81 protein-coding genes and 3 pseudogenes (2 of these 84 cut by a window edge) are annotated in these 115,343 nt (G+C 61.9%); 40 read left to right on the top strand and 44 right to left on the bottom strand.

What is annotated here, in order from left to right; genetic code table 11:
- The 3 genes from tamB to U0O11_RS08410 all read right to left on the bottom strand — a co-directional run.
- Nucleotides 1–2,357, bottom strand: partial view of an autotransporter assembly complex protein TamB gene (gene tamB / locus U0O11_RS08420; protein ID WP_324692438.1) — the 5' portion only. Its footprint begins 1,816 nt before the window's first position; the window shows 2,357 of its 4,173 coding nt (coding positions 1–2,357); its start codon is at nt 2,355–2,357; its stop codon lies off the left edge, out of view.
- Nucleotides 2,358–2,449: 92 nt separating this feature from the next.
- Entirely contained in the window at nt 2,450–4,513 is a 2,064-nt protein-coding gene (tamA, locus tag U0O11_RS08415) for an autotransporter assembly complex protein TamA (protein WP_215824413.1), read from the bottom strand.
- 153 nt (nt 4,514–4,666) lie between these two features.
- The gene (locus U0O11_RS08410) at nt 4,667–5,863 is read right to left on the bottom strand and encodes a hypothetical protein (RefSeq protein ID WP_215824412.1); all 1,197 of its coding nucleotides are present in this window, start codon (nt 5,861–5,863) and stop codon (nt 4,667–4,669) included.
- 654 nt (nt 5,864–6,517) lie between these two features.
- Here U0O11_RS08410 and U0O11_RS08405 point away from each other — a divergent pair.
- Both U0O11_RS08405 and U0O11_RS08400 read left to right on the top strand, forming a co-directional pair.
- Nucleotides 6,518–7,102 carry a superoxide dismutase gene (locus U0O11_RS08405; protein ID WP_043334256.1) on the top strand — a complete coding sequence of 195 codons (585 nt, stop codon included), beginning with the start codon at nt 6,518–6,520 and terminating at the stop codon, nt 7,100–7,102.
- A gap of 392 nt (nt 7,103–7,494) precedes the next feature.
- On the top strand, nt 7,495–8,622 hold the full coding sequence (locus U0O11_RS08400; protein ID WP_215824411.1) for an alcohol dehydrogenase family protein: 1,128 nt from the start codon (nt 7,495–7,497) through the stop codon (nt 8,620–8,622).
- Nucleotides 8,623–8,854: 232 nt separating this feature from the next.
- Here the strand turns inward: U0O11_RS08400 and U0O11_RS08395 are convergent, their stop codons facing one another.
- From U0O11_RS08395 to mtnA, 3 genes are all read right to left on the bottom strand, one after another.
- The gene (locus U0O11_RS08395; protein WP_107334805.1) at nt 8,855–10,141 is read right to left on the bottom strand and encodes a nucleotide sugar dehydrogenase; all 1,287 of its coding nucleotides are present in this window, start codon (nt 10,139–10,141) and stop codon (nt 8,855–8,857) included.
- Between the two features lie 3 nt (nt 10,142–10,144).
- Nucleotides 10,145–11,029: a UTP--glucose-1-phosphate uridylyltransferase GalU gene (gene galU, locus U0O11_RS08390; RefSeq protein WP_054556681.1), complete on the bottom strand. Its 885-nt coding sequence runs from the start codon at nt 11,027–11,029 to the stop codon at nt 10,145–10,147.
- 185 nt (nt 11,030–11,214) lie between these two features.
- Entirely contained in the window at nt 11,215–12,399 is a 1,185-nt protein-coding gene (mtnA, locus tag U0O11_RS08385; protein ID WP_215824410.1) for an S-methyl-5-thioribose-1-phosphate isomerase, read from the bottom strand.
- 225 nt (nt 12,400–12,624) lie between these two features.
- Between mtnA and ubiG the strand changes: the two genes are divergently transcribed.
- Together ubiG and U0O11_RS08375 are read left to right on the top strand one after the other, a co-directional pair.
- Nucleotides 12,625–13,386: a bifunctional 2-polyprenyl-6-hydroxyphenol methylase/3-demethylubiquinol 3-O-methyltransferase UbiG gene (gene ubiG / locus U0O11_RS08380; RefSeq protein WP_197738737.1), complete on the top strand. Its 762-nt coding sequence runs from the start codon at nt 12,625–12,627 to the stop codon at nt 13,384–13,386.
- 2 nt (nt 13,387–13,388) lie between these two features.
- On the top strand, nt 13,389–14,069 hold the full coding sequence (locus U0O11_RS08375; RefSeq protein WP_215824540.1) for an HAD-IA family hydrolase: 681 nt from the start codon (nt 13,389–13,391) through the stop codon (nt 14,067–14,069).
- A 225-nt stretch (nt 14,070–14,294) separates the two neighbouring features.
- On the opposite strand, the gene U0O11_RS08370 is transcribed toward U0O11_RS08375, so the two are convergent.
- From U0O11_RS08370 to U0O11_RS08310, 13 genes are all read right to left on the bottom strand, one after another.
- Entirely contained in the window at nt 14,295–15,059 is a 765-nt protein-coding gene (locus U0O11_RS08370; protein WP_054556682.1) for a YciK family oxidoreductase, read from the bottom strand.
- Nucleotides 15,060–15,268: 209 nt separating this feature from the next.
- Entirely contained in the window at nt 15,269–16,054 is a 786-nt protein-coding gene (gene ybgF, locus U0O11_RS08365) for a tol-pal system protein YbgF (RefSeq protein WP_107334807.1), read from the bottom strand.
- A gap of 138 nt (nt 16,055–16,192) precedes the next feature.
- Nucleotides 16,193–16,702 carry a peptidoglycan-associated lipoprotein Pal gene (gene pal / locus U0O11_RS08360; protein WP_054556684.1) on the bottom strand — a complete coding sequence of 170 codons (510 nt, stop codon included), beginning with the start codon at nt 16,700–16,702 and terminating at the stop codon, nt 16,193–16,195.
- A 70-nt stretch (nt 16,703–16,772) separates the two neighbouring features.
- Complete coding sequence (tolB, locus tag U0O11_RS08355) at nt 16,773–18,065, bottom strand: Tol-Pal system beta propeller repeat protein TolB (protein ID WP_107334808.1); 1,293 nt, start codon at nt 18,063–18,065, stop codon at nt 16,773–16,775.
- On the bottom strand, nt 18,062–19,261 hold the full coding sequence (tolA, locus tag U0O11_RS08350) for a cell envelope integrity protein TolA (protein ID WP_215824409.1): 1,200 nt from the start codon (nt 19,259–19,261) through the stop codon (nt 18,062–18,064). The genes tolB and tolA overlap by 4 nt, the downstream gene beginning before the upstream one ends.
- 3 nt (nt 19,262–19,264) lie before the next feature.
- Nucleotides 19,265–19,711: a protein TolR gene (tolR, locus tag U0O11_RS08345; RefSeq protein WP_054556687.1), complete on the bottom strand. Its 447-nt coding sequence runs from the start codon at nt 19,709–19,711 to the stop codon at nt 19,265–19,267.
- 14 nt (nt 19,712–19,725) lie between these two features.
- Nucleotides 19,726–20,403, bottom strand: a complete 678-nt coding sequence (gene tolQ, locus U0O11_RS08340) for a protein TolQ (RefSeq protein WP_215824408.1) — start codon at nt 20,401–20,403, stop codon at nt 19,726–19,728.
- A gap of 135 nt (nt 20,404–20,538) precedes the next feature.
- Nucleotides 20,539–20,973, bottom strand: coding sequence for a tol-pal system-associated acyl-CoA thioesterase (ybgC, locus tag U0O11_RS08335; protein ID WP_176677072.1), 435 nt, complete (start codon nt 20,971–20,973; stop codon nt 20,539–20,541).
- Nucleotides 20,970–22,013: a Holliday junction branch migration DNA helicase RuvB gene (ruvB, locus tag U0O11_RS08330; protein ID WP_043333609.1), complete on the bottom strand. Its 1,044-nt coding sequence runs from the start codon at nt 22,011–22,013 to the stop codon at nt 20,970–20,972. Before ruvB ends, ybgC begins: the two co-directional genes overlap by 4 nt.
- Nucleotides 22,014–22,253: 240 nt before the next feature.
- Nucleotides 22,254–22,868 carry a Holliday junction branch migration protein RuvA gene (ruvA, locus tag U0O11_RS08325; protein ID WP_215824407.1) on the bottom strand — a complete coding sequence of 205 codons (615 nt, stop codon included), beginning with the start codon at nt 22,866–22,868 and terminating at the stop codon, nt 22,254–22,256.
- Between the two features lie 312 nt (nt 22,869–23,180).
- Nucleotides 23,181–23,759: a crossover junction endodeoxyribonuclease RuvC gene (ruvC, locus tag U0O11_RS08320; RefSeq protein ID WP_043333606.1), complete on the bottom strand. Its 579-nt coding sequence runs from the start codon at nt 23,757–23,759 to the stop codon at nt 23,181–23,183.
- Nucleotides 23,760–24,039: 280 nt separating this feature from the next.
- Nucleotides 24,040–25,827, bottom strand: a complete 1,788-nt coding sequence (gene aspS, locus U0O11_RS08315) for an aspartate--tRNA ligase (protein ID WP_043333603.1) — start codon at nt 25,825–25,827, stop codon at nt 24,040–24,042.
- Between the two features lie 147 nt (nt 25,828–25,974).
- Nucleotides 25,975–26,199 (bottom strand): FmdB family zinc ribbon protein, encoded by a 225-nt coding sequence (locus tag U0O11_RS08310; RefSeq protein ID WP_043333602.1) that lies wholly within the window; start codon nt 26,197–26,199, stop codon nt 25,975–25,977.
- Between the two features lie 319 nt (nt 26,200–26,518).
- Here U0O11_RS08310 and U0O11_RS08305 point away from each other — a divergent pair, with 319 nt between their 5' ends.
- Nucleotides 26,519–27,571: a D-2-hydroxyacid dehydrogenase gene (locus U0O11_RS08305; RefSeq protein WP_215824406.1), complete on the top strand. Its 1,053-nt coding sequence runs from the start codon at nt 26,519–26,521 to the stop codon at nt 27,569–27,571.
- 138 nt (nt 27,572–27,709) lie between these two features.
- On the opposite strand, the gene U0O11_RS08300 is transcribed toward U0O11_RS08305, so the two are convergent.
- A complete protein-coding gene (locus U0O11_RS08300; RefSeq protein WP_324692437.1) occupies nt 27,710–29,626 on the bottom strand; it encodes a PDC sensor domain-containing protein in 1,917 nt (638 codons plus the stop codon).
- Between the two features lie 170 nt (nt 29,627–29,796).
- Here U0O11_RS08300 and U0O11_RS08295 point away from each other — a divergent pair, with 170 nt between their 5' ends.
- The 3 genes from U0O11_RS08295 (at nt 29,797) to U0O11_RS08285 (ending at nt 33,390) form a co-directional block, all read left to right on the top strand.
- The gene (locus U0O11_RS08295) at nt 29,797–30,717 is read left to right on the top strand and encodes a ribokinase (RefSeq protein ID WP_054556692.1); all 921 of its coding nucleotides are present in this window, start codon (nt 29,797–29,799) and stop codon (nt 30,715–30,717) included.
- A gap of 151 nt (nt 30,718–30,868) precedes the next feature.
- Nucleotides 30,869–31,822: a nucleoside hydrolase gene (locus tag U0O11_RS08290; RefSeq protein ID WP_215824404.1), complete on the top strand. Its 954-nt coding sequence runs from the start codon at nt 30,869–30,871 to the stop codon at nt 31,820–31,822.
- A 413-nt stretch (nt 31,823–32,235) separates the two neighbouring features.
- Nucleotides 32,236–33,390, top strand: coding sequence for a bifunctional nicotinamide-nucleotide adenylyltransferase/Nudix hydroxylase (locus tag U0O11_RS08285; RefSeq protein ID WP_107334817.1), 1,155 nt, complete (start codon nt 32,236–32,238; stop codon nt 33,388–33,390).
- Between the two features lie 149 nt (nt 33,391–33,539).
- On the opposite strand, the gene U0O11_RS08280 is transcribed toward U0O11_RS08285, so the two are convergent.
- Nucleotides 33,540–34,472: a LysR substrate-binding domain-containing protein gene (locus tag U0O11_RS08280; RefSeq protein WP_054556694.1), complete on the bottom strand. Its 933-nt coding sequence runs from the start codon at nt 34,470–34,472 to the stop codon at nt 33,540–33,542.
- A 321-nt stretch (nt 34,473–34,793) separates the two neighbouring features.
- Here U0O11_RS08280 and U0O11_RS08275 point away from each other — a divergent pair, with 321 nt between their 5' ends.
- Complete coding sequence (locus U0O11_RS08275) at nt 34,794–36,203, top strand: aspartate ammonia-lyase (RefSeq protein ID WP_235507031.1); 1,410 nt, start codon at nt 34,794–34,796, stop codon at nt 36,201–36,203.
- 137 nt (nt 36,204–36,340) lie between these two features.
- On the opposite strand, the gene U0O11_RS08270 is transcribed toward U0O11_RS08275, so the two are convergent.
- From U0O11_RS08270 to U0O11_RS08250, 6 genes and pseudogenes are all read right to left on the bottom strand, one after another.
- Entirely contained in the window at nt 36,341–36,829 is a 489-nt protein-coding gene (locus tag U0O11_RS08270) for a hypothetical protein (RefSeq protein WP_215824402.1), read from the bottom strand.
- 158 nt (nt 36,830–36,987) lie between these two features.
- Nucleotides 36,988–38,877, bottom strand: coding sequence for a protein kinase domain-containing protein (locus U0O11_RS08265; protein ID WP_215824401.1), 1,890 nt, complete (start codon nt 38,875–38,877; stop codon nt 36,988–36,990).
- A 42-nt stretch (nt 38,878–38,919) separates the two neighbouring features.
- Nucleotides 38,920–40,260 (bottom strand): 2-oxo acid dehydrogenase subunit E2, encoded by a 1,341-nt coding sequence (locus tag U0O11_RS08260; RefSeq protein ID WP_442872650.1) that lies wholly within the window; start codon nt 40,258–40,260, stop codon nt 38,920–38,922.
- A 291-nt stretch (nt 40,261–40,551) separates the two neighbouring features.
- A pseudogene (locus tag U0O11_RS17640) lies at nt 40,552–40,710 on the bottom strand (biotin/lipoyl-containing protein); the annotation flags it as partial.
- A gap of 21 nt (nt 40,711–40,731) precedes the next feature.
- Nucleotides 40,732–41,700 (bottom strand): alpha-ketoacid dehydrogenase subunit beta, encoded by a 969-nt coding sequence (locus U0O11_RS08255; RefSeq protein ID WP_043333588.1) that lies wholly within the window; start codon nt 41,698–41,700, stop codon nt 40,732–40,734.
- A 149-nt stretch (nt 41,701–41,849) separates the two neighbouring features.
- The gene (locus U0O11_RS08250; RefSeq protein ID WP_442872649.1) at nt 41,850–43,184 is read right to left on the bottom strand and encodes a thiamine pyrophosphate-dependent dehydrogenase E1 component subunit alpha; all 1,335 of its coding nucleotides are present in this window, start codon (nt 43,182–43,184) and stop codon (nt 41,850–41,852) included.
- A gap of 558 nt (nt 43,185–43,742) precedes the next feature.
- Between U0O11_RS08250 and U0O11_RS08245 the strand changes: the two genes are divergently transcribed.
- Nucleotides 43,743–44,999, top strand: a complete 1,257-nt coding sequence (locus U0O11_RS08245; RefSeq protein ID WP_324692435.1) for a dicarboxylate/amino acid:cation symporter — start codon at nt 43,743–43,745, stop codon at nt 44,997–44,999.
- 171 nt (nt 45,000–45,170) lie between these two features.
- Here the strand turns inward: U0O11_RS08245 and U0O11_RS08240 are convergent, their stop codons facing one another.
- The 3 genes from U0O11_RS08240 to U0O11_RS08230 all read right to left on the bottom strand — a co-directional run bounded on the left by U0O11_RS08240 (nt 45,171) and on the right by U0O11_RS08230 (nt 51,690).
- Nucleotides 45,171–46,835 carry an AMP-binding protein gene (locus U0O11_RS08240; protein ID WP_442872648.1) on the bottom strand — a complete coding sequence of 555 codons (1,665 nt, stop codon included), beginning with the start codon at nt 46,833–46,835 and terminating at the stop codon, nt 45,171–45,173.
- Nucleotides 46,836–47,471: 636 nt separating this feature from the next.
- A complete protein-coding gene (locus tag U0O11_RS08235; protein WP_324692433.1) occupies nt 47,472–49,205 on the bottom strand; it encodes a BCCT family transporter in 1,734 nt (577 codons plus the stop codon).
- A gap of 457 nt (nt 49,206–49,662) precedes the next feature.
- On the bottom strand, nt 49,663–51,690 hold the full coding sequence (locus tag U0O11_RS08230) for a BCCT family transporter (protein WP_324692432.1): 2,028 nt from the start codon (nt 51,688–51,690) through the stop codon (nt 49,663–49,665).
- A gap of 267 nt (nt 51,691–51,957) precedes the next feature.
- Here U0O11_RS08230 and U0O11_RS08225 point away from each other — a divergent pair, with 267 nt between their 5' ends.
- Nucleotides 51,958–52,515 (top strand): hypothetical protein, encoded by a 558-nt coding sequence (locus U0O11_RS08225; protein WP_324692431.1) that lies wholly within the window; start codon nt 51,958–51,960, stop codon nt 52,513–52,515.
- A 125-nt stretch (nt 52,516–52,640) separates the two neighbouring features.
- Here the strand turns inward: U0O11_RS08225 and smrA are convergent, their stop codons facing one another.
- The 6 genes from smrA to U0O11_RS08195 form a co-directional block, all read right to left on the bottom strand.
- A complete protein-coding gene (smrA, locus tag U0O11_RS08220; protein ID WP_324692430.1) occupies nt 52,641–53,282 on the bottom strand; it encodes a DNA endonuclease SmrA in 642 nt (213 codons plus the stop codon).
- Between the two features lie 155 nt (nt 53,283–53,437).
- On the bottom strand, nt 53,438–54,514 hold the full coding sequence (locus tag U0O11_RS08215) for an ABC transporter substrate-binding protein (protein ID WP_324692429.1): 1,077 nt from the start codon (nt 54,512–54,514) through the stop codon (nt 53,438–53,440).
- Between the two features lies 1 nt (nt 54,515).
- Nucleotides 54,516–55,298: a spermidine/putrescine ABC transporter permease PotC gene (gene potC, locus U0O11_RS08210; protein WP_324692428.1), complete on the bottom strand. Its 783-nt coding sequence runs from the start codon at nt 55,296–55,298 to the stop codon at nt 54,516–54,518.
- A complete protein-coding gene (gene potB / locus U0O11_RS08205) occupies nt 55,295–56,176 on the bottom strand; it encodes a spermidine/putrescine ABC transporter permease PotB (RefSeq protein ID WP_324692427.1) in 882 nt (293 codons plus the stop codon). Before potB ends, potC begins: the two co-directional genes overlap by 4 nt.
- On the bottom strand, nt 56,173–57,306 hold the full coding sequence (gene potA / locus U0O11_RS08200) for a spermidine/putrescine ABC transporter ATP-binding protein PotA (RefSeq protein WP_324692426.1): 1,134 nt from the start codon (nt 57,304–57,306) through the stop codon (nt 56,173–56,175). The genes potB and potA overlap by 4 nt, the downstream gene beginning before the upstream one ends.
- Nucleotides 57,307–57,850: 544 nt before the next feature.
- Complete coding sequence (locus U0O11_RS08195; protein WP_324692425.1) at nt 57,851–59,134, bottom strand: YihY family inner membrane protein; 1,284 nt, start codon at nt 59,132–59,134, stop codon at nt 57,851–57,853.
- Nucleotides 59,135–59,239: 105 nt separating this feature from the next.
- Here U0O11_RS08195 and U0O11_RS08190 point away from each other — a divergent pair, with 105 nt between their 5' ends.
- The 4 genes from U0O11_RS08190 (at nt 59,240) to U0O11_RS08175 (ending at nt 61,489) form a co-directional block, all read left to right on the top strand.
- Entirely contained in the window at nt 59,240–59,599 is a 360-nt protein-coding gene (locus U0O11_RS08190) for an arsenate reductase family protein (protein ID WP_324692424.1), read from the top strand.
- 78 nt (nt 59,600–59,677) lie between these two features.
- Entirely contained in the window at nt 59,678–60,310 is a 633-nt protein-coding gene (gene wrbA / locus U0O11_RS08185) for an NAD(P)H:quinone oxidoreductase (RefSeq protein WP_324692423.1), read from the top strand.
- The gene (locus U0O11_RS08180; RefSeq protein ID WP_043333570.1) at nt 60,311–60,718 is read left to right on the top strand and encodes a DUF2069 domain-containing protein; all 408 of its coding nucleotides are present in this window, start codon (nt 60,311–60,313) and stop codon (nt 60,716–60,718) included.
- A gap of 333 nt (nt 60,719–61,051) precedes the next feature.
- Nucleotides 61,052–61,489 carry a c-type cytochrome gene (locus U0O11_RS08175; RefSeq protein WP_052384539.1) on the top strand — a complete coding sequence of 146 codons (438 nt, stop codon included), beginning with the start codon at nt 61,052–61,054 and terminating at the stop codon, nt 61,487–61,489.
- Between the two features lie 124 nt (nt 61,490–61,613).
- Here U0O11_RS08175 and U0O11_RS08170 read toward each other — a convergent pair whose 3' ends face one another.
- The gene (locus tag U0O11_RS08170; RefSeq protein ID WP_324692422.1) at nt 61,614–62,372 is read right to left on the bottom strand and encodes a cytochrome b/b6 domain-containing protein; all 759 of its coding nucleotides are present in this window, start codon (nt 62,370–62,372) and stop codon (nt 61,614–61,616) included.
- A gap of 339 nt (nt 62,373–62,711) precedes the next feature.
- Between U0O11_RS08170 and U0O11_RS08165 the strand changes: the two genes are divergently transcribed.
- The 5 genes from U0O11_RS08165 to U0O11_RS08145 all read left to right on the top strand — a co-directional run bounded on the left by U0O11_RS08165 (nt 62,712) and on the right by U0O11_RS08145 (nt 66,275).
- Nucleotides 62,712–63,599 (top strand): AzlC family ABC transporter permease, encoded by an 888-nt coding sequence (locus U0O11_RS08165; RefSeq protein WP_324692421.1) that lies wholly within the window; start codon nt 62,712–62,714, stop codon nt 63,597–63,599.
- On the top strand, nt 63,596–63,970 hold the full coding sequence (locus U0O11_RS08160; protein WP_324692420.1) for a branched-chain amino acid transporter permease: 375 nt from the start codon (nt 63,596–63,598) through the stop codon (nt 63,968–63,970). The genes U0O11_RS08165 and U0O11_RS08160 overlap by 4 nt, the downstream gene beginning before the upstream one ends.
- A 70-nt stretch (nt 63,971–64,040) precedes the next feature.
- A complete protein-coding gene (gene pdxH, locus U0O11_RS08155; protein ID WP_043333565.1) occupies nt 64,041–64,691 on the top strand; it encodes a pyridoxamine 5'-phosphate oxidase in 651 nt (216 codons plus the stop codon).
- Between the two features lie 302 nt (nt 64,692–64,993).
- Nucleotides 64,994–65,521 (top strand): hypothetical protein, encoded by a 528-nt coding sequence (locus tag U0O11_RS08150; protein ID WP_324692418.1) that lies wholly within the window; start codon nt 64,994–64,996, stop codon nt 65,519–65,521.
- An 82-nt stretch (nt 65,522–65,603) separates the two neighbouring features.
- On the top strand, nt 65,604–66,275 hold the full coding sequence (locus tag U0O11_RS08145) for an RluA family pseudouridine synthase (RefSeq protein WP_324692417.1): 672 nt from the start codon (nt 65,604–65,606) through the stop codon (nt 66,273–66,275).
- Between the two features lie 125 nt (nt 66,276–66,400).
- Here U0O11_RS08145 and U0O11_RS08140 read toward each other — a convergent pair whose 3' ends face one another.
- The 4 genes from U0O11_RS08140 to U0O11_RS08125 all read right to left on the bottom strand — a co-directional run bounded on the left by U0O11_RS08140 (nt 66,401) and on the right by U0O11_RS08125 (nt 73,053).
- On the bottom strand, nt 66,401–67,321 hold the full coding sequence (locus U0O11_RS08140) for a glycine betaine ABC transporter substrate-binding protein (RefSeq protein WP_043333667.1): 921 nt from the start codon (nt 67,319–67,321) through the stop codon (nt 66,401–66,403).
- A 152-nt stretch (nt 67,322–67,473) separates the two neighbouring features.
- Nucleotides 67,474–68,331: an ABC transporter permease gene (locus tag U0O11_RS08135; protein WP_043333557.1), complete on the bottom strand. Its 858-nt coding sequence runs from the start codon at nt 68,329–68,331 to the stop codon at nt 67,474–67,476.
- Nucleotides 68,328–69,536: a quaternary amine ABC transporter ATP-binding protein gene (locus tag U0O11_RS08130; RefSeq protein WP_043333554.1), complete on the bottom strand. Its 1,209-nt coding sequence runs from the start codon at nt 69,534–69,536 to the stop codon at nt 68,328–68,330. The genes U0O11_RS08135 and U0O11_RS08130 overlap by 4 nt, the downstream gene beginning before the upstream one ends.
- Nucleotides 69,537–69,963: 427 nt before the next feature.
- Nucleotides 69,964–73,053 carry a bifunctional acetate--CoA ligase family protein/GNAT family N-acetyltransferase gene (locus tag U0O11_RS08125; RefSeq protein ID WP_324692416.1) on the bottom strand — a complete coding sequence of 1,030 codons (3,090 nt, stop codon included), beginning with the start codon at nt 73,051–73,053 and terminating at the stop codon, nt 69,964–69,966.
- A gap of 201 nt (nt 73,054–73,254) precedes the next feature.
- Here U0O11_RS08125 and U0O11_RS08120 point away from each other — a divergent pair.
- Nucleotides 73,255–74,187, top strand: a pseudogene (locus U0O11_RS08120) (histone deacetylase family protein); the annotation flags it as partial.
- A gap of 494 nt (nt 74,188–74,681) precedes the next feature.
- Nucleotides 74,682–75,320 carry a helix-turn-helix domain-containing protein gene (locus tag U0O11_RS08115; RefSeq protein ID WP_324692415.1) on the top strand — a complete coding sequence of 213 codons (639 nt, stop codon included), beginning with the start codon at nt 74,682–74,684 and terminating at the stop codon, nt 75,318–75,320.
- 293 nt (nt 75,321–75,613) lie between these two features.
- On the opposite strand, the gene U0O11_RS08110 is transcribed toward U0O11_RS08115, so the two are convergent.
- Together U0O11_RS08110 and U0O11_RS08105 are read right to left on the bottom strand one after the other, a co-directional pair.
- Complete coding sequence (locus tag U0O11_RS08110; protein WP_324692414.1) at nt 75,614–76,663, bottom strand: helix-turn-helix transcriptional regulator; 1,050 nt, start codon at nt 76,661–76,663, stop codon at nt 75,614–75,616.
- Nucleotides 76,663–77,598 (bottom strand): formate dehydrogenase accessory sulfurtransferase FdhD, encoded by a 936-nt coding sequence (locus U0O11_RS08105; RefSeq protein WP_324692501.1) that lies wholly within the window; start codon nt 77,596–77,598, stop codon nt 76,663–76,665. The genes U0O11_RS08110 and U0O11_RS08105 overlap by 1 nt, the downstream gene beginning before the upstream one ends.
- A 208-nt stretch (nt 77,599–77,806) precedes the next feature.
- On the opposite strand from U0O11_RS08105, the gene U0O11_RS08100 reads away from it, so the two are divergent.
- From U0O11_RS08100 to U0O11_RS08025, 17 genes and pseudogenes are all read left to right on the top strand, one after another.
- Complete coding sequence (locus tag U0O11_RS08100; RefSeq protein WP_131432010.1) at nt 77,807–78,364, top strand: DUF3305 domain-containing protein; 558 nt, start codon at nt 77,807–77,809, stop codon at nt 78,362–78,364.
- Nucleotides 78,361–79,134 carry a DUF3306 domain-containing protein gene (locus U0O11_RS08095; protein WP_324692413.1) on the top strand — a complete coding sequence of 258 codons (774 nt, stop codon included), beginning with the start codon at nt 78,361–78,363 and terminating at the stop codon, nt 79,132–79,134. Before U0O11_RS08100 ends, U0O11_RS08095 begins: the two co-directional genes overlap by 4 nt.
- A 509-nt stretch (nt 79,135–79,643) precedes the next feature.
- Nucleotides 79,644–81,560, top strand: coding sequence for a 4Fe-4S dicluster domain-containing protein (locus U0O11_RS08090; protein ID WP_324692412.1), 1,917 nt, complete (start codon nt 79,644–79,646; stop codon nt 81,558–81,560).
- A gap of 4 nt (nt 81,561–81,564) precedes the next feature.
- Nucleotides 81,565–82,341, top strand: a complete 777-nt coding sequence (locus tag U0O11_RS08085) for a TorD/DmsD family molecular chaperone (RefSeq protein WP_324692411.1) — start codon at nt 81,565–81,567, stop codon at nt 82,339–82,341.
- 85 nt (nt 82,342–82,426) lie between these two features.
- The gene (locus U0O11_RS08080; RefSeq protein ID WP_043333547.1) at nt 82,427–82,654 is read left to right on the top strand and encodes a hypothetical protein; all 228 of its coding nucleotides are present in this window, start codon (nt 82,427–82,429) and stop codon (nt 82,652–82,654) included.
- A gap of 214 nt (nt 82,655–82,868) precedes the next feature.
- Nucleotides 82,869–85,715 carry a formate dehydrogenase subunit alpha gene (locus U0O11_RS08075; RefSeq protein ID WP_324692410.1) on the top strand — a complete coding sequence of 949 codons (2,847 nt, stop codon included), beginning with the start codon at nt 82,869–82,871 and terminating at the stop codon, nt 85,713–85,715.
- A 130-nt stretch (nt 85,716–85,845) separates the two neighbouring features.
- Complete coding sequence (gene fdh3B, locus U0O11_RS08070) at nt 85,846–86,505, top strand: formate dehydrogenase FDH3 subunit beta (protein ID WP_043333544.1); 660 nt, start codon at nt 85,846–85,848, stop codon at nt 86,503–86,505.
- 9 nt (nt 86,506–86,514) lie between these two features.
- Complete coding sequence (locus tag U0O11_RS08065; protein ID WP_442872641.1) at nt 86,515–87,561, top strand: formate dehydrogenase subunit gamma; 1,047 nt, start codon at nt 86,515–86,517, stop codon at nt 87,559–87,561.
- Nucleotides 87,562–87,874: 313 nt separating this feature from the next.
- Entirely contained in the window at nt 87,875–88,219 is a 345-nt protein-coding gene (locus U0O11_RS08060; RefSeq protein WP_054556717.1) for a DUF1244 domain-containing protein, read from the top strand.
- A 2-nt stretch (nt 88,220–88,221) separates the two neighbouring features.
- On the top strand, nt 88,222–88,752 hold the full coding sequence (moaB, locus tag U0O11_RS08055; RefSeq protein WP_107334844.1) for a molybdenum cofactor biosynthesis protein B: 531 nt from the start codon (nt 88,222–88,224) through the stop codon (nt 88,750–88,752).
- Complete coding sequence (locus U0O11_RS08050; RefSeq protein WP_324692409.1) at nt 88,742–90,061, top strand: molybdopterin molybdotransferase MoeA; 1,320 nt, start codon at nt 88,742–88,744, stop codon at nt 90,059–90,061. The genes moaB and U0O11_RS08050 overlap by 11 nt, the downstream gene beginning before the upstream one ends.
- 220 nt (nt 90,062–90,281) lie before the next feature.
- On the top strand, nt 90,282–91,088 hold the full coding sequence (locus U0O11_RS08045; RefSeq protein ID WP_324692408.1) for a carbonic anhydrase: 807 nt from the start codon (nt 90,282–90,284) through the stop codon (nt 91,086–91,088).
- 467 nt (nt 91,089–91,555) lie between these two features.
- Nucleotides 91,556–91,795, top strand: a pseudogene (locus U0O11_RS17635) (BapA prefix-like domain-containing protein); the annotation flags it as partial.
- Between the two features lie 174 nt (nt 91,796–91,969).
- On the top strand, nt 91,970–108,850 hold the full coding sequence (locus U0O11_RS08040; RefSeq protein ID WP_324692407.1) for an Ig-like domain-containing protein: 16,881 nt from the start codon (nt 91,970–91,972) through the stop codon (nt 108,848–108,850).
- A gap of 173 nt (nt 108,851–109,023) precedes the next feature.
- Entirely contained in the window at nt 109,024–110,370 is a 1,347-nt protein-coding gene (locus tag U0O11_RS08035) for a TolC family protein (protein WP_324692406.1), read from the top strand.
- Entirely contained in the window at nt 110,367–112,667 is a 2,301-nt protein-coding gene (locus U0O11_RS08030; protein WP_324692405.1) for a type I secretion system permease/ATPase, read from the top strand. The genes U0O11_RS08035 and U0O11_RS08030 overlap by 4 nt, the downstream gene beginning before the upstream one ends.
- Entirely contained in the window at nt 112,664–113,851 is a 1,188-nt protein-coding gene (locus tag U0O11_RS08025) for an HlyD family efflux transporter periplasmic adaptor subunit (protein WP_324692404.1), read from the top strand. The genes U0O11_RS08030 and U0O11_RS08025 overlap by 4 nt, the downstream gene beginning before the upstream one ends.
- Before the next feature lie 15 nt (nt 113,852–113,866).
- Here U0O11_RS08025 and U0O11_RS08020 read toward each other — a convergent pair whose 3' ends face one another.
- A complete protein-coding gene (locus tag U0O11_RS08020) occupies nt 113,867–114,496 on the bottom strand; it encodes an ACP phosphodiesterase (RefSeq protein WP_324692403.1) in 630 nt (209 codons plus the stop codon).
- 145 nt (nt 114,497–114,641) lie between these two features.
- On the opposite strand from U0O11_RS08020, the gene selD reads away from it, so the two are divergent.
- On the top strand, nt 114,642–115,343 hold the start of the coding sequence (selD, locus tag U0O11_RS08015) for a selenide, water dikinase SelD (protein ID WP_324692402.1). Its footprint extends 1,662 nt past the window's final position; only the first 702 of its 2,364 coding nucleotides appear in the window; its start codon is at nt 114,642–114,644; its stop codon lies off the right edge, out of view.

The raw sequence follows: 115,343 nt of genomic DNA, 5'->3' as shown, positions 1-115,343 counted from the left end.
TCGAAGTTGAAGTCCCCGAAATCGGTATTCGCCGTCAGCGGAGACAGCGCACCGCGATAATGCTCACGCGCCTTGTCGAGCCCCCCCTTGAGGGTCAGCCCCAGACGAGAAAGCGGCATCTCACCGGCCATCTCGGTATCGAACTGCAGGGTGTGATCGCTCAGGAAGCCTCCCAGCGTCAGCGCGACGGTCGCGATCTGCTGTCCGCCAGCTCTGACATCATCGGCATTGAGGGCGATATCCAGTGCCGGGTCATCAATCCCCCGCTTGCGGGCATCGACCCCGGCCGACAGTGCCATGTCGGAGATACGGTTCTCACCGATCTGCAGGCGTCGTGCGGTGAAGTTGCTGGCCAGCTGAGGCTTGTCGAGAGTGCCCGAGGCATCGATCTTGCCCTTGAGCTCACCCGCGATATCCGGCATCAGGGTCGATAGCGCCGGGAAATCGATGTTGGCCGCCAGGGTGATGGTCTTGGCAATCTTGCCATTGGCGCTCAGACGGTTCTGGCCCTGGCGCAGCTCCAGCGCGTTGACGTCCCACTGCATGTCGGCATTGCCTGAAAGCTTGCCGGTCAGCGTGAGCGGACGCTCGAGCAAGGTGCCATGGATATCCAGCTTGCTGACATCGACGGCCCACGGACCTTGTTGCGGCTGATGGAAGCTGGCCACGAGATTGCCGCTCAGCTCACCACGCACGGCTTTCTGGCCGCCTCCGGCCGGGGCCGGCAGCAAGTCTTCGGGATGCAGCTTGTCGAGGGCCAGCTCGGCGGCGACCTGAATACCTTGCTGCCAGTGAATCTCGCCACGGGTGGTGGCGGAGCCGCGCTTGAGCGCGATCTTGAGTGGCTGCCAGCGGTAATGCTCGAGATCGCCGTCGCCTGCCAATGACAAGGTGGCGCGCGGAATGTCACGCCCCTCGATGATGGCATCCAGCGTGGTCGTATACCCCGACAGTGAGCCCTTGGCGACCAGCGCCAGATTCTCGACGCTATAGTCAGGCGTGAAGGAGGCAGCGGCAGCGGAGCCAGACGTGTTCTTGCCATCCTTGGCTTGGGTCGCTGTCTGAGCGCCTTTCTGCGCATCCGCGGAGGTGTCATCAGAGGCATCAGTGACAGCGGCAAAGGGCCAGGTGATCCGCTCGGAGCTCAGGCGCGCCTCGAAGGGCAGATCGCTGTCCAGTACATCCGCGCTGGCCACAAGCTCAGCGGCAAGTGGGCCGTCGGCCTTGAGAGAGGCTTCAAGATCCGCCAGCGAGCCTTCCAGAGACAGGCGCAGCTTTTCATGACGCACGGGATCAATCAGGGTCTCGGCATTGAGCGTGGCGCTCAGGGGATACTCGTCCTTCAAGGTGACCTGCGCCACGAGATCGGCGTTGACGTCGCGGGAATCGACCTCGAGACGCGAGAGCGTGATGTCATGCCCTTCCGCCTTGAGTGCCAGCGACAGGCGGCTGACCTCATACGGGCTTGGCCCCTCGATCGCAAAGTCTTCGATGGCGAGATCGGGAACCTCGATGGTCAGCGGAATATAGACTTCCGGCAAGGCGATGCGCCCGGCCTGTGCTGTCTGATCCGAGGTTTCAGCGGCAGTCTTGCCAGACACTTCTGCGGCGTCATCCGTGATGGTCTTATTCGAGATAGCCTTGGCGGCGCTCTCTGCTTGAGACGTCACGACCTGAGTGTGGACCACTGCACTTGCCGCTTGCTGAGCCTCAGGCGTGATGCTCACACCCTCGAGACTGACGGCATCTGACGCCGTTTGAGCCGCGTCGGCATCGGCCGGAATGAAACGACTGGTGATAAGGCGTGTCTCGCCCAGCGTCAGCGTACTCACTGACAGCGCGGCCGAGGTATGGAAATGATCGAAGGTGACGCGACTGCCATCCGCCAGCGCCAGGGCGAAGTCATCAATGGCGACCTTGCGCACCTCGATGGGAATCGGCACCACGATGGGCACATTGAGACTCTCACCGCTCTCCGGTTCCGGTTCAGTGCTGGCACCGCTATCGCTCAGGGTGATCGCGAGGCCACTGGACTCCAGCGACTCGAGACACAGCTTGCCCTTGAGCAGGCAGTCCTCGCCCCAGGCCAGCGACAGCGAGTCGGCATTGACGGCCAGCCCCGGCAGGTCCAGCGAGACGTCCTTGAGTGACAGCGCTTCCAGCGGTGAGCCGGAGGCCTGGGAGTAATCGATGAAGCCACGCGAGCGCGCCTGATCGAGCACCAGTCCGGTGCCCCACGGAGACAGCACGCCCCCGACCAGCAGCATCGTCAGCCCGATCAGGAACACGAGCAGCCATATCAGCAACCGGATGACCAGGCCGCCCCGACGTACATAGGGATTAGACAATTCCAACATCTCCATATCTTTTTTATCAGCTCACCCGCTCAGCTGATGGTCCTTTGCTGGCGCTTGATCCGCACGACACTCGCTCAAGAGACGCGAGCCGCTCAGAATTCCGGCCCGATCGAGAAGTGAATACGGTAATCGTTGTCATCGTCATCGAAGGGATGGGCGATATCGAGACGAATCGGCCCCACCGGCGAGATCCAGCGAATCCCCATGCCGGCCGCCGTCTTGAGCTCGAGTGCGTCCCAGCCATTGAAGGCGTTACCGGCGTCGTAGAAGGTCGCGCCCCACCAGTCGCCGGTCAGGCGGTAATCGTATTCCAGGCTGCTGGTGAGCAACGAGCTACCGCCTTCCAGGTCGCCGTCGTCATCTTCCGGGGCGAGTGTCTCGTAGGAATAGCCACGCACACTGTTGTCGCCCCCGGTGAAGAAGCGCATCGAGGGTGGCATGTCATCAAAGTTGTCGGTATCTACGTGGCCGACGCCCATGCGCGCCACGAAACGATGGTTGTCGCCGATGGAGCGTATCCAGTTGGTGTTGAACTGGGAGCGCAGGAAGGTCACGTCCGAGCCCCACATCTGATCGCCGTATTCGAAGGTCAGCTGTTGGCGGTCGCCCCACATCGGGAAGGTCTTGGGGCGCGTGCGGGTGCGGTTCCAGCTCACGCCGGGATACAGCAGCAGCACGGCCCCGGATTCATCCGCCTGGGTGTAGTCCTCATAGGTGGAACCGAAGAACACGCGCTGGGTCCAGCCATTGTCGAACTTCCACTCGCGGGTGAAGCGCACGGTGGTCTCGAGACTCTCGGTATCTTCATCGTCGGTGTTCGACATCCCGTACTCGAGGACATAGCTATCCTTGAGCGGGTCTTCGAGCGGCATGCGGTATTCGCCCTCGAAGGTCTGTTCCGGCGAGGACAGGAACAGGCTGTTGGTCAGGCTATGGCCATAGCGATTGACCCACGGCATCTCCCAGCTGAACTGCAGGCGTGGCCCGACATCCGTCGCGTAGCCGATACCGGTCTCGAACTTGTGACGGTCTGCGGGAATCAGGCTGATGTCCACGGGGATGATGGGGCCGTTGGCCGTCTTGACCGCGGCCTCCAGCGCATCGCCCGTCAGCACCGGCGTGTCGTTGCCGGCGGCTTCGGTAGTGCCAGCCACAGCGGAGCCAGCGTCATCAGCCTCCACGGCGGTCTGCGCGACGGGCGCCGTGGAGTCCGAGGGGGACGCCGCGTCAGCGCGGCGGCTCTCATCCCCCGCCTCGATTTCAGCCCTCTCGACCTCGGCAAGCCATGAGCCCTCATAGCCCTGTGCCTGGGCATAAGGTGTCTTTATCTCGCTGTCGGGGCTGGTGGTCTTGAGCTCGGCGCCCGGATTGAGCTGTGGCTTGATCGCGGCCGAGCGGAACCAGCCGGCCTCGCTCAGCCGCTGGTTGAACTGGGTCAACTTGCCGGCTTCGTAATAATCACCAGTCTCGAACGGCTGCATGGCCTTGACGCGATCCAGCTCTATCTGACTATTGAGGTAGGTGATATCGCCGAAGCGGTAGCGCTGACCGCTCTGCATGACCAGATAGATGCGTGCCGAGTGCAGCCAGGGGCGTACCTCGATGCGCTGCTGGGAGAAGGAGGTGTCGAAATAGCCGCGTTCGAGGCTGAGCGACGTCAGGGTCGACTTGAGACTGTCATAGCGAGAGTGACGCAGCACATCGCCTTCCTCGAGGTCGGCGTCGGCCAGCACCTTCTTCATGACCTTGTCGCGCGCGGCGTCGCCCTCGAGTCGCAGCTCCAGCGTCTCGATGGTGACCGGCTCACCGGCATCCACCGTCACGACCACATCATCGCCGCCCAGCAACCCCTTCTCGGGATAGCTGAGCGTGATCTGGGCATCGTAGTAACCGAACGCCTGCAGCGCTTCCTGGGTCCGCCGGATGATCTCATCCTCATAACGCTCGGCCGGCGCATCGCCCTCAAGCGTCATCCCGGCCAGGAAGTTGACCACGTTAGTGGCCGTCGCGCCCTTGACGCCCTTGACGGCGGCATCGATCGCCAGCGCCTGCGGCGCGAAGCACAGGCCGCCACACACGATCAGCGGCGTCAGATAGCGATGCGGCAAACCGCGCGTCCCGGTCGCTCGAGCAGACTCTTTGTTGTCGCCACTCATGATTCGTCCTTTGTTGAGTGCTGGTGGAAAGCACTGTCCATCGTTCCCATTCATCATGTCGTGCGGCGCTCGGTCATCACGGGGCGTGTCACATGGCCCGCCAGAGTGGCGGACCATGCCATATCTCATTGCTTATATCCCTGCGGAGCCAGCTCAGCGACGTTCCAGACGGCTGACGCGCTGCTCAAGCTCAGATACCTGGCCCAGCAGCGACGCGACACGGCCACTCAGCTGACGGCGGCTGGCATCCAGCGAGCGCAACTGCTCTCGCGTGTCCTCTGACGCTCCCTGTGAGCTGGCTTCAAGGCCGGCACTGAGCGCTGTCTGCTGACGGCGCAGCTCACCCAGCTGGGAGTCCAGTGAGCGTTGCGCGGTCTCAAGCGCAGCCAGCTCGTCAAGCGGCGCGAAACGGCCCTTGAGCTTGCTGGCCAGTTCATCGCCATCAGCGGCCTCCACAGGCTCCGGCAGTGACTTCAGCGTCTCGCTCAGTTGCTGCTGCGATTGCTGCAAGTCACGCGTCTGGGTCTGTTGCGTGGCCAGGTCCGTCTTGAGTGCCGTGAGGCGAGTCTCGAGCGAGGCCAACTGCTCGGCGCTATTGTTCTCAACCTCGCTCTCGATATCGCTTTGCAAGCTCTCGATGCGGGTAGCCAGCGTGTCCAGAGTGCTGGAGGTCTTGTCCACCAGCGGCTCGAGGTGCTCAAGCGTGGCCGACTGGGCGTCCAGGCGCGCGCCCAACGCTGCACGGCCATCACGGCTGAGGGATTCCAGCGCCGCCATCGAGCCTTGCAGCGCCGTGATCAGGGTCGCGTGGTTGTCATCTGTCTGGGCAAGCGTCGTGACGCGACCCTCCAGGCGATCAAGCGCCTCGTCCATGGCGGTCAGACGCTCTTGAGCGCCATCCGCGTCCTTCGCCACCTTGTCTTCCAGCGTCTCGAGACGCGCGACGGCCTCACTGGACAGGGACGCCTTGTCCTTCTGCAGGTTGGTCAGCGCCGGCACGATAGTGTCATTCAACTGGCGGTCCAGGGCGCTGAGTTGCTCACCCAGTGCATCACGCAGTTCGCTCAGGCGCTCATCACCCTGCTGCTCAAGCTGGGCCACGGAACGTTCGAGCTGGCTGACACGCGCGCCGAGCTGATCGCGTTGATCGCCACCGAGGGTCTGCAGGTCATGCAGCTGCCACTGTTGCCAGCCCACCACGCCCCCCAGGGCGAGGAGGCAAAGCCACGTCGGCCAGCGTCTGGGCGCGGGGGGACGAGTGTGATGCACGCCAAGCGCATCGTCGGGACGCGCGACCAGCGCATCGTCCGGTGAGTCATTGAGAGACGGTTCAGCGTTGTGCGGCCGCATTCTGGCTCCAGGTCCGGCAAACGATCATCAGCGAAAGGTTCAGCGCAGCATCTTCAAGGCGGCGCAAGACGACCGGAAGTGCGCTTTTTCGCCTTGCTGTATAAAAATACAGTCATGCAGGTTCTGCAAAAGATAAGTCACGGTTCACGTACAGGAAATCGAGTCTAACAGCTGACCTCGGTCATCTCATCAGGTTCCCGCCACGGCCCGTCATCGAGGGCAGAGTGGCAGGAATGTGGCAAAAGCCTGGCAATGCACGTGAGCCTTGCAAGACGCTTGAGAGGATCCCGCGGTCAGTGCCCACCAGCGTTGGCCTGTCGGTGTCTGGGTGCTATAGTGCCAGACACTGCGATACGCGCAGCCTCTGTCTTCGTAGCTATCTGGATTCACAAGGTTTTTCACGCTGATTGCACATTTCATGCGCGTAGCCACGGCATGAAGGATGCACGGCGAGTCATGCACTTTCGCCCTTGCCCGCTGCCTGAGCGGGTGGCCAGTTTCAGGGCCGGGAGTGATGCTGGTCGCGGAGCTTGAGTCTGTGCTTGTCTGACCCTCTTCCATCACGCGATGGCAGATCAGGCATTGAAATACTCAGCCCCAAGCCCCACGAAGGCAGAGTACGACCCAATTGGTGAGGAAAAGGAGCTGATCCCCATGGCATTTGAACTTCCAGCACTGCCGTACGAAAAGAACGCACTCGAGCCGACCATCTCTGCCGAGACCCTTGAGTACCATTACGGCAAGCATCACCAAGCCTACGTCACCAAGCTGAACAGCATGGTCGAAGGCACTGCTGACGCAGAAAAATCTCTCGAAGAGATCATCCAGAGCGCCCAGGGTGGTCTGTTCAACCAGGCAGCTCAGGTGTGGAACCACACCTTCTACTGGCACTGCCTGTCCCCGAATGGTGGTGGCGAGCCGTCCGGCCCGCTGGCAGACGCCATCGTGGCCAAATGGGGCTCCGTGGCTGACTTCAAGGAAGCCTTCAACACTTCCGCCGCTGGCAACTTCGGTTCCGGTTGGACCTGGCTGGTCAAGAACGCCCAGGGCGAGCTGGAAATCGTCAACACTGACGACGCTGACACCCCGATCGCCAAGTCTGGTCAGACTCCGCTGCTGACTGTCGACGTCTGGGAGCACGCCTACTACGTCGACTACCGCAATGCGCGTCCGAAGTACCTGGAAAGCATCTGGAACATCATCAACTGGGAATTCGCTGCACAGAACTTCGCAGCCTGAGCTTTCCCAGAATAAGGAGGCCGAGTCGTTACCGCTCGAGACTCCAGCTGAGCCAAGGCAACCGACGTCACCCTGATATGACTCCTGGACGCCCTGCTCTGAAAACCCCGCCACCTGGCGGGGTTTTTTCGTTCAAGACAACGTCACCCAGCCGCGAGCCTGCTACACGCAAGGCTTGGCTACGCTGTATGCACCACCAGGAGAAGAATCTCGTCTGTCGACTTGCAAATGACGGTGGTGCCCCTATCTAATGATGTAGAAGTAGAACGTATGCTCTACCTCGTTGCGTCCCCTTGATCGCTCACAGGGATTCGACGACATGGTTGGCACACACTGCTTGAAATGCATTCCTTGACTGCACGAAATACATACTTTGAAAAAAGGGAATACCGATGCCCACTGACACCTCGACCTCCTCTCTGCCCGACTCCATGCTGGCGATCGTGACCACCGGCCATGGGGGTTATGAATGCCTCGAGACGCAGCAGCGCCCGGTGCCGACACCCGGTGAAGGCGAGGTGCTGATCAAGGTGCTGGCGGCTGGCATGAACAACACCGAGATCAATACGCGTCTGGGCTGGTATTCCTCCACGATCACTACCGCGACCCAACAGGCCAGCAGTGTGCATGACAACGCGGATGCAGATGCGGCGACTGACAAGCCGGCGCCACCGGAAGGTGGCTGGAAGGGAGAGACGCCCTTCCCCCTGATACAGGGCACGGATTGCTGTGGCGAGGTGGTGGCATTGGGCCCGAATGCGGATGCCAGCCTACTGGGCAAGCGCGTGCTGGTACGCTCCTGCATGCGCAGCGAGGGCTGGGACTCACTGGAAAATGAATGGATGGGCTCGGATTTCGACGGCGCCTTTTCGCAGTTCGTCAGCGTGCGCGCCAGTGAAGTGTTCGCGGTGGACTGTGACTGGAGCGATGTCGAGCTTGGCTCCCTGCCCTGTGCCTACGGCACGGCGGAGAACATGCTCGAACAGGCAGAGCTCAAGGCAGGCGAGCGTGTGCTGATTCTGGGCGCCTCGGGCGGGGTCGGTTCCGCTGCATTGCAGCTGGCCAAGCGCCGCGGCGCGACGGTGTATGCCGTGGCGGGCGTTGCCAAGCATGAGGCTCTTGCAGACCTTGGCGCCGACAAGCTTCTGGACCGCAAGGCCGACCTGCTCGAGCAGCTGGGCCATGAAAGCGTCGATCTGGTGGTCGACAATGTCGCGGGCGACAACTTTCCAGTCATGATGAAGTTGCTTGCGCGTGGCGGCCGTCTGGTGACCACCGGCGCCATCGCTGGCCCGATGGTGACGCTGGACCTGCGCGACCTGTACCTCAAGAACCTGCGCCTGCTTGGCACCACTGCCTGGTGTGAAGCCACCTTCCCCAATCTGATCCGCTATGTGGAGCAAGGCGAGATTCGCCCGCTGATCGCGGCCAGCTTCCCGCTGACCGAGATCGTCACTGCCCAACAGCAGTTTCTGAGCAAGGGCCACGTGGGCAAGTTCGTGCTCGAGCCCTGGGCCTGAAGACAGCCTGGCGGTCATCATGAAAAGCCTGGCGGTCTGCATAAAAGGCCTGGCGCTCATGATGTAAAGCCTGGCGGCCTAGATTTCAAACCTGAGCCCACGACAAAAAGCCCTCATCCGGAACCGGATGAGGGCTTTTGCATACTGAGCACGCAAGGGTCAGCCTGAAGGAGCGTCAGTCTGAGAGAACATCAACTTCAGAGCCCGTCAGCCTGACCCACCGAGTTGCCCATCAGGGGCTGGCACGGCGGCCGATGCCGCGATAGACCAGCCCCTGGCTTGCCACGTAACGCGGGTCGAAGATGTTGCGGCCATCGAGCACCAGGCCCGCGCCCAGCTCACGCTTCAGGCGCTGCCAGTCCGGGTTCCAGTAGCACTTCCACTCGGTGACCAGCATCAGGGCATCAGCGCCCTCCAGGGCGTCATACATGTTGCCATCGACCAGCTCCAGCAACGGATGCGCACCACAGGCCTCCCCCAGCGCCGACAAGGCCGCGGGATCATGCACGCGCACGCGCACGCCCTGGGCCCACAGCGCCTCAAGCAAGGTCAAGACCGGTGCATGGTCGATACGCGCGGTACCCGGCTTGAAGGCCGCGCCCCAGATCGCCACGGTACGACCGCGCAATTCACCATCGAAGTGCTGCCACAGCTTGCGGAACAGCGTCTCCTTCTTGGCCTCGTTGATGTCGAGCACATGCTCGAGCAGCATCGATTCCCGCCCTGTCTGGTGCTGGACATCGGCCAGACGCATCAGGTCACGCGAGAAGTTCGGGCCACCGAACCCACAGCCCGGATAGAGATAGCCGAAGCCGATGCGCGGATCGGCGCCCATGCCCTGACGCACATATTCCACATCGACGCCGAGGGAGTCGGACAGACCCGCCACTTCGTTCATGTAGCTGATACGCGTCGCGAGCATGCCGTTGATGGCCAGCTTGGTCAGTTCGGCGGCGCGGCGCGGCATGATCTGGAAGACATCTTCACGCCGGTTGAAGGCACGCAGCAGCTCCTGCACCCGCAGGGTGGCAGGTTCCGCTTCGCTGCCCAGCAACCAACGGGCCGGACGCTCGAAGGTGGCCAGTGAACGGCCCTCCTCCAGCATGTCCGGCAAGGCGACGGCGTACTGGTCGTCACGCGGCAGCAACGCCTCGAAACGCTCGGTCGTACCCACCGGGAAGGTCGAGTTGTTGACCAGCACCAGCGGCTCATCCAGGGTCGCCACCAGCTGCTCGACACGGCTCAGCGCGCTTTCGCGCTGGTCCGGCGAGACGGCGATCCAGTGGATATCGATGCGCCGCAGTGACTCGAGGTCCTCGATGAGAGTGAGATCGCCCCGTTCCCGATGGCGATCAAGACGTTCGCGCAGGCCTGGCTCACTGTTCAACCAGTCGACGCGTTCCAGGGCAGCCCAGTCCATGTCCTCATGTGGCCACCACCAGACACGGTGACCCACGCTCGCCAGAGCGGCGCTGGCCGTTGCCGCCGCCAGTTCGCTTCCGTGCACCAGCACCTGCATGGCTTATTTCTCCTGGTAGCGAGTCAGCAGCTCGCGGAAGCCTTCACCGAAGGTCGGGTGACGCTTGGCGAAGGAAAGAGTCGCTTCAAGATAGCCCAGCTGGTGACCGCAATCGTAAGTATCACCGGCCATGCGGTAGGCCGCGACGGCCTTGTCGTCACGCAGGGTGTCGATGGCATCGGTCAGCTGGATCTCACCACCCGCGCCCGGCGGAGTGTTCTCCAGAAGCTCGAAGATACGACCCGGCAACAGATAACGGCCGATGACCGCCAGGGTCGACGGCTCGGTGCCCGGGGCCGGCTTTTCGACCATGCCATTGATCAGGGCGGACTTGCCGGCTTCCGGCGTGTCGCCGTCGATCGCGACGATACCGTACTTGTAGGCCATGTCCTGCGGAACATTCTCGACCATGATCTGGGCGGCGTTGGTGGCTTCGTAGGCCTCCATCATGCGCGCCAGGTCATTCTTCTCGAGCCCTTCGCCATCGACCAGCACGTCCGGCAGCATGACGATGAACGGCTCATCACCGACGATCGGCTTGGCACACAGCACGGCGTGGCCCAGGCCCAGCGGCTCCGGCTGGCGCACGCTGATGATCTTGACGTCATCCGGGATGATGTTACGCAGCTGTTCGAGCAGCTCGAGCTTGCCCTTGGCTTCCAGGGTGGTTTCCAGCTCGAAGTGCTTGTCGAAGTGATTCTCGATGGCATTCTTGCTGGAATGGGTGACCAGCACGATTTCCTTGATACCGGCTGCGACCGCTTCTTCCACCACATATTGGATCACCGGCTTGTCGACGATGGTGATCATTTCCTTGGGGATGGCCTTGGAGGCCGGGAGGCAACGTGTGCCGAGACCGGCAACAGGCAGAACAGCCTTGCGTATCATGTAGCGTCTTCCTTGTGTCTATGTCGTGGTGAAGCCCGTCGAAGGACCTCCACCGAGTTACTGTCGTCGAAGCCAATCAACGACCATCCTTCATCATAGGCAGAGATTATGCCAGTTTGATCAAGGAGTGCGAAATTCCTGCACTATCCGAGGCTTGGTAAGCGCTACCACTCTGTGAAACGCCATCAGCGGCGCATGGCGCGCCCGAGCAGCGCACCGACACTGTCGCTATCGGGCGACTCTATCACGCCATGTTCGGTGACGATGGCATCAATATACTCATGCGGTGTGACATCAAAGACCGGATTGAAGACATCGATGTCCTGCGGCGCGATCTGACGACCACCCGCCTCGCGCAGCTCGGCGGCGTCGCGCGTCTCGATGGGGATGTCCGCGCCACTGGCCAGGCTGCCATCGAAGGTGGCCAGCGGGGCCACCACCATGACCTTGATGCCATGGGCGCGCGCCTGAACGGCCAGCGAGAAGGTACCGATCTTGTTGGCTGTATCGCCGTTGGCCGCAATGCGGTCCGCGCCGACGATCAACCAGCGCACCCCTTCCGGCGTCCGGGCACCCTGCTGCATGATCAGCGAGGCTGCGCCTTCCACGGCCAGACGCGCGGGAATCTTCTCCTGCACCAGCTCCCACGCCGTCAGGCGAGAGCCTTGCCACCAGGGACGTGTCTCGTTGACATGCACACGGCCGAGTATGCCCTGGGCGTAGGCGGTACGGATCACGCCCAAGGCCGTGCCGTGGCCGCCGGTGGCCAGCGCGCCGGTATTGCAGTGGGTCATGACCTCGCACCGCGTCTCGCCTTGCACGAGGGAGGCCGCAATCACCTGGGCGCCAAACTCGGCCATGCGCAGATTGTCATCCAGATCCTGCTCGTGAATGCGCACGGCCTCCTTCAGCAACGCCTCATACGGGGCCTGCGACCGGGTGGCGTGTGCGGCAATCACCTTGCGCATGCGATCCAGCGCCCAGAACAGGTTGACCGCTGTCGGGCGCGAGGCAGCCAGCACATCACAGGCGCTGGCCAGGCGTGACTGCCAGTCACCGCCCTCGCGGTTGATGACGAAAGCCTCCAGCGCCACGCCATAGGAGGCGGCGATCCCGATGGCCGGTGCACCGCGGACCACCATGTCGGTAATGGCAGTCGCGACCCCGCGTGCATCCTCGAGCAGCACCTCGCGGGTCTCACCCGGCAGCAGACGCTGGTCGAGCAGCGCAAGCTTCACCGCCGGCTGAGTGGCATCAGAAGTGACATCATGAGTGACGTCAGTGCTGGCATCGGGCGGGGTGCCTGCCGTGTCTTCTTCCCGCGACGCACACTCTTGCTGGCTTACCCAGCGAATCGGAACCAGGCTCATGACCACTCCCCGTTGCTACATGACAATAATGACGACTGGTCATCGCGCGTGGCGCGACGCCCCGCCCCATCGTAACGCAAGTGCCCGTCATGATGAGTTTTTTGCGCTGGACGCTGACCCGCGACGGCAGTCGGATTAGAATGGTGGAATCGTGCCCGAGGGTAAGGTGCCTGTACAGGCCTGCCACTTCCCGAACAGCACTTCCGTAACGGTAAGGATGCAAAGATGAGCGATAACGACACCCAGCAAGATGCCCAGCCCCAGGACCATCTGGGCAATGTCGATGCCAGCGAGATCGCCAAGTTCTCGGCATTGGCCAGTCGCTGGTGGGACCGTGACAGTGAATTCAAGCCGCTGCATGACATCAATCCGTTGCGGGTCGACTATATCGACACCCACGCTGGCCTGGCAGGCAAGCGCGTGATCGACGTCGGCTGCGGTGGCGGCATTCTCTCCGAAGCCATGGCGCATCGTGGCGCCCAGGTGACGGGTATCGACATGGGTGAGGCGCCGCTGTCCGTTGCCCGCCTGCATCAGCTGGAGTCCGGTGTCGAGGTGGACTACCGCCAGACCACCGCCGAAGCCGCCGCAGAAGAGATGGCCGGCCAGTTCGACGTCGTCACCTGTCTGGAAATGCTCGAGCACGTGCCGGACCCATCCTCGGTGATCGCGGCCTGCGCACGGCTGGTCAAGCCCGGCGGCATGGTGTTCTTCTCGACCATCAACCGCAATCCCAAGGCGTATGCCTTCGCGATTCTCGGCGCGGAATATGTGCTGCAGATGCTGCCGCGTGGCACCCACGAGTATCGCAAGTTCATCCGTCCGGCCGAGCTGGGTCGCTGGACACGCGATGCGGGCCTCAAGATGGAAGGCTCCACCGGCATGACCTACAACCCGCTGACGCGCAAATATCGCCTGAATTCCTCCGACCTTACCGTCAACTATCTGATGCACACGCGTCGCCCGACCGAGGAAGAGCTTGCGTGAGCCTGCCGGCAGCGCTACCTCGTCCCGCCGCCTTGATCTTCGATCTCGATGGCACCCTGGTGGACACCGCGCCAGACCTGGCGCGCGCCACCAATGAGCTGCGTCAGCATCACACCCTGCCGGCGCTGGACTACGACGTGATTCGCGCCGAAGTCTCGCATGGTGGCAGCGCTCTGGTGACGCTGGCCCTGGGTCATGAGCTCGATCACCCCAAACACGCCAGCGAGCGCACTCGTCTGCTGGAGTTCTATGCCCGCGATGTCGCGGCGCACAGTGTGCTGTTCCCGGGCTATGACGCCCTGATCGAAATCTGTCAGCGCGCCGGCCTGCCGTGGGGCATCGTGACCAACAAGCCCCGTCAGTTCGCCGAGCCGCTGATCGCCGCACTCAAGCTCACGCCCGGCTGTCTGCTGTGTGCCGATGACCTGCCGGTCAAGAAGCCGCATCCAGAGCCGCTGTGGGAGGCGGCACGCTGCCTCGGTGTCGACGCCTCCGAATGCTGGTATCTGGGGGACCACGACCGTGACATGCAGGCGGCACGCGCGGCGGGCATGCTGGCGGTCGCGGTGCGCTACGGCTATGTCCGCGAGGGCGACGATGTGGACGCCTGGCCTGCCGATGTGTGGTTTGACACCTCGGAAGAAGTCATCAATGCCGCGCTGCGGGCAGCGGACCTGCACTGACCGAGCGACACGCACGTAGCTCACACGAAGCTCGCACGAACCAGCCCCCCACGAGCGGGTGATCCGTAGATGGACATCAGAAGATAGACACAAGCAGCCAGAAACAAGCAGCTAGACACAAGAACGCCGACGGCCAATGCCGTCGGCGTTCTTGTTGCAGGGTATGACGAATGGCCCGCCTGGCGGCGTCACTCGTCAGCTAGCGAGATGACAGCTGACAAAGGCTCAGACTTTCGGCGGCTGGGCGTCGAACATCTCGCCGGTATGACCACGACTGTCCGGCCCCATCAACCACAGATAGGTCGGCATGATGTCGGCGGGCGTACGCAAGGTATCGGGGTCTTCGGCCGGGAACGCCGACTTGCGCATCGGGGTCCGCGTCCCACCGGGATTGAGCGTATTGACGCGCACCTGGCTGGTATTCTCCAGTTCCTGAGCCAGCATCTGCGAGAAGCCTTCCGTAGCGAACTTGGAGACACTGTAGGCGCCCCAGAAGGCACGCCCCTTGCGCCCGACACTGGAGCTTGTCAGCACGACGGAGGCGTCCTTCGAGGCCTTGAGCAACGGCAGCAATGCCTGGACCATCCAGATGGGGCCATTGATATTGACCTGCATGACCTGCTCCCACAGCGCCGGATCATACTGCTCGAATGGAGTGATCTTGCCCAGCAGGCTCGCGTTGTGCAGCAGGCCATCCAGACGACCGAACTCGCTGTGCAGGGTATCAGCCATCTGCTGATAATCCTTGAGCGATGCCCCTTCGAAGTTGAGTGGATAGATGGCCGGTTGCGGTGCTCCCAAGGCCTCGATCTCGTCGTAGACTTCTTCCAGCTTGGCAATGGTTCTGCCCAGCAATATCACTGTCGCTCCATGGCGCGCGTATTCGACTGCCGCTTCACGCCCAATGCCGGACCCCGCCCCGGTCACCAGAATGATTCGCCCTTTCAGCATGTCGTCCGGGGCCTGATAGTCGATCTTGCACTCTGCCATGGTGATATCCCTGTCTGAGATCTGTCGTCAACCGCCGATGAGAGTCACTGCCTCTTCACCGGCATTATTACTTGCTCGGCTACATGAAGCGCGCCCGGGTTGCCTGCCGATGGCATGAGGCGCCGAGCGCCACAAAACGCAAAGCCCGCACCTGGTAGAATACCAAGCGCGGGCTTTGGGGAATACAGGTGGCCAATGGCCACGGGCACTCAGGCGCCGGAGGACAGGAAGTCCTTGGCCATGGTGCCAGCCTTGCTGTCCGGATACTGCTGGACCAGCTTCTCGAGCAAGGAGCGACTTTCCTGCGCCTTGCCTTGACGCGCCTTGACCAGGCCCAGCTTGTACATCGCATCCGGCACCTTGCTGGATTGCGAGAATTCGCTGATCACGGTGTCGAAGGCCTGGGCAGAAGCATCCAGCTGGTTCTTGGCCGAATACAGCTCGCCCAGCCAGTAATGGGCATTGGCGGCGAGGTTGGAATCCCCATGGTCCACCACGAAGGCTTCAAAGGCGACAATGGCACCGTCGAAGTCGCGAGACTGCACCTTGGCGAAGGCATTCTCGTAATCCTTCTGGGCAGCTGCACCGCTGTCGGCATTGCTGGCGCCATTGGTGCTGGCTGCACCACCGGCACTTGCGCCGCCAGTGACTGCCGCTGCTGCCTGTGAATCGACAACCTGACCGTTCTCCCCGGCGGAAGCGCCGCCAGAAACCCGCTGTTCCAGATCCAGGTAGCGTTGCTGCGACATCTCGGTCAGACGCTTGAACTGGTATTCCAGCTCATCGATCCGGCCGCGAAGTCGGGCAATTTCCTGTGCCTGTTCGTCGAGTTGATTGAGAAGGGTCAGGGTGCCGCCGCCACTCAAACGAGTATTGGCCTGCTGATAGAGCGAGTTTGATTGCCCAGTGAGGTCCTCGACCGTCGGTGCGGCCAAAACGGACAACGGGAGCAACAAGGCTCCCGCACCGAACAACCCTTTCAGGCTGTGTTTCATGCTGTCGGCTCCGCCGAATCATCATGGTATCGCGCAAGCAAGCCCGGGGTTCAAGGACACGCCTCTTGCCCGGGCCAGCTCAACACAAGTTTCTAGCGTCTCCACGGCTCATTGGAGAGTCGCGGAGATGAACCGTACTTAGTAGTCGAAGACCACACGACGATTCTTGGCGTAGGAAGACTCGCCGTGGCCCTGGACAGCCGGACGCTCTTCACCGTAGGAGACGATCTCGATCTGTGACGGAGACACGCCCTGGACAGTCAGGAAGCGTGCGACAGACTTGGCACGACGCTCGCCCAGACCCAGGTTGTATTCACGAGTACCGCGCTCATCAGCGTGGCCTTCCAGAACGACATTGGCGCTGGTGTTGGCTTTCAGGTACTGAGCGTGACCCATCAGGACGCTTTCGAACTCAGGACGGATGGTGTCCTTGTTGAAGGCGAAGTAGATGGTACGCACGTCAGGCATGGTGGCGTTGCTCATCTGGTTGGCGTTGCTGTTGGCACCAGTGTTCATGCCGGCAGTGTTCGCACCGCTGTTGGCTGAATCCATGTCGCCGTCCTGAGCGCCGCCGCTGCTGGAACAACCTGCCATGACGCTCAGGGACAGGGCAACCAACAGACCTTTTGCATACGGGGTGAACTGCATTGTGAAACTCCTTGCTCTAATGGGTACGAATGCCAAGCCTTTCTTGGTGGCTCAGTTGCATTCTAGTGGTTTAGTTCAGGAACGGCGACCACGCAGGTTCACGCACGTCGCCTTGTGCTGACGGCAGGGAGAATTGTGCCCTTCCGTCTGCCGACACCTGTCCCAGGACCCCGCGGGTTCCTTGCTGAGTGGCATATATCACCATAGTGCCATTCGGCGCAACACTTGGTGATTCATCCCACTGAGTATCGGTCAGGGAGGTAACCCGACCGCTCTTCAGATCTTGCTTGGCAACCTGATAACCGTTGCCTGCGCGGTTGATCATGAACAGGTTCTCTCCATCGGGTGAGATGCGCCCGCGGGAGTTGTAATTGCCGGTATATGTCACACGTTCCGTGCCGCCGGACAGATCAAGACGATAGATCTGTGGGGAGCCTGCACGATCAGAGGTGAACACCATACCGCTACCATCCGGCAACCAATCCGGCTCGGTATCGATCGCAGGATTGTTGGTCAGACGCTGGAACTGACGGCTGGCAATATCCATCACATAGATTTCCGGCTGGCCATCCTTTGACAATGCCATTGCCAGTTTACGTCCGTCCGGCGACCAGGCCGGGGCACCATTGATGCCTCGGAAACCTGTCAGTTTTGCACGACGACCACTGCCCAATTCCTGCACATAGATAGCGGGACGTTCGGCTTCAAAACTGACATAGGCCAGCTTCTTGCCATCCGGCGACCATGCCGGTGACATGATCGGTTCATCGGAGGCCAGAATCTCCTGACTATTGTGGCCATCTGAATCCGCCACGTACAGGGCAAAACGAATATTGTCGCCAACACCATTGGCGGTAATGTATGCGATTTTTGTCGAGAAAGCACCGCGAATTCCAGTGATTTCCTCAAATATTTCATCGCTCATATAATGGCCACGCGCGCGCAGCTCACCATTGCTTCCGGTGATGACTTCGCCAAGCATGCGCTTGTTGCCCAGCACATCCATCAGCTCATACTGGATGCTATAACCGCCATTGCTGGCCGTCTTTACCTGGCCCACCACAAGGTAACTGGCCCCCAGACGCTTCCAGTCATTGACGAAGACGTCCTGCGTCGTGCCCGGCAACGCAATCAGATTGTCGCGCTTGATCGGGTCGAACTGGCCACTGCGCGCCAGGTCATCGGAGATGATGCGTGCGAGGTCCTGCGGCAGACTTCCCCCTGTCAGATTCTCGAACGGCACGACAGCGATAGGTGTGGCGCTGTCATTGCCCTTGGTGATCTCGATGGTCAGGTCAGCTCTTGCCAGGCTGGTCACTGCCAGCAAGGCGGCTGCCATCATCCATGCGGTCAATCGTCTCATCGGCCCAGGTCCTCTGGATTGAAGTCTAATGTAAAGCTTCGGAACTGACTTTTAGCACTAGCTGGCAACTGCTGCATCTCTGTGAATGGTGCTGCTTTTTGAAGCGCTTGGATAGCCGATCGATCGAAGGCGGCGTTGCCACTGCTCTTGCTGACCGCAGCGGAGACCAACTCCCCAGTAGGCAGCAAAGACACGCGAACGAAAACTCTCATACCAGGAGTAGTACCAGACGGCCGGTTCCAATTCTGTCCGACATACTTCTTAATCAGGTTCTCGAAGCCATTGGCTGCCTGAGCGGCCTGTTTGGCGCCACTGATGGCGTCGCTTTCACTGTCTATCAGGCTATCCAGCGAGCCGGCAGAGGCCTGCGCCGCTTTCTCGGCAAGTGCCTTCTGGCGTGCGGCTTCCGCGGCCGCCTTCTTGCGCGCTTCTTCCGCCGCCTTGGCCTTGGCTGCCTTCTCCTTGGCGGCCTTGTCGGCTGCCGCCTTGGCCGCCTTTTCCTTCTCGGCCTTCTCCGCTGCTGCCCTGGCCTTGGCTGCCTTTTCGGCTTCCGCCTTCTTGGCTTCAGCGTCTGCCTTGGCCTTGGCAGCCTTCTCTGCTTCGGCTTTCTTGCGCGCTTCTTCTGCGGCTTTTTCCTTGGCGGCCTTTTCGGCTTCCGCCTTGGCCTTGGCAGCCTTCTCGGCTTCCGCCTTCTTCAAGGCATCGGCCTTGGCCTGCTTTTCCGCTTCGGCTTTCTTGCGATCAAGGGCAATCGCCTTGGCTTCCTCTGCACGCCTGGCCGCTTCTGCCTTGGCCTTTTCGGCCGCCGCCTGCTCAGCCTTCAACTGCTCCGCCGCCTTGGCCTGCTCAGCCGCCTTTTGCTGTTGCGCCTTCTGGGCAGCCGCCTTTTCCTCGGCGGCGCTGCGTTGCTGCTCCGCTGCAAGCTCTGCCTCTCTGGCCGCCTCTTCCTTGGCGCTCTGGCGCTGATCGGATTCTTCGGCCGCATCACGCGCCTTGCTGGACTTCGCCTGCTGGGCCTGATTGGTCGTGGTCTCGGTACTGACCAGTGTCGCGTTGACGATGGTGGTGTTGGTCTTCTCCGGTTCGGATTCTGGCCAACTCACCAGAGTCAGAATCAGGATGCCCAGGTGCAGGCCAACGGCCAGCACCACAGGCAATCCCAACCCGACCCGCTGTTCTATCTCTGGCTGACTCATCCATCAGCCCTCGGTCGGTGGTTCTGAAATCAGCCCGACATTGGGGACACCGGCACCCTGCAACGTGCTCATCAACCCCATGACATCGCCGTAGGGCGCCGTCTTGGCACCCTTGACCAGCACGGGCGTCTTGGGCTTCTCGGCCACGATGGATGCGACCTTGCTGCCCAGTTCATCCAGTGCCACCGGCGTGCGCTTGTCTTCATCCGACCCCAGGTCGATGTAGTAATTGCCGCTGTCGTCCAGCGAGACGATCAATGGTGTCACATCATCGGGATTGTCGATCGGCTTGGAGGTGACCTTGGGCAATTCGACCTGAACCCCCTGCGTCATCATCGGCGCGGTGATCATAAAGATGACCAGCAACACCAACATGACGTCGATGAAGGGCACCACATTGATCTCGGAGGACAGCTTGCGCTTGTGGCCTCTGCTATACGGTCCTTTCATTGACTCGCCTCCCTTCAAGCGTCGTTGCTGCCACGACCGTGCAGATTACGATGCAGAATGGAGTGAAGTTCTTCGGCGAAGTCTTCATAGCGGCCTAGCAACTGATCAGCACGGCTGGCCAGACGGTTGTAGAAGATGACGGCCGGGATTGCCGCGAACAGGCCCATGGCGGTCGCGACCAATGCTTCGGCAATCCAGGGGGCGACAGTGGTCAGAGTTGCCTGCTGAGCCGTACCCAGTGCCTGGAAGGAGCCCATGATGCCCCACACGGTACCGAACAGGCCGACATAGGGGCTGACGGAGCTGACCGTGGCCAGAAACGGCAGATGAACGTTCAGGCGCTCTTCTTCACGTGACAGCGTGACGCGCATGCTGCGTTGCACACCATCCATTACCGCATCGGCATTGCGGGACTTGGGCTTGAGGCGACTGTACTCGCGGAAGCCGGCACGGAAGACGCCAGAGGCGCCCGGGGTGGATTCTTCATCCGTCGGCAATTCACGATAGAGGTGATTGAGGTCGACCCCGGACCAGAAGCGCTTTTCAAAGGCCGCGTAAGCCTGCTTGGCACGGGACAATGCCATCCCGCGCTGAAAGATCACCACCCAAGATGCAATGGAAGCTGCCAGCAACAGCAACATGACTGCCTGAACGACCAGACTGGCGTTCACGAACAGCGAAATGATCGACATCGAATCTTCCACGGAAATCCCTCTTTACTTGGTTCAGTCTGTGCCACCGTCAATCAGTGACACGATAAATAATCTGTTCATCAGCCTGGCGCCTCGGCGCCTGGCTGGCAGTGGCCTCATCTGCGCCTTGTGATCTCAGACCTCAAGAGCCGCAAGCAATTCCCCGGGCCAGCGTCTGGGGCGCAAGGTCGTGGCATCGACGCAAGCGATCACGACTTCCGCTTCGCTCAAGATCTGCTCACCGCGCAGCGCCTTCTGGGTGAACGTCAGGCGTGCACCGCGCAAGGCGCCTGCCGTTGCCGTCACGGTCAGCAGGTCATCCAGATGCGCAGGACGAAGATAACGATTTGTTACACTGTGTACTACCAACTGAATGCCTTTTTCAAGCAAGGCTTGCTGCGTGAAGCCCTTCGCTCGCAACCATTCACTGCGCGCGCGCTCCATGAAGCGCAGATAATTCACGTAGTAGACGATGCCACCGGCATCAGTATCCTCGATGTAGACGCGCACAGTGTGGTGAAAACATGCAGCTTCACCCTTCAACGTATTTCCTGCGTCTTCAGATGTCATGACGCGTCATTTCCTTCCTGTCCCAGCCGCGCCTGCTCTTCACGCGGGGTGATCCCGAAGTGCAGATAGGCCGAGCGCGTGACCAGACGCCCACGCGCCGTGCGCATCATGAAGCCCTGCTGAATCAGGTAGGGCTCCAGCACATCCTCGATGGTATCGCGCTCTTCCCCGATAGCCGCCGCCAATGAATCGACCCCTACCGGCCCGCCATCGAACTTCTCGATCATTGCCAGAAGCAGTCGACGGTCCATGTGATCCAGGCCGTGGCTGTCGACATTGAGCATGTTGAGCGCCTTGTCGGCCACTTCCAGCGTCAAGCGACCATCCGAGCGCACTTCAGCGAAGTCACGCACCCGGCGCAGCAGGCGATTGGCGATACGCGGCGTGCCGCGGGAACGACGCGCAATCTCCAGCGCCCCTTCCATCTCGACTTCCATGCCGGAAAGCCTGGCACTGCGCGCCACGATGTCGGTGAGTGACTCGATATCGTAGAACTCGAGGCGCTGGACGATGCCGAAGCGATCGCGCAGCGGCGCCGTCAGCAGTCCTGCACGCGTCGTCGCGCCGACCAGGGTGAATCGTGGCAGCTCAAGCTTGATCGAGCGGGCCGCGGGGCCTTCACCGATCATGATGTCGAGCTGATAATCTTCCATCGCCGGATAGAGCACTTCCTCGACGGCCGGTGACAGCCGGTGTATCTCGTCGATGAACAGGACATCGCCTTCCTGCAAGTTGGTCAGCATCGCTGCCAGGTCCCCTGCCCGCTCCAGCACAGGCCCGGAGGTCGACTTGATATCGACACTCATCTCGCTGGCGATGATATGCGCCAGCGTCGTCTTGCCGAGTCCGGGCGGGCCGAAGACCAGGGTGTGATCCAGACTATCGCCTCGTCCTCGCGCGGCACTGATGAAGATTTCCATCTGCTCGCGGACGATGGGCTGTCCGATGTAGTCACTCAGCGTGCGTGGCCGGTTGGCGCGATCGATCCGCTCTTCCGGATCATGCGTCGCCGCGGAGATCAGTCGGTCCGACTCCATCATGATGCTTGCTCAACTCCTGATGACGCAGGTCACGCACATGACGCGGGTCATGGGCCATGAACGTGCGTCAGTGGCAGGTGGCAAGGTTTGCCAGGGCGGTGCAACGATCTAGCGCATCTGCGTTCAAGCGCGCACTTTCTACCCCAGTAACCTGCCAACCCCTAGTCAATAAATCCAATCACGATGCGCCGTTTCCTTCACGGAAACTATAGGGCGCATGTTTGCTGCCCTGGCGGGGCCTCAGCTGGCCATCTTGCGCGCCAGCGCCGCCTTGATGAGCGCTTCCGTGGAGGCGCCGGTCTCGAGCCCGGAGAGCATCTTGGCCGCCTCGACAGGCTTGTAGCCCAGGGACACCAGCGCGGCTTCGGCATCCGCCAGAGGATGGGTGACCGGCGGTTGCGGCTGGGAGGCACGCGCCATTTCATCCAGCCCATCATCCGACGGCAGCGTCCAATGCTTGAGGCGATCACGCATCTCGATGATCAGGCGATCCGCCGTCTTCTTGCCGACGCCCGGCAGTCGTGTCAGCGCCCGGCTGTCTTCGTCGTGCACACAGCGAATGAAATCGGACTGCTCCATTCCCGACAGAATCGCCAGCGCCAGACGCGGGCCGACACCGGAGATCTTGATCAATTCACGGAACAGACGACGCTCGGGCTCCTTGCCGAAGCCATACAGCAACTGCGCGTCTTCGCGCACCACCAAGTGGGTGTAAAGCTGACAATGTTCGCCCACGGCCGGCAAGCCCAACAGGGTGTTCATCGAAGCTTCCAGTTCATAACCGACACCCTGTACATCAAGCACCAGCTGCGGCGGTTGTTTTTCCAGCAATGTCCCGGTCAGGCGTCCAATCATGTTGCGGCTGTCCTTGCTCGGCAGAGAACGTGTTCGGTGGGATCGTGCTGCTCGCAGACCCGATTCTCTGCACGGATTGTTACAATGCGGGCAAGCCTACCAAAGATGAAGCGTAGGCGGCATGTCCCAGTGTCACGACGAATTTGTCGCATCTTTCTGACAGTCATACCTTGGGTGATGGCACGAAGCCTGATGCCACGCGGCTTGGCGCATCACGCAATCGACTGCTGCCAGGCTCGGCAGACATTCTACAAGTGACTGAAAAATCGCTATTAATTGAGCACAATACCGCATTTGTCGCTCAGCGGCATGTCAGGCGTCGGGCTCGAAGTCTCGCCAGCTGCTGCTACGCCGCACGCGGGTTCCCTTGCGTCGACTGGTATTCCCCAGCCCCAAGGCTTCCAGCTGATCATTGCCGGGCGTCAGGCGTCGACGTGCGAAACAATGCGTCAGGGCAATGGCCAGCGCATCGGCGGCATCAGCCTGCGGCGTGGCGGAGAGCTTGAGCGTATGCGTGACCATATGCTGCACCTGAGACTTCTCGGCGGCACCGGTACCGGTCACGGCCTGCTTGATCTGCCGCGGCCCATATTCGAACACCGGCAAGCCGTGATTGGCCGCACACACGATGGCAGCTCCGCGCGCCTGGCCCAGCTTGAGCGCCGAATCGGCGTTCTTGGACATGAAGACCTGCTCGATGGCGAATTCCGCGGGGCGATGCAGGGCGATCACCTCGCTGATACCGGCATAGATCTGCGCCAGGCGCTGATCTAGGCTGACCTGTGACATGCGAATGCAGCCACTGTCCACATAGCGAGGCTGGGCCGCTGAGACATCCAATACCCCGTACCCGGTCAGACGTGAGCCCGGGTCGATGCCAAGAATGATCATGCTGCCGCCTCTTCTCTCACACCTTCCACCTTCGCTGTCGTCATCGCGCCATCGCTCTTACTGTGTATATAACCAGCCACCATGCCACAAAAAAGGCGGTGCGACACTGTCATTGCCTGACGTGAACGCCAGCAAACAGTCTCGCACCGCCTTGTCGGGCTTGCTCGCCCCCTCGCCTACCAGGCGAAAGGGACAAACCTGCCATTGAGGGACCGCCCTTGTCTGATCGAATCAGTCCAGACGGCCCCACCAGTCACTCTCTCGGTCATGCGCCGCTGAATCAGGCCTGACCGCTTTCGTCCTCGACCTTGACCTTCTGACGCAGACGGATGTTCAGCTCCTTGAGCTGCTCACCGCTGACCACGCCCGGGGCGTCGGTCATCATGCAGCCGGCGCTCTGGGTTTTCGGGAAGGCAATCACTTCACGAATGGTCTTGGCGCCAGTCATCAGCATCACCAGACGGTCGAGACCGAAGGCCAGACCACCATGGGGCGGCGCGCCGAACTTCAGGGCGTCGAGCAGGAAGCCGAACTTCTCTTCCGCTTCTTCTTCACCGATGCCCAGCACTTCAAACACGGTACGCTGCATGGCCTGGTCATGGATACGGATGGACCCGCCACCCAGCTCAGTGCCGTTGATGACCATGTCGTAGGCGCGAGATAGTGCCGCTTCCGGGTTGGCCTTGAGCTCTTCCGGCGTGCAGGAAGGCGCGGTGAACGGGTGGTGCAGCGCGCTCAGGCGGCCGTTGGCATCGGCTTCGAACATCGGGAAGTCGACGACCCACAGCGGTGCCCACTCGCGGGTGTAGAGGTTGAGGTCTTCACCCAGCTTGACGCGCAGCGCACCGATGGCCTCGGCCACGATGTTGGCCTTGTCAGCGCCGAAGAACACGATGTCGCCATCGACGGCGCCACAGCGGTCCAGCACTTCATCCACGACGTCTTCCATGAACTTGACGATCGGCGACTGCAGACCCTCGATGCCCTTGGCACGTTCGTTGACCTTGATCCACGCTAGGCCCTTGGCACCGTAGATGCCGACGAACTTGGTGTAGGCGTCGATTTCCTTGCGTGACAGGCTGGCACCGCCCGGCACACGCAGTGCGGCGACACGGCCCTTGTCGTCCTTGGCCGGACCGGAGAAGACCTTGAAGTCCACGCCGCTCATCAGGTCATCGACATCGACCAGTTCCAGCGGGATGCGCAAGTCCGGCTTGTCGGAACCGAAGCGGCTGATGGCCTCGGAATACGGCATGGTCGGGAAGTCACCCAGCTCGACATCGAGCACTTCCTTGTAGAGGCCACGGATCATGGTCTCGGTCATGCCCATGATGTCCTGCTCGTCGACGAAGCTAGCTTCGAGGTCGATCTGGGTGAACTCCGGCTGACGGTCAGCGCGCAGGTCTTCATCACGGAAGCATTTGGCGATCTGGTAGTAACGATCGACACCGGCGACCATCAGCAGCTGCTTGAACAGCTGCGGAGACTGCGGCAGTGCGAAGAAGCTGCCGGCGTAGGTGCGGCTCGGCACCAGATAGTCACGTGCGCCTTCCGGCGTGGCACGTGTCAGGATCGGGGTTTCGATGTCGAGGAAGCCCAGGGCTTCGAGCTGGGCGCGCACGCTGTGAGTGATGCGCGAGCGCAGACGCAGCTTCTCGATCATGTCGGGACGACGCAGGTCGACATAACGATACTTGAGGCGAACTTCCTCACCGACCTTGTTGTGGTCGTCGAGCTGGAACGGCGGCGTCTGTGCGGTGTTGAGCACTTCGACGTCCTTGGCCAGCACTTCGATCATGCCTGTCGGCATGTTCGGGTTCTGGGTGCCTTCCGGGCGCAGACGGATACGGCCCTTGATACGCAGCACGAACTCGCTGCGCGCCTTGTCGGCAGTGGCGAAGGCATCGACGGTGTCCGGATCGACGACGATCTGGGCGATGCCATCACGGTCGCGCATGTCGAGGAAGATGACGCCACCGTGGTCGCGACGGCGGTGCACCCACCCGCACAGAGTGACATCCTGATCGATCAGGGTCTCGTTCAGTTTGCCGCAATAGTGGCTGCGCATGTTGATTCCTTGTTGCTCAAATTCATGATCGACGCGCTGATGCGCATCTGTCTCAGAGGGCCTGCCGTTGGCGATGAGGGTCAAGGGTACCCGCCGGGCGCCCTTGACCCTCATCACGCTGATGCCTGACGCACTATCCCAGCTGTGTCAGGCGGTGCTGTCGCTACCACCGGCCAGATTCTTCTTGCTGCCGGACTTGAAATCCGTCTCGTACCAGCCACTGCCTGCCAGACGGAACCCGGCGGCGGAGACCAGCTTCTCGAGCTGGTCCGTCTTGCATTCCGGGCACTCCGTCAGCGGCGCAGCGCTGATCTTCTGCAACTTGTCCATCCGATGGCCACAGGCCTTGCAGTGGTATTCATAGATCGGCATGGTTTTCTTTCCTGACAATACTGGTCACGGGGCTGTCTGAGCACCGTGAACCATGACAATGTTATGCCTTGCGGCGCATCTTGCGTTCAGCGCGCCTGCGACCCCAACATGAGAGCTTTCGCAAGCACCAGCAAGAGACGCCTACAATAAGGCCAGTTGAGCGGCTTTCAAGTCAAAGCGAAAGGGGCACATTATAGCGTGCTCGGCCCCGTGCGGGGCAACACCCAAGCACAAACCGGCCCAGACGCTACGTACTCGTCATTTCCGGGCCAGCCTTTCTGTCTTCCTATCTATCTTCCTACGCCATCATGAGGCACCTATGTCCGATCACGATCGTACTGCGCAGTCTCCCTCTCATTCTTCCACTCCCGCTTCCTCTCACTGCGAGCCTGCCTCGTCCACCGGCGCCCCGCAGGCCGTCATGCTCGATGCCGGCTCCGTCGGTGACGGGCTGGACTTCTCGGGTCTCGAGGCCCGCCTGGAAGGATTGGTCTGTCATGACGCGACCACGCCCGAGGAAGTGGTGCCACGACTGAGCGGTGCCTCCATCGTGCTGGTCAACAAGGTACGCATCGAGGCGCACCACATGGATGAGCTGCCGACCCTCAAGCTGATCGCGGTGATGGCGACCGGCACCAACAATATCGACATGGCGGCCGCCGAAGCACGCGGCATTCGGGTCATGAATGTCAATGCCTACGGCACTCACTCGGTGGCGCAGCACACCTGGATGCTGATGCTGGCACTGGCAGGCCGCCTGCCGGAATACCAGACCGACATCGCCGCAGGCGAGTGGCAACGCAGCGCGACCTTCTGCCTGATGGGCCGCCCCGTGGTGCAGCTGTCCGGCAAGCATCTGGTCATCATCGGCAAGGGGGAGCTCGGCACTGCGGTGGGCAGGCTGGCCGAGGCGTTCGGCATGCGCGTGACCTTTGCCGCCCGACCGGGCACAGCTCCCACTGCCGAGCGCCCCGCGCTGGAAAGCCTGCTGCCCCAGGCTGACGCCATCAGCCTGCACTGCCCGCTGACCCCAGAGACGCAGCATCTGATCGATGAACAGGCGCTCGCCGCCATGAAGCCCGGTGCATTGCTGGTCAATTGCGCCCGTGGGGGCATCATCGACGAGGACGCAGCGCTGGAGGCACTGGCCACCGGACAACTCGGCGGCCTGGCGGTGGATAGCCTGCCGGAGGAGCCGCCACGTGAAGGCCACTCGCTGCTCTCGGCCCTGGAAAGCCAGCACCATTCGGCGAGTGCACCCTTGAACCTGATCGTCACGCCGCACAATGCCTGGATCAGCCAGGAGGCGCGCCAGAACATGCTCGATCTCAGTCTGGCCAATATCGAGACATTCCTGAGCGAACATGCCTGACACGGCCACAGCCTCGCGGCCTCAACCTCGCGATGACAGCCACTGACGCCGAGTGGCAGGTGTGAGCGGTACGTCACGAAAAAAGCCCCCGAACCGGCATATGCGCCGAGTCGGGGGCTTTTTATGAGTGGCCTGGCGTCAGCGGATGCGGATATGCATGCCCGCCGCCTTGAGGGCGTTGCCTTCAGCGTCCCACGACACCACACGACCGCGTGAGCTCAACAGTACCCATCGGGTGCCGCTCGCTCGCTCGCCGTCCTCATGCTCACCGTCATCGTCAGCGCTCAGGCCCCGCTGTTGCACGGACTTGTCGCCAGCCTTGCCTGTGGCATCCGCCATCCCTGCCTCGTTCATTCCCATCGCCTCGATCTGCTGCAGGTCCTCTTCCTGCGGCGCACGCATCCGGTACTGGCACTCACAGCTTTCGCCGTAGGTGGTGATGATCTTGTGTCTGAGCGCATGTACCTGCTCGAGATCCTCCGGGTGTATCAAGCGATCGAAGTCCATTTCGCGCATCGCCAACGGCTCGTGGCCCGAAGCGCCGAGCATCTTCCAGAGATTGGGGTGGATCTGGACGATGCGCTCAGGAATGTCCATTTCCCACAGGCTATCGCCACTGGCTTCGAGGGAATCCAGCAAGCGACGCTCGCTGGACTGCAATTCCTTCTGGGTCTGGCGCAGCCGCTGGTACATCTCTTCGGCGGTGGCGTTGGCATCATCCAGCTCGACGATGCCACTGCCACCCGCGGACTCGACTTCCGCGCCCATGCCGATGCGATGCAGACGCTCACGCAGCTCGGCAAGCGGCACCGAGAGGCGACGGCTGATGTGGTGCGTGCGCCAGCTCATGAGAATGAAGAAGGTGAAATAGAACAGGATCAGGCCACCGACCAGCGCCATACCGACCAGCTGGAAGTTGCGCCCGATCTCGGCGGTACGAAAGAAGACGGCGCTTTCCTCGACCATGCTCAACATGATCCAGCCATTGCCCGGCAAGCGCTCCCACGCCACCTTGTAGGGTGCCCCCGCCACATTGACACTCTCCAGGCCACGCCGCTGCTCGAGGATACGGGGCGCGAGTCTCTTGAAGACATCATGACCTTTCAGCTCCAGCTGGGCGGGCCGAATGACATCCTCTTCCTGGAGGTCATTGGCATCGGGGATCTCCAGCGGCAGCAGCGACAACAACTGCTCACCGGCGCGCGGGACGGCGAGTGAGCGTCCCTCGGCATCAAACAGCATCGCGAAGCCTTGCCAGGGCAGCTCCATCGCCAGCACCTGATTGACGATCACGTCCAGGGTCATGTCGACGCCGGCGACGCCGAGAAATTCGCCTTGCTCGGAATAGAAAGGACTGACGGCCGACGTCATCCAGCCATTGCCGGCCGGGTCTTCGTAGATGTCGGTCCAGATGGTGTTTCGCGAGGGATTTGCCTCTGGCGCGGCCAGATAGAAGAAGGAGAAGTCACGACAATCGTGGTCGGCTGGCACCAGCGAGGCCAGATCGACATAGGGGAAGAGACGGACATAGCAGTCGGCCATCGTGACGAAGGACTGCACCACGGCCGAGTGCGAGGACACGACACTGCGCATGATCGGGTCGACCGCCGTCATGCGCAGCGCCATGGGGATGTCCTGCTCGAGGCCTGGCAAGGCGGGATAGAAGCCGCTGCCCTGATTGTCCGCCGTCTGCTGACTGGCCCAGACACCGCTGGGCAGGCTTGCGTGACGGGCAACCTCGCGCGCCGCTACCCCGGTACCGGTGTCGCCCATGGCCAGTTCGCCTGCCTGGGCACCGAGCCCGCGCGACAGGTTCTGGACATGCTCCAGTTGCTGGCTGAGTGACTTGGCCTCCCGCAGCATCGCCAGATTGAGCTCGCTGCTCGACTGGGATTGCAGGTAATTGAGGTTGGCATCACGAATCTCGTCATTGGACACGAAATACACCGCCACCAGGGCGGTCTCGACCAACAGCAACGGAATCATGGTACTGGTGAAGAGCGCTCGCCAGACCCACTTCTTGATCGTGACGGCGGGTTGCTTCGACTCCGACATGGGCGACTATCCTGAATCCAGCGAGATGACAGGAAGTATGCACTTTCTCTTGCGTTCCAAGAGGCTAATAGCTTCAACGCTTAAACATGACCTGAAGGTCAGACCTTGGTGATACGACTGGGGACAGGCGGCCAAGGCTTTGCTAGGATGCTCGACCCCAAGGAGGCTGCATGCTTTACAACTACGGTTCTATCAATATCGATCACGTCTATCGGGTACCTCACCTGGTACGACCGGGTGAAACCCTGGCGAGTCTCTCCTACCGTCAGGTACTGGGTGGCAAGGGTGCCAACCAGTCGCTCGCGCTTGCGCGCGCCGGAGGCGACGTCACGCACTGGGGCCGCCTTGGCAACAGTGATCGCTGGGCACTTGAGCCGCTGGAAAGCGCCGGTGTCATCACCTCGCAGGTCGAGCTGAGCGCCAGCGCCAGTGGCCACGCCATCATCCAGGTGGACGACCACGCCGAGAACAGCATCATTCTGCATCCGGGTGCCAACCACGGTTTCACCGATGAGCATCTCGCGACGCTGTTCTCCGGCGTGACGCAGGGAGATTGGCTGCTGCTGCAAAATGAGTGCAACGCACTGGGCAAGGTCATCGAGCTGGCACATGCCAAGGGCATGAAGATCGCCTTCAACCCCGCCCCGATGGGCGCTGATGTCTTGCGCCTGCCGCTGGAACACTGCCAGGTGCTGTTCCTCAATCGCGGTGAAGCGGCACAGCTGGTCGAGCTGGAAGAAAGCGCGCCTGTCGCCACCCTGCTCGCCGCACTGCACACTCGCCTGCCTGACACCGAAGTGGTGATGACCCTGGGCAGTGAAGGCGTCTGCTACCAGCTGGGGGAACAGCGCATCCAACTGCCGGCGCACCGCGTCAATGCCGTGGACACCACCGCGGCAGGCGACACCTTCATCGGCTATTACCTGGCAAGCCAGATCGAAGGCCAGAGCATCGAGGAAAGCCTGCGTCGTGCCAGCACCGCCTCAGCCCTGTGCGTGAGCCGCGAAGGCGCAGCGCCGAGCATTCCGCTGGCCAGTGATGTCGCCGCTGCCCTGGCCGAATGGCCGACGCTCGACGTCCTGAGCAACTGACTTTCTGGGCAACTGAGCCTTTCAGCAACTGAACAACTGAGCTACCTGCACGGGACACCACCACGTGTCCCGTGCCGTGCCCGTGTCACCTCATGGGCGCCCTGTTGGCGTAACGCCCTCTATTGCAGGTCACTTCTTTCACGAGGTCAGCATGAAAACACCGATTATCTTTGATACCGATCCGGGCGTGGATGATGCCCAGGCGATTGCCATCTGTCTGGCGCATCCGGACATCGAATTCCTCGGCATGACCACCACCTTCGGCAACGTCACCATCGAGACGGCCACCTCCAACGCCCTGCTGCTGGGCGAACTGGCGGGGCAGGAGATACCGGTCGCCCAGGGCGCTGCCCAGCCGCTGGTCAAGGACAAGTTCCCGGCGCCGGCGCACATCCACGGTGCCAATGGCCTGGGCAACATGGAGATCCCGGAGCCCAAGGGCAAGGCGCTGTCCATCAGCGCACCGCAGTTCATCGTCGAGCAGGTCAATGCGCGTCCTGGCGAGATCACCCTCGTCGCCGTCGGCCCGCTGGGCAATCTGGCCACCGCACTGCAGCTGGACCCGAGCATCATCAGCAAGGTCAAACAGGTCGTCATCATGGGCGGTTCCATCCGTGAAGGCGGCAACGTCTCACCGGTTGCCGAGGCCAACATCTTCAATGACCCGCATGCCGCCGCCAAGGTGCTGACCGCCGGGTGGCCGCTGACCATGGTCGGTCTCGATGCGACGCACCGCTGCGTGCTGTCTCCGGCCCATGTCGAGCGCATCCGTGTCGCGCAAGGCGCACTCGGCGAAGTGCTGTCCGGCAGCTACCAGTTCTACAAGGCCTTCTATCAGGAAGCGCGCGGCATCGATGGTTGCTGCCCGCACGACAGCTGCGCCCTCGCCTGGCTGATGAAGCCGGAGCTGTTTACCACCGAGCGCGGCCACCTGAATGTCGAAGTCGAAGGCCTGGCCGAAGGTCAGACGCTGTTCGCCCCTGAGGGTCGCGAATTCCTCGGCAACCAGTGGTCCCAGACGCCGCTGGTCGACGTCTGCGTCAATGCCCAGGGCGACAAGGTCGTCGAGTGGATCACCGACGTGCTGACCACCAAGGCGTCCTGATCCGGCGCCCGGCAGGCCCGCCTGGGCCTGCCATCGGCCTTGCCACAAACCGAGACAACGCCCGCCAACAATGACGCTGACGGGCGTTGTCTCGGTTTGAGCACTCGCGCTTGTTCACTTTCCCCTTTCCCCTTTCCTTCCTCCTTCCTCCTTCCTCCTTCCTCCCTTCTCCTCTTTTCCTCTTTGGCGTCTCTCCTTTACCGCAACGTCCTTCCCACGCCCCGAATACCGAGAAGTTGCTGGGTTATGAAGACTCTTTCAGTAAGATAACGGGATAAACTTTTGACTACCCCTTACCAGACGAGAGTGAATGGCGAGCCGTTCGGCGCATGCACATAATCTGATACGCTAGCGGAATCTCACTGGGCAAGCTCGACATACGCCGCCCCATCCTGCCTGCCACGGAGCTCATCATGCCTTCGACGACAACGTTGCCCTCTGCACCCGCTGCAACGCTTCGCACTCAGGATTCTCCCGCGATCGCCGACACCCAGTACGATTGCCTGGTCTTCATCGGTCGCTTCCAGCCCATGCACCATGGCCATGTTGCCGTGATGGAAGAGGCCCTGCGCCTCGCGCGGCAGGTCATCGTGCTGGTCGGTTCTGCCTGGCAGGCACGTTCACTGCGCAACCCGTTCACCTTCTCTGAACGCACGCGCATGATCCGCAGTTGCTTTGACGATGCCGACAATGCGCGTCTCGAAATCGTGCCGTTGCTGGATGCCCTCTACAACGACGATGTCTGGGTGCGTGATGTGCAGCGCAAGGTACGCGATATCGCGCGTCCTCAGGCCAACCGGATGCCGAGAATCGCGCTGATCGGTGCCAATCGTCGTGACAGCAACAGCCAGTCAAGCTACTACCTGAGTCTCTTCCCGCAGTGGGAGTCAGTGGCGGTGCCACTGCGCGAGGGGATGGAGGCCAGCCGTATTCGTGAGGTCATCTTCACCGAGCGTGCCCGCGCCGAGGATTGGCTGGACAACGAGGGGCTGGAGCTGCTGCCACCGCCGGTGGCTCAGCACCTGCATGGCTTCTTGGATGAGACAGCGTGGCAAGGGCTGGTCGAGGAACGTCGCCTGCTGGAGCAATATCGCGCCGCCTGGAGCGATGCGCCCTACCCGCCACTGTTCATCACGGTCAACGCCGTGGTGGTGCAGTCCGGCCATGTGCTGCTCACCACGCGGCGCGCGGCGCCGGGCAAGGGGCTTTACGCCCTGCCTGGCGGCTTCGTGCAACCCCAGGAGCGCCTGCTGGATGCCTGTCTGCGTGAGCTCAAGGAGCGTGTGCGCCTCAAGGTGCCGGAACCTGTTCTGCGTGGCTCTCTGCGCGGTCAGCGTCTGTTTGACGCACCACATCGCAGCTGGCGCGGACGCACCCTGGCAGAGGCCTTCTACTTCGCCCTGCGACCGGAGCAGCAGCTCCCCAAGCTCAGAAGCGGCGGCGGCGAGAACGAGGAGCAGGCACGCTGGGTCGCGCTGGCGGATCTGGAGCCCGACACCCTCTTCGAGGACCACTTCTTCATCATTCAGAATTTCCTCGGCCTGCATGCAGGCCAAAGTAGTTTCTGACTTCCCGGAACGGCCTATGCAGGCGCGCGCACTTCCCTGCATCAGCACAACGAAAACGGCAGCCCCGCGGGGCTGCCGTTTTCGTCTGAAGACACCTGGCTTTCTTTTGTCTTTTTCTTCGCCTTTGACTTTGCCTGTAACACTCAGGCTCAGGCTTCAAGAAAGTCGCGAGGCAGGTTCATCAGCTGTTTCCATAGCTTGTCGATGCCGGGCTTGTGGACCAGTGAGCAACGATAGAGACGAATCTCCAGCGGGATATCCCACGCCTCGTTGCCCGCGCGCACCAGCTTGCCGCTTTCCAGCTCATCGCGAATGCAGAAATCCGGAATCCACGCCATGCCGACGCCCTGCAAGGCCATGCCCTTGAGGCCCTCGGCCATCGCCATTTCATAGACGGTGCGCAGGCGCAGGCGCAGCGGATCATTCTTCAAAAGCATCTTCACGCTGCGACCCAGAAATGCGCCCTGGGTGTAGGACAGCAGGGGAATCGCATCCTGGCTGGTCTCGCTCTGCCCGGTCAGCGGGAAGCGGGGCTCGCCATTCTCCAACGGCACGCACACCGGCAGCATGTTGACCTTGGCGACCGAGAAGGACGGGAAGGCCTCGGCGTCCAGCTGCATGCTGGCGTAAGGGTCATAATAGGCGAGCATCAAGTCGCAGTTGCCTTCGCGCAGCGAGTGAATGGCGTCGCCGACATTCATCGCGGACAGGCGTGTCGGCAACTCCCCCAGGCCCTGCTGGAGACGCGAGATCCACTTGGGGAAGAAGGCCAGCGCCAGCGAATGCGCGGCCGCGATATCCAAAGTCTCGTTGGCCATGCCCAGCCCGCGCAGGTGGGCGAGACACTCTGACAGCTGCTCTGTCAGGTTGCGCGCGGTGACCAGGAACAGCTGGCCCTCCGGCGTCAGACTGACCGGGGTCGTCGAGCGGTCGACCAGCGTAGTGCCCACGGCCTGTTCAAGCGCACGAATGCGGCGACTGAACGCAGGCTGGGTAACGTGTCGCAGGCGAGCCGAGGTGGAGAAGCTGCGGGTATTGGACAGCGCAACGAAATCTTCCAACCACTTAGTTTCCAGGTTCACCCGAACTCCCAAAAATGTCGAACATGCCCAAGCGAGGCTTGCCTGGCCGGTCATGCAGGGTCTTGTCATGGAGAATGGTGCGTCGCGGCGCACCACCACCTTCGTCTTATGCGTTTGACGTATACGGCAGCGTTGAATGGCATTGGCCGCCGAGGGGCTGCGCTGGTTACCCTTGTCCACCTAGCCGCCATTCAAGCGCCACAGTGTACTTCAGCCAGGAGTTCCGCCCAAGTGAACCATCTCTCGGAAACCCCCATCGCCGCCAATGCCACCCCGGCAGCTTCCACGCCGGCCGACCTGAGCCATGCCGAGCGTGAGGCACTGGCCAACGGCTTCCGACTTGAAAAGGATCTCCTCGGGCGCGAGCCGGTGCCGGCTGATGCCTACTACGGTGTGCAGACCCAGCGCGCGCTGAACAACTTCCACCTCTCCGGCGTGCCGTTGTCGCACTTCCCGCGTCTCGTCGAAGGGCTCGCGCTGGTCAAGGCCGCCGCCGCCGAAGCCAACCATGCGCTGGGCTATCTCGAGACACGCGAGCACGATGCCATCCAGCACGCCTGTGCGCGTCTGATGAATGGAGATCATCACGATCAGTTCGTGGTCGACATGATCCAGGGCGGCGCCGGCACCTCGACCAACATGAATGCCAACGAAGTGATCGCCAATCTGGGCCTGGAATTCCTCGGCTACGAGAAAGGCGATTACCAACAGCTGCACCCCAACAATCACGTCAACATGGCGCAATCCACCAATGACGCCTACCCGACCGCCATCCGTGTCGGCCTGCTGCGCAGCCACTCGGTACTGGTGGATGCGCTGAGCGAACTGGCCAATGCCTTCGCCAGCAAGGCGCTGGAATTCGATGACGTGGTCAAGATGGGCCGCACCCAGCTGCAGGACGCGGTGCCGATGACGCTGGGCCAGGAATTCCGCGCCTTCGCCAATACTCTGCGCGAAGACGTCGATCGCATCGCCAACCTCAATGAGTTGCTCAAGGAGGTCAATCTGGGCGGAACCGCGATCGGCACCGGCATCAATGCCGACCCGCGCTACAGCGCACTGGCGATCGAGGCGCTGGCGCGTCGTTCCGGGATCGACTTCCGCCCGGCGTCGGACCTGGTCGAGGCCACCAGCGACATGGGTGCCTTCGTGCTCTTCCACGGCATGCTCAAGCGCCTGGCGGTCAAGCTATCCAAGATCTGCAACGACCTGCGCCTGCTGTCCTCAGGCCCGCGCACCGGCTTCAACGAGATCAACCTGCCGCCTCAGCAGCCGGGCAGCTCGATCATGCCGGGCAAGGTCAACCCGGTGATTCCGGAAGCCGTCAATCAGGTCGCCTTCGATGTCATCGGCAACGACACCGCGCTGACCATGGCGGCGGAAGCCGGCCAGCTGCAGCTCAACGTGATGGAGCCGCTGATCGCCTACAAGCTGCTCGACTCCATCCGCCAGCTGAGCCGTGCCATGACCATGCTCAAGAATCGCTGCGTGATCGGCATCACCGCCAACCGTGATCGCTGCGCCGAGCTGGTCAACAATTCCATCGGCCTGATCACCGCGCTCAACCCGTATATCGGCTATGACAACGCCACCCGCATCGCCAAGGAAGCCCTGGTCAGCGGTCGCAGCGTGCTGGAACTGGTACGCGAGGAAGGCCTGCTGGATGAAGCACGCCTGGAGGCACTGCTGTCCCCGCAGGCCATGACGCGCCCGCGTCAGATGAAGGACTGACCCTTCAGCGAGAGTCTGCTCGCTTGCCGCATCAACCTGTTGTCACATGCGACAGCGCCGCACCAGAAAGCCTCTGGTGCGGCGCTGTCGTATCAAAGCAATAAATCAGACGACTTTACCGACTTCGGGCATCACGCTTACTGCTGTGCGCTGGTCTGCGAGATTACATCATCACGATGCGCGGCAAAGTATTTGCGTGCACGCTCGGCTTCTTCCTCGGTGGGTGTATAGGTTGTCCATTCTCCGCCCTTCTCATCACGATAACGCACGACACCCTCGTCATGGTCGATTTCGTAATAAGGGTGGACTTCACGCAGATTGAAGAATGCGGCGGGGGCAAAGAACAGGATATCAAGCGCCAGATAACCACCATTGAACTTCAGCGGCAGAATGCCATACATGGGCATCTTGTTGTCATCCACTACTTCAAACTCGTAATTGCCGAAGCTGGTGGTGGGTAGCGTTTCTTGAACGGTAGACTGATCTCTGGTGACATCTTTCAAGTTGATACGCGCGGTCTCTGACGGGCTGCTGATCGTCGTATGCGCGCTACATCCTGCCAGCAGCGCCAGAACAGCCAGACCACCTGAGGCTTGACGCAATTTCCGGGCGATAGGTCGAGACATGAGTACGTTCCCTGTAGGTTATCGATTTTAATCGATCTGATTATTGAGTTCAGCAAGATCAGCAATGATCACGCGATGTGACACTAACACGAATCACGATAATCACGGTTATATAAATCGACATCACCATGCGACTGCCTTCCAAGGCAAACTCCTTTTCACACCGCACGCGGGTCCCGAGGATAGAAGCGTTCGGGTTGCGCCTCGATATGATCGAAATGCTTGGTGTTCTTGTAGGGCATCTTCATGAAGCCGGAAATTCCCAACCCGGAGATCAGCGGCACGGCATCGAGAATCTCCGCCAGCAGACGCGCGAATTCCTGCTCTCGCGAGGGGTCCAGCAGTCGGTAATAACTGTGAATCTTGAGGTGGTGTGGCAGGGCTTCGAAGATCAGCATGCCGGTGTGGTGGATGGCATTGAGTGACTCCAGTGCCTTCAATATCTCCTCGGGCAGCACCAGCAGTTCTTCAGGGTCCGGGCCGTCCTCGAAGTAGGAGTGCACGCGCGAGTCATCCTCGAGCTCCGGCACCGCACTGACCTCATAGCTCAAGCGAGGTCTGGCCTCCCCGTCTGCCGTCGGCGCGAAGACGAAGGCGGCCTCCGGGTCTTCCCGCTCCAGATGCAGGGTATCGCGGGCATTGAACAGACACGCCTTGAACACGCCCTGGCGATAGATGGCACGCGCCAGAGCGACCATGTTGTTGATCGCGACGACGAAGGCGGCCTTCAAGGCAGGGTCATGCAGGTGCAGCGCAGTATCCACGAAGATGCCTTGCGGCTCCCAGCGAATCGCCAGACCGCCGACGATAGGGTATTTGCCCAGACGACTGACCGCGGCCAGGAAGGCTTTTTCGGTGCCGCCCATGCCTTGCATGAAGTTCTTGTAGTAACGATCCAGCTGGACATCATTGACGGCGTCCAGCGCGTTGCCAGCATGTTCGCCGGTCTCGTCTGCCTCGAAGGCCTCACGCAGGAAGGATTTGCGCGAGGTATAGACGACCGTGTCGATCTCGCGCGTTGCCGGCCTCACCCATACCGGCAGCAGAGACTGTGGCGGCTCGAGAGGCAATTCCGGCATCACCAGCCGCGAGATCCTGCCCATCTCGCGCAGGAAGTAGTCGCCGGCCTGCATGCGCAGCTGCGGGTCATCCGCCAGCATGCCATCGAGCAGACGCGCGAATTCCCGGGGTAACCCCAGCGACACCGCCGGAATGGCGCGCACGCCGAAGCGACACGACTGGCCAGACGCCAGCGCATAGAGTGTGGCGGCCACGCCCTGCTCATCGAAGCGCGGCGAGGACAGCGCACCATTGAGCTGCTCCTCGCCGATGAAATAGACATCGCCCAGACGCGCATTGGTCTGTTGCAGGTTATCCGACATCAGCTGCATCACGTTGGTGGTGATGAACTGCTGATGCTCATCGAGCTGAGCGAATACCGAACTGCCCCAGTCGATCAATGCCACCTGTTCCCGCTCGACATCGAAGACCAGATTCGACGGCTTGATGTCACCATGCACGACTGGTGGCGTGCCTGCCCCTGTCGATGACCCGCGCAGCGACTTGAGAATGTCGGCCAGCTGACTGGCGATCTTGACCACCAGACGCGGCGACATGCGCCCGTGACGCAGCGAATATTCCTCGAGATTGATGCCCGGCGCGCGCTGCATGACCAGAATCGACTGCCGCCGTACCCGCTGATAGCTGACCAGACGCGGAATCAGCGGGTGAGCGACCTGGTCGAGCATGTAGGCCTCTTCCTCCAGGCGGTCCTGCAGTGCCTGGGGCAGGGTCACCCGCGTGAACTTGAAGACATGTTCTTCACGCGTGCGCCGGTCTTCGCCCAGGCGCCAGCCCGCGAACACGAAACCGTAGGCGCCCTTGCCGACCAGATGGATATCCCGGTAGCCAAGCCCCTCGAGCTGGGCGATGCACAGCGCCACCCAGTCCTTGAGCTTCTTGGCATCATGATGCGAGAGCAGATAGATCGACTGCTCTTCCGGGATATAGAACTGTTGCAGACGCTCGTGGGCGCGCGCATCACTCATGCGAGATGCTCTCTAGCTGGGGCCTCTGGAGCAAGCAGCGCCTCATGACAGCGACAGCAGCATTTCGTCAGGGTGCTCGAGATAGTGCTTCCACAGATTGCTGAAGCGCGCGATGGTCCCGCCATCGATGATGCGATGATCCCCCGCCCAGGTGATGGTCATGATGTCACGCGCACAGACATTGCCCTCGCCATCGAAGCGCGGTAGACGCTGAGTGCGCCCCAGCGCGACGATGGCGACCTCCGGCTGGTTGATGATCGGCGCGGCGTAGGTGCCGCCCAGAGCCCCGATATTGGAGATCGTCAAGGTGCCGCCCTTGAGGTCCGCCTGGGCAACGCGCCCGCTGCGTGCAGCCTCGGTCAGCCGCCCGACCTCACGCGCGATCTCGAGAATGCTCAGACGTTCGACGCCCTTCACGTTCGGCACCATCAGCCCGCTGGCACTGTCCACCGCCATTCCGATGTTGCAGGCGCCCTGATAGAGAATCTCGCTCTCATCCTCACTGAGGCGCGCATTGAGAATCGGCTCCTCGATGACCGCCAGCGCCATGGCCTTCATGATGAACGGCATCAGGGTCAGGCGAATGCCCTGCTGCTCGGCGCGTACCTTGAGACGGGCCCGCAACGCCAGCAGGTCGGTGATATCGAGCTCATCGCCGTAATGGAAATGCGGGATCTGCGTGCTGGCCTGCACCATGCGCCTGGCCATTACCGCCGCGACACCCTTGAGCGGTACCGCTTTTGACTCAAGGCGTGACGATCGCACCTCGTCACTGGCCACGTCACTGGCCACAGCACACGCTTCGGCAGGTGCCTTGCCGGACTCGGCGGCCTCGCCGACCTTGTGAGCATCATCAGGTGTCACGTCAGCCTTGTGAGCCTCGGATTGCTTGAGATATGCCAGCACATCTTCCTTCAGCACCCGGCCGTTACGCCCCGAGCCTGCAATGGCCTCGATATCGAGCTGATGCTCGCGCAATAGGCGGCGCACGGCTGGGGTCGCGGGTATGCGAGGCGGGGTCTCCCCGCGGCTCCCGACTTGCCCACTCTTGTCGTCGCCCTCCTGGCGATGCTCCGCCAGGCGCTCTGGCTGAGCCTGCTTGCGTTCAGGCGTGGTGACTTCACTCTCAGTGCTCTCAGCGCTTTCAGCCTCTGCCTCCTCATCAGGCACATAGGCATACAGCGGCGTATGCACTCGGGCATTCTCGCCCTGGGCGTAATGGAAGCGCACGATACGCCCGGGCTCCGAGGCGGTGATCTCGACCAGCGCCTTGTCGGTCATCACATCCACGATCGTCTGGTCTTCTTCCACCGTGTCGCCTTCCGCGACGTGCCAGGTGACCACCTCACATTCGACGATGCCTTCACCGATATCCGGCAGAATGAAATCACGCGAGCGCCGCTCAAGGGCCGCGGCTGTCGGTGTGGCAGCTGCCTCATTGCTGCCTGACAGCGCGACATCCGACAGACTGCTGGTCACCTGGCTGACGGCTGACTGAGTCTGTGCCGTCGAGCGAGCAGGCGCTGCAACCGTCATGACATCGCCGGCGTGGTCATCCTCACGCTCGCCGTGTCCGGTCTTGTCACTATTACTGTCACTGCCATCATCAACCGCAAATAGCGGCGCATGGACTCGGGCAATCTCGCCTTCCTGACAGTAAAGCTTGACCACGGTACCGGCGTGGGGCGCAGGGATTTCCACCAACGCCTTGTCTGTCATGACCTCGGCCACCGGCTGATCTTCCTCGATCACGTCGCCTTCCTTGATCAACCACTTGACCAGCTCGCACTCGACGATGCCTTCGCCGATATCGGGCAGGATGAAATCATTCATGGCGCGCATCACTCCCTGTCATCAGTAATTCAAGCTTTGCTTGATGGCCTCGTAGATCTTGAGCTCGTCCGGCAGATGCTCCTTCTCGAGCACCAGCGGGAACGGCGTATCAAGGCCAGTGACGCGTCGAATCGGCGCCTCGAGATACAAAAAGCAACGCTCCTGCACGGTGGCGGCAATCTCGCTGGCAAAGCCTCCCGTCAGCGGCGCTTCATGACTGACCACCAGACGTCCCGTCTTGAGCACCGAGTCACACACCGTCTCGATGTCCCAGGGCAGAATGCTGCGCAGGTCGATTATCTCGCAGTCGATGCCATCCTGCTCGGCGAGCGCGGCGGCCTTCTCGATGACCTCCATCTGAGCGCCCCAGCCGAGCAGCGTGATATCGCGGCCTTCACGAATGACGTCGGCCACGCCCAGGGGCAGTTCGTAATCGGCTTCTGGCACCTCGCCCACCGAGGCTCGATAGAGCCGCTTGGGCTCCATGAACAGCACCGGATTGGGGTCGCGAATCGCCGCCAGCAGAAGCCCCTTGGCCTGGTGGGGATTGCGTGGCATCACGATCTTGAGGCCCGGTGTATGCGCGAAATAGGCCTCAGGCGACTGGGAGTGATAGAGCCCGCCTGCGATGCCGCCACCATAGGGCGTGCGAATCGTCAGGCCACCGACATCGAACAGATCACCGGAGCGATAGCGGAACTTGGCCGCCTCGTTCACGATCTGGTCAAAGGCGGGGAAGATGTAGTCGGCGAACTGGATCTCGGCCACCGGCGTCGAACCCTGTGCCGCCAGCCCGTTGGCGAACCCGATGATGCCCTGTTCGGTGAGTGGCGTATTGAAGCAGCGCTCTCGACCGTATTTGTCCTGCAGGTGGCTGGTAGCCCGGAAGACGCCGCCGAACACCCCGACATCCTCCCCGAACAGCACTACACGGGGATTGGCGGCCATGGCGATGTCCAGTGCATTGTTGATCGCCTGCAGCATGTTCATCTGTTTCTTGCCCGAGGCCGAGGCTGCTGCATCCTTGCTGCCTGTCGCGGCAGACGCTCCTGCCGAAGCTGAATCCGCCGCAACTGAGTCGCTTGCAGCTGAGTCTGTCACTGGTGTTTTCTCCAACGGCTGTTCACTCATCTGCTCGCTCATGATGTCTGGCCTCCATCTACCGGCTGATGGCTCTGCATGCGCTGCTGACGTTCCTGATACGCCTTGCGACTGTCTTCCAGCTCCTGCGCAGTGAATCCCATGCTGGCGGCGCCCTTGGGATAGGCATGCGGATACTTGCGAATATGCTGTTTCACGTCTTCTAGCTGCTGTGTGAGCAACGGGGTCGGCGTGTCGTAGACATCACTGATCAGCGTGTCCAGCGCCGGCGGCGCCAGTTTCTCGGCGCGCTTCATGGACTCAAGCACTTCGCGACGCAATTGATCGCCAGTGGTCTTTTCCTCCTCCTCGCTCCACCAGCCTTGCGCCTCCAGCCAGTTGCGCATGCGCAGAATGGGGTCCTTGTCGCGCCAGATGGCCTCCTCCTTCTTGCTGCGATACCCGGAGGGATCATCCGAAGAGGAATGCGCCGCCAGACGGTAGGTCATCGCCTCGATCAATACCGGCTGATTGGTCTCGACCGCGATCTTGCGCGCCGCCAGGGTGGCTTCGTAGACGGCGATCACGTCATTTCCATCCACCCGAATGCTCTGCATGTGATAGCCGAAGGCACGTGGCGCGATGCCATCGGCGGCGAATTGCTCGCATGACGGGGTGGAAATGGCATAGCCATTGTTGCGACACAGGAAGATACACGGTACCCGATGCACGGAGGCCATGTTGAGAGCGGCATGGAAATCCCCCTCGGACGCCGCCCCTTCACCGAAGATGGTAATGGTGCACTGCCCCTTACCCGCCAGCTTCTGGCCGTAGGCATAGCCGGTCGCCTGGGGAATCTGGGTCGCCAGCGGCGAGGAGATGGTCATGTAGTGCAGATCACGCGACCCATAGTGGATTGGCATCTGACGGCCCTTGCCGTAGTCGCGCTCGTTGCCGAACATCTGGTTCATGAATTCGTCACAGCTGAAGCCACGCCAGGCAAGCGCACCCTGCTCACGGTATTGCGCCATGATCATGTCATCGTCCTGAAGCGCCGCCGCACTGCCAATCACCGTGGCTTCCTCGCCGGTGCATTGCATGTAGAAGCTCAAGCGCCCCTGGCGCTGGGCGGCCAACATGCGTTCATCCAGCACCCGGGTGAACAGCATCGTCCGGTAGATCTTGAGCGCCGTGTCGCGCTCGATAGGTAAACTGACCTGCGACTGATCTCCCTGTGAGACATTTCCCTGCCCCTGTGACGCATTGACGGGGTAAAGGGTGCCGTCCTGACGCAGGCGCTTGAAGATCGGGATGCAGAGCTCATCGCCGGTCATGAAGGCCAGGTGATGCAGAACCGTCGGCCCCTGCGGCGCGATCTGATCTGCCGTCGGCATGTCGGTCAGGTCATTGAGCTCTGGCTGTGAGCCATCGGGCGGCGCGGTCCTCGGGGATACGGGTCCACGTGTTGTTGTATCGGACATGCTCAGCGTCCTCTCTTACCGATCAGGCGTTTGAGGGAATACCCAGCCCTCGTGAGGCCGGGCAGGCAATGGCGTACCTTCAGGAATGTCGAACCGGAAGCTGTCGATTCGGCGTTGAAAACAGTGCCTACCATCAGACTAGTGGAAAGTCGCTCTGGCGGCCTAAGAGTTAACGTTAACGTCAAGGTAACGCAAAGACAGACGATATGCCTGCCTGATAACTACTTCTTTGGTGGAACCTTTTGCGGCATAAGCTCATGCGCGTTCGGCATGGAAAGCTGAATTCGCGTGAAAGGACGCTTTTTTGCGACTAAAGGTGCAGAGGGTGAGTGCAGGCTGACTGTTAATCTTCCCGCACCAAAAAAGTGCTTAATGCAGTGCGCAATCGTGACAAGGCATCGAGACGACAGACTCGGGCGCGCCCTGAGCATCATCAGCGATGATCATCGCTAGACACCTAAGGACAGTTTTATGAGTGATTCCTCCAGCCCTAACCTGTGGCGCCGTTTGCCGTTGTGGCAGAAGATCCTGGGCGGCCTCGCCCTGGGGATACTCGCTGGCGCCCTGATGGGAGAAAGCGCCAGCATGTTCAAGCCGCTGGGCGATATCTTCATCAATGCGATCAAGATGCTGATCGTGCCGCTGGTCTTCAGCACCCTGGTGGTCGGTATCACCTCGATGCGTGACCCGCAGAAGATGGGCCGCATCGGCGGCAAGACCATCGCCCTCTACCTGCTGACGACCGCCTTCGCGATCGCCATCGGCATGCTGGCCTCCAGCATCTTCCAGCCAGGTGCCGGCTTCGAGTTCAACTTCGACAAGGCGATGGAAACCAAGGACGCGCCTTCGCTGGTGCAGATTCTGGTCGACCTGGTGCCGAGCAACCCGATCGATGCGCTGGCCAATGGCAACATCATGCAGATCATCGTCTTCGCCATCGGGATCGGCATCTCGCTGATCATGATCGGCGACAAGGGCGAGCCGGTCGTGCGCGTCTTCGATAGTTTCGCCGAAGTGATGTACAAGCTGACCGAATTCGTGATGGCCTTCGCGCCGTTCGGTGTCTTCGGCCTGATGGCGCATGTCTCCGGCAACTACGGCCTTGATGTACTGCTGCCGTTGGCCAAGGTGATCGGCGTGGCGTATCTGGCGAGCATCGTGCACGTACTGGTGGTCTACTCCGGCCTGCTGGCGACACTGGGCAAGCTGAATCCGGTGCGCTATCTGCGTGGTATCGTCGATGCGCTGGTCGTGGCCTTCTCCTCGGCCTCCAGCTCCGGCACCCTGCCGATCTCCATCCGCTGCGCCCAGAAGAACCTCGGCGTCTCGGAAGGTGTCTCCGGTTTCGTGCTGCCGGTCGGCGCGACCATCAACATGGATGGCACCGCCATCTACCAGGGCGTGGTGGCACTGTTCATCGCCCAGATGACCGGCATCGAGCTGTCGATGATGGATTACGGCATGATCGTGCTGACTGGTACGCTGGCCTCCATCGGTACCGCCGGTGTGCCGGGCGCCGGTCTGATCATGCTTTCCATCGTGCTGAGTCAGGTAGGCCTGCCGCTGGAAGCCATCGCGGTGATCGCCGGCATCGACCGTATCCTCGACATGGCGCGTACCACCGTGAATGTCGCGGGCGACCTGATGGTCACCACCCTGGTCGGCAAGTCCGAGAACGAGCTGGACCTCGAGGTCTACAACGCGACCCAGCAGAAGAAAGACGCCTGACAGTAGGCGCACTCACAAGCGCCCACTCTTGAAACACGAACGCCCTGCTCATTGAGCGGGGCGTTCGTGTTTCAAGGACCGTATTTCAGGGCTGTGTTGACGGTCTGCGTTTACGGTTCATTTCTTCGAACCGTCTTAAGGCTGTCACCCAGGGAGAAATCAAAGCCAAGGTCAGGCAGATTCCGGCGGCGAGTCGCGCAGCTCACGTCTGAGCACCTTGCCGACGTTTGTCTTGGGTAGCTCGTCAATGAAGACCACCTGACGCGGCACCTTGTAGCTGGCCAGTTCCTTGCGCGACCAGTCTCGCAGCGCGTCCGTCTCGAGCTCTGCGCCGTCCTTGAGCACGACATACAGCTTGATCGCCTCACCACTGCGCTCATCCACCACCGAGACAGCGGCAGCCTCAAGCACGTCCGGGTGACGCACGATGACGTCCTCGACCTCATTGGGATACACGTTGAAGCCGGAGACGATGATCATGTCCTTCTTGCGATCGACGATGCGCATATAGCCATCGTCCTGGAAGACCGCGATATCACCGGTGCGCAGGAAGCCATCGGCAGTGAAGCTGTCTTTCGTTGCCTGCTCACGCTGCCAGTAGCCCTTCATCACCTGCGGCCCCTTCACGCACAGCTCGCCCGGCTCCCCCATCGCAACCAGCGCACCCTCATCGTCATACAGGCGCACCTCGGTGGAGGGCATGGGCCGACCGATGGTGCCGAGCTGAATGGCATCCAGCGGGTTGAACGACACGATCGGTGAGGTCTCGGTCATGCCGTAGCCCTCGGAGATATCACTGCCGGTGATCCGCTTCCACTCTTCTGCCGCCTTGCGCGTCAGCGCCACGCCCCCCGAGGTCGTGATCTTGAGTTTCGAGAAGTCCAGTGCCTGGAAACCGGGATTGTTGCACAGCGCCACGAACAGCGTATTGAGACCGACGAACATCGTGAAGTCGTGCTTTTGCAGCGTCTTGACGAAGCCCGGGATATCGCGCGGATTGGGAATCAATAGGGTGTGATTGCCTTCACTGAGCATGCAGGCCAGATGAATGGTGAAGGCGTAGATGTGATAGAGCGGTAGCGGCGCCACCAGCGTCTCATGGCCGGGATTCAAGCCCTGCGTGAGAGCCATCTTGCCTTGCAGCATGTTGGCGAGCAGGTTGCGGTGAGTCAGCATCGCGCCCTTGGCGACCCCGGTGGTGCCGCCGGTGTACTGCAGCACAGCGACATCATCGAGTGCCAGTGTCGGCCGCTCCCAGCGCTCGGCCTTGCCCTGCGAGATGGCCGTGCGCAGCGGGATGGCATCGGGCAGGTGATAGCTCGGCACCAGTTTCTTGACGTGCTTGACCACGGTGTTGATCAAGAGCCGCTTGAAGGCCGGGTGCATGTCGCCCAATTCACAGACCAGCACGTACTCGAGGCCAGTGCGCTCCCGCACGCGTTCGACCTTGTCCGCCATGTTGGCCAGCACCACCAACGCTCGTGCGCCGGAATCATTGAACTGATGCTCCATCTCACGTTCGGTATACAGCGGGTTGGTATTCACCAGCACCAGGCCTGCACGCAGCACGGCGAAGGCCACCACCGGAAACATCAGCGTATTGGGCAGCTGGATGGCGACCCGATCGCCCGGCTTGAGGTCGGTCTCATGCTGGAACCAGTCCGCCAGCTGACGACTGGTGGCATCCAGCTCCGCAAACGTCATGGTGCGGTCCATGCAGGTAAAGGCAGGACGCTCGCCATGCGCCGAGCAGGCCTTCTCCAGCATGTCCATCAGGGAGTCGTAGCCGCTGAAATCCACCTCCCGGGAAGACCGCAGGCACGACATGCCACTCATGTCGCCTGCCGTTGGCTGTGCTCCTGACGCGTCGGACGAGGCATCTGCCACGCGGGAAGGTTCTGTAGTGGGATCGGGAGTGGACTTGCCTGACTCATCGGGTCGAGCCGCTAGGGGATCATGCATGGCGTTGCTCCTTGATCAGTACGTGGGGCACTCGGCGTCACTGCCCCCGCTACCTTGTTGTTGTAGACGTCGTTGCAAGACGTCGTCGCGAGACTACGTCGTAAGGCATCGTGGTGAGTTGCGTGGTGAGGCGCGGCTAGGGCTCCGTCGGGTGGGTGTCAGCCTGTGGGCTCTTCACTGTCGACAGCATAGCCGCAAACCCATGCTGCGCGCCGTTGGCGGAATCGATGGACCTTCCAGCATTGGAACATACGTACGTTTGATATTGCCTTGCGACCTTGGTGACATGCGCAGGCCTGCTCTGGAGCAGGAAACAGCCCTGAGCCCAAGCAGGAAAACAGCCCTGAGCCCATAAAGGTAAACAGCCCTGGTATAAAAGCCGGAAAATCGCTGACGTGGATGAACGAGACCTCACCTTCTCACCCGACAGCGAGAAACAACGAGGCCCCTGCCCAGGGGCAGAGGCCTCATGTCTTGCACACCAGACGCATACATCTGGCAAACGGCAACTCAAGAGAGGTCGCGGACCTCGTTCTCGATCATCTTGCGGATATGCTCTTCGTTCTCGATCATCGATTCTCCGTCCTCGCGCAGCGATTTCAACAACCCGATCATCATGGCGATCAATACGAAGGTGAACGGCAAGGCGCCGGCGATCGAGGCGGCCTGCAGGGACTTGAGCGCCTGATCCCCCCCCAGCAACAGCAGGATCAAGGTCACGGCGCCCAGCATCATGCCCCAGATGATGCGTTGCTGAACCGGAGGACGACGACCGAAGGCCAACAGGCGTCCCAGTACCAGGGTGCCGGAATCCGCAGACGTGACGAAGAAGATGATCACCACGACCAGCGCCGCCACCTTGGCTACGGTTGCGGCGATGCCGGGTGTGAGCACCTCGAATGAGTGGTAGAGGGTTCCGGCATAATCCCAGTTGGTGACCGCAGCCGTGTAGATGCCCATGTCGGCCCCGTACAGGGACTGGTAGATGCCCGCCGAGCCGATGACCCCGAACCAGACCAGCGCCACGATGGAGGGGATCACCATCACCCCGAGAATGAATTCACGGATGGTCCGGCCACGCGAGATACGGGCAATGAACATGCCGACGAAACCGGCCCAGGCGATCCACCAGCCCCAGTAGAAGATGGTCCATCCGCCCTGCCACACTCGCTCGTCCGGCGTGCGCGCCGTCCACAGTGTCATCGAGACCGCATCGGTGAGGTAATCCCCGAGCGCGGTGATGGAGCTCGGGATCAGATAGTTGGCATCGCTTACCAGCAGGAAGTAGGCCAGGATGCCCAGACATACCCAGGTATTGAAGGTGGAAAGCAGTTTGATGCCACGTGCCACGCCGCTGGTCGCTGACAGAGTGGCGATGGCACTGATCAGCACGATGGAGACCACGGTCACCATGCGCGACTTCTCTTCGATGAGACCCAGCGACATCAGGCCGGAGCCGATCTGCTCGACGCCCAGGCCGAGCGTGGTGGCGATGCCGAAGATGGTGCCGAATACGGTCAGGATATCGACGGTATGTCCGATGGGCCCGTAGATCCGGTTGCCGATCAGCGGATAGAGGGCCGAGCGCATCGAGAGCGGCAGCCCCTTGCGGAAGGCGAAATAGGCCAGTGACAGCCCGACGATGGCATACATGGCCCAGGCAATCGTCCCCCAGTGGAAGACGGTGAGCTTGATGCCACCGGCCGCCGCTTCCGCGACCCGGCTGTCAGGCACCGGGAAGCCTTCGTCCCCCGGCATGAGCCCACTTGCCAGGGCTGCCTGCTTGGCCTCGAAGAAGGCAGCGACAGCCGCCTTGATGTCAGCGCTCAGAAACGGATTGCCCCCGCTCCAGTCACTCGCGAAATGGATCATGGGCTCGGACATCGAGAAGAACAACATGCCCGCGCCGGTGCCGCAGCCGAACAGCATCGAGAACCAGGCAAAGTTGCTGAACTCGGGGCGTTCATCGTCACGCCCCAGCCGAATCTTGCCGACACGCGAACACATCACGTAAAGACAGACCACGAAGGTCGAGAACATGACCAGCACGTAGTACCAGCCCAGGGTGCTCTCTATCCAGGACTTGATGCCCAGAAATTGATCGCTGGCCGTCTTGCCCAACAGAATCGCATAGAGAATGAAGAACACGGTCATGGTGATTGCGGTGATACCGAGCGTCGAGTTGAGTCCTTTCAGGACACCTCGCTGCTCGATCAGTGCATCCAGTTCCTTTCCTTTCAGCATGTTTCTACCTCGTGACGGGTTTTTATTATCGTTTTCCATGACACCGGTATCGTTGTTCATCACAGAGGATACCGGGGCTCAGAGAACCTCAGGCGTCATGGAGACATTGCGGGCAGATCGCGTTCACCTTCGGTCAGTCATGGGCGAGAACCCTGGCAGGAGACACCACCACGGCATGTCATCTGGTCCCCGCCGGTATACGACTTTGTGGGAAGAATCCATGCTAGAGGGCCCCCGCTTGCGAGACAAATAAGATCTCGACGTCGTCTGGATAAGCAGAGCTAATGCCTGAGCTGAGAAAACGAGACTTCAGGTCGCGGCGTCTCTCGACAGATGCACTTTCCATTCCACCTAGACCGGCCTGTCTTATCCAGACAGACAAAAGCCCCTGCGGATCTCTCCGCAAGGGCTTTCGTGTCATGACGACGCGTGAAGCGTCACTGACTGCCCGCTCGGATCATTGACCGACGGACTGGCTCAGACGCAGCTGGTGCAGGTAGTGCATATGACGCTCGTACTGCTCGAGCAGATCATTGATGACCTGGTCCTTGCTGTAGCCCATCAGGTCATAGGACTGACCGCCTTCCTTGAGGAAGACCTCGGCACGACAGTAGTCCTCTTCATCCCCCTCGTCTTCCTGATCCAGATTGAGGTCCGGACGCAGGTGAGAGCGAATGCGCACGCCGTAGATGAAGTCATCTTCCTCACCATGGCGTGCATTGAAGTAGACGCGATCACGGCTGATGGTGACGTCGACTTCCAGTCCCTGGCTACGCAGCTCTTCGGCCAGCTCCTGCATGCCTTCCGCGACAGTGCCGCGCAGGAAGCCACGTACCATGGCGCGCGTCGGGAAGCTCATCAGGTGCTGGGCACGCTTGCGCCAGTTGCCCTTCTCGCCCATCGGCGTCGCGGCTGCGGTGTTCACCGACAGCGAGCGGCGCTTGACGGACTCGAGATTGAGCTGACGCAGCAAGCCGAAGATCGCGGCCAGCAGAATCATGCCGAACGGCAAGGCGGTGGCGATGGTGGCGGTCTGCAGCGCCCCCAGCCCACCGGCCAGCATCAGCACGATGGCCAAAAGACCCACCGCGAAGGCCCAGTAGATACGCTGCCAGATCGGGGTGTCTTCACGACCACCGGAGGCCAGCATGTCGACCACCATCGAGCCGGAATCCGCCGAGGTGACGAAGAACACGATGACCATCACCAACGCGATCACCGAGGTGATGGACGACAGCGGCAGCTGCTCGAGGAAGGTGAACAGGGCCAGCGAATAGTTGTCGTTGACGGTATCGACCAGCGCCGTGACGTTCTGCTCCAGAATCATCGAGATGGCGGTGTTGCCGAAGATGGTCATCCACAGCAGGGTGAAACCGGCCGGCACGAACAGCACGCCGATCACGAATTCCCGGATGGTACGGCCACGCGAGACACGCGCGATGAACATGCCGACGAACGGAGACCAGGACATCCACCAACCCCAGTACAGCAGCGTCCAGCCACCGATCCAGTCATTGGGTTCGTAGGCGTAGAGCTCGAAGGTCTTGCCGACGATATCCGCCATGTAGAAGCCGGAATTCTGGACGAACGCCTTGAGCAGGAAGGCCGTCGGGCCGAGCAGCAGCACGAACAGCAACAGCACCACGGCGAGGCCGAGGTTGATCTCGGACAGGATGCGAATGCCCTTGTCCAGGCCGGTCACGACCGAGATGGTGGCAAGGCCGGTGATCACGACGATGATCGCAACCTGGGTCCAGTCATTGTTCGGCATGCCGGTCAGGTGCGAGAGTCCGGCATTGACCTGTGCCACGCCGTAGCCCAGCGTGGTGGCGACACCACAGACGGTGCCGACGATGGCGAAGATGTCCACCGCGTGGCCGATGGGGCCGTAGATGCGCTTGCCGATCAGAGGATACAAGGCACTGCGCAGCGTCAACGGCAGGTCATGGCGATAGCTGAAGTAGGCCAGGATCAACGCGACGATGGCGTAGATCGACCAGGCATGCAGCCCCCAGTGGAAGAAGGTCAGCTTCATCGCTTCACGCGCGGTCTCGACCTGCTCCGGGGTGCCCGTCGGCGGATTCAGGAAGTGCATCACCGGCTCGGCCACGCCGAAGAACATCAGACCGATGCCCATGCCCGCCGAGAACAGCATCGCGAACCAGGTGACGTTGCTGTAGTCCGGCAGTGAGTGGTCCGGCCCCAGGCGAATCTCGCCATGGCGTGAGAATCCGACATACACCACCGAGATCAGCACGATGGCCACGCACAGGATGTAGAACCAGCTCACGGTGTTGGTGATCCAATGCTGGACCGACTCGAACACGGACATGGCCGTGTCCGAGAACACCGCGGTAAAGATCACCAATAACAGGATGATGGCATTCGCGCCGAAGAAGACCGGCGGGTTGACCTTGGCAAACAAGCCGGTGCGCGGCTCGGCATTGGCATCTTCGCCACCGCCCGCTGCAGGGGTATTGCGCATGGAGATTTCCTTGTGAGTGACCGGGAGAGACGCCGTGAGCTGTCTCGGCGCCCTGCTGGCAAACAACACTATAATGAAAAAACATGATTAGATTGCGCGCGAATAATATCACCTGATGCCTACATGACCAATGTCTTGTCCAACTACCGTCCAACTTCTCGGCGCACACATGGCGCAGGATGCCATTTGTTTTCTTGATGCTTGCACGCTGGCACCTAACGTCATCGGCACACTCAAATGCCATGCTGGTCACACAGGAGTAAACGCATGAGTCGCAATCGCCATTCCGGCAAGGGCCCCCTGCGCGCGCTCGCGCTGTCTCTCGTCCTGTTGAGTGCCCTGCCGACCGCGTCCGCCATGGCGGGCCCGGGGCATGGGCGCTTCGATGGGCCGGGCTACATAGGCCCCGACATCGTGATCGGGCATGGTGAGCCCGATCGGCTGGTTCGCTGGGCACCGGGTGGCCCGGGGCACGGTCATGGCCTGCCCGCAGGGGCGCGCGGTGTCTGGGTGGGCGCTACGCTGTATTTCCTGGCGGCAGGCACCTATTACCTGTGGGAAGAGAGCCAGCAGCAGTACCTGCCCGTCCAGGCCCCCGCTCAGGCGACACTCACGGCCGCGGCGGTCGATGTCATCGCCTACCCCACCAAGGGCCAGAGCGAAGACCAGCAAGCGCGTGATCGCTATGAGTGCCATCGCTGGGCCAATCAGCAGAGTGGCGCCGAAGCCAATTCCGCGGCGCCGCCCGTGACCGCCAGCAACGCAGACACTTATCGCCGCGCGCTGAGTGCCTGCTTCACCGGTCGCGGTTATAGCGTGCAATAGTCTGCTTGAGCCATGAGCATGAAAAAGCCCCGCCAGCTCGCGATGATCGCGGCCTGGCGGGGCTTTCTTGTGTCTGTCTGCTTGTTACGGGTTCGCCTGCTTGCGGGATTTGCTGCTCGTGGCGATCAGCCGCGCCGCTTCTGGTGCCGTTCGCGGTTGTTGTCACGCGCCGCGTGGGATTTGCGCAACATCACCAGCGTTGCCCCCAGCCCACCATGGCGCGGCGTGGCACTGCTCCAGGCCTGCACCTCGGGCATCTGCTCCAGCCAGTGCACCAGGTAGGCACGAATCAAGGCGGCATGCGATTCGCTGTCACGTCCCTTGCCATGAATCACCAGTAGGCAACGCAACTCGCTGCGCCAGGCGTCCTGGATGAAGCGATGCACCTCACGCCGACACTCGATGAGCGGACGACGCATCAGATTGAGCTGCGCCTCGGGTGGGTAGCCGCCCTGGCGCAAGCGCACCAGCACACCGGTCTGGATGCCATCGCGGCGAAACTCGACCGGGTCATGCGGCGAGAGATGCTCCACGTAGCTGTCGGACAGCCCGTCCAGCTCGTTGCCCAGGGTCTTCTGCGCGTCTTCACGCCGTGCCAGCTGAGCCTCGCTGGGGCCCTTGCGGGCCGTGGTGACATCGGCGCGGTCCTTGCCGCGCGTCAGGGGAGCAACGCCTTGCATCTCACGACTGAACAGATCATCCGCCTCGGCACTGCTCAACTCACGGGCATGCGCCGACGACATCATTGCAGGGGAAAAACGTGACATGGCACCCTCCAGTCTTCACCAGGACGTGTCAATTACGTGGAGCGCGCAGCCAAGGTCGACAAATGACGACGCCCCGAGACAGAGCATGCCTCGGGGCGTCGGTTCAGCTCAAGTCGCTGACGTGATTTCTTGCGTCATCACGCCTCAAGGGCGGATCAATGCCCGGTCTTGAGCTGCTCCCAGTACTTCTGATAGATCGACAGCGCATCGCCGACATCGGTCTGGAATTCGCCGCGGGCGAGATCCTGCTGAGTCGGGAAGACCACCGGGTTGTCACGCACTTCCGGGTCCATCATGTTCTTGGCCGCCAGGCTCGGCGTGGTGTAACCCACGTACTCGCTGATTTCCTTGCTGACTTCCGGGCTGATCAGGTAATCGATGAACTGATAGGCCGCATCGACGTGACGCGCATTGGACGGAATCGCCATGGTGTCCATCCACAGGATGATGCCTTCCTTGGGATAGACATACTCGACCGGCACGCCTTCCTGGTTGGCCTGATAGACCTCTCCGTTCCAGATCAGGCCGGCATCGACCTCGCCCTGCATGAAGGGCACGCGCGCCGCATCGGAGTTGAAGGCACGCACGTTGGGCATCAGCTGGGTCAGCTTCTCGTAGGCCGCCTTGATCTCGTCCGGGTCCGTGGTGTTGCCACTGAAGCCGAGGCTTGCCAGTGCGACATGGAAGACTTCGCGCATGTCGTTGGAGAGCAGCAGCTTGTCACGATACTTGTCATTCCACAGATCGTTCCAGCTGGTCAGTGCGCCCTCTTCGACATAGTCCGGGTTGTAACCGATACCGGCGCTGCCCCACATGTAAGGCACGCTGTACTGGTTGCCCTTGTCGAAGTCACGATCGACCAGATTCGGGTCGAGGTCCTCGAAATGGTCGAGCTTGCTAACATCCAGCTTCTGCAGCAGACCCTCACGTGCCATCTTGTCGATGTAATAGGTCGACGGGAAGACGAGGTCGTAGCTGTTGTCGCTGTCCAGCAGCCTGAGCTTGGCGTACATCGCTTCGTTGGAATCGAAGGTGGAGTAGACGACATCGATGCCGGTCTGCTCTTCGAAGCGCTCGATGACCTCATCGGGCATGTACTCGGTCCAGTTGTAGACGTAGAGGACCTTGTCGCTGTCATCCACGGCCAGAACGGGAGCGGATGTGGCCACGGAAGCCAGGCTGACGGCAGCCATCAGGCCAGCGGCGCGCAGCGGGAAACGGGTACCTTGCATGTTATTTTTTCTCCTTGAGCAACAACTGTGAAATCAACAGCAGACAGAGCGACAGCCCCAACAGCAGGGTTGCCAATGCATTCACTTCAGGTTTGAGCCCCAGTCGCACCATCGAGTAGATGCGCAGCGGCAGCACCTCGAAGGTCGGCCCGGTAACGAAGGTCGAGATCACCACATCATCCAGCGACAGGGTGAAGCTCAGCAGCCAGCCGGAAGCGATCGCCGGCATCAGCGCCGGTACCAGCACGTGCCAGACGGCGCGGGCTTCACTGGCACCAAGATCACGCGCCGCTTCCAGCAACTGCGGGTTGATGCCCGTCAGGCGGGAATAGACGGTGATCACCACGAACGGCAGACAGAAGGTGGCGTGCGAGACCAGCAGCGAGAAATAGCCCAGCTGGATACCCAACGCAATGAACAGCGCCAGGAAGGCGATCGCCATCACGATGTCCGGCATCATCATCACCGTGAACAGCATGCCATTGAGCAGCGGCTTGCCGCGGAAGCGATAGCGATAAAGCGCGGTGGCCGTCAGCGTGCCGATCAGGGTCGCCAGCGTCGCCGCCGTCACCCCGAGCCACAGCGTATTGAGCGCAGCCTCCATCAGATTGCCATTGCCCAGCAGCTTGTCGTACCAGCGCAGGCTGAAGCCGCCCCACACAAAGGGGTTGCGTGAATCATTGAACGAGATGCCGATCAACACCAGGATCGGCACATACAACAGCGTGAAGATCAGCGTCAGATAAAAGCGGCTGAACCAACGCAGCGCGGCGCTCGCCTTCATAGGGTCACCTCACGCTTGAAGAGCTTGACGCTGCGGTAATAGGCCAGCAGCAGGAACGCCATCACCAGCGTCAGCATCACGCTGATCGCCGCGCCGAAGGTCCAGTTGTTGGCCTCTAGGAACTGGCCCTTGATGATGTTGCCGATCAGCGGATGGCGCGAACCGCCCAGCAGGTCTGAGACATAGAACATGCCCATCGCCGGCAGGAACACCAGCAGCACGCCCGCGATGATGCCCGGCATGGTCAGCGGCAGCACGATATGGCGAAAGGTGGCCAGGCTATTGGCGCCAAGGTCGCGGGCCGCCTCCAGCGTCGGGCGGCTCAGCTGCTCGAAGACGGCATACAGCGGCAGGATCATGAACGGCAGCAGCATGTAGACCAGCCCCACGATCACCGCCTCCTCGGTATACAGCAGCCGCAGCGGCGCATCGATCAGGCCGAGATTCATCAGCACGTCGTTGAGCAGCCCGCGCGTCGCGATCAGCGTGCGCAGGGCATAGATGCGGATCAGCGAGTTGGTCCAGAACGGAATGATCACCAACAGCAGCAGCAAGGGCTGCAGGCGCGGGCTGGCCCGCGAGATCATCCACGCGAAGGGATAGCCGAGCAGCAGACAGATCAGCGTCGTGATCAGGCCGATCCACAGCGAATGGCCGAAGACACTCAGGTACACCGGACTGATCATCTGGCCATAGTTGGTCAGAAAGCCCTGCCACAGCGTGCTCAGCGACAGCTCACCGCCCAGCAGCTGGCCGGTGTTTTCTGGCATCAGACTGACCAGCACCACCAGCAGCGTCGGGGCCAGCACCAGGAGGATCAGCCAGCCCCAGATGATGGTCAGGGTGGCGGTCTTGAAGGGATTGCGCACCAGACTCATGCACCCGCCCCCGTCACGGCCGGCTCATCATCGGGCAGGATGATCTCCCAGTCCGGTACCCAGCTGACGCGCACGCGCTCGCCGAGGCGGTAATCGAAGTCAGGGTCATCCTCGTCGAAGAACTCGCTGGCCAACAACTGCTGACCGCTGTCCAGCTCCAGCACCGTGTCCAGGGTCATGCCCTTGTAGTTGCGCTCGATGACACGCGCAGGGAAACCTTCGCTGTCCTCGGCGCCCTTGAGTCGCATGTCTTCCGGGCGCAGCAACACCTGCACCGCCTCTCCGCCCTGATAGGTGCGGCCATGGCTGCTGAGTTCCAGCGTCTGATCGAGCAGCATGATCTCGATGCGCCCGGCCGTAGCCGCGGGGCGCACGACCTGCGCCGCCAGCTGGTTGATCTCACCGACGAAGCGCGCCACGAACAGCGTGCTCGGCGATTCATAGACCTCACGCGGCGTGCCGATCTGCTCGATGCCGCCCTCGCGCATCACCACCACGCGATCGGACATCGACAGCGCCTCTTCCTGATCGTGGGTGACGAACACGAAGGTGATGCCCAGGCGACGCTGCAGACGCTTGAGCTCGTTCTGCATCTGCTTGCGCAGCTTGTAATCCAGCGCCGACAGCGGCTCATCCAGCAGCAGGACGCGGGGGCGCTTGACCACGGCTCGGGCAATCGCGACGCGCTGCTGCTGCCCGCCGGAGAGCTGGTCCGGGCGGCGGTCCGACAGATGGGCCAGTTGCACCATCTCGAGCGCTTCGCGCACCCGCTCATGAATCTCGGCCTTGGCGACCTTTTCCATGCGCAGCCCGAAGGCCACGTTGTCGTAGAGATTCATATGCGGAAACAGCGCATAGCTCTGGAAGACGGTATTGACCGGACGCTGATGAGCGGGACGCTCATGCAAGACCGTCGACTCGAGCGTGATGGTGCCGACATCCGGCGATTCGAAGCCGGCGATCATTCTCAGCACGGTGGTCTTGCCGCAACCGGATGGGCCCAGCAGCGTGACGAACTCACCATCGTTCAAATCCAGGTCAAGACTGTCCAACACCTTGCGATTACCAAAGGTCTTGGCAATGCCACGCAGCTTGACCAGCGGGGTCTTCTCAGGAGCAGAGCTTTTCATCGGCGGGTTGTCACCTCCAGCGGGCACCGCGAACAGCGCCCTCATGCATGTCAGGCGTGCCAGGGACTGGCACGCCACATCGTCAATTCCATCGTGCCTGGCCACCGGCTGACTGCCAGCTATCGCCGCTCGCTTTGGCGCTGGCGCACAGGTCGCGCAAAGATCACATCAGACAGCGGGAAGGCGCCGTCGCCAGTCTGGCATGCCAACCTTTCACTTGCGTGTCTGCCTAGCGAGCCGCCGCCAGCTGACCTGCCTCACTCATGCCTCGACCACGCCTCACCCTTACCTCGCTCATCCCTCAGTCAGGCTTTCCAGCGTGCGAGCCGAATTGCGGCAAGGCAGGCAAGCGCTTCAGGTTGATGTGCGAGAGACAAAGGAAAAGGCCCGAACAGGTGTCGGGCCTTTTCATTGGCGTTATCGCTTTCGATATCGGGGCATCGGCATCCGCCTCAACCCCCGTCGGGATGAGCAGACGGCACAGGGTGCGCATTCTGCCCATTCGGCTTCAGGCTGTCACCTTGCAATCGCGTTCCAATGCCGCTCAGGAAGTCGCAAGCTGCGGATCTTGCGGGTCTTTTTCTTCTTGAGTCATGGCCTCATCACCCACCTCACCGACACTAGGCAGCACCTCGACCAGACCGCAGGTCATGCGCTCCTTCTCGGCGGCACGTGCACACGCCAGCGCCTCACGCAGGGGTTCCAGGCGCGGATGCGGCGCTTCGCCCGCCTCGCCGGCCGGCAGTTCCCACGGTAAGGCGTGCGCCATCTCCCACAGCGAGTATTGACTGAGATCACGCCCGAGCACCCATTGGCCATCCTGGGTCTGGCTGGCGATGTTCTCGGCGATCAGCGGCTTGAGCACACGGCGATAACGACTGCCCAGCACTTCCGTGAGGCGATCATCGGACAGCGGCTCACCGCGCTCATGGGCATCCTTGAGCAGCATCACGGCGCCGAGGGTCTGCCAGAACGGCGGCCAGCGATGCCAGTCAGCATTGGAGCGCTCGCCCATCCAGGCCGCGACTTCCGCCCCCAGCAGCACGATGCACCAGGACAGGAACACCCACAGCAGGAAGAGCGGCACGGCCGCGAAGGCGCCGTAAATGGCCTGATAGGACGGGAAATGCGTCACGTAGAGCGAGAAGCCCGCCTTGGCCAGCTCCAGCGCCAGCGCCGTGGTCAGCGCGCCGACAGCGGCGTCACGCAGGCGAACCTTGCAGTTGGGCACCGCGGCATAGATGAAGGTGAAGGCCGCAGCGCTCAACAGCGGCGGCAACAGACGCAGCAACAGGGCCTTGCCGCCCAGCATCTCGGCGGCCGAGTCGAAGAAGGACAGCGAGGTCAGAAAGGACGACAGCAAAAAGCCCGAGCCCAGCATCAGCGGCCCCAGCGTCAGGACGGCCCAGTACATCAGAAAGCTCGACAGTCCCTTGCGCCCTTCCGGCACCTGCCAGATGGCATTGAAGGCGCCTTCGATGGTGATCATCATCATCACCGAGGTCACGAACAGGAAGATCAGACCCACCGAGGTCAGATTGCGCGCCTGACCGGAGAATTCGTTGAGATATTCGAGCACCGTGGCGCCGGTCGAGGGCAGAAACTGGGAGAACACCGTGGTCTGCAGTTGGTCGCCCACGCCGTCGAAACTCGGAATGACGGCGAACATCGCATAGATGACCGTCATCAAAGGCACGATGGCGAACAGCGTCGTATAGGTCAGTGCCGACGCGGTCTTCTTGCCGTCGTGATAGTTGAAACGTGATACCAGCTTGAGGATGACGCCGATGGCGGGCATGACCCGCGAGATCCCTGGCAGTTGTGGCATTCTTGTGCGCCCCTCTACAATGCGTGCCTGATTCATTCGCCACCGCCGGCCATGGCCAGTAGCGCTTGCGTGAAACCCATCACCTGTCCGGAAACGGAGACAGTCATGTCAATATTGAAACTCTACCATAACCCACGCTGCTCCAAGTCACGGGAAACACTGGCGCTTTTGACCGCGCGCCTCGAGGGCGATGCCTTCGAGACCGTCCGCTACCTGGAAGATCCCCTCGATCGTGAGCAGCTCGAGGCCCTGGCCGCCCGAGTGGAAGGCGGCGCGCGGGCTCTGACCCGCGAGAACGAAGCCGAGTGGAATGCACTGGGCCTTGTAGACCCCAGCGATGCGCAACGCCTTGACGCGATTGCCGCAACGCCGAAATTGATGCAGCGGCCGATTCTCGATGATGGCACCCGTGCCGTCATCGGTCGCCCGCCCGAAGATGTGTTGGTGCTTTTGAGCGACGCCTGATCCCCTGATGACAGGGTGTGCTCACGCAAGCGCCGCGCTTGCCCCTTTCGATAGATTGTCATCCACCTGAGGAAGCTCATGTCCGCAACGACCCCCGACGCGACGCCGTACGTCCTCGTCCTCTATTACTCGCGCCATGGTGCGACCCGCACGCTGGCCGAGCAGATCGCCGCCGGCATCGAGTCCATCAGCGGTGTCGAGGCACGCCTGCGCCGCGTGCCCGAGATCTCGGCCACCTGCGAGCAGACCGAGCCGGAAATCCCCGACAGAGGGGCCATGTATGTCGAGCTGGACGACCTGCGTCATTGTTCGGGCCTCGCGCTGGGCAGCCCGACCCGCTTCGGCAACATGGCGGCGCCGCTCAAGTACTTCCTGGACTCCACCAGCGAGCTGTGGATGAACGGCGCCTTGATCGACAAGCCTGCCACCGCCTTCAGCGCCTCAAGCTCTCTGCATGGCGGTCAGGAAACCACGCTGATCACCATGCTGATCCCGCTGCTGCATCATGGCATGGTGTATGCCGGTGTGCCCTACAGCGCCACCGAGTTGCTCGAGACCACCCAGGGCGGCACGCCCTACGGCACGACCCACGTCAGCGGCAAGCGTGGCGACAACGATGTCGATGACAACGAACAGCGCCTGGCACTGGCGCAAGGCAAGCGTATCGCTCGCCTGGCACTGGCCATGCAACCTCTCAGGGAGACGAAATAGATGCGCGCCTGGCTTGAACGACTGGAACGTGAGCAGGGCCTCGACACGCTCGAAGCCAAGAGCCGCCGGGGTGTGATCGCAAGTTTTGCGGCCGTCGCCCTGCTGCTGCTGATCGGCGGCATTCAGCTGATGGCGCAGAGCGAGAACAGCGGCCTGCTGCCGCTGTTGATCCGCCTGCTGCCCATCGCACTGTTTCTGCCCGCCATCATCACCCGCCGGGCACGTGGTCATGTCTGGCTGGCCTTCGTCAGCCTGCTCTACATCATGCAGGGCGTGATGCTGGCCAGTGTGCCTGGCCACGCCGTCATCGGCGTCCTGGAAGCACTGGCGGCGCTGGGGCTGTTCATTTCCAGCATGGCTTACGCCCGTTTCCGCTCGCGCAACCTCAAGCGTCAGCCGCAGGCCTGATCAAGTCTTGGCCTCTCCATTGCCCGCCCTTCTCGTCGCGTTTTGTTCGACTAAAATAGGCGACCAGAATGGCGGGTATCGGTTTGCGCCTTCCCACGGCGGCTTGCCGCTTTCCCCACCGCTACCCACCGCTTCTTCCAGCGTGTCTCCTCAACCATCGCGAGCCGCCCATGCTGTATCGGCTTTGCGAGTTAACCACAGCGAGGCTTTGCCATGATCGGCCTGACAACACACTTGTCTTTTCCACGCCCTGCGGGCGTATCGCGCTACCGCCCTGCGGGGATATCGTGCCACCGCCCTGAGGGCGTAGCGCGTAACTGCCTGATCACTGGCGTGTTGGCGGCTGGCGTGGTGCTTGCCAGCCTGTTGGCGTCGCCTGCGGCACTGGCTGACAAGACGGAAGATGCCATCCAGTATCGCCAGGCAGTCTTCCAGACGCTGGCATGGCAGTTCAGTCCGATGGGCGCGATGGTCAAGGGCAAGCAGGACTATGATGCCGAGGAGTTTCGCACCCGCGCCGAGCGACTGGCGCTGTTGGCGCAGATGCCATGGGAAGGCTTCATCGCCGGCTCCTACGACGGTGATACCGACGCGCTGAGCAAGATAGAGAGCGACCGTGCAGGCTTCGACAAGCGTGCAGAGGCGCTGATGACCCAGAGCCGGGCATTGGCTGACGCCGCCGCCAGTCAGGACCTTGACGCCCTGCGCAGCCAGTTCGTCGAGACAGCCAAGACCTGCAAGGGCTGTCATCAGCAGTATCGCGCTGACTGATATAGCCGAAGCTCCGTCAATACGCCAAAGCGCCGCCATGAGATTGCTCGTGGCGGCGCTTTGGCGTATTGGCATACTTGAGGGCGAAAGTGAGAGCGAAAGCATGAGTGAGAGTGAGCAGAGCTTACGGCAACTGCGACCCCTGCCAGATGACCAGAACGGCAATGCCGATCGCCAACCCCAGTGCGAGCCACCTGCGTGTCCCTGAAGGTGATACTGGCTCGCCCTCATCCACTACCGATTCATCGCGCCTGAAATGCTTGCGGCCATGTACCATCGCCCAGATCAACCACTCACCGCGCAGGCCGTGCCAGACGATGGCCATCAGATGCAGGGCGATCAGCCCCCACAGCAGCGTGATATTGGTGTGATGCACCCAGGCCAGCCCCTCGGCGACACTCGCTGGGACCCGGTCATGCAGGGGCCCTTCGAACAGCAGGTCATCGGTCAGAAACAGCCCGCTCGATCCCTGAATCGCCAGCACCAGCAACATGGTCAGCGTCATCCAGCCCCCCAGGGGGTTGTGGCCTGCATGGCGTGGCGCGCGTCCCGCCAGAAAGTCAGCGGCGTAGCGCCAGGTCGTGCGCGGTGACGCCACGAAGCGGCTGAAGCGAGCATGCCCGCTGCCCACCAGCCCCCAGATGACTCGAAACACCACCAGCCCGATCACGCAATATCCCAACCGTGCGTGCCAGACCATCGGAAAATCGAGCCCTGCGCCCACCTCGGCGGTGTACCACATGCCGATGATCGCCAGAATCAGCAGCAAGTGAAACAGCCGGATGGCCAGCCCCCAGATCACGACACTGCGCAGCGGCGAAGGCTTGCCCTGATCAAGAAGCGGCGTCTCAGACGAGGACTTGCGGGATCGGTTCGAACTCATCCTGATGACTCCCTCAGCGAATGAACCTTTGATGGCACGACACGCGTTCAGGCAGCGATATGCAGCCAACGAGCGGCCACAGACCAGTATAGGTGGCCGTGGCCTGGCGACTCGCGGCAAATCAATCGGCCGTGCCGCCATGAGACATGTGAAATATCAGCAATAAAGCGCTGATTCAGCACTTTCCACTGCCAGCTGCCACCTTGGCAGCATCGCCTGACACTTGATGACATTATATGCTGCGTAGATTATCTGCGGCTTGTGGGGACTCGGCCTCTTGAAGGCCCTCTGCATGTCTCGCCCATCTTCACCCCGCTTGCGCAGAACGGAACTCTCGCCATGTCATCGCCTTCCACGGCCAGTACCTCGCACGCCTCCCGGGACGACACCGCCGGTGCGGGCTCGCCTCCCCGGCAGCCAGTCAGCGGTCGTCACCTATGGCAACAGGCACTCAACCAGACCCTGCCGGTGATGTTCGGCTATATCCCGCTGGGCGCTGCCTTCGGCGTGCTGTTCACCCAGCTGCCGTTGAGTCCATGGCTGGGCCTTCTCATGTCATTGGTCATCCTGGCCGGGGCCGGCCAGTTCCTGGCGGTAGCGTTGCTCGGTGCAGGCGCCGGCATTACCGAGGTCTTCGTGGCCACGCTGCTGCTCAATTCGCGCCACCTATTCTATGGCCTGTCGCTGCTGGAGCGCTTCCGCGCGGCGGGCCTTGGCAAGCTCTATCTCATCTTCGGGCTGACCGATGAAACCTACTCGCTGCTGGCCAGCCTGCCACGCAGCGGCGAACGCGATGATCCCGTGGCGCGCCGTGATGACCAGCGCCTGATGTTGCGCATCACCTTCCTCAACCAATCCTGGTGGGTACTGGGGACGCTGCTGGGTCTGGCAGCCGGACAGCTCAGCTTTGACAGCAGCGGCATCGAGTTCGCGTTGACGGCGCTGTTCGTGGTGCTGGGCATCGAACAGTGGTTCGCCCTGCGCGAGCGCTGGCCCTTCATGCTCGGCCTGCTGGTCACGCTCGCGGGCCTGTGGCTGCTGCCGAAAGATCAGCTGTTGCTGGGCAGCATCGCGGCAGCCTGCGCTCTCCTGCTCGGGCAGTATCATTACCAGCGTGGCAAACATCAGCCACACGTCACGCCTGCCCCTCGTGACGATCATCATCAAGGCAAGTCTGGCGCGCGCCAGACTGAGCACAATCAAGCCTCGGAGCACACCACCCCATGACGACCCTGCAGGCCTTGCTGTTGATCGCCGTGTCAGCCGGTGCGACTTTCGCCACGCGCGCGCTGCCCTTCGTGTTTCTTTCCCGCCATTCGGCCCATCCGCTGATTCTGCATATGGGCCGCTATCTGCCGGCCATCGTGATGGTCGTGCTGATCATCGTCTCGCTGTCGGCCATGCAATTGCCTGACATGTCAGAGTCCGCGCACCGCATCTCGGCCTGGCAAAGCTGGCTTGAGAACGCCGAGGGCGCCGGCATGCTGGTCGCGGCCCTCTGCGTGGCGGGACTGCATCTGTGGCGACGCAATGCGCTGCTCTCGATTGCCGTCGGCACCGGGCTTTACATGGCGTGGCTGCAGCTGGGCGGGGTCTGAGGCTTGCGATCCAGCACGTGAGCGGTCACAGTCATGTCATTACATGAGCAATTCATCAAGGGAGCCCACCATGAACCGCGATATCGCCGATGTGCGCAGAACCTATTCCGGTGATGGCCTGAGCCTTGCGAACACACCGCTGGAACCCTTCGAACTGTTTCAGGAGTGGTTGACCAGCGCCCTGTCCGCCGATGACAACGACGCCAATGTCATGACGCTCTCCACCGTCGACAGCCAGGGCAAGCCGCATGCGCGCATCGTGCTGCTCAAGGGCTGCGACAGTGAAGGCTTCATCTTCTATACCAACTATCAGAGCCACAAGGGCAGCGAACTGGCCAATGTGCCCTTCGCTGCGCTGACCTTCTGGTGGCCCGCGCTGGAGCGCCAGGTGCGCATCGAAGGCAGCGTCGAGAAGGTCGCGGATGCCACCTCCGATCAGTACTTCGCCTCACGCCCCAAGGAAAGCCAGCTGGGCGCCTGGGTCTCTCAGCAGAGTGTCGAGATTCCCGATCGCGAGTGGCTCAGCGAGCGCCAGGGTCGCTTCGAGCAGGTCTATGCCACCACCGAGGTGCCGCGTCCGGAGCATTGGGGCGGCTATCGCGTGGTGCCGGAGATGATCGAATTCTGGCAGGGGCAGCCCTCGCGCCTGCACGATCGCGTGCGCTACCAGCGCCTGGACACGGAAGACGGCGAATGGCACAAGCAACTGCTGGCGCCCTGACCCGCTAGCCAGTCTGTGCCGATAGCCAGTCTGCGCCACAACAGGCGCTCTTCTCGAGGCTCCGCTCATGCGGGGCCTCTTTCGTTGCCGTTCGGGTTACCGTCCGGGTGCCGCTACTGCTATCGATTGCGCTATCCCTTGAGACCCCACGGTGCAGATTCGCGCGGTCAGCGACTTGCCCTTGCTGGACACAAGCCGGACAATGGCCGCCCTTTCGGCCTCTCGAACGCCAGTCAGCCTGCGCCCTTCATAGCGTATCCGACATGGCCTGCGATGCCAGACACGCTCAGATTGGAGGCTTCATGGCCTGGGATGACAGCGGCACCCCCAAGGTGGCACGTCAGACACTGGTAGACCGTCTGCTGGCCGGCTATACGCCGTCCAACAGTCATGGCATCTCGCTGGTCGATCACGCCGTGGTCGGCAATGTGCTGTATACCGTGCTGGAGCACCCTCACGGCCATACCTTCATTCGCCAGCACCTGATGCAGGCCCCCAAGAATGGTGACTCCAGCCGCTGGGAATACCATATTCGTGACGAAGGCACGCCAGACATTCCGCTGCAATGCCCGGAAGAGCTGCTCGAACAGTCGACGGCGCCCGGTGAGATTGCCGCCCAATGGCGCGCCGACACCCGCGCGGCGCGTGATGCTGCCGCGGCTCGCAAGCGCAAGATCAAGAAGCTCAAGAAGGGTGAGCTGCTGACCGCCCTGGATGGCAGCCAGGTGATCTTCGTGCGCGCCTTTACCGCCAGCCTCTTCATCGGTCGTGCGCCAGAGGATGGTGAGGACGACGAGTACGAGTATCACTGGCAGGATATCTCGCTCTAGACCACTTTAGTGCTCTAGACCGCGCCAGCGCTTGCGCCCTTGCCGTTTCGCCCCGATTCCCTGACGTCACTGACGAGCCCTTATGCAGCCACAAGCCGACCCGTTCATCGTTCCCGTCTGCCACGAAACCTACGCGGTGCTGTACGCCGACGATGACATCCTGCTGATCCACAAGCCCAGTGGCCTGCTCAGCCTTTCCGGCAAGCATCCGCTCAATCTGGATTCGCTGCATCATCGCCTGGTCAAGGAATACCCCAGTGCCAAGTTGCTGCATCGGCTGGATTTCGGCACCTCGGGCATCATGCTGGTCGCGCTCAACAAGCCAGCCAACGGCAACCTGACCCGCCAGTTTCAGGACCGCAACATCGGCAAATCCTACACCGCGATCCTGCATGGCCATCTGGAGGAGGACAGCGGGCGCATCTCGCTGCCCATCGCCAAGGACGTCGATCAGTTCCCGCTGCAGAAGATCTGCCACGAGACCGGCAAGACCGCCATCAGTGATTTCCGCGTCATCGAACGCCTGGAGAATCCGGCGCGCACGCGAGTCGAGTTCACGCCGGTGTCAGGCCGCACGCATCAGTTGCGTATCCATAGCCAGCAGATCGGCCATCCGATCCTGGGCTGCGACCTCTATGCGACGGATGAGGCCTACTTCATGGCCGAGCGCCTGATGCTGCATGCCGAGATGATCAGCTTCGATCACCCGGTGAGCGGTGAGCGCATGGAAGTGCGCAGTCCCTGTCCGTTCTAAGCCAGTCTGTCCTGAGCCCGCCGAGTGTGAGCGACGCGTCTTTTGCAGGCACACAACGAAACGCCCCCACAGGAGACCCTGTGGGGGCGTTTCGTCATTCATGACTCAGTGAGTCACGCCAGGCATCACTCAGCCGCGGCCGGCAACCATTCCTTGACGATATCCTGATGGCTTTCCACCCACGCCTTGGCGGTTTCGTAGGGGTCAGCGTCGTCTTCCTGGTTGTTGAGCATCACTTCACCCATGTCAGCCGGGGTCCAGGCGAAGTTGTCGAGAATCGCGTAGACCTCCGGCATGTCTTCCTCGAGTCCCTTGCGCGCCAGGGTGTGAATCTCCTCGGCACCGCCGTAGACCCCCTTCGGGTCATCCAGGTACTTGAGGTCCCAGCGGGCGAACATCCAATGCGGCGTCCAGCCAGTGACGACGATCTCACGCTCACCCTTGATCGCATTGCTCAGCGCGGCGGTCATGGTCGCCCCGCTGCCGGTGGTCAGGTCGATGTCCTCGAGATCGTAGTCCTCAAGCACCTGCTCGGTCAGACGCGTCAGACCTGCGCCCGGCTCGATGCCGACGATGCGCTCATCGATATCCTCGGCGTGGGTCTTGATGTCATCGATGGTCTCGAGCTTGCTGTAGGACGGCACGACCAGCCCGAGCTTGGTGCCTTCGAGATTGACGCCCAGGTCGTCGACCTTGTCGGCGATCTTGGCCATGTAGTCTTCGTGGGTGGTGGGGAGCCACGCACCGACCATGCCATCGGCATCGCCGAAGGCGACCGCCTGGAACATCGCCGCCGCAGACAGCGCCTTGAGTTCGACGTTGTAGCCCTGTGATTCGAGCACCGCCTTGACCACATTGGTGGAGGCGACTTCAGAGGACCATTCGACGTAGGCCAGCGTCACATCGCCCTTGTCACCGGCGGCATACACGGCGCTCGCCCCGGCCAGTGAGGAGGACATGACAGCGCCGAGCAGCAATGCCTTGGTGGCGGCATTCATCTTCGCGGTGACGTTCAAGGTAGTGCGGGAGGCATCTTGCTTGTTCATCATTTTCCCCTTTATTCGAATTTACTCATTGTTTATCGAAGCACGTCTGTCGAAAAACGCGTGTCGACGGCCAAACGTTGAGTCGGGTATGGAAGTGCTCGAAGCGGCCTCCGCATAGCCACAAAGCGCACGGAGGCCACTGGTGAATCCCCTTATGAACGGGGCTTCTTTTCCTTGCTGAAGGTCTGGGTCAGGCGGTCGAGCAGCATGGCCAGGATGACCACCGCGATGCCCGCTTCGAAACCATCTCCCGGACGCAGGCGCTGGATGGCTTTCCAGACCTCATTCCCCAGGCCATCGGCGCCGATCATGGCCGCGATCACCACCATCGACAGTGCCAGCATGATGGTCTGGTTGATGCCGGCCATCACGGTGGGCAGCGAAAGCGGCAGCTGCAGCTTGAAGAGCTTCTGGCTGCGGGTGGCCCCGAAGGCATCGGCCGCTTCGATCAGGTCATTGGGCACCTGACGAATGCCCAGCGTGGTGAAGCGAATCGCCGGCGGCATCGAGAAGATCACGGTGGCGAAGATGGCGGAGACCGAGCCGATGCCGAAGAAGGGAATCGCCGGAATCAGGTAGACGAAGGCCGGCATGGTCTGCATGAAATCCAGCACCGGCATGATGACCTTGTAGAAGCGGTCCGATAGTGCCGCCAGTATCCCCAGCGGTACCGCGATGACCACGGCGACCAGGGTGGCGATCACCACCAGGGTCAGCGATTCGATCATCGGGTCCCACAGATCCAGGTTCCAGATCAGTCCCAGCCCCAGTACGGAACCGATGGCCAGGCGCGTGCCGGCCAGCCGCCAGCACAGCAGCGTCACCAGGGCGATCAGCGCCCACTCGGGCAGCCACATCAGCGCATCGTTCAGGACGTCGATGCCGGTCTCGGTGAACTTGGAGATACCGCGCGTGATGCTGGAGTAGTTGGTGGTCAGGTAATCAAGCCCCGTCTCGATCCAGTCACCCAGCTCTATCTTCGGGATGGTAAAACCGGTTGCGTCGCTCATGCGTGTGCCTCCCCTGCTTCCGCCAGTTCTGCGAGTACGGACCCTTTGATCACCACGCCCAACAGGCGGGATTGCTCATCGACCACCGCCAGCGGATGGTGATGACCGGCAAACATCGCGAACAGGTTGTGCAGCGGTTCTTCCGGCGAGACCTGACAGCAATCGGAGTGGATGATGCTCGAGAGATCGGTGAGATTCTCGCGCACGGCACGTTCGGTATCCTCGGCGGTGATGATCCCGAGCACGGTGCGATCGCGACGCACCACGAACAGGCTGTCGAGGCCGTTGTCGCCCATCTTGCGCAGCGCCGTGCGCGGGCCATCATCATCACGTGCGGTGGCCCGCACATCGGTCATCGCCGAGCGGGCAGTGAGGATGCGTGACATGTCGACGCCTTCGACGAAGCGCGCCACATAATCATTGGCCGGGGAAGTGAGGATGCTTTCGGGGGAGCCGATCTGCACGATCTCGCCATCCTTGAGCAGGATGATGCGGTCGCCGATGGAGAGGGCTTCATCAAGGTCGTGGGTGATGAAGATGGTGGTCTTCTTCATCTTGTGCTGCAGCGCCAGCAATTCCTGCTGCATGTCCTTGCGGATCAGGGGATCAAGCGCCGAGAAGGCCTCATCCATCAACAGCACCGTGGAGTCGTTGGCCAGCGCTCGTGCCAGGCCGACACGTTGTTGCATGCCGCCGGAGAGCTGGCTGGGGTAGGCATCTTCCCAGCCATCAAGGCCGACCTGCTTGAGCGCATCGCGACCGCGCTGATAACAGACTTCCTTCTCCTCGCCGCGCACCTCAAGCCCGAACTCGGCATTCTGCTGCACGGTGCGATGCGGGAAGAGCGCAAAATTCTGGAACACCATCGAGAAATGCTTGCGACGACAGCGCAGCAGCGACTTGTCATCCAGCTTGGCGACATCATCGCCGTCGATGAGGATCTCGCCCTCCGTCGGCTCGATCAACCGGTTCAGGCAGCGGATCAGGGTCGATTTCCCGGAGCCGGACAGCCCCATGATGACCAGCAACTCGCCTTCCATCACATCAAAGTCCACGTTGGAAAGCCCCAACGTCTGGCCAGTCTTCTCGAGAATCTCGGGGCGTTTCATGCCCTCATCACGCAATTTGAGCGCCTTGTCAGGCTGGTTGCCGAACACCTTGCTCAGATTGCGCACTCGAATCTTCACGTCGCGAGTGTCAGTCATTGGCTTTCCTGTCGTCAGCGGGCAGGAAATATCCACGGATTCTGTCCATTACGCACTCAATCCGGCAGGGAGAATGGCTCGCCCTGCCGCTGACATCGCGCAATCTGGCCGCAAGCATCGCTTGCCGACCTGCTGACAGAATACTGTGTCATCCCCTGCGCCATTATCCATAAAGGATTCTTATATTTGTAATTACAATACAGTTTTATTGATAAGCGCTCAAACACGAACAGACGTTTATACGACTAAGGTGGTATGCCCTTGACGCTTCTTGCTGATACCTCCCTGAATCACGACATTGCATGTTGTTATTGGTCTATTGCTCTCCATCCCCTGACGCATTGCGTGTTGCCGAGAACCGCTTGGCAAACCTACGCATGCGCCTATCAACCGGCCCTTGCACAAGCCCATGCACCAACAAGGCGCATCAGGCCTTGGCTTCCAGCCTCAGGCGCTGCCAATCACTGACCGGCTCGTTGAGACGTATGCTGGCATCGATGACCTGCTCCTCCATGTTGTAGCGACAGGTGAAGCCAAGGTGCTTCATCAGGGCGCGCATCGGGTGATTGTCGATCATGATCTTGCCGACCATCTCCAGCGTGCCCAGCGAGCGGCAATAGCGCAGCATCTTCTCCATCAACAGACTGCCGATCCCCTCACCTTGCATGTCATCACGGATGATGACGGAGAATTCGGTGCGAATATTGTCCGGGTCATTCCATACCCGCACCACCCCCAGCATCTCGCGCTGCGGCGACTCACCTGGCTGGGCTTCCACTTCACGCTCGGCGATGAAGGCCATCTGGCGGTCGTAATTGATCTGAGCGAGCAACGCGAGATCTCGCTGCGTCAGCGCCGCCTTGTGATGGAAGTAGCGGAAACGAATGCTCTCCTCTGAGAGCCGGGCATGGAAGGCCGTGATCAAGGGCGCATCCTCGCCGCGTATCGGGCGCACCTCGACGTGCATGCCATTGTCCAGCGACACCCATTCACGCAGCTCTTCCGGATACGGCATGATCGCGAAACGGGCCGGTTTGCCGAGATCCAGCGCGAAGTCCACCGCCACGGCTTCCTCGCGGTTGAGCAACAACGGATTGATTTCCAACCCTCTTATGTCAGGCAAATCCGATGCCAACTGTGAGAGCTTGATCAACAGCGTGCTGACGCGCTCGAAATCGCGCTCCGGGTCCGGCGAGTGCTCGGCGATCAGGCGGGAGGCATGGCTGCGCGAGATCAGCTCACGCGCCAGTGTCATGTTAAGGGGCGGCAAGGCGACCTGGCGGTCCGCCAGCACATTGACCTTGTAACCGCCGATGCCGAACACGATCACCGGGCCGAATTCGTCATCGCGCGTGATGCCTGCGCTCAACTGCAGCGAGTGTTTGCCACGCTGCATCGGCTGCAGGCAGAACTCATGAATGCGCGTGCGCTCGTGATCACTGCGGCCGCGCTCGGCATCGCCCTCCGCCACCTTCTGGGTGATGCGGCGAATCGCCAGCGCGATGTCCTCCGGACCGGAAAGGTCCTGCACCACGCCGGAAGACAGCCGCTGTGGGTAGCGGCGATAGCGGAACGGCTGGCTGTTGTGTTCATGCACCACGCGCAGCGCATAGGGGCCCTGCCGAGAAGGCTTGTCGTCATCCGTGGCAGAACGCTGCAACTCGACGATGGCGCGCGCGCCTTCGGCGGCGTCGAGCACATAGCGACTGGGCGCGGTGGCGATGCCGTAGGTATCGAGCACCTGCGCCGTCTCCGAGTGAGTCAACCATTCCCGGCCCGCACGCCGCGCGCTGTGCACCAGGTCATGGGCGCGGGCGCGAATCTCGGCACTGGTCGAGAAGGCCAGACTCGGCGGCGTCTGCTGCAACAGTGTCTGCACACGGTGGTAATCGACCATCTGCAGGAAGGCCTTGACGCCCTTCTCCGGCGACAGATAGGTCGGGATGCCGGCCAGATGGCATTCATGGCGGGCCGAAAGCGCCTGCTCGAGCCCCATCCAGCTGGTCAGCAGGTTGCGTCGGAATTGCTTGCGATGCGCCACCAGCGCCTCGGCCGTTGCCCGTGAAGGAGCAAGGCGTGTCGGCGCATGCACGACCAGCACGGCGTCCACGCCACGGTCATTGGCCACGATGTTGACCGCGGCCAGGAAATCTTCCGGCGTGGCATTGCCGCCCAGATCCACCGGATTGCGCCCCGGCAGGCTGACATCCAGCTCGGCCTTGAGCAGCGCCTGGCGGCTCTCCTCGCTCAGCTCGGCCAGCTTGCCGCCGCCCGCCATCAGCTTATCGATGGCCAGCAAGGCCGGGCCCAACCCATTGGAGACGATCGCCAGTCGATCACCGCGCAACGGCTTCATGCGATTCAGCGTCTCCAACGCATCGAACATGTCTTCGCTGTCATTGACGCGCACCACCCCGGCACGCGCGAGGGCAACATCGACGATCCGGTCGCGATTGGGCACCCCACGCGTGACATGTGTGCCGAACAGGTCAGCTTCTGGGGTACGGCCACTCTTGATCGCCAGTACCAGCCGATTGCGGGACGCCTCGCGCAGCGCGGTCATGAAGTGCATCGGGTCGTGAATGCGCTCCAGGTGCAACAGCAAGGCCTGCGACGGCCCGTACTGGTTCAGATAGTCGATCAGATCGGGCAGCATCACATCGACGCTGTCGCCCAGGGTCACCAGATGTGAGAAGCCGATACCGCGCCCCGCCGCCCAGTCGATCATCGCATTGCCCAGCATCCCCGACTGACCGAGATAGGCGACCTTGCCCTTGGCGACAGGTTGCCCGCTGAAGGAGGCGTTCAGGTGACGGTTGGGCACGCAGATGCCCATGCATTCCGGCCCGAGCAGACGAATCCCACTGCCTCGGGCAGCCTTGAGCAACCGACTGTTGAGGCTTTCCTGATCACGGTGGATACGCGGGACTTCGGCCCCCGGCTCACGTGCCTGCGAGGCATCCAGCATGTCGTCCGTGCTGTCGGCGATCCGCGGGTAGCGCTCGGCGCTCGACGTGGCAGGCTCGCCGGCCTCATTCAAAGACGACGACTCAGTGACGGAGGGATCGGGGCCTGGCTTGCCCGTAGTGGACCTGTGAATGCCCGGCAGGCGCGGGGCAGTGAAGTTCAGCCCGTCGCGGCGTGACAGCATCTCAAGCCCCTTGCCGGTGACGCGGGCCAGCGAGCTGACCGGCGTCGGGGCGACACCTCCCGAAATCAGCAGCGCCGCCTTGACGCCGCGCCGGCCCAGCTTCTCGACCACACGCGGCAAGGTATCCGGCGGTGAGCACAGAATGGCCAGGTCCGGCACCTGTTCCAGCTCACTGACCCGCTTGACGCACGCCACGCCATGCACCGTCTCATATCCCTTGGGGTTGACCACCGTCAGGGCGCCCTTGAAGCCCCCTTCAAGCAGATTGCGCAGTACCTGCCCGCCTAGTGAATGCGGCTTTTCCGAGGCGCCGATCACCACGATACTGGCGGGCTCGAAGAAATTGCGCAGAAATCGCGTTCCCATAGGCTTGTCCTGTCAGCGGTTGCGCCTCGTCAGCGCGATATGAGCAGCATGCCGCGAAAGCGCAGGTCTGAACAGCCATCCTCGCGCCCTTCATGCGTGAAACAAGGTAGACCATCGGCGACTGGCTCATGCCATTGACGACTCTTACTGTTACGTCATGGTGCAGACCATTATGACCCGCACACTCACGCAGGCATGCCGATGATCACCTCCTACATATCCCATCGCGACTGCGGTCAGCATTTCATGGGCCCCACACATCCCGAGAGCCCACTGCGTCTGCAGGCCATCGAGCGTCAGCTGGCGCTGAGCGGCGTGATTCAGCATGTCCAGCAATACAGTGCGCGAGCGGCAACGCTTGAGCAGCTGGCGCGCGTGCACCCCATGCGCCACCTGCAGGCGCTGGAGAAATGCCCGCCCCAGGCCGGGCAGCTGCTGACCATCAACGAAGACACCGTGATGTGTGCCGATAGCCTGGTCGCGGCGCGACTGGCCGCCGGCGCGGTGGTACGCGGGGTCGACCAGGTGATGCGTGATCAGGCCGACAACGTCTTCTGCGCCGTGCGCCCCCCGGGCCACCATGCCGAACGCGCCGATGCGATGGGCTTCTGCTTCTACAACAACGTGGCGGTGGGCGCCCTGCACGCCCGCCAGCATTACGGCGTGAAGCGGATCGCGATCCTCGATTTCGATGTGCACCAAGGCAACGGCACCGTCGATATCTTCAAGCATGATCCCGATACCTTGGTGTGCTCCTCCTTTCAGGACGCCATGTACCCGTGGCGCTACCTGGAGAGCCGCTGGGAGCACATCCACAACACGCCCTTGAGCGAAGGCAGCGGCTCACTGGCCTTCCGGCGCGCCATTGAAGCCCAATGGCTGAAGAAGCTCGATGACTTCAAACCGGAGTTGATTTTAATCTCGGCAGGCTTTGACGCGCATCGTGAAGACCCGATGGCGGAACTGTGCCTGGAAGATGACGACTATTACTGGGTCACCCTGCTGGCGATGGATGTCGCACGGCGTTACTGCCACGGGCGTATCGTCTCCGTGCTGGAGGGCGGGTATTGCCTGGAGGCACTGGGGCGCAGCACCGAGGCGCATCTCAAGGCGCTGGCGGGCTTGCCAATGCAGGATGGCCTCGAGGCGCGTGCCGGCGGCCATCGCCCTTCTGAGCAACCCATTTCAGAGCGACCCAAGTCAAACAAACCTGAGCCAGACCAGCTCGATCTCGCGCCTCCCACCGTGGATGCCCTCCCGCCCCGCTCCGCCTCTGGCACGCTAGACGGCGTCCAGCCGCCGCTTGCCAAGCCCGCCGAGGATGAGCGTGACCATCCGCTGTTCTAGTGCTGAGCACTCCCCGCACCGGTGACTTTTCCACTGACGCACACCACACCTCACGACAGGTTTCCCGCAGCCAGGAAACCTGTCGCTGCATCATGGGAGCACCAGCGAGCCTTCGGTGTCGCGAACAGCCATGTTGGCTACGTGTCGGGATGATGCGCGCTTGCCATGCTGTGATAAGCTGGCGACAAAGTTTCCGATAGTAAACTTTATCGCCAGCTGACAGCGCTGCGACACCCGATGTCGTGCGCCGCCAATATCACGCCCATAGCGAAGCCACTCTCATGAGCACACCGACAGACAAGGACGCCGCCGTCCGGATCGCCTCCGGTCGCAAACCCTTCGTTGAGCCCCTGAAGCTTGGCGAACGCGTGAAGCAGATCCGCCTCTCCCATCATTGGACGCTGGAAGATGTCAGCCAGCGCACGGGGCTGGCACGCTCGACATTGTCCAAGATCGAGAACGAGCAGATCTCGCCGACCTTCACGGCGGTCCAGAAGCTGATTCATGGTCTGAACATCGACCTTCCGCAGCTGCTGAGCCCGCCCAAGCGCCAGAGTGGCACTCTCGGGCGTCGCGACCTGACGCGCGTCGGTGATGGTAAGTCACACCCGACACCGACCTACGAGCACGAGCTGCTGTCCTGGCAGCTGGCGCAGAAACGCATGATTCCCTTCAAGACTCGCGTGCGCGCGCGCAGCTTCGATGACTTCCCCGACTGGGTGCGTCACGACGGCGAGGAGTTCCTGATGGTCTTGGCGGGCAGCATTCTGCTCTATTCGGAATTCTATGAACCCTTGCCGCTGAGCGATGGCGACAGCATCTATTTCGACTCCGACATGGGTCATGCCCTGGTTTCTACCAGTGAAGAAGATGCCATCGTGCTGTCGGTGTGCACTCGCAATGATTCGGATCCGAGCTGAGCTGATTTGAAATGAGCTGGGCTGTGTTGAAGTGAGATAAGCCAAGTAACGTGCTGGCAGGAAGCTAAACCGCAAAGATAGCCTTAACGCGAGCGCCACCTGGCCGGCCCATTCGAAACAACGACTTGCTTGACCATGCTCGCCGTCAGCCCGAGATAAAAAATCGCCCACTAGCCATGCGCTAATGGGCGATTTTTTTTGGTTGTCGCAAAGACGCTCATGGCTTCCGCCGAGTCCTGACCGCCAGCACTCGCTGGGCGTTCAGTTTATCGAGCGTCTCAATACTAAGCGTCTCAATCGTGCTGTGCGGCATCGCCGCGCCAGATCAACTGACCGCATTCGCGCAGATCATAGCCGCCGAGGGATTGCGCCAGCTGGATGCCATTCGGCGTCGCCAGATAGTCCAGTAACCCCTGGAAGAGATCGCGGAAATAAACATTGCGCGGCACCACCAGATCGAAGGCCTCTTCACAGACCGGCACGAAGCCGAGGCCGAACTCATTGGCGGCCGACAGCGTGCCGGGGCCGACATCCACCTCACCCCGCGCCACCATCGAGGCCACTTCACGCTCGGAATAGGCGATCGCCAGGGTGTTGAGCTGCTCGGCACGCATCTGATGGCCGGACAGCCACTCCTGCAGGAAGCGCTGCGAACCGGCCCCCTCCTGTCGCACCGCCCAACGCCGCTGCGAACCGAACAGGCCGCTGGGATCGATGGACAGATGGCGATCATCATTGCGGATAATCAACCCTTGGGTACGGCGCGCAAGCCGCACCATCACCCACTGACGATAGCCATCGTGGCCGCGAATCAGCGCCGGATGCCGCAGCGCCGCCTCCTCCGCACGCCCCCAGTGAATGGCGCAGACATCAGCCCGCCCCTGGCTGAGCAGATCAAGCCCCAGACGCGTACCGGTCACACTCATGCCATAGAAGGCGCTACCAGCATGCTGCTGATTGAGGCGCATGGAGAGTGCGGCCAGCAGCGGGTCATCACTGCCGGTGATCATCAGGCGATCCGCCAGCACACCATGATGGCTGGACTCGAGAATCCATTGTTCCACCAGGCGCCGCGGAAAGAGCCACTTGCCGGTCACCTTGGTCGCCGGCATGGTGCCGTCACTGGCCAGCTGATAGATCTTCTTCTCGTTTAGGTGCAGCAGGCGCGCGACTTCCTGCACCGTCAGAAAGGGGTTGTCGCGGGGGACCGTAGCCTGCCGGCCGGTGGCCGTGCTCAGGGCCTCGCAAGAAGGCTCACTGACTGAGCTACCCGAAGGTGCGCCTAGTTCAGAGGAAAAGCCCTGTGAGGGTACGACGCCCAGCGGCGAAGAAAGAGGACTCATCACTGCGCCCCCTTGTCATGTCCGGCTGCGCCGTCTGCTGAAGATGGCTTGCCTGACGCGTCATGGCGCGATGATTCGAGAGCGTCACCTGCACGCAGCGGCGGGATAGCGTCCAGCACCAGCCGCCCGGCAGGGTCCACCGCCTGGAAGTGGCGGCCCTTGGCGCGCGCGATCAACAACACGCCAAAGCGTTCCGCCAGCTCCACTCCCTTCTGCGTGACGCCGGAGCGTGAGACCAGCACTGAAATCCCCGCCTGAGCCACCTTCAGTACCATCTCGGAAGTCAGACGACCGGTGGTATAGAAGATGTTGGCCCCCTGATAATCACTGGCATCATCACTCAGGGGCGCCAACCAGCTCAGCCCCGCCAGCGTATCGACGGCGTTGTGGCGGCCGACATCCTCGATGAACGCCAGCACTTCATCATCCCGACACAGGGCGCAACCGTGCACCGCGCCGGCCTTGCGATAGGTCGCGTTGTGCGCCGCCAGCGCCTCAAGCAGGCGATACAATAAGGCCTGACTGAAGGGGCCTGCGTCCAGCGCGGCCAGCGATTGGCGCTCCAGCAGATTGCCGAACACCGTGCCCTGCCCACAGCCGGTGGTCACAGTGCGCTTGCCGAGGCGCTGCTCGATATCCTCGGGCAGATGACGCGTCACCACCGAGGCGCTCTCGACTTCCCAGTCCACCTGCAGCGCCTCGAGGTCCCCAAGCTCACCCAGTAGGCCCTGGTTGCGCAGATAACCGGCCACCAGCGCCTCAGGTTCGGCGCCCAGAGTCATCAAGGTGACGATCTCGCGCCGATTGAGATAGATGGTCAGCGAGCGCTCGGCGGCAATGGACTGCTGATGGCGTTCACCGCGCTCATCCATGACTTCGATGTCCAGCGTGGTGGGTAGTGTGGCGCGACTGATCGCTGGCCGTGCAGAGGGCATCATGAACTCGGGTCTCCCTGATCGAGCCGGTTGGAATGGCAATTCTTGCGCTGAATCGCCGTAGAGTACCAGTCTGATGGCCAAGCTGTCCCCGCACTGACTGACGGTAACCCTGATATCGCGTGCGCCGGCATGTATCTTGCACACTAGCACCATCGCAGCATTCTTTTCAGACCCGCTTGCGGGTACAGCAGTGAACAAGGAAGCCATGTCTGAATCCATCCCTCCCCGCAGTGACGACACCCGCTGGTTGAGCGTCACCCTGGCGCCCACAACGCAGAAGTTGGGGCGCTTCAGCATCGACACCTGGCGCATTGCCGACCTCTCGCCCTCTGCAACGCCAGAGACGGAATCGCACGTAGCGGAGCCTGCCACCGCTGATGAAGTAGCGCATCGCCGCATCCTGCCGCTGCAGCTTCACCTGACTGAGCGCACCGATTACCGCTACAACCTGCGCTGCGAGCAGCCGCGTCTGTTCGTCCAATGCGATGAGCGCGAAGCCGACGGCATGCAGCCCCGCGTGGTGACGGCCTGTCAGGAGGTAGCATCGCATTGGATGGATGGCGACCAGCTGGTGCTGGACGTGCCGATGCCCCCGGCCTTGATGGTGTGGCTGGAAGCCTACCTCGCGCGTCACGGCGAACGACTCGATGAAGGCAAGAAGAAGAAACGCAAGGGCGCCGGTCGCGCCAGTCAGGCAGAGCAGCACGCCGCTACGCCCGACAAGACTCATCAGCCCGGTGATGGTACGGAAAGCACGTCATGAGCCAGCACGACGATAACGCAAGCCGGGCCAATGAAGGCCTGTTCTCGCGCTGGTCACGCCGCAAGCAAGGCGACAACCGCCGTGAAGACCAACCGTCACAGGTGGACAGCGCCGAGGTGACCAAGGGCGACAGCCTCCCATCCTCACAGGCGGGAGTCGTCTCTGACAACAGCGTTGACACCCCTGCAGCGCGCGTCTCGCAGCACGAAGTCCTGGGCGGCGACAGCCCCTCCTCGACAGCAGAGCAGGCAGCCACCGAGAGCGATCAGCAGGCGGCAGACGCTGACAACGCTGAAGTGCCAGTCATCGAGCTGCCAGACCCCGACACCCTGACCCCAGACGCCGACATCAGCGCCTTCATGCAGAGCGGCGTGGACCCGGCGCTACGCCAGCGTGCGCTGCGACGCATCTTCATGGGGGGCGAGCACTCGGTGCGCGATGGGCTGGATGACTACGACCAGGACTTCTCCCAGATGCGCCCGCTCGCCGAAGGTATCGCCGACACGCTGCGCAGCTGGACCCGCAAGGTCGAAGAAGGCCTGGAAAAGCTCGATGAGGCAAGCGAGACACCCCAGGCGGATACGGCGCAGGAGACAGACGACCAGATCGCTGAGCAGGCGCCTGACGGTGAGGCGCCAGTGGGCGAGTCACACGCGACGCCCAGCGACGAGATACTTGAGTCGCCTGACCCGCAAGCGATACCAGCAGAAGACTCGCGCGAGCCAGCTCCCGCGTCAGATGATGTCGGCGGCGTCCGCCACAAGCCGTGAGCCGGGGCTAGCCCCACAAACGGCTCCAGTGCCAGGGCTGAGCGCGTCAGGGCTCAGGACACCAGGGCGTCAGGATGACGCGCCGCACAATCAACATGCGTCATTATGACCCACCAGCAAGCCGAATACGTCTGACCGAGGTCATCCTGATGCCTCATGAGTCACCCTGACGCGCCTCATCAAGGCGCACTGACTGCAACGCACATGCAAGATTCAGCATGACATGCCAACCCTTGAAGATGATGACTGGCGTCAACCGCCTGCGCTGATGAGTGCCTGCGCGACCTGACCGCGCCTCTCTTCTCGCCGGGCGTGAAAACGGCAATGTCATCAACAGCATGCAAAGATGGTTGGCCTGTCATGAACCCCCACTGAACGACTGTCGATCGCCGACCCGGCTCTGACCGCGAGAGACCGCGAGAATCAGCGACGACCGGGACCTGCATCATCCGCCTGCCACCTGACGGCAGCTTGCATGCAAGGTCCGCCACGACCGAATAAGGATGAGGATGCTCAGCTCAAGCCTCGAGAGCGCTCAGCGCGCCCTCAATCAACAAGCACGCCAACGCGCCCTGTCATCCGCCATGGGTGGCTCGCCTGCCTCAAGTCTGCCGCTGTTGGCGACGGATGCCGGTAGCGCGCCCATCCGCTATCACAGTCAGGGACGCACCGTGATCATCGGCAGCGAAGCGCGAGTGCGAGCACTGGCAAGCCTGCTGACCCGCCTGCCGGCCACCGCTCAGCTGCCGGTGGCACTCTTGATCAGTGAGCAGGACAACAGTGCGTTGGTGACGATGGATGAACAGCATCTCGCCGCCAGTGAGTCGCTGCCTGCGCACAGTGCTCCGCGTGACATGCTCGCGTTGAGCGGTTACCTCGGCCAGTTCAGCCTTGCCAGTGATGGCGTCAATCTGGCCGCCGCGCTGGTGCCGGCAGGTGCTGGCAGCGCGACCCATTTCGACCTGATCGCCGACCTGTCCAGCCAGCCGCTCAACCAGGCGGAACTGCCACCGCCCGGCTATCTGCAACCCGGTGCGGACGTCATCGCCGAGCTGGATCAGCTGGTCGCCGATGCTGAGGCCTCTCAGGAATCACTGTCACAGCTGACCGCCTGGGCGATGCAGTTCGCGGGCCTGATCGGCAACTTCGACAAACCGAATTACGTGACCGTCAATCTCGATACCTGCGCGCACTCCAGTGCCGGCAATATCGGCTGCACGCGTTGCCTGTCGTCGTGCAGCGCCGATGCCATCTTCTCGGTGGCTGGTCGTCGCAATGCGCATATCGAGATCGACCCTTACCTGTGCCACGGCGCGGCCAGCTGCGTCAGCGCCTGCCCGACCGGCGCGCTGAGCTTCACCCAGCCCCCGGCCGAGCAGCGCATGGAGCAGATCCAGCGCCTGCTGGAGCGCTATCAGGATGGCGGTGGCCTCTACCCGCTGCTGCGCTATCGCCTGGAGCAATCCCCTGCCTCACAGACTGCCCTGGCGAGTGTCGACCAGGAGCGCTGCCTCGATATCACCCTCGAGGAAATCTCCGCCACCGGGCACGACGAGTGGCTGGCCGCTCTCGCACTCGGCGCGACACAGGTCATCGTCGAACTGCCCCACGACCTGCCCGCAGGCCAACACCAGCAGCTCGATAGCGAACGTCGCCTGGCACTGACCCTGCTCGACAGCATGGGACTTGCCAATGCGGCCACTGGCGAGCCGCGCATTCGCTTCGTCTCTTTGCCATCCGCCCTGCCACAAATGGATAGCAACGAGGCTGACCCCCTGCCCCTGATCACGCCGCTCTGTGTCGCTCTGGCACCGGGTGCGGACAGCGAAGAAGAGCAGCAGCCCAGCCAGCCAATCGCCCGTGACTGGCTGCTGGGTCAGCCGCAGGCACGCCCCGGCAAGCGCGAACGCCTCAATCGGGTGCTCGATCACCTGGCCACCCTGTCGGTCGCGGACCTGGCGCAGGACAGCGTCGCCGTGCCGACAGGCGCGCCCTTCGGCGTGGTGAACGTCGACAGCGACAACTGCACGCTGTGTCAGGGATGCGTCGCCGTCTGCCCGACCAGCGCCCTCTCGGCCAATCGCACCTCGCCTGCACTATCCTTCACTCAAGGTGACTGCGTGCAGTGTGGCCTGTGCGAGCAGGCATGCCCGGAGCAGGTCATCACCCTGACACCAGGCTTTGCTCCGCAGCCCGACGTGCGCCGCGAACCGCAGCTGATCAAGCAGGATGTGCCCTTCCCCTGCATCAGCTGTGGCACGCCGTTCGGCTCCACCGCCACCATCACGGCGATGCAGACCAAACTGGCCTCGCATGCCTACTTCCAAGGCGATGGCGCACTGCGCCTGAAGATGTGCAGCGACTGCCGCGTCAAGGACATCTGGCACGAAATGGCACGTAATCCCGATGCCCAACTCAAGGTTTGAGCCAATGACATCATCCACGTCGACTCCCGACGACTTTGCAGCAGGTGGGACGGACGATCGTGCACCTTACACCACTGCGGCCGACTCTCTGATAAGCCATAGTGAAGAACAGCAGGCATTGCGCGCCGACCTCTACCGGCTGCTGGCGCGGCTGTTGCGCGCGGCGCCGGATGCGGAGCTGATCGACTTTCTGGCCGAACTCGACCATGACGCCATCAGCCTGCCCGGGGCCGCCGAGCAGCAACTGCCGCGCGCGCTGGCGTCGCTGTCGTTGGCCGCCCGCGTCAGCGACTCGCGCCGTCTAGAAGACGACTTCTTCCAGAGCCTGGTAGGCGTGGTGCAGGGCGAGGTAGTGCCCTACGCCAGCTGGTACCTCACCGGTTCGCTGATGGAAATGCCGCTGGTCGCCCTTCGCCAAGACCTGAAACGTCTCGGCTTCGAACGCCAGAGCGACGTGCATGAGCCCGAGGATCATCTCGGCGCACTGTGCGAAGTGATGGCCATGCTGATCGATGAGGTGCCCGGCGAGCAGGTCAATTTCTTCCGCCGCCATGTGGCCAGTTGGGGCGAGCGCTGCTGCGCCGACCTCGCGGGTCGCGAGAGCCCCTTCTATGCCGCCGTCGGCTATCTGGGGCAGGCCTTCCTGCGGGCAGAGCGCCTGAACCTTGGTGATTCGATTCCGCTGCATGCGGCTACCGAAAACAACTCTGGCGAGCAGGTGACGGCCGAGGCCGTCCAGCTCGTCACGCCAGCCAGTGTGGCGCCCGACGCAAGACACTGATGTCAGGCATGACGTGAAGCAACATTCGAGACTGCAACGCTATCCATCTCGCATCACCCAGCAGCATTCCCGACAGGAGATCAGCATGAAGACTGATGACGCAAAAGACAGCCATAACCAGGCGCGCCAGGGGCGCCGCAAATTCCTGCGCGTATTGGGCGCCAGCACCGTAGGGGTTGCCGCAGCAGGGTCATTGGCCGGCGCCGTGATTCCGGATCAGGCCGCGCCAGAGGCCCCCGACAAGGACAAGGGCACTGACAATTATCGCGAGAGTGATCACGTCAAGGCCTTCTACGCCACGCTGCGTGACTGAATGCAAGACAGACAGTGCCCCGAGCCAGCGCCATGCGCGCGGCCAGCGGCCTGAACAACGGGCAGCGCGGAGAGGTTTCCGCCCGCCATCGACAGTGACAAGTCGGCACGGATCAGGACTGCCCCTGATCTGAAAGACCGCCGCTCCCGACATTGCCCCCTGACCCGCTCACGCGGCCCGGGCAATGATTCGGGTGACGAGGAGAGATGATGTCATGCGACTGACCCCCACCCCCTCTGCCAAAGAGACCTCAGGACTCGGTATCAACCGCCGCCAGTTCCTGAAACGCAGCGGTATCGCCACCGGCGGCCTTGCCGCCGCGAGCTTCATGGCCGCCCCGATGATGAAACGCGCCGAAGCCAAGACCGAAGTGTCTGACGCGCCGGTAGAGACGAAGCGCACCATCTGCTCGCACTGCTCCGTGGGCTGCGGCGTCTACGCCGAGGTCCAGGAAGGTGTCTGGACCAAGCAGGAACCCGCCTTCGATCACCCCTTCAACCGTGGCGCGCACTGCGCCAAGGGTGCATCGCTGCGTGAGCATGGTCATTCTGACCGTCGCCTCAAGTACCCGATGAAGCTCGAAGGTGGCAAGTGGAAGAAGCTCTCTTGGGAGCAGGCCATTGAGGAAGTCGGCAACAAGGTGCTCGAGCTCACCAAGGAGCACGGCCCCGATAGCATCTACTGGCTGGGCTCGGCCAAGTTCAGCAATGAACAGGCCTACCTGATGCGCAAGTTCGCGGCCCTGTTCGGCACCAACAACGTCGATCACCAGGCGCGTATCTGTCACTCCACCACGGTGGCCGGTGTCGCGAACACCTGGGGCTACGGGGCGATGACCAACTCCTTCAACGACATGCACAACTGTCGTTCGATCCTGTTCATCGGTTCCAATCCGTCCGAAGCGCATCCGGTGGCCATGCAGCACATCCTGCTGGCCAAGGAGCGCTCCAACGCCGAGATCATCGTCGTCGATCCGCGCTTCACGCGGACCGCCGCCAAGGCCAACAAGTACGTGCGCCTGCGTCCGGGCTCCGATGTCGCCTATATCTGGGGCCTGCTGTGGCACATCTTCGAGAATGGCTGGGAAGATGAGGCCTACATCCAGCAGCGTGTCTACGGCATGGATGAAGTGCGTGCCGAAGTCGCCAAGTTCCCGCCGGCGGAAGTCGAGCGCATCACCGGTGTAGCCGAGGCCGACATGCTCGACGTCGCACGCCGCCTGTCCCAGAACCGTCCGGGCAGCGTCGTGTGGTGCATGGGCGGTACCCAGCACACCACCGGCAACAACAACACGCGCGCCTACTGCATTCTGGAACTGGCGCTGGGCAACATCGGCAAGTCCGGTGGCGGCGCCAACATCTTCCGTGGCCACGACAACGTCCAGGGCGCCACGGATCTGGGCCTGATGTCCCACTCCCTGCCGGGCTACTACGGCCTCTCAGAAGGCGCATGGAAGCACTGGTCCAAGGTCTGGAACGTCGACTTCGAGTGGATCCAGAACCGCTACGACCAGACCGAATATCACGACGGCAAGCCGATGCACACCAACGGCATCACCGTCTCGCGCTGGGTCGATGGCGTGCTCGAGAACCCGGACCGCATCTCCCAGCGCACCGCGCTCAAGGCGATGTTCTACTGGGGCCATGCCGTCAACTCCCAGACCCGCGGGCCGGAGATGAAGAAAGCGATGGCCAAGCTGGACATGATGGTGGTGGTCGACCCCTACCCGACCATCGCCGCCGTCATGCACGACCGTACCGACGGCGTCTACCTGCTGCCGGCCGCGACCCAGTTCGAGACCACCGGCAGCGTGACCAACTCCAGCCGCTCCCTGCAGTGGCGCGATCAGGTCATCGAGCCGATGTTCGAGTCCAAGCCTGATCACGAGATCATGTACCTGCTGTCTCGCAAGCTGGGCTTCGCCGACGAGCTGTTCCGCAACATCAAGGTCGAGGGCAGCGTGCCCGTCGTCGAGGACATCACGCGCGAGTTCAATGCCGGCATGTGGACGGTGGGTTACACCGCCCAGAGCCCTGAGCGCCTGAAGGCACACCAGCAGAACTGGCACACCTTCGACTTCGAGACGCTCAAGGCCCGTGGCGGCCCGGCCAACGGCGACTTCTACGGTCTGCCGTGGCCGTGCTGGGGCACGCCGGAGATGGGTCACCCGGGCTCGCCCATCCTGTATGACACCTCCAAGACGGTGGCCGAGGGTGGCGGCAACTTCCGCGCGCGTTATGGCGTTGAGCACAACGGCACCAACATCCTCGCGGAAGGCTCCTGGTCCAAGGGCGCCGAAATCGAAGATGGCTATCCGGAATTCACCGACAAGCTGCTCAAGCAGCTGGGCTGGTGGGATGACCTGACGGCCGAGGAAAAGCAGGCGGCGGAAGGCAAGAACTGGAAGACCGATCTCTCCGGCGGCATCCAGCGCGTGTGCATCAAGCATGGCTGCATGCCGTATGGCAACGCCAAGGCGCGTGCCCTAGTGTGGACCTTCCCGGACCCGATCCCCAAGCACCGCGAGCCGCTGTATACCGCGCGTCGCGATCTGGTGAAGGACTACCCGACCTGGCCGGATTCCGAGTCCATCTATCGCCTGCCGACGCTCTACGCCTCCATCCAGGAGAAGGACGTCAGCGCCAAGTACCCGATCACCCTGACCTCGGGCCGCCTGGTGGAATATGAAGGGGGTGGCGAAGAGACACGTTCCATTCCGTGGCTGGCCGAGCTGCAGCAGGAGATGTTCGTCGAGATCAATCCGGCACTGGCCAATGATCAGGGCATCAAGGACGGCGACATGGTGTGGGTCGAGGGCGCCGAGGGCGGCCGCGTCAAGGTGATGGCGATGGTCACCGAGCGTGTCGGTCCGGATGTCGTCTTCATGCCCTTCCACTTCGGCGGGCATTACGAAGGCGAATCCCTCGAGTCCCGCTATCCGGAAGGCACCGTACCCTATGTGCTCGGTGAATCGGCCAATACCGCGACCACCTACGGCTACGACCCCGTGACCCTGATGCAGGAAACCAAGGTCACCTTGTGCCGCGTCAGCCTCGCCTGACTCGAGTGATGGCCGCGTCCCGATGACGCGGCCCGGACGCTGCGCAAGACACGATCGGACGTATCCGTTACCAGAATCATCCGGCCTGTTGACCGAGGAACCCGGCGACAGGCCGTGAAGGAGAAGCACCATGGCCCAGATGAAATTTTTGTGTGATGCAGAGCGCTGCATCGAGTGCAATGGCTGCGTGACAGCCTGCAAGAACGCCAACGAGACCGAGTGGGGCGTTCAGCGCCGCCGCGTGGTGACCCTGGATGACGGCAAACCGAGCGAAGTCTCCATCTCGGTGGCGTGCATGCATTGTGATGACGCGCCATGCATGGCGGTCTGCCCCACCGACTGCTTCTACAAGACCGATGACGGCATCGTCCTGCACGACAAGGACATCTGCATCGGCTGCGGCTACTGCCTGTACGCCTGCCCGTTCGGCGCTCCGCAGTTCCCGCAGCAAGGCGCATTCGGCGAGCGCGGCAAGATGGACAAGTGTACCTTCTGTGCAGGCGGCCCGGCCGAGAGCCCGGAAGAAGAGTTCGAGAAGTACGGCGCCAACCGCATCAGCGAAGGCAAGCTGCCGCTGTGCGCCGAGATGTGCTCCACCAAGGCCCTGCTGGCCGGCGATGCCGAGACCGTCTCCGACATCTTCCGTCAGCGTGTGGTCTACCGTGGCCATGAAGACGGTGCCTGGTCGCCGGTCGACAAGGCCAGTCATCCGGAGACGTCTGCCAACCTGACCACCAGCAGCGTTCAGCAGGCGGACCACCTGGCCTACGACGCAGCCCGCAAGGGGTAAGGAGGCGACATGCGCGCGCACTTTACAGCTTCACGGTTGACCGTGGTCGCCATGTTCCTGTGCCTGATGCTGGCCAGTCTCTGGCTGGCTCCTCAGGCACTGGCCGCGAACCCTGACGGCGAGATCGGTCAGGCGGTCGGCACGGTGGACGCCGATACCTGGCGGCAGGTCAAGAATGGGGGCAACTCCATCGACAGCCGTCATGACTCCAACTACAGCCTGATCAACCAAAGCGGCGAGACCTGGCGTCAGATCCGCAATCGCTGGATCTCACCGGGTGGCCTGATCGCACTGGGTGGCATGCTGGCCGTGCTGGTGATCTTCTACCTGTTGGTGGGACGCAACAATCTGGACCACCCGCGCAGCGGCAAGCTGATGCTGCGCTGGACAGCGCTGGAGCGTGCCATGCACTGGACGCTGGCGACGCTGTTCCTGACGCTGGCCATCACCGGCATCAATCTGCTGTGGGGCAAGTTCGTGTTCCGCAATGTGTTCGGGGACGTGTTCTGGGCCAACATGATCATGGCAACCAAGGTGATCCACAACTATGTGGGGCCCCTGTTCTCGATCATGCTGATCTTGGTGCTGGCCAAGTGGCTGAAGCTCAATCTTCCCAGAAAACATGACCTTGACTGGTTCCGTCAGGGTGGCGGCATGATGAAGGGCAAGCATCCGGACGCCGGCTTCGCCAATGGCGGGGAAAAGGCCTGGTACTGGATTCTGGCGACGGTCGGCCTAGTAGTGATTGCCAGCGGGCTGGTGCTCGACTTCCCGATCTTCGGCCAGACGCGTGACAACATGCAGTGGGCCAATGTCTTCCACGGCATCGCCTCGCTGATGCTGATCGCGGTGTCCTTCGGCCACATCTATATCGGCACAGCCGGTACCGAGGGCGCCTTCGAGGGCATGAAGACCGGTTATGTCGATGAGACCTGGGCCAAGCAGCACCACAATCTGTGGTACGACGAGGTCAAGCAGGCCGAAGCGGCAGACCCGGCCGCAGACCCCGCCACGGCGCCTGACGATAGCCTGGCACGTCAGCAACGTCCGAATTAGCGCGGCGTCAGACATCCGCTGGATGAGTGAAGATACGCCCGGTCAGGTTCGCCTGCCGGGCGTTTTCGCTTGCCAGCGCCTGCTCTCTCGCTTGCGCGCGCACACTCTTTCGCGACTCTGCCCCCCACTAGCGCTCCACCGGCCAACCCGCCTGCCAGTCCGTCTGCCAAATCACAGACCAAACCACAGGCGTGCAGCGCTGGTTCACAGCCCTGCATTAGTTGCGTAAAGTTTCAGATATCCCGCCTGGACCCACCAGGCACCCCGACAGCATGAAGGCTGGCGCCAGGCTGCGCCTTCTCAGGAGAATTCGATGAGCGACCCGACCCCTCAAGCCGTACAAGACCTGAGCCAACTGGACGAACAGACTCGCACCGAGCTGGAAGCGGCCGCGTTCCGTCGTCTGCTCAAGCATCTGGATGACAACAAGGATGTCCAGAACATCGATCTGATGATCCTCGCCGACTTTTGCCGCAACTGCCTCTCCAAGTGGCTGATGGCCGCTGGCGAGGAGCGTGGCGTGAGTTTCGATTACGACGCGGCGCGCGAGCATGTCTACGGCATGCCCTATTCCGAGTGGAAGACACATCACCAGGCGAAGGCGACCCCTGAGCAGCTGGCAGCGCTCGAGGCACGTCAACAAGGCAAGAAGGACTGATCATGAGCGGCAATGACGAACAGATCGGCCTCACCATCGCGGTATTGACCGTCTCGGATACACGTACCGCAGAGAATGACCGCTCCGGTGACGCTCTGGTCGACAACCTGACGGCGGCTGGCCATACCCTGCATGAAAAGCGCATCGTGCCCGATGACGTCTACCAGCTGCGCGCCGTGGTCAGCGAGTGGATCGCGGACCCGGCCGTGCAGGTCATCCTGACGACGGGGGGGACAGGCTTCACTGGGCGTGATTCCACGCCGGAAGCCATTCGCGTGCTGCTCGACAAGGAAATCCAGGGCTTCGGCGAACTCTTCCGTCAGCTTTCACACCAGGAAGTCGGCAGCTCGACAATCCAGAGCCGCTGTCTGGGCGGGCTGGCCAACCGTACCGTGGTGTTCTGTCTGCCCGGCTCCACCGGCGCCTGCAAGACGGCCTGGAACGGCATCCTCAGGGAGCAGCTCGACAGCCGTCATCGCCCCTGCAACTTCGCCAACCTGGTGATTCCGGAGCGCGGAACCCATGCCCACTGACGCCAGTAAAGACCCGCATTCTCGCCCGTCGCCTTCCGCGGCGGCAGAGTGTGGCTGCGACGCCGTACCTGTCGGCGCCAAGGGGCTGGCGCCCCTGGCCAGTGCACTCGCAGCGCTACGTGACAGCTGCCCGCTGATGCCTGCCGAGCGCGTGGCAGTCAGTGACGCTGCCGGGCGCGTGCTCGCCGAGGACGTGCATGCCGAGCTGGACGTGCCGCCTGCCGACAACTCCCAGATGGATGGCTACTGCGCCCGCGTTGCAGACATTGGTGACGGTGCCTGGCTGCCGATCAGTCAGCGTATCGCGGCAGGTCAGCCTGCCACGCCGCTGGCCGTGGCGAGTTGCGCGCGCCTGTTCACCGGAGCGGAAATCCCCGACGGTGCCGACGTGGTGGTCATGCAGGAAGAGGTGACACTGCGTGAAGGCGAAGATGGCACCACCCTGGCCTGGCTGCCCGGACCTCGCACCCACGGCGACAACATTCGGGTTCAAGGCCGGGATGTCAGCAAGGGCAATCGATTGCTCGCCGCGGGCACGCGACTGGACGCTGCCGCGCTGGGTCTTCTGTGTGGCCAGGGGGCAAGTCACGTAATGGTGCGCCGCAAGGTACGGGTGGCCTTGTTCGCGACCGGTGATGAACTGATCGAACCCGGCCAGCCGCTCAAGCCCGGCCAGATCTACAACTCCAATCGCGTGATGCTCAGCCAGATGCTCAGCGACTTCGGGGCTGAGATGGTGCTGGCGCCACTCAATGTGGCCGATACCTTCGAGGCCACCCGTGACGCCCTCGCTTCGGCGGCGCAACAGGCTGATCTGATCGTCACCTGCGGTGGAGTCAGCGTCGGCGAGGAAGACCACGTCCGCCCCGCCATCGAGGCGCTCGGCAGCCTGGATCTATGGCGTCTGGCCATCAAACCGGGCAAACCACTGGCGCTGGGGCGCATCAACAGCCCCCGGGGTGACGTGGTGCGTGTCGTGGGCCTGCCGGGCAATCCGGTCTCAAGCTGGGTCGGAGGCTGGCTGTTCCTTCGTCCGTTACTGGGCGAGATGACCGACTGCACTGCATTGCGCGAGCTGAAACGTCTCACGGTACGCGCGGCCTTCTCAGCCCGCACCGCCATCCGTCAGGACCATCTGCGCGTCACCTTGGCGCCCGGCAGTGATGGACAGCTTGAGGCACATGCCTTCCCGGACCAGAACTCGGCGGTACTCTCCTCCTGCGCCGGTGCTCAGGCACTGGCCGTGATTCCGCCCCACGCACAGCTCAACCACGGCGACAGCGTGGAATGCCTGTGGCTCGAGCGCTGACACCGCTCTCCCCTCCCTGTTTTCACAACTGTCTTTACAAATGTCGTGAGTACTACCGCGACAACTGACGCTGGAATGCGACACCCTAGTGACACTCCAGCGTCATCTTGACCTCGCCCCTGAGTCCGGCACACTGATTGCCTTCATTCATCTGAGTTCTGACTGCCTAGGGCGGCTCAGGACACTGATCGGTTACGGACTCTTGAGCAAGGACACCTCAATGCCAGCCTCTTCCTCGTCGCCCCGCGCGCTGTTACGCCCACTTGCCATGGCTGTGCTGCTTGCCACCACGTCGCCACCCTTGCCAGCGCTAGCCGATGACAATGCCACAGCGCCCGCACCGGGCACGTCAGTCACCGAATGGAGCTATGCGAGTGAATCGGCGGACGGCACTAACGCCGGTCCCAATGGCCCTGAGCATTGGGGAGAGCTCACCCCGGGCTATGCCGAGTGCTCGGCCGGCAGCCAGCAGTCGCCGATCGACATCGACAGCCAGTCACGCACGCTGAATGAAGCGGGCCCGAAACTCGACTACCACTCGCCGCTGCTCGTCACGCGCGATACGGGCCACACCCTGCAGATCGAAGGGGCCAGCGGCAATACCATGACGCTGGATGGCACCCAGTACACCCTGTCGCAGGTGCACCTGCATGTGCCGTCAGAGCACGCCATCGACGGCAAGCGTGCCGCCATGGAAATCCATCTGGTGCACAGCACGCCGGAAGGCAAGCTGGCCGTGCTGGCCGTAATGGTCCAGGAAGGGCATGACAACCTAGCTCTCAGCCGCCTGTTGAGCCGCCTGCCCCAGCGCGGTCTCTCCGAGACCCTGACAAGTGGCCTGTCTGCCAATCTGCTGCTGCCACGCGAGCATGCCGGCTGGCAGTACTCCGGCTCGCTTACCACTCCCCCATGCTCTGAGCCCGTCACCTGGTTTGTCATGCAGACGCCGATCGAAGCCTCCCAAGCACAGATCGACGCCTACCATGAATGGCAAGGCGGAGAGAATGCCCGCCCCCTTCAGCGCTGATTGATACAGGCGCGCCACGGACGACAAAGGCGCCACCCTCGCGGGTGGCGCCTTTTTTGGGTCTAAAGGTAACGAATAGAAGTTCAACAAACGCTTTTAAAACGACATGGTCGTTCATACTTCGTGTAACAGCCTCATTAGATACTAAGCCTGACAACTGTGAATAATTGTCGACACCCTAAATTTTTTTCCAAAAAACCCTACAATTTGATCTGGAGTATCCTTACAAGCGTACATGTTGGAGTTCAACATAGCATTAGACTCATAACACCACAGGACAATTCTAAAGACGTGGGAAAATCTCCTACAACTAAAGACATAGGATCGCAGAAAAACATGAATAACGGTAAATAAACGAACAAGAGTTTTTTCATGTACTAGAAAATTGATCACCAACATAATTTGTCCTAAATATCAGATAATTAATACGACAGTCTGTCTTGCCCCTGATCAAAGAGGTAGTCCATATGCCTGTCAATGCCAAAGCCTCTACTCATGGTCAACTCGCCAACCAGGACACCATTCTCCGACAGGTAGATAGAGTACAGCTCAATCATGTATCCGATGTGAGTCTGGACATCTCTCCACGAGATGTTGACTCGATACTTCGCGAGGGCAATGACCTGCTGGTCACTCTAGAAAATGGGGAAACCATCGTATTTGAGAACTTCTATTACGACCCCAACGACCTGAGCCACCTCTACCTGCAGGGCGACGAATTCGCGGGTGATATCTTTCAGGTCGGCCTAGGCGAGGCCGGTGCGGGCGGCGCAGTACCCTTTACTCCCACTGCTGCATTGACGACTGCAGAGACGGCGCTCACTACCGCAGCAGCAAGTGCAGGCACTGCGGGTGCAGGTGCCGCAACGGGAGCGGGTACAGTGGCTGGCATCAGCACCGCTGGCCTCGTGGCAGGCGGCGTTGCCGTGGCCGCCGGTGTCGGCGTGTCCGCTGCCACTGGCGATGACAGCTCCTCCTCGGATGAGGACACGACAGCGCCTGAGGCGCCTGTCCTCGACGAGACCAAAGGCAATATTCTCACCGGCAGCAGTGAGCCCGGCGCCACTATCGAGGTCACCAATGCCGCTGGCGACAACGTAGGAAGCGCCGTTGCCGATGCAGATGGCAACTTCTCGGTCGAGCTGTCTCCCGCGCAGGCAGCCGGTACCGAACTGACCGCCACCGCGACCGATGCCGCCGGCAACGTGAGCGAAGCCTCCACCGCAGTTACCGTGCCGCAGGGTGCTGACACCACGGCACCCAACACCCCGTCCATCGCCGCCGCGACCGATGATGTGGAAGCCATCACTGGAGCGTTAGAGGATGGCGACAGCACCAATGACACCACGCCGACCCTGGGCGGTACTGCTGAAGTCGGCAGTACCGTCACTGTCACGCTCGATGGTGATGTGATCGGCACCACCACCGCCGACAGCAACGGTGCCTGGAGTTTCACTCCAAACACAGAGCTTGGCGATGGCGAGCATGTCTTCAGCGTCACCGCGACCGATACCGCCGGTAACGAAAGTGCCCCGTCTGGCGAGTTCACCTTGAGCATTGATACCGAGGCGCCCGTTGCTCCGGCCTTGAACGACTCCGATGGCACCACGGCATCCGGTACGGCCGAAGTCGGTAGCGACATCGAGATCAGCAACAGCAATGGCGATAGCGTCGGCACTGGGATTGCGGAAGACGATGGCACCTTCTCCATCGAACTTGATCCGGCCCAACAGGATGGCGAGGCGCTGACGGCCACCGCTACTGATCCTTCCGGCAACACTAGCAGCAGCTCTACGCCAGCGACGGTGGATACAAACACCGACTCCACCGCACCCAACACCCCGACCATCGCCGCCGCGACGGATGATGTGGAAGCCATCACTGGTGCGTTAGAGGATGGCGACAGCACCAATGACGCGACGCCGACGCTGACCGGCAGCGCCGAGGCCGGCAGTACCGTCACCATCACTCACAACGGCGAAGTCGTTGATAGCGTGACAGCCGATGTCAATGGCAGCTGGAGCTATACCCCGAGTGCTGAGCTCATCGATGGCGACCACGTCTTCAGCGTCACCGCGACTGACGAAGCCGGCAATGTGAGCGCGCCGTCTGGCGAGTTAACGCTGACAGTCGATACTTCAGCACCGGATGCGCCGGTTCTGAGCGAGACGGATGGCGAGACCGCCAATGGCAGCACCGTCAATGGTAGCGCCGAGGCCGGCGGGACTGTCGAAGTCACCAATGGTGATGGCGACCTGCTGGGCAGCGGCACTGTTGCCGATGACGGCACCTTCAGCATCACGCTGTCTCCGAAGCAGGAAGCCGGCGCTGAACTGACCGCCACCGTCACTGACGCCGCGGGTAACGAAAGCCCGGTCTCCGACACCCTGGTGGTGCCGGAAACTGCGGATGTCACTGCCCCCAACACCCCGACCATCGCCTCCGCCACGGACGATGTAGAAGCCGTGACCGGTACCCTCGCCTCCGGCGACAGCACCAATGACGCGACGCCAACGCTGACCGGCAGCGCCGAAGCCGGCAGCACCGTCACGATTACCCACAATGGTGAAGAGATCGGCACCACCACCGCAGATACTAATGGCACCTGGAGCTTCACGCCCGAGACCGATTTCGCCGATGGCGAGCATGTCTTCAGCGTCACTGCGACCGATGACGCCGACAACGAAAGCGCACCGTCCGGCGAGTTCACGCTCACCGTCGATACCACTGCGCCGGATGCGCCAGTCCTGTCCGAGACCGATGGCACCACCGTCGCCGGAACCGGTGAAGCGGGCACCACGATCGAGATCACCAACACTGCTGGCGACATCCTGGGCTCTGCGGTCGTCGATGCAGAAGGCAACTTCTCGGTTGAGCTCTCACCGGAGCAGGAAGCTGGCAGCACACTGACAGCCACGGCAACCGATGCGGCCGGCAACGAAAGCGCAGCGTCCACGGCACTTGATGTGCCCGAAGACGCTGATGTGACTCCGCCCAACACCCCGACCATCGCCTCCGCCACGGATGATGTGGAAGCCGTGACCGGTGCCCTCGCCTCCGGCGACAGCACCAATGACGCGACGCCGACGCTGACCGGCAGCGCCGAGGCCGGCAGCACCGTCACCATCACCCACAACGGCGAAGTCGTTGATAGCGTGACGGCGGATACCAATGGCGCCTGGAGCTACACCCCGAGCACTGATCTCACCGATGGCGAGCATGTCTTCAGCGTCACCGCGACCGATGCTGCCAGCAACGAAAGTGCGCCGTCCGGCGAGTTCTCCCTCACAGTCGATACCACTGCGCCGGATGCGCCGGTTCTGTCCGAGACCGATGGCGAGACGGCCAATGGCAGCACCGTCAACGGCAGCGCCGAGGCCGGTGGCGCCGTCGAAGTCACCAATGGTGATGGCGATCTGCTGGGTACCGGCACTGTTGCCGATGACGGCACGTTCAGCATCACGCTGTCTCCGAAGCAGGAAGCCGGCGCTGAGCTGACTGCCACTGTCACTGACGCCGCGGGTAACGAAAGCCCGGCCTCCGACACCCTGGTGGTGCCGGAAGCTGCGGATGTCACTGCCCCCAACACCCCGACCATCACCTCCGCCACGGACGATGTGGAAGCCGTGACCGGTGCCCTCGCCTCGGGCGACAGCACCAACGATGCGACGCCGACGCTGACCGGCAGCGCCGAAGCCGGCAGCACCGTCACCGTCACCCAAAACGGCGAAGTCATTGATAGCGTGACAGCCGATGCCAATGGCAGCTGGAGCTATACCCCGAGCACTGATCTCACCGAAGGTGATCACGTCTTCAGCGTCACCGCGACCGATGCCGCCGGCAACGAAAGTGCAGCCTCTGGCGAGTTCACCCTCACCGTCGATACTGCTGCGCCAGATGCGCCAGTCCTGACCGAGACCGATGGCACCACCGTCGCAGGAACCGGGGAAGCGGGCACCACGGTCGAGATCACCAATGCCAACGATGATGTGGTGGGTACCGCGGTCGTCGATGCAGAAGGCAACTTCTCCGTTGAGCTCTCACCGGAGCAGGAAGCTGGCAGCACTCTGACAGCCACGGCAACCGATGGGGCCGGCAATGAAAGCGCAGCGTCCGCGGCACTCGATGTGCCGGAAGATGCTGACGTTACCGCGCCGAATACGCCGACCATCACCTCCGCGACCGACGATGTGGCAGCCGATACCGGTGCCCTCGCCTCCGGCGACAGCACCAATGATGCGGCGCCGACCCTCATCGGCAGCGCTGAGGCCAATAGCACCGTCACCATCACTCACAACGGTGAGGAAATCGCGACAGTCACCGCCGATGCCAATGGCGCCTGGAGCTATACCCCCAGCACTGATCTTACCGATGGCGACCACGTCTTCAGCGTCACCGCGACCGATGCCGCAGGTAACGAAAGCCCAGCGTCTGGCGAGTTCACGCTCACGGTCGACACCACCGCGCCGGATGCGCCAGTCCTGACCGAGACCGATGGCACCACCGTCGCAGGAACCGGGGAAGCGGGCACCACGGTCGAGATCACCAATGCCAACGATGATGTGGTGGGTACCGCGGTCGTCGATGCAGAAGGCAACTTCTCCGTTGAGCTCTCACCGGAGCAGGAAGCTGGCAGCACTCTGACAGCCACGGCAACCGATGGGGCCGGCAATGAAAGCGCAGCGTCCGCGGCACTCGATGTGCCGGAAGATGCTGACGTTACCGCGCCGAATACGCCGACCATCACCTCCGCGACCGACGATGTGGCAGCCGATACCGGTGCCCTCGCCTCCGGCGACAGCACCAATGATGCGGCGCCGACCCTCATCGGCAGCGCTGAGGCCAATAGCACCGTCACCATCACTCACAACGGTGAGGAAATCGCGACAGTCACCGCCGATGCCAATGGCGCCTGGAGCTATACCCCCAGCACTGATCTCACCGATGGCGACCACGTCTTCAGCGTCACCGCGACCGATGCCGCAGGTAACGAAAGCCCAGCGTCTGGCGAGTTCACGCTCACGGTCGACACCACCGCGCCGGATGCGCCAGTCCTGTCCGAGACCGATGGCACTACCGTCGCCGGGACCGGTGAAGCGGGCACCACGGTCGAGATCACCAATGCCAACGACGATGTTGTGGGCACCGCGGTCGTCGATGCAGAAGGCAACTTCTCCGTTGAGCTTTCACCGGAGCAGGAAGCTGGCAGCACTCTGACAGCCACGGCAACCGATGGGGCCGGCAATGAAAGCGCAGCGTCCGCGGCACTCGATGTGCCGGAAGATGCTGACGTTACCGCGCCGAATACGCCGACCATCACCTCCGCGACCGACGATGTGGCAGCCGATACCGGTGCCCTCGCCTCCGGCGACAGCACCAATGATGCGGCGCCGACCCTCATCGGCAGCGCTGAGGCCAATAGCACCGTCACCATCACTCACAACGGTGAGGAAATCGCGACAGTCACCGCCGATGCCAATGGCGCCTGGAGCTATACCCCCAGCACTGATCTCACCGATGGCGACCACGTCTTCAGCGTCACCGCGACCGATGCCGCAGGTAACGAAAGCCCAGCGTCTGGCGAGTTCACGCTCACGGTCGACACCACCGCGCCGGATGCGCCAGTCCTGTCCGAGACCGATGGCACTACCGTCGCCGGGACCGGTGAAGCGGGCACCACGGTCGAGATCACCAATGCCAACGACGATGTTGTGGGCACCGCGGTCGTCGATGCAGAAGGCAACTTCTCCGTTGAGCTTTCACCGGAGCAGGAAGCTGGCAGCACACTGACAGCCACGGCAACCGATGCGGCCGGCAATGAAAGCGCAGCGTCCGCGGCACTCGATGTGCCGGAAGACGCTGACGTTACCGCGCCGAATACGCCGACCATCACCTCCGCGACCGACGATGTGGCAGCCGATACCGGTGCCCTCGCCTCCGGCGACAGCACCAATGATGCGGCGCCGACCCTCATCGGCAGCGCTGAGGCCAATAGCACCGTCACCATCACTCACAACGGTGAGGAAATCGCGACAGTCACCGCCGATGCCAATGGCGCCTGGAGCTATACCCCCAGCACTGATCTCACCGATGGCGACCACGTCTTCAGCGTCACCGCGACCGATGCCGCAGGTAACGAAAGCCCAGCGTCTGGCGAGTTCACGCTCACGGTCGACACCACCGCGCCGGATGCGCCAGTCCTGTCCGAGACCGATGGCACTACCGTCGCCGGGACCGGTGAAGCGGGCACCACGGTCGAGATCACCAATGCCAACGACGATGTTGTGGGCACCGCGGTCGTCGATGCAGAAGGCAACTTCTCCGTTGAGCTTTCACCGGAGCAGGAAGCTGGCAGCACACTGACAGCCACGGCAACCGATGCGGCCGGCAATGAAAGCGCAGCGTCCGCGGCACTCGATGTGCCGGAAGACGCTGACGTTACCGCACCAAACACGCCGACCATCACCTCCGCGACCGACGACGTAGCAGCCGATACCGGTGCCCTCGCCTCCGGCGACAGCACCAATGATGCGGCGCCGACGCTGACCGGCAGCGCCGAAGCCAACAGCACCGTCACCATCACCCATAACGGTGAGGAAATCGCGACTGCCACCGCCGATGCCAATGGTGCCTGGAGCTATACCCCGAGCACTGATCTCACCGAGGGCAATCACGTCTTCAGCGTCACAGCGACCGATGCCGCCGGCAATGAAAGCGCGCCATCTGGCGAGTTCACGCTTACGGTCGATACTACTGTGCCCACCAGTCCGGCCTTGGCATTGTCCAGCGATACCGGAATGGATGACGACGGCATCACCAGCAATGGCGAAGTCACCGTCAGTGGTCTGGAAGCTGACGCCACTTGGGAGTACTCCCTCGACGGCGGCAGCAACTGGATCGATGGCACCGGCACCACCTTCACGCTGGACGAAGGTGTCTACGCCGACGACGACGTTCAGATCCGTCAAACCGATGTGGCCGGCAATGTCAGCGACGCCGTGAACCTGGGCGACGTGACGGTCGATGCCACCATCGCCGCCCCGAGCCTTGCGCTGAGTGAAGACACCAACGTCACCGACGACGGCATCACCAGCAATGGTGAAGTCACCGTCAGTGACCTCGAGGCCGGCGCGACTTGGGAGTACACCACCGACGGCGGCAGCAACTGGATCGATGGCACCGGCACCACCTTCACGCTGGACGAAGGTGTCTACGCCGATGGCGTTGTACAGATCCGTCAGACCGATGTCGCCGGCAATGTCAGTGACGCCGTGAACCTGGGCGACGTGACGGTCGATACCACCGTCCCGACGGGCAGCATCGCCTTCGTCGATGGTGACGATGGCCTCCTCAATCTGGCAGACATCAGTGCCGTCGATCTGACTGGCAGCATCGAGGCCGGCCTCGACAGCAGCAATATCGTGATCACCATCACTGACAGCGCCGATCCGGCCAACGAGATCACCGTCGCCACGACTGACATTACGGTCGACGGCGCCGGCAATCTGTCCGTAACCGGTCTGGACCTGAGCACCGCAACTTCCGGGCTCACCGAAGGCGCCCTCACCGTCTCGATGACCGTGACCGATGTGGCGGGCAATACGTTCGAGACCGACGGCACCACCACCAGTGACCTCTCGGTGCCTGACGCTCCGAGCCTTGCGCTCACCACCGACACCAACATTACCGACGACGGCATCACCAGCAATGGCGAAGTCACCGTCAGCGATCTGGAAGCCGACGCCATCTGGGAGTACACCACCAACGGTGGCACGACCTGGATTGCGGGCACTGGCACTACCTTCACCCTTGCCGAAGGCAGCTATGCCGACGGTAGCGTGCAGATCCGTCAGACCGATGTGGCCGGCAACTTCAGCGACGCCGTGAACCTGGGCGACGTGACGGTCGATGCGACCATCGCCGCCCCGAGCCTTGCGCTGAGTGAAGACACCAACATTACCGACGACGGCATCACCAGCAATGGCGAAGTCACCGTCAGCGATCTGGAAGCCGACGCCACTTGGGAGTACTCCCTCGACGGCGGCAGCAACTGGATCGATGGCACCGGCACCACCTTCACGCTGGACGAAGGTGTCTACGCCGATGGTGACGTGCAGATCCGTCAGACCGATGTAGCCGGCAATATCAGTGATGCCGTGAACCTGGGCGCCGTGACGGTCGATGCGACCATCGCCGCGCCGAGCCTCACGCTGGGTGAAGACACCAACGTCACCGACGACGGCATCACCAGCAATGGTGAAGTCACCGTCAGTGACCTCGAGGCCGGCGCGACTTGGGAGTACACCACCGACGGCGGCAGCAACTGGATCGATGGCACCGGCACCACCTTCACGCTGGACGAAGGTGTCTACGCCGATGGCGTTGTACAGATCCGTCAGACCGATGTCGCCGGCAATGTCAGTGACGCCGTGAACCTGGGCGACGTGACGGTCGATACCACCGTCCCGACGGGCAGCATCGCCTTCGTCGATGGTGACGATGGCCTCCTCAATCTGGCAGACATCAGTGCCGTCGATCTGACTGGCAGCATCGAGGCCGGCCTCGACAGCAGCAATATCGTGATCACCATCACTGACAGCGCCGATCCGGCCAACGAGATCACCGTCGCCACGACTGACATTACGGTCGACGGCGCCGGCAATCTGTCCGTAACCGGTCTGGACCTGAGCACCGCAACTTCCGGGCTCACCGAAGGCGCCCTCACCGTCTCGATGACCGTGACCGATGTGGCGGGCAATACATTCGAGACCGACGGCACCACCACCAGTGATCTCACGGTGCCTGAAGTCCCGAGCCTCGCGCTGAGTGAAGACACCAACGTCACCGACGACGGCATCACCAGCAACGGTGAAGTCATTGTCAGCGATCTGGAAGCCGACGCCAGCTGGGAGTATTCCACCGACGGCGGCAGCAACTGGGTCGATGGCACTGGCACTACCTTCACCCTTGCCGAAGGCAGCTATGCCGATGGCGCTGTGCAGATCCGTCAGATCGATGTCGCTGGCAACGTCAGTGACGCCGTGAACCTGGGCGCCGTGACCGTGGATGCCACCGACCCGACGGGCAGCATCGCCTTCGTCGATGGTGGCGATGGCCTCCTCAATCTAGCAGACATCAGTGCCGTCGATCTGACTGGCAGCATCGAGGCCGGCCTCGACAGCAGCAATGTCGTGATCACCATCACTGACAGTGCCGATCCGGCCAACAAGATCACCGTCGCCACGACTGACATTACGGTCGACGGCGCCGGCAATCTGTCCGTAACCGGCCTGGACCTGAGCACCGCAACTTCCGGGCTCACTGAAGGCGCCCTCACCGTCTCGATGACCGTGACCGATGTGGCGGGCAATACATTCGAGACCGACGGCACCACCACCAGTGATCTCACGGTGCCTGAAGTCCCGAGCCTCGCGCTGAGTGAAGACACCAACGTCACCGACGACGGCATCACCAGCAACGGTGAAGTCACTGTCAGCGATCTGGAAGCCGACGCCAGCTGGGAGTACTCCCTCGACGGCGGCAGCAACTGGATCGATGGCACCGGCACCACCTTCACGCTGGACGAAGGTGTCTACGCCGATGGTGACGTGCAGATCCGTCAGACCGATGTGGCCGGCAATGTCAGTGATGCCATGAACCTGGGCGCCGTGACGGTCGATGCGACCATCGCCGCGCCGAGCCTCACGCTGAGTGAAGACACCAACGTCACCGACGACGGCATCACCAGCAATGGTGAAGTCACCGTCAGTGACCTCGAGGCCGGCGCGACTTGGGAGTACACCACCGACGGCGGCAGCAACTGGATCGATGGCACCGGCACCACCTTCACGCTGGACGAAGGTGTCTACGCCGATGGCGTTGTACAGATCCGTCAGACCGATGTCGCCGGCAATGTCAGTGACGCCGTGAACCTGGGCGACGTGACGGTCGATACCACCGTCCCGACGGGCAGCATCGCCTTCGTCGATGGTGACGATGGCCTCCTCAATCTGGCAGACATCAGTGCCGTCGATCTGACTGGCAGCATCGAGGCCGGCCTCGACAGCAGCAATATCGTGATCACCATCACTGACAGCGCCGATCCGGCCAACGAGATCACCGTCGCCACGACTGACATTACGGTCGACGGCGCCGGCAATCTGTCCGTAACCGGTCTGGACCTGAGCACCGCAACTTCCGGGCTCACCGAAGGCGCCCTCACCGTCTCGATGACCGTGACCGATGTGGCGGGCAATACATTCGAGACCGACGGCACCACCACCAGTGATCTCACGGTGCCTGAAGTCCCGAGCCTCGCGCTGAGTGAAGACACCAACGTCACCGACGACGGCATCACCAGCAACGGTGAAGTCATTGTCAGCGATCTGGAAGCCGACGCCAGCTGGGAGTATTCCACCGACGGCGGCAGCAACTGGGTCGATGGCACTGGCACTACCTTCACCCTTGCCGAAGGCAGCTATGCCGATGGCGCTGTGCAGATCCGTCAGATCGATGTCGCTGGCAACGTCAGTGACGCCGTGAACCTGGGCGCCGTGACCGTGGATGCCACCGACCCGACGGGCAGCATCGCCTTCGTCGATGGTGGCGATGGCCTCCTCAATCTAGCAGACATCAGTGCCGTCGATCTGACTGGCAGCATCGAGGCCGGCCTCGACAGCAGCAATGTCGTGATCACCATCACTGACAGTGCCGATCCGGCCAACAAGATCACCGTCGCCACGACTGACATTACGGTCGACGGCGCCGGCAATCTGTCCGTAACCGGCCTGGACCTGAGCACCGCAACTTCCGGGCTCACTGAAGGCGCCCTCACCGTCTCGATGACCGTGACCGATGTGGCGGGCAATACATTCGAGACCGACGGCACCACCACCAGTGATCTCACGGTGCCTGAAGTCCCGAGCCTCGCGCTGAGTGAAGACACCAACGTCACCGACGACGGCATCACCAGCAACGGTGAAGTCACTGTCAGCGATCTGGAAGCCGACGCCAGCTGGGAGTACTCCCTCGACGGCGGCAGCAACTGGATCGATGGCACCGGCACCACCTTCACGCTGGACGAAGGTGTCTACGCCGATGGTGACGTGCAGATCCGTCAGACCGATGTGGCCGGCAATGTCAGTGATGCCATGAACCTGGGCGCCGTGACGGTCGATGCGACCATCGCCGCGCCGAGCCTCACGCTGAGTGAAGACACCAACGTCACCGACGACGGCATCACCAGCAATGGTGAAGTCACCGTCAGTGACCTCGAGGCCGGCGCGACTTGGGAGTACACCACCGACGGCGGCAGCAACTGGATCGATGGCACCGGCACCACCTTCACGCTGGACGAAGGTGTCTACGCCGATGGCGTTGTACAGATCCGTCAGACCGATGTCGCCGGCAATGTCAGTGACGCCGTGAACCTGGGCGACGTGACGGTCGATACCACCGTCCCGACGGGCAGCATCGCCTTCGTCGATGGTGACGATGGCCTCCTCAATCTGGCAGACATCAGTGCCGTCGATCTGACTGGCAGCATCGAGGCCGGCCTCGACAGCAGCAATATCGTGATCACCATCACTGACAGCGCCGATCCGGCCAACGAGATCACCGTCGCCACGACTGACATTACGGTCGACGGCGCCGGCAATCTGTCCGTAACCGGTCTGGACCTGAGCACCGCAACTTCCGGGCTCACCGAAGGCGCCCTCACCGTCTCGATGACCGTGACCGATGTGGCGGGCAATACATTCGAGACCGACGGCACCACCACCAGTGATCTCACGGTGCCTGAAGTCCCGAGCCTCGCGCTGAGTGAAGACACCAACGTCACCGACGACGGCATCACCAGCAACGGTGAAGTCATTGTCAGCGATCTGGAAGCCGACGCCAGCTGGGAGTATTCCACCGACGGCGGCAGCAACTGGGTCGATGGCACTGGCACTACCTTCACCCTTGCCGAAGGCAGCTATGCCGATGGCGCTGTGCAGATCCGTCAGATCGATGTCGCTGGCAACGTCAGTGACGCCGTGAACCTGGGCGCCGTGACCGTGGATGCCACCGACCCGACGGGCAGCATCGCCTTCGTCGATGGTGGCGATGGCCTCCTCAATCTAGCAGACATCAGTGCCGTCGATCTGACTGGCAGCATCGAGGCCGGCCTCGACAGCAGCAATGTCGTGATCACCATCACTGACAGTGCCGATCCGGCCAACAAGATCACCGTCGCCACGACTGACATTACGGTCGACGGCGCCGGCAATCTGTCCGTAACCGGCCTGGACCTGAGCACCGCAACTTCCGGGCTCACTGAAGGCGCCCTCACCGTCTCGATGACCGTGACCGATGTGGCGGGCAATACATTCGAGACCGACGGCACCACCACCAGTGATCTCACGGTGCCTGAAGTCCCGAGCCTCGCGCTGAGTGAAGACACCAACGTCACCGACGACGGCATCACCAGCAACGGTGAAGTCACTGTCAGCGATCTGGAAGCCGACGCCAGCTGGGAGTACTCCCTCGACGGCGGCAGCAACTGGATCGATGGCACCGGCACCACCTTCACGCTGGACGAAGGTGTCTACGCCGATGGTGACGTGCAGATCCGTCAGACCGATGTGGCCGGCAATGTCAGTGATGCCATGAACCTGGGCGCCGTGACGGTCGATGCGACCATCGCCGCGCCGAGCCTCACGCTGAGTGAAGACACCAACGTCACCGACGACGGCATCACCAGCAATGGTGAAGTCACCGTCAGTGACCTCGAGGCCGGCGCGACTTGGGAGTACACCACCGACGGCGGCAGCAACTGGATCGATGGCACCGGCACCACCTTCACGCTGGACGAAGGTGTCTACGCCGATGGCGTTGTACAGATCCGTCAGACCGATGTCGCCGGCAATGTCAGTGACGCCGTGAACCTGGGCGACGTGACGGTCGATACCACCGTCCCGACGGGCAGCATCGCCTTCGTCGATGGTGACGATGGCCTCCTCAATCTGGCAGACATCAGTGCCGTCGATCTGACTGGCAGCATCGAGGCCGGCCTCGACAGCAGCAATATCGTGATCACCATCACTGACAGCGCCGATCCGGCCAACGAGATCACCGTCGCCACGACTGACATTACGGTCGACGGCGCCGGCAATCTGTCCGTAACCGGTCTGGACCTGAGCACCGCAACTTCCGGGCTCACCGAAGGCGCCCTCACCGTCTCGATGACCGTGACCGATGTGGCGGGCAATACATTCGAGACCGACGGCACCACCACCAGTGATCTCACGGTGCCTGAAGTCCCGAGCCTCGCGCTGAGTGAAGACACCAACGTCACCGACGACGGCATCACCAGCAACGGTGAAGTCATTGTCAGCGATCTGGAAGCCGACGCCAGCTGGGAGTATTCCACCGACGGCGGCAGCAACTGGGTCGATGGCACTGGCACTACCTTCACCCTTGCCGAAGGCAGCTATGCCGATGGCGCTGTGCAGATCCGTCAGATCGATGTCGCTGGCAACGTCAGTGACGCCGTGAACCTGGGCGCCGTGACCGTGGATGCCACCGACCCGACGGGCAGCATCGCCTTCGTCGATGGTGGCGATGGCCTCCTCAATCTAGCAGACATCAGTGCCGTCGATCTGACTGGCAGCATCGAGGCCGGCCTCGACAGCAGCAATGTCGTGATCACCATCACTGACAGTGCCGATCCGGCCAACAAGATCACCGTCGCCACGACTGACATTACGGTCGACGGCGCCGGCAATCTGTCCGTAACCGGCCTGGACCTGAGCACCGCAACTTCCGGGCTCACTGAAGGCGCCCTCACCGTCTCGATGACCGTGACCGATGTGGCGGGCAATACATTCGAGACCGACGGCACCACCACCAGTGACCTCACGGTGCCTGAAGTCCCGAGCCTCGCGCTGAGTGAAGACACCAACATCACCGACGACGGCATCACCAGCAATGGTGAGGTCACCGTGAGTGGTCTGGAAGTCGACGCGACTTGGGAGTACACCACCAACGGTGGCACGACCTGGATTGCGGGCACTGGCACTACCTTCACCCTTGCCGAAGGCAGCTATGCCGATGGTGCTGTGCAGATCCGTCAGATCGATGTCGCCGGCAATGTCAGCACTGAGGTCAGCCTGGGCGCTGTGACCATTGATACTACTGCTCCGTTAGAGAGTGTCATCAACTTCACGGATGCTGATGGAGACGACCTCAACGCTGCAGAAGCGACAGATGTTACATTCGAAGGCACTGTCGAAGCCGGCTTGACCAGCAGCAACCTCACGATCGTGATCACCGATACCGATAATGGCTCCGTCACCGTCCCAACCGAGAACATCACTGTCTCGGCGGTGGGCGAAGTGACTGTGTCAGGCGTAGACCTCACCGGTCTGGCAGAGGGGCTGCTGACCGTGACTATGACCGTGACGGACGATGCGGGAAATGAGAATGTGGCCGCCGTGACCGATACGGCGACCAAGCTGAGCGACGATTTCCTCGATCTGGGCAATGCCAACCGTCTCACGATCTCTGAGGCGCTAATCGCCTCTGTGGCAGGCGCCGTCGCAAGCTCTCAGACATTCGCCGATACCAGCGGCGAGGCAACTCTTTCACTCAGTTCCACCGAGTCGCTCACCAGTAACGGCCAGGCGCTTGATTGGGTCGTCACGGATGAAGGACGTACGCTCACACTGGCGAGTGATGTCGATAACGCTGCAGCGACGGCCGTCATGGTCGTTTCCGTCACCGAGGATGGCTCGGAAGTTGTCTACAGCGCAGAACTGCTCGGTAACATTGATCAGGCGAATGCCGAATCATCCACGGTGGATGTGCTTGTCACTCTGACCGATGGCACGTCGAGCACCAGCAGCACCTTGAACATCGATATCACTGATGATGTACCGACGATTGCGGCAAGTACCGTCGTGGAGACTCTGAGCTCAAATACGGATTACACCGGCTCCATCTTCGATGGTGAGGATGACTTCGGGTTTGGGGCTGATGTGGCAAATGGGCAGGTGCAGTCCTTCGCGTTCAAGGGCCTGACATTCACTGTCTCTGATGATGGCACCTACGCGGACGTGACCGGCACCTCTACCGAGATTGGTCTGGAGGCTGGCGATACTGTCAGCATCGTCGATGGCATTCTGGCGGTCGAAACGCTGTCCGGTGAATCCTTCAGCCTGAATATCGACTCAGGGGACTATGGCTACAGCCACCAAGGCCAGTTCAGCGCAACTGAGGAAGACAATACGCGGCCTATCGCCAATGTTTCGAATACAGATGATGTTCTTGGGCTCGTCGGTGTCAACTTACTGGATATTGTTGACTTAAGTAACGACCAGCTCTACAGCGCCTATGATGCCGAAGGAAACTTAGAATCAATAACTCTAAGCACGGCAAATCTCTACACCACGATAGAGGAACTCTTAGGTACTGTGTCAGGCGTATTGGACAGCATTATTAACCCTGTAGATCCTATAACAGGCCTTCCACTACTCTCAATTATCTCATTGGAGGACCTGATCAATGGCATAATTGCAGAGAGCCAGTGGTCATTCAGTAGCGCATTGGAAAGTGAGCTAGGCCTTAATGTCACTCCGACTGAAGTGGGTAACATTCTGACCCTCACCATTACTGATTCAGATGGTGGCACCATTTCCAATATCGAAGCCAGCGAGATCCTTGCAAACGTTGAGTTTACGATTGAACTGACTGGAGTGGTGGGTGGTGTCATCGATACTCTCAATACCCTGGGTGTATTGAACGCAAACAACATTTTGAATTCAATACTCGAGACTAGTGTAATAACTGCATCGGATTCTCTATCTGCGGAATCCAATACCGCTGCCGATGCAACGGTCTTGACCGCTGATATCCTTGCAGAAGGATATACTTCACCTGTTGTTGAGGGGACGAATGGAGATGATTCGTCTATAGATGCTTCTGTACCTGGCTCCAACCTCTATGGATACGCAGGTAATGACACACTGAATGGTGGAAGTGGAAGTAATATCCTGCGCGGTGGCAGCGGCAATGATGAACTGAACGGAGGCGGTGCGACTGACCTGCTGATCGGCGGCGCAGACGACGACACCCTGGACGGTGGTGACGGAGTCGACGTCCTTCGTTGGGAGTCGGGTGATGAGGGCACTGTCGCTGCTGCGGCAACAGACACCGTGCTCAACTTCGACAACGGAGGCGTCGGATCGGGAGATATTCTCGATCTGCGAGACATACTCAATGGGGCCTACTATGTCGATAGCGCCACCAACAATCTTGCAAGCTATATCAGTGCTGAATATATCTCGGCATCCGATACGACCATCCTCTATATCAACACAGAGGGTGGATTTACCACTGACCCTGCCGCGTCCGCCAATCAGGTCATCAATATCGATGGACTCGATCTGACCGAAGGCGGCACCTTGACGAGCAGTGAGGTCATCGACTCCCTCATCAGCGGCGAGCAGTTGCTGGTGGGCACGGAGGTCAATGAGTCTGATGTCAGTGTCACGGTCGTGGATGGTGATGGCGATACGGCGACGGGTGAAATCACCTTCGTCGGTGAGGAAAGCCTGGACGCGGTCACCAATACCGCCCCTATCGTCACCCTGCAGGATTCCGAGCTGTTGGGCCTGGTTGGTCTGGAAGCACTCAACCTGATTGACCTTTCCAACAACAAGGTCTTCGTTGCGGACCCTGACAACAATTTGCGCGAAGTCGTTATCAATTATGCTGCAATAGCAGACGTCAGTGCGTTAAGTGGCTTGCTCACTGATCCAGAGTTTACCTGGAATGATGAATTGGCTACCTCGCTTGGGCTATCGGTCTCGACAAGCTCGGGCGGCCTTATCGGAACCGTTCTCACTACAGCTGAGTTGACGATAACCGCGATAGATGGTGGTGACATCGATAACCTTGCACTCAATCAGTTCCTGGCAACTATAGAGTTTAATGATGGTGGGGCCTCTGAACTGAATCTAGTTGATGTCGATCTACTGGATGCCTATAGCATCACGGCGACCGATGCCTACGATGCCAGTACCACGGATACCATCTCCTCCTTGGCAGGCGTAGATTTGCTAGATTCCAATGAACCCCTTTTCTCTGGAGTCAATGACGAAAATACCTTCATCGGAGAACAGTTGATCGATGACTCAATCGACATTTCAGCCAATCTCGAAGGAGGCACAATATTCGGCCTTTCCGGCAATGACTCTCTCATCGGCAGTAGCTTTGATGATGTCATTCGAGGGGGCGAGGGGGATGACTCACTGGTCGGGAACGCAGGGAATGACCTGCTGATTGGCGATTCGGGCAGCAATACCTTTGATGGTGGCGATGGGGATGACCTGATTGTCATCTCCAACCTGGACTTCACCATCGAAGGCGGTGCAGGTAGCGATACCGTCAGCTTCGATGGCACAGGAAAAGGCATCGATCTCGTCGCCTTGTCCGCCCAGGCTGAGCCCAGTGTCATGACCAACATCGAAGTTCTCGATATCTCGGCTAGCAGCGAGACCGGCACCAGTCTGAAAATCGATGCCGATACGGTATTGAACCTAACCGATGGTGATAACGAGCTGTACATCGATGGCGATGAAGGCGATAGCGTGGAAGCGGCTGGGGCAACATCCTCCGCGACAACGACCGAGTTCAACGGCACGACGTATGATACTTATCAGCTTGGTGAGGCAACGCTGTATATCGATCAAGACGTGACCGTGAATACCAGCAACGGATAAGCCTGATCGAGGTGCCCCGCAAGGGGCACCTCCCTTGATGATCAGCATGATTCAGAAACACTAGAGCGTCAGGATGACGCAGCACTTCAGAGGACACTCTGAAGACAAGGAGTCACATGATGCCCACCCTATTTCGTTGCCCGTCTGCCCACAGACAGGCAACACTTCCGCTCATGCCAGCGACGAGGCGTTGCGTCGCCATCTGTGTCATCTCCGCCGGGCTTTCAGCATCACTCCCGGCCACTGCCCAGACGAATCGTGATCTCGCCGCCGTGCTAAGTGATGTACTTGCCCATGACCCTCGCATCGAGGCTGCCCGGGCCAATGTCCGGGCCGCAGGGACGGATATCGAGATTGCCGAGGATGGCTACTGGCCACGTCTGGAAAGCAGCGTCGGCACCGAGGACAACTTCACCGGAGGCGGCTATCGCATCACGCTGAGCCAGATGCTCTATGACTGGGGTCAGGTGGAAGCCGAGGTCGAACAACGCAAGGCCGAGCGGGATGTCGAGCGTGACACCCTGGATCAGACCCGCATGGAGATCGCTCAGGAGGCGATCACCGCCTATATCGATCTCGGGGCCAACCGCGCCATGATGCGCCGCGTACGTGATTACATCGAGAAGCTCGAAAGCCTCGAGACGCTGGCCAATGATCGCACCTTCTCGGGCTATGGGGATCGGGTCGAGCTGGACCGGGCCGCCGTTGATCTGGCCAGTGCCCGCGAGTGGCTGGCACGTCTACAGGGCGATGCCGACACCGCCCGTCAGGAGCTCGAGATACTCAGCGGCCGCTCCTTCAGGGATGTCGCCCTGAGCGCCCCGCCGCCGCTGCCGATCGTGGCAGATCTGGCCCGTGACCCTGCCACCACCGATGCCGCCATCACCAACGCGCCGGCCTATCGCAGTCATGTCAGTCAGCAGAATGCCGCGCGCCACGCCCTGAGCCTGAGCGAGGCCGAGCGCTGGCCGGAGTTGCTTCTGGAGGCGACCAGCTCACGCTATGAGTCGAACGACGACATGGTCAGCGACTCCAGCATCGGTCTGCGCATCGAGGCCCCGGTGTTCCAGGGCCTTACGCCGTTGCGCCAGCCCGAAGCGGACCGCGCACGCCTGACCGCCGCCCAGTTCGAGACCGCCTCCACCGCCCGCGAGCTGCGCCGCCAGATAAAGCGTCTGTCGGCCAGTCAGCCCGCAGTCGAGGCACGCATCAAGGCGCTGGATCAGCAGGCACGCAGTGGGGAGCGCCTGCGCAGCAGCTATCGCGACCAGTTCATCACCGGCTCGCGCAATATCGAGGATCTGCTGACCATCGAGAGCGAAATCTTCGCCGCACGGCGCCAGATGATCGAACTCAACACCCAGCTGCTCACTGATCAATATGACCTGGCGACCCAGCTGGGTGCCCTGCCGCTGGTCTCCTCGCCCTATCGGGCCGAAGCCGCTGCCACCCCGCCAGAGACGGCGCACACCTCGCTGCCCCACTCTCATCACCATGCCAGCCAGGGAGTCAGCCCATGAGCGCCCCACAGACCACCGCCTCCTCGGCCCCGGCGACATCGCAACCCGACCCTTTGCTGGAGAGCGTTCGCCAGTTGCTGCGTCTGCAGGGCCACGGCATCGATCTCGAGCGCCTGCGACACGGGATGCCACTCACCAAGGGTGAACTGGCGCCGCAGGATCTGGAGCAGGCCCTCTCTCGCCAGGGCATCGCCGCGCGTCTGAGTCAGGCGCCGCTCAGCGAGATCCCCGAAAGTCTGATGCCCTGTGTCGTGCTGCTGGAAGACGGCAGCAGTCGCGTGCTGCTGTCCCATGAGGCCGCGCATCAGTGGCCTGACAAGTCGAGCAGCGAATCGAGCAGTAAGTCGGGTACCGACACGAGAAGTGAGTCGGGCAGCGACACGAGCGATATCCAGGCAGACGATGACTTGGACACCGCCCCCAGCGGCCCCGGCTACAAACTGCTTGATCCACTGTCCGGCGGCACCTACTGGCTACCAAAGGACGCGCTGGCTGCCGCCTACGCCGGCATTGCGCTGTTTGCGCATGGCGAGATCTCGCTGGAGCGCGCGGAAGGCTACAGCCAGACCCAGAAGGGGCATTGGCTGACCTCACGGCTCAAGTCGCATTGGCGCGTCTTCGCCGAGGTCGCGTTGTCCTCCTCGCTTGCCGCTCTACTGGCCGTGGCCACGGCCCTGTTCGCGATGCAGGTCTATGACCGGGTGGTGCCGACCGGCGCCGTCGATACGCTGTGGGCGCTGGGCATCGGCGTGATGCTCGCCATCGGGCTGGAAGCCTTGTTGCGCGCCTTGCGGGCGCAGCTGATCGAGAACTCGGGCAAGAAGATCGACCTCGAGCTCAATGACCACATCTTCCGTCACGCCGTGCAGATGCGCCTGGCCGCGAAGCCCCGTTCCACCGGCGCGATGACCAGCCAGATCCGTGATTTCGATGCCATCCGCGAGTTCTTCACCGCCTCGACCCTCGGGGCCTGTGGTGACCTGCCCTTCGCGCTGCTGTTCCTGGGGCTGATCGCCCTGCTGGGCGGCCCGGTGGTCTGGGTCCCGGTGGCGGCCATCGTGTTGATGCTGATTCCCGTGCTGCTGGCGCAGCCCTGGCTATCGCGTCTGTCCCGTGAGGGCATGCGCGAATCCGCGGTCAAGAATGGCGTGCTGCTCGAGACCCTCGACAACCTCGAGAATCTCAAGGCCTGTCGCGCCGAGGGCCATGCCAGCCGTCAATGGCAGCGCCTGACCTCCGAGCAGACCCACCGCGGCGTCACCTTCCGTCACGCCGTCGCCTGGCTGACCAGCTGGGGTACCGGCATGCAGCAGCTGGCCTACGTCGGCGTGATCATCGCCGGGGTCTACCTGATCATGGCTGGCGAATTGAGCGTCGGTGCCCTGATCGCCTGCTCGATTCTCTCGTCGCGCGCCATCGGCCCGACCCTGCAGATCAGCGCATTGCTGAGCCGCTGGCAGCACGTCAAGGTCGCCAAGGAAGGACTGGATGCGCTGATGGAAACCGATATCGAGCGTCCCGGCGATCGCCGCTTCGCGCGGCTTGCCCAGGCACGCGGTCACTACCAGGCCGAGAATCTGCACTGGCGTTATGACGAGGAAGCCCCCGAGGCCCTGGCGCTGGACCGCCTGAGCATCGCACCCGGTGAGCACATCGCCCTGCTGGGGGGCAACGGCGCCGGCAAGAGCACCCTGCTGCGTCTGCTGGCCGGCTACTTCACGCCCACCAGTGGCGAGCTGACCCTCGACAATCTCGCCCTGAGTCAGATCGACCCTGCCGATCGCCAGCGCGCCATCGGCTATCTGCCGCAGGACATCAGCCTGTTCAGCGGCACGCTGCGCGACAACCTGTGCATCGACGGGCGGGATGTCAGCGACATGCGCCTGCTGGAGGTCGTCGAGATGACCGGGCTGGGCGACTTCGTGCGTCGCCATCCGCTGGGGCTGGACATGATGCTGCATGACCGCCACAGCCTGTCCGGCGGCCAGCGTCAGAGCCTCGGCCTTGCCCGCCTGGTCCTGCAGGACCCCATCGTCGTGCTGCTGGATGAACCCACCGCCTCGCTGGACCAGGCCACCGAGCAACACGTCATCAAGACCCTCGGCCCCTGGCTTGCCGGCCGCACCCTGGTGCTGGCCACCCACCGCAAGTCGCTGCTCGACTGGGTCGAACGCGCCCTGGTGCTGCGCCACGGCAAGCGCGTCATGGACGGCCCGCTGGATCAGATCATGGCCAGACAGTCGGCTGGCAAGACACCGGCCACCTCCGCATCCCGTCAGCGCCAGGAGGCCTCATGAGCCAGCGTTTCGATCCCGAACTCATCAAGCGCGAACTGGGCACCCCAGACCAGAAGCTGGAAAGCCACTGGTCGCGCCCACTGCTGTGGGCCAGCTTCCTGGTCATCGCGCTGTTCATCGCCTGGGCCAGCTGGGCCGAGGTCAATGAGGTGGCGCGTGGCGAAGCCAAGGTCATCCCCTCCTCCCGCCAGCAGACCATCCAGAGCCTCGAGGGCGGCATCCTCGACGAGATGATGGTCAGCGAAGGCGAGATCGTCGAGGCCGGTCAACTGCTGGCCGCCATCGACGAGACCCGCTTCCGCTCCGCTTACATGGAGTCGCTGAGCCAGGCGCAGGCGCTGCGCGCCACCATCGCCCGTCTGGAAGCCGAGGTGCTGGACAAGTCGAGCATCGAGTTCCCCGAGGAAGTGCGGGACAACGAGGCACTGACCGCCACCGAGCGTGAACTGTTCACGGCCCGGCGCAAGAAACGTGACAGCGCCCTGAATGCGGTCAGCAAGGAAATTGCGGCAGCACAGCGCCAGCTCGCGGTGATCCGTCCGCTGGTCAAGCGTCGTGCCGTAGGCGAGATGGAAATGCTCAAGCTGGATCGCGAGATCGCCGAGCTCAAGGGCCGTCAGGCCGAGATCCGCAACACCTATCTGCAGGATGCCTACGCCGAGCTTGCCGACAAGAAGTCCGAACTGGCGACGCTTGAGGAAACCAGCGTGCAGCGCCGTGACCAGCTGGACCGTACCCGACTGCTCTCGCCGGTGCGCGGGGTGGTCAACAACATCTCGATCACGACCCGCGGTGGGGTGATTCCGCCCGGCGAGGAGATCATGCAGATAACGCCGCTGGAGGACACCCTGGTGTTTGAAACACGCATCCGCCCGCAGGATGTCGCCTTCATCGCCCCGGGCATGCCGGCGACGATCCGCATCAGTGCCTACGACTATGCGGTATACGGCACTCTGGAAGGCAAGGTCGAGCGCATCAGCTCTGACACCCTGGAGGAGGAAACGCCACGCGGCGAGGAAAGCTACTATCGCGTGCTGGTCAGCAGCGAGACCGCGGCGCTTGAGCACAACGGCGAGACGCTGCCGATCAAGCCGGGGATGGTCGCCACGGTCGACATCGAGACCGGCGAGCGCAGCGTGCTCTCCTACCTGCTGAGGCCCTTCACGCGTCTGGAGCTGCGCTGAGTGCAAGCCTGATCGTCAGATAGCGGGCGGCTGGCGCAATGCCAGCATGTCCGGCCACAACCGCGCGAAGCTGTGCTCGAGCATCGCGCGGTTATCCGCCAGCCACGGCGTCATGTCCGCCAGCGGATTGGCGTCTGCATCCAGAACTCGCTGTCCGTGCGTACCTTCCACGCCGCTCGAACGACCGCCATTGCGTGACCGACGTCTGGCCACCATGCGTTCGCCGATGCTGGCAATCGTCGCGAGCGTGAAGTCCAGCTCTCGATAGCGCCTGAGTGCATCGTGCACCTGTATCCACTCGACGAGGCTCGACAGACGTGACGGCACCTCCTCACGCGCCAGCAGACGATAGAGGCGCTCGATATCGTCATCGTGCATCTCGGCGGCCAGCAGGTGATCCCACATCATGTCGAAGGCTATGCCGGCGACACGTCGCGACGAAGGCGGCACCTGGGTCAACAACCAGCGTGTCTCGAGATGGGCGTCGATCACCGCGTCACAGCGGCGGTGAAAGCGGATGCCTGCCTCTACCTCAGGCGACCAGTCGCTCAGGTCACTGCCGCGCACGCCATCGGCAATCAGGTTGCCAAACAGGAAGTTATCGCTGCCCGCCAGACTCAGGCGTGCATGACCGAGAAAGTTCAAGTTGCTAGACTCCTGCTTTTGCGAATCCTGTCGCCAGTCTCATCTGGCGCGCCCTGGCTCTGCATACCCTGCTCCTGTTTCCCTACTCTACTGACTATCGAGATTCACGATGCCGTCCGCCTCCATGCCAGTCAAAGCGCCTATCGTGCGTGATATCGTCCTGATCGGCGGTGGACACAGCCACGTCGGCGTACTGATGCGCTTTGCCATGCAGCCAGAGCCCGGTGTCCGTCTGACCGTCATCTGTCGAGACACCGACACGCCCTACTCCGGCATGTTGCCGGGCTACGTCGCCGGTCATTATACGTTCGACGATGTGCATATCGACCTGCGCCGACTGTGTCAGTTCGCCGGCGCCCGCTTCTATCGCGATCAGGTGATCGACATCGACCGCCGTGAACGCCGCGTGATCTGCGCCGAGCGCCCGGCGGTCGACTATGATCTGCTGTCGATCAACATCGGCTCCACGCCTCGCCTGTCCCACATCGACGGTATCGGTGACCCTGAAGCCGCAGACGCCCCCGTGGTCGCAGTCAAGCCGATCAGCACCTTCCAGCAGCGCTGGCTGAGTCTGCTCGAGCGCGCCAGAAGCGCCGAGCGCCCGCTCGATATCGTGCTGGTCGGCGGCGGTGCCGGCGGGGTCGAGCTGCTGCTGGCCATCCAGCAGCGCCTCGCCGCCGAGTTGCCCGAGGCGCTCAAGCCGAACCTGACGCTGATCACCCGCGGTCAGCGTCTGTTGCCCACCCATGCGCACACGGTCAGTGAGGCACTTGCCACTACCCTGCACGAGCGTGGTATCCAGGTACATTTCGGTGAGGAGATCACGGCCGTGAAACGTGCATCCTCG

The sequence above is a fragment of the Cobetia sp. D5 genome, assembly GCF_035666195.1.
In the GTDB taxonomy this organism is placed as follows: Bacteria; Pseudomonadota; Gammaproteobacteria; order Pseudomonadales; family Halomonadaceae; genus Cobetia; species Cobetia amphilecti.
Note: the sequence above shows the minus strand (reverse complement) of the source record. Positions and strands in the feature narration are given on the sequence as shown.

Bases quoted from the DNA above. Each gene is read 5' to 3' on its own strand.
- tamA (WP_215824413.1), bottom strand. From the start codon at position 4,513: ATGAGTGGCGACAACAAAGAGTCTGCTCGAGCGACCGGGACGCGCGGT.
- U0O11_RS08410 (WP_215824412.1), bottom strand. From the start codon at position 5,863: ATGCGGCCGCACAACGCTGAACCGTCTCTCAATGACTCACCGGACGAT.
- U0O11_RS08405 (WP_043334256.1), top strand. From the start codon at position 6,518: ATGGCATTTGAACTTCCAGCACTGCCGTACGAAAAGAACGCACTCGAG.
- U0O11_RS08400 (WP_215824411.1), top strand. From the start codon at position 7,495: ATGCCCACTGACACCTCGACCTCCTCTCTGCCCGACTCCATGCTGGCG.
- U0O11_RS08395 (WP_107334805.1), bottom strand. From the start codon at position 10,141: ATGCAGGTGCTGGTGCACGGAAGCGAACTGGCGGCGGCAACGGCCAGC.
- galU (WP_054556681.1), bottom strand. From the start codon at position 11,029: ATGATACGCAAGGCTGTTCTGCCTGTTGCCGGTCTCGGCACACGTTGC.
- mtnA (WP_215824410.1), bottom strand. From the start codon at position 12,399: ATGAGCCTGGTTCCGATTCGCTGGGTAAGCCAGCAAGAGTGTGCGTCG.
- ubiG (WP_197738737.1), top strand. From the start codon at position 12,625: ATGAGCGATAACGACACCCAGCAAGATGCCCAGCCCCAGGACCATCTG.
- U0O11_RS08370 (WP_054556682.1), bottom strand. From the start codon at position 15,059: ATGGCAGAGTGCAAGATCGACTATCAGGCCCCGGACGACATGCTGAAA.
- ybgF (WP_107334807.1), bottom strand. From the start codon at position 16,054: ATGAAACACAGCCTGAAAGGGTTGTTCGGTGCGGGAGCCTTGTTGCTC.
- pal (WP_054556684.1), bottom strand. From the start codon at position 16,702: ATGCAGTTCACCCCGTATGCAAAAGGTCTGTTGGTTGCCCTGTCCCTG.
- tolB (WP_107334808.1), bottom strand. From the start codon at position 18,065: ATGAGACGATTGACCGCATGGATGATGGCAGCCGCCTTGCTGGCAGTG.
- tolA (WP_215824409.1), bottom strand. From the start codon at position 19,261: ATGAGTCAGCCAGAGATAGAACAGCGGGTCGGGTTGGGATTGCCTGTG.
- tolR (WP_054556687.1), bottom strand. From the start codon at position 19,711: ATGAAAGGACCGTATAGCAGAGGCCACAAGCGCAAGCTGTCCTCCGAG.
- tolQ (WP_215824408.1), bottom strand. From the start codon at position 20,403: ATGTCGATCATTTCGCTGTTCGTGAACGCCAGTCTGGTCGTTCAGGCA.
- ybgC (WP_176677072.1), bottom strand. From the start codon at position 20,973: ATGACATCTGAAGACGCAGGAAATACGTTGAAGGGTGAAGCTGCATGT.
- ruvB (WP_043333609.1), bottom strand. From the start codon at position 22,013: ATGATGGAGTCGGACCGACTGATCTCCGCGGCGACGCATGATCCGGAA.
- ruvA (WP_215824407.1), bottom strand. From the start codon at position 22,868: ATGATTGGACGCCTGACCGGGACATTGCTGGAAAAACAACCGCCGCAG.
- ruvC (WP_043333606.1), bottom strand. From the start codon at position 23,759: ATGATCATTCTTGGCATCGACCCGGGCTCACGTCTGACCGGGTACGGG.
- aspS (WP_043333603.1), bottom strand. From the start codon at position 25,827: ATGCGCAGCCACTATTGCGGCAAACTGAACGAGACCCTGATCGATCAG.
- U0O11_RS08310 (WP_043333602.1), bottom strand. From the start codon at position 26,199: ATGCCGATCTATGAATACCACTGCAAGGCCTGTGGCCATCGGATGGAC.
- U0O11_RS08305 (WP_215824406.1), top strand. From the start codon at position 26,519: ATGTCCGATCACGATCGTACTGCGCAGTCTCCCTCTCATTCTTCCACT.
- U0O11_RS08300 (WP_324692437.1), bottom strand. From the start codon at position 29,626: ATGTCGGAGTCGAAGCAACCCGCCGTCACGATCAAGAAGTGGGTCTGG.
- U0O11_RS08295 (WP_054556692.1), top strand. From the start codon at position 29,797: ATGCTTTACAACTACGGTTCTATCAATATCGATCACGTCTATCGGGTA.
- U0O11_RS08290 (WP_215824404.1), top strand. From the start codon at position 30,869: ATGAAAACACCGATTATCTTTGATACCGATCCGGGCGTGGATGATGCC.
- U0O11_RS08285 (WP_107334817.1), top strand. From the start codon at position 32,236: ATGCCTTCGACGACAACGTTGCCCTCTGCACCCGCTGCAACGCTTCGC.
- U0O11_RS08270 (WP_215824402.1), bottom strand. From the start codon at position 36,829: ATGTCTCGACCTATCGCCCGGAAATTGCGTCAAGCCTCAGGTGGTCTG.
- U0O11_RS08265 (WP_215824401.1), bottom strand. From the start codon at position 38,877: ATGAGTGATGCGCGCGCCCACGAGCGTCTGCAACAGTTCTATATCCCG.
- U0O11_RS08255 (WP_043333588.1), bottom strand. From the start codon at position 41,700: ATGAACATGCTGCAGGCGATCAACAATGCACTGGACATCGCCATGGCC.
- U0O11_RS08250 (WP_442872649.1), bottom strand. From the start codon at position 43,184: ATGCCGACGGCAGATCAGATCGCGCCGCAGGGGCCGACGGTTCTGCAT.
- U0O11_RS08245 (WP_324692435.1), top strand. From the start codon at position 43,743: ATGAGTGATTCCTCCAGCCCTAACCTGTGGCGCCGTTTGCCGTTGTGG.
- U0O11_RS08240 (WP_442872648.1), bottom strand. From the start codon at position 46,835: ATGAGTGGCATGTCGTGCCTGCGGTCTTCCCGGGAGGTGGATTTCAGC.
- U0O11_RS08235 (WP_324692433.1), bottom strand. From the start codon at position 49,205: ATGCTGAAAGGAAAGGAACTGGATGCACTGATCGAGCAGCGAGGTGTC.
- U0O11_RS08230 (WP_324692432.1), bottom strand. From the start codon at position 51,690: ATGCGCAATACCCCTGCAGCGGGCGGTGGCGAAGATGCCAATGCCGAG.
- U0O11_RS08225 (WP_324692431.1), top strand. From the start codon at position 51,958: ATGAGTCGCAATCGCCATTCCGGCAAGGGCCCCCTGCGCGCGCTCGCG.
- smrA (WP_324692430.1), bottom strand. From the start codon at position 53,282: ATGTCACGTTTTTCCCCTGCAATGATGTCGTCGGCGCATGCCCGTGAG.
- U0O11_RS08215 (WP_324692429.1), bottom strand. From the start codon at position 54,514: ATGCAAGGTACCCGTTTCCCGCTGCGCGCCGCTGGCCTGATGGCTGCC.
- potC (WP_324692428.1), bottom strand. From the start codon at position 55,298: ATGAAGGCGAGCGCCGCGCTGCGTTGGTTCAGCCGCTTTTATCTGACG.
- potB (WP_324692427.1), bottom strand. From the start codon at position 56,176: ATGAGTCTGGTGCGCAATCCCTTCAAGACCGCCACCCTGACCATCATC.
- potA (WP_324692426.1), bottom strand. From the start codon at position 57,306: ATGAAAAGCTCTGCTCCTGAGAAGACCCCGCTGGTCAAGCTGCGTGGC.
- U0O11_RS08195 (WP_324692425.1), bottom strand. From the start codon at position 59,134: ATGCCACAACTGCCAGGGATCTCGCGGGTCATGCCCGCCATCGGCGTC.
- U0O11_RS08190 (WP_324692424.1), top strand. From the start codon at position 59,240: ATGTCAATATTGAAACTCTACCATAACCCACGCTGCTCCAAGTCACGG.
- wrbA (WP_324692423.1), top strand. From the start codon at position 59,678: ATGTCCGCAACGACCCCCGACGCGACGCCGTACGTCCTCGTCCTCTAT.
- U0O11_RS08180 (WP_043333570.1), top strand. From the start codon at position 60,311: ATGCGCGCCTGGCTTGAACGACTGGAACGTGAGCAGGGCCTCGACACG.
- U0O11_RS08170 (WP_324692422.1), bottom strand. From the start codon at position 62,372: ATGAGTTCGAACCGATCCCGCAAGTCCTCGTCTGAGACGCCGCTTCTT.
- U0O11_RS08165 (WP_324692421.1), top strand. From the start codon at position 62,712: ATGTCATCGCCTTCCACGGCCAGTACCTCGCACGCCTCCCGGGACGAC.
- U0O11_RS08160 (WP_324692420.1), top strand. From the start codon at position 63,596: ATGACGACCCTGCAGGCCTTGCTGTTGATCGCCGTGTCAGCCGGTGCG.
- pdxH (WP_043333565.1), top strand. From the start codon at position 64,041: ATGAACCGCGATATCGCCGATGTGCGCAGAACCTATTCCGGTGATGGC.
- U0O11_RS08150 (WP_324692418.1), top strand. From the start codon at position 64,994: ATGGCCTGGGATGACAGCGGCACCCCCAAGGTGGCACGTCAGACACTG.
- U0O11_RS08145 (WP_324692417.1), top strand. From the start codon at position 65,604: ATGCAGCCACAAGCCGACCCGTTCATCGTTCCCGTCTGCCACGAAACC.
- U0O11_RS08140 (WP_043333667.1), bottom strand. From the start codon at position 67,321: ATGAACAAGCAAGATGCCTCCCGCACTACCTTGAACGTCACCGCGAAG.
- U0O11_RS08135 (WP_043333557.1), bottom strand. From the start codon at position 68,331: ATGAGCGACGCAACCGGTTTTACCATCCCGAAGATAGAGCTGGGTGAC.
- U0O11_RS08130 (WP_043333554.1), bottom strand. From the start codon at position 69,536: ATGACTGACACTCGCGACGTGAAGATTCGAGTGCGCAATCTGAGCAAG.
- U0O11_RS08125 (WP_324692416.1), bottom strand. From the start codon at position 73,053: ATGGGAACGCGATTTCTGCGCAATTTCTTCGAGCCCGCCAGTATCGTG.
- U0O11_RS08115 (WP_324692415.1), top strand. From the start codon at position 74,682: ATGAGCACACCGACAGACAAGGACGCCGCCGTCCGGATCGCCTCCGGT.
- U0O11_RS08110 (WP_324692414.1), bottom strand. From the start codon at position 76,663: ATGAGTCCTCTTTCTTCGCCGCTGGGCGTCGTACCCTCACAGGGCTTT.
- U0O11_RS08105 (WP_324692501.1), bottom strand. From the start codon at position 77,598: ATGCCCTCTGCACGGCCAGCGATCAGTCGCGCCACACTACCCACCACG.
- U0O11_RS08100 (WP_131432010.1), top strand. From the start codon at position 77,807: ATGTCTGAATCCATCCCTCCCCGCAGTGACGACACCCGCTGGTTGAGC.
- U0O11_RS08095 (WP_324692413.1), top strand. From the start codon at position 78,361: ATGAGCCAGCACGACGATAACGCAAGCCGGGCCAATGAAGGCCTGTTC.
- U0O11_RS08090 (WP_324692412.1), top strand. From the start codon at position 79,644: ATGCTCAGCTCAAGCCTCGAGAGCGCTCAGCGCGCCCTCAATCAACAA.
- U0O11_RS08085 (WP_324692411.1), top strand. From the start codon at position 81,565: ATGACATCATCCACGTCGACTCCCGACGACTTTGCAGCAGGTGGGACG.
- U0O11_RS08080 (WP_043333547.1), top strand. From the start codon at position 82,427: ATGAAGACTGATGACGCAAAAGACAGCCATAACCAGGCGCGCCAGGGG.
- U0O11_RS08075 (WP_324692410.1), top strand. From the start codon at position 82,869: ATGCGACTGACCCCCACCCCCTCTGCCAAAGAGACCTCAGGACTCGGT.
- fdh3B (WP_043333544.1), top strand. From the start codon at position 85,846: ATGGCCCAGATGAAATTTTTGTGTGATGCAGAGCGCTGCATCGAGTGC.
- U0O11_RS08065 (WP_442872641.1), top strand. From the start codon at position 86,515: ATGCGCGCGCACTTTACAGCTTCACGGTTGACCGTGGTCGCCATGTTC.
- U0O11_RS08060 (WP_054556717.1), top strand. From the start codon at position 87,875: ATGAGCGACCCGACCCCTCAAGCCGTACAAGACCTGAGCCAACTGGAC.
- moaB (WP_107334844.1), top strand. From the start codon at position 88,222: ATGAGCGGCAATGACGAACAGATCGGCCTCACCATCGCGGTATTGACC.
- U0O11_RS08050 (WP_324692409.1), top strand. From the start codon at position 88,742: ATGCCCACTGACGCCAGTAAAGACCCGCATTCTCGCCCGTCGCCTTCC.
- U0O11_RS08045 (WP_324692408.1), top strand. From the start codon at position 90,282: ATGCCAGCCTCTTCCTCGTCGCCCCGCGCGCTGTTACGCCCACTTGCC.
- U0O11_RS08035 (WP_324692406.1), top strand. From the start codon at position 109,024: ATGCCAGCGACGAGGCGTTGCGTCGCCATCTGTGTCATCTCCGCCGGG.
- U0O11_RS08030 (WP_324692405.1), top strand. From the start codon at position 110,367: ATGAGCGCCCCACAGACCACCGCCTCCTCGGCCCCGGCGACATCGCAA.
- U0O11_RS08025 (WP_324692404.1), top strand. From the start codon at position 112,664: ATGAGCCAGCGTTTCGATCCCGAACTCATCAAGCGCGAACTGGGCACC.